Genomic DNA, 87,533 nt, shown 5'->3' with positions numbered 1-87,533 from the left:
CCTCGCACCAGACTCCTCGCTTTGCGCGGGCCCGCTGCCCCCGCGACTCGCATCCGCCCCGGCCTCCGGCCCCGCCGCCCCGCCCCCCCGCGGGGGGGCGAGGACGCGTGACGGCCGTACGCGGTGGGGCGGTTACGCGGTGACGGTCTCCGCGAGGACCGCCTCGGCGTCCAGCGTCGTACCGACCGCCTGGATCACCGCGGCGATCTTGAAGGCTTCCTGGACCGTCTCGCGGTCCATGCCCGCCGAGCGCAGCACCTGCTCGTGCGAGTCGAGGCACTGGCCGCAGCCGTTGATGGCGGAGACGGCGAGCGACCACAGCTCGAAGTCGTCCTTCTCCACGCCCGGCCTGCCGATGACGTTCATCCGCAGTCCGGCGCGGAGCGTCCCGTACTCCGGGTCCGACAGCAGGTGCCGGGTCCGGTAGAAGACGTTGTTCATCGCCATGATCGCGGCGGCCGACTTGGCGGCGGTGTACGCCTCCGCGCTCAGGTTCTCCCTGGCCTCCGGCTCCAGCTCGCGCAGCACGCGCGGGGAGCGCGAGGCGATCGCGCAGGCCAGCACCGTGCCCCAGAGCCGCTGCTGCGACAGCTCGCTGTTGCCGATGACCGAACCGAGGTTCAGCTTCAGGTCCTTGGCGTACTCCGGCAGCGCCGACTTCAGCTCATCGAGTGACATCCGCGCTCACTCGCCCGACAGGAGCTTGACGGGGTCGAGCGTCGTCTCGCCCTTGGTCCAGTTGCACGGGCACAGCTCGTCGGTCTGGAGCGCGTCCAGGACCCGCAGGACCTCCTTGGGGTTACGGCCCACGGAACCGGCGGTCACCATCGTGAACTGGATCTCGTTGTTCGGGTCCACGATGAAGACGGCGCGCTGCGCGAAGCCGTCCTCGCCCTCGATGCCCAGGTCGCGCATCAGCTCGTGCTTGGAGTCCGCGAGCATCGGGAAGGGCAGGTCGGTCAGGTCCGGGTGGTCCTTGCGCCAGGCGTGGTGCACGAACTCCGAGTCGCCGGAGAAGCCGAGGATCTGGGCGTCACGGTCGGCGAACTCGTCGTTCAGCCGGCCGAAGGCCGCGATCTCCGTCGGGCACACGAAGGTGAAGTCCTTGGGCCACGCGAAGACGACGCGCCACTTGCCTTCGTACGTCTTGTTGTCGATCGTCGCGAACTCCTTGCCGCTCTCCAGCGAGACGCAGGCGGTCAGTTCGTACGAGGGGAACTTGTCACCAACAGTGAGCACGTGCTCTCCTTGCAGGGGAGGAAAGTACCTTTTGAGGCTTTCCAGGGGGTTGGGCTTATCACTGATGGTGGCACATTCGGTATTGATCACGGAAATAGCTAGACTCGGTCGCCGTGATCGGAGGTACCTATCAGTGGCCGTCGTACCAACTCCCCAGCGGGGGAAACAGCCCAGCCTGTCCCAGTTGCGCGCCTTCGCGGCCGTCGCGGAGCATCTCCACTTCCGGGACGCCGCGGCCGCCATCGGGATGAGCCAGCCCGCGCTCTCGGGCGCGCTCTCCGCGCTGGAGGAGGTCCTCGGCGTCCAGCTCGTGGAGCGTACGACCCGTAAGGTGCTGCTCTCCCCGGCGGGCGAACGGCTCGCGGAGCGCGCCGCCGCCGTCCTGCGCGAGGTGGGCGCGCTGCTGGACGAGGCCGAGGCGGTACGTGCCCCCTTCACCGGGGTACTGCGGCTCGGGGTCATCCCCACCGTGGCGCCGTACCTGCTGCCGACGGTGCTGCGGCTGGTGCGGGGGAGCTACCCGGACCTGGATCTCCAGGTGCACGAGGAGCAGACCGCGTCCCTGCTCGAAGGGCTGACCACGGGCCGCCTCGACCTGCTGCTGCTCGCCGTACCGCTCGGCCAGCCCACCGTCACCGAACTGCCGCTGTTCGACGAGGACTTCGTTCTGGTGGCCCCGGACGGCCACCCCCTGGCCGGCCGCCACGACCTGCCGCGCCAGGCGCTGCGCGAGCTTCCCCTGCTGCTCCTGGACGAGGGCCACTGCCTGCGCGACCAGGCCCTGGACATCTGCCGCGAGGCGGGCCGCACGGACGGCATCCCCGCGACGACCACCGCGGCGGGCCTCTCCACCCTGGTCCAACTCGTCGCGGGCGGACTGGGCGTGACGCTGCTGCCCCGTACCGCCGTCCAGGTCGAGACCGGCCGCAGCGGGCGGCTGGCCACCGCCTGCTTCGAGGCTCCGGCCCCCTCGCGCCGTATCGCGCTGGCCATGCGCACGGGCGCGGCCCGCGGCGAGGAGTTCGCGACGTTCGCGGAAGCGCTCAGGACCGCGCTGCGGGACCTTCCCGTACGGGTGGCCACGCCCCGGCCCGTACGGGACGACACCCCGCCCGCCGCGCCGCCCCACCCCGTACGGGACGCCCCTCAGGGCCCCGTACCGGGGCAGCGGCGGGCCTCCGGCAGGCTCTGAGCCGCCGGGGCCCCGTCATTCGGCGCGCAGGCCGTCCGGCCGGGTCAGCCGCCACAGCGCGGGCAGCGTGGCCACCGTCACCAGCAGAACGGCCCCCGCGCCCGCGCCGGCCAGCGGCAGACAGGACCACCATCCGGTGTACGGCTTGTCCATCAGGTCCAGCATGACGACCCCGAGGACCAGCCCGCCCGCCATCGCCAGCACCGTGCCGATCACCACCGGGACGGCGGTCTGCCAGAGCACCGACCACGCGAGGGTGGAGCGCCGGGTACCGAAGGCCGCCAGGACCGACAGCAGCCGCGCCCGCTCGCGCAGTTGCTCGATCTGCGCGACCAGCAGGGAGAGCGCGACCACCGCCATCGTCGCCGTACCGGCCGCCAGCAGCGCCGTCCCCGCGGTGTCGAACGCCTTGTCCCGTTCGACCACCTGGGCGCTCGACACCCGCAGGGACAGGTCCACCCGGGCGGCGGCGTCCCGTACCCGCTCCTCGGCGGCGGGGCTCCGGTCGGCCATCCGCACCATCGCGCGGGTCCGCCCGTCGGCCATCAGCCGCGCGTCCACCGCGGAGGGGGTGGCGAGGATGCCCGTCTGAGGGTCGCCGTGCGGGCCCCGCAGCGCCCGCACGGTACGGGCCGACGCGGGCAGGGTCCACAGCTCGGGCCGCGCGCCGCGCATATCGGAACGGGTGTCGAGGTCGACCGGCTCGCCGGGGCGGGCCGTCCGGTCGGCCCAGTCGTTCTGCTCCGCGTTCCCGGGGATGTGCGCGACGAAGGTGTCCCCGTCGCGGCAGGACGGCAGCGCCGCCACTTGGCGCAGGCCCGCGCAGGAGGCGACCGTCAGGCTGCTGATGGGCCGGCTCCCTCCTTCCGGTACGGGTCCCGGCCGCGCCACGTACGTCTCGATGAGGGCGAGGACCGTCCGTACCTCGGGCAGCGCCTCCAGACGGCCGGTCAGCCGGGCGGCCAGCGCCGGATCTCCGTACGGGGCGTCGACGGCGAGGAGCGAGCGGACCGTGTCCTCGTCGGTGGCCCCGCGGAAGCCCTGGTGGACGCCCGCGAACAGCATCTGGAGCGCGACGGCGCCCGCGACCGCCACGGTGATCCCGCTCACCGCGCGCGCCGCCGCACCGCCGCCGAGCTGGAGCCGGCGCACGGCGAGCTGCCAGGACACCGGGCCGCCGCCGCGCAGCCGGGCCACCGACGCGTCGACCAGCCAGGGCAGCAGCGCGGTCAGCCCGATCAGCAGCAGGGCCGCGCCGACCGCGACCGGATACGGGTCGACATACGCGTGGTCGTCCCCCGGGAGGCGCTCGGCGTCCACGGACGTCCGCGTCCGGATCAGCACGGCGAGCCCCACGGCCGGGAAGAGCAGCCGCCACCAGAGCCGCCGACGCCGCTGCCCGGCGCCCCGGACGACGCCCAGGGGTTCGATGGTGACCGCGCGCAGCGCGAGCAGCGTCACGGCGACCGCCAGCGCCGGTACGGCCACCACGATCAGCGCGGCGACGGCGGGGACGGGCACGATGTCGGCGGGGAACGCGCTGAGGTTCCACACCTGGACCCCGCCCGCGAACCGCCGCAGCAGCAGGAAGAGCACGCCGCCGGTCAGCAGCCCGAGGACCGCGCCGAACAGGGCCTCCCCGGCGGCGATGCGCCGGGTCGTCCCGATGTCGGCGCCCACCAGCCGCAGCGCGGCGAGCCTGCGGTCCCTGCGCTCGCCGCCGAACCGGACGGCGGTGGCCATGAAGACGGTCACCGGCACGAGCAGGACGACACAGATCAGGGTGATCAGCGTCATCAGCACGGCGTCCGCTTCCTCCGGGGCGGTGTCGAAGCCGTAACCGGCCGTCCGCTGACCGCCCTTGGCAGGAGTGACGGTGTCGCTGCCCGCGTAGAAGAGGAGTTCGGAGGGGTCGGTCAGACCGCGCTCGCCGATCGTGGCGACGACCCGGTGGCCGAGGCGCTCCGTCAGCCGCGCGCCGTCCGGCGAGGCGAGCAGGTCCCGCAGGGCGGGGGAGACCGCCATGTCGCCGGGGCCCGGCAGTTCGGCGACGCCGGGCGGCACCGGCGGGTGGGCGCCGTCGGGGCGGAGCAGTTGGCCGCGGACGGTGTCGCCGCGGTACTCGTTGGTCACGTCGAGACGGACGAGCGTGGCGTCCGTAGGGGGGACCGGGGAGAGGGACGTGACGTCGGCGGGGGCGCGGGCGTTCTCGCGCTCGGCCCGCGCGCCGATCACCTGCGGTACGGACGCGGCGAAGAGGAGCAGGGCGACCCCGAGGCCGACCCCGAGGGCGGTCAGGGTGGTACGGGTCCACCCCTCGCGCCCGCCGGCCGCGGCGAACCGTACGCCCATCGCCAGATCGCGCGCCCAGCGCACCGGACGACCCGGGGGAGCGGGCGGGGACGCGGGGCGGGGCGGGGACGCGGGAGGGCTCTGGACGGTCATCCCGCGGGGTCCTGGCGGTACGCCGGGGCGGGTTCCGGGGCGTGCGCGGGCGCGTGCACCGGGTCGTGCGCCCTGCCGTCGCGTACGACGACCTCGCGGTCCGAGTACGCGGCCACCCGCGCCTCGTGGGTGACCAGGACGACGGCCGCGCCGGTCGATCGGGCCGCCTCGCTCAGCAGCTCCATCACCCGCTCGCCGTTGAGGGAGTCGAGCGCCCCGGTCGGCTCGTCCGCGAAGATCACGCGCGGTGCGGTGACCAGGGAGCGGGCGACCGCGACGCGCTGGCTCTGGCCGCCGGACACCTCGGCGGGCCGCTTGGCCGCCACGTCGGCGACCTCCAGCCGCTCCAGCCACTCCAGCGCGGCGCGCTGGGCGTCCTTGCGCCGGGCGCCGGCCAGACGCAGCGGAAGCGCCACGTTCTCCGCGCAGGTCAGCTCCGGTACGAGCTGCCCGAACTGGAAGACGAAGCCGAACTCGGTACGGCGCAGGGCGGAGCGCTCGGCGTCGGCCAGGGCGGTCAGGTCGCGGCCCCGGTAGGTGAGGGTGCCCGAGTCGGGGCGGACGATCCCGGCGAGGCAGTGCAGCAGGGTCGACTTGCCGGAGCCCGAGGGGCCCAGGACGGCGACGACCTCGCCGGGGCCGAGCGAGAACGCCGCCCCGTCGAGGGCGGCGGTCGCGCCGTACGTCTTGCGCAGCGCGCGGGCGACGAGCAGGGGGCCCGCGCCGGCGGATGTCATGGCCCGACCTCGGCGGCGAGCCGGTCCAGCCGGGCCGCGACCAGTTCGAGCCAGCGCAGATCGGCTTCGAGGTGGAAGAGCGCGTGGTCGCAGATGAGCTGGTCGGCGAAGTCGCCGTCGCGCTTGCGGGCGGTCAGCTCGCGCATCATCCGCAGATGCTCGGCGCGCTGGGTGTCGAGCAGGCTCTGGGCGCTGCGGCCGGTGAGCAGCGCGATGACGACCTTCGTGTAGAGGGTCGACTGGAGGTACGGCTGCGGGCTCTCCGGCCGGTCGAGCCACTGCTCGACATCGGTGACCCCGGCGTCGGTGATGGCGTACCGCTTGCGCTCGGGGCCGCCGCCGCTCTCGACGCCGTCGACGGCGACGAGCCCGTTCTTCAGCAGCCGGGACATGGTCGAGTAGACCTGTCCGTAGTGGAGGGGGCGGTCCTGGCCGAACTGGTCGTCGAAGGCCCGCTTGAGGTCGTAGCCGTGGCGTGGCCCCGACTCCAGGAGTCCGAGGAGGGTGTGGCCGATTGACATGGACCGCACTCTACAGCGTGTGTATAGCGCGGCCTCTGGGCCGGGAGGCACCCGGTCCCCGGCCCCCGGGGCGGGGTCGCCGGTACGGTGCGGGGCCCGAGGAGCCCCGTACCGCCTACTCGGCCTCCCGGGCCTCCCGGGGATCCCCTGGCTCCTGCCGTGCCTTGGGCGGGCGGCCCCGGCGCGGGATCGGGGCCGCGTTGCCAGGGAGCCGGCCCGCCTCGCCCAGGGCGCGGCGGAGCAGGAACTCGATCTGCGCGTTGGCGCTGCGCAGCTCGTCGGAGGCCCAGCGCGCCAGCGCGTCGTACACCGTCGGGTCCAGGCGCAGCAGCACCTGCTTGCGCTCCGGCCGGCCGCCGGGCGCGCGGCCCCGCGCGGCCGCCGGTTCGGGTCCCTGCTCGCCCCCGGTCACTGGTAGAGCGTGCCCGTGTTCACGACCGGCTGCGCGGCGCGGTCCCCGCACAGGACGACGAGCAGATTGCTCACCATCGCCGCCTTGCGCTCCGAGTCCAGCTCGACGATGTCCTGTTCGGTGAGGCGGGTCAGCGCCGCCTCGACCATGCCGACCGCGCCGTCCACGATCAGCCGGCGGGCCGCGACGACGGCGCCCGCCTGCTGGCGCTGGAGCATCGCCGAGGCGATCTCGGGCGCGTACGCGAGGTGCGTGAAGCGGGACTCGATGATCTGGACCCCGGCCGCCTCCACCCGGGCGTGCAGCTCGACGGCGAGCTTCTCGGTGATCTCCTCGGCGTTGCCGCGCAGCGAGAGCCCGGCCTCCTCGTGGGCGTCGTACGGGTACTCGATGGCGATGTGCCGTACGGCCGCCTCGGTCTGCGTGGAGACGAACTCCAGGAAGTTGTCCACCTCGAACGTGGCCCGCGCGGTGTCCTCGACCTTCCAGACCACGACCGCCGCCAGCTCGATCGGGTTGCCGTAGGCGTCGTTGACCTTGAGGACGGCCGTCTCGTGGTTCCGTACCCGCGTCGAGATCTCGGTGCGGGAGGTCAGCGGGTTGACCCAGCGCAGTCCGTCGGTACGGATCGTGCCGCGGTAGCGCCCGAAGAGCTGGACGACCCGTGCCTCGCCCGGCGCGACCATGTTCAGCCCGCCCATCGCGAAGAGCGCGCCGATCGCGACCAGGACACCGAGGATGATCAATACCGCCTTCGCGCCGCCCGAGCCGGCCGCGGCGCCCGCGACGACCAGGACCACGCCGACGACGACACCGACCAGGCCGAGGAGGAGCGCGAGCCCGCCGCCGATGCTGTGCGCCGGGAATTCCCGCACCTGTGGCTCGGGGATCTCCGGAGCGCCGTCGGGGGTTCCCGCGGTGTCCGGTGCGCCGGGTGTGCCGGTACTCGTGCTGGTGGAGGCCATGTTCGTTCCCCGTTTCCGATCCGTCCCGCCGAGTGGCGGTCGCTATCAATGTGATTACACATTAACCCATCCGGCAACCCTTTGGCGCTCAGAGGAGTCGGTTCCAGTGGGATGGGTGCTGATTGTCACGTCCCAAAAGACCGGATCGGTTGGCCTTTGTCACAGGCACCGGTGTTAGCTTTCTGAGCTGATTCCGGTGGGGGAGCGCCGTGAACGAGTCCGTACGGACGACCCGACAGGTGACCTGACACGAGAGCGGAGCGACACGGCGATGGGCCGAGCGGACGAGAGACTGGCCCGGCAGCGCGACGCGCGCCGGACGGGCCGCAAGGGCGGCATACGCCGCCTCTTCACGCTGCGGAAACTCCTCGGCACCTTCTTCGTCCTCTGCCTGCTCGGCATGGGCGGGCTGTTCGTGCTCTACATGGTCGTCCCGGTGCCCAGCGCCAACGCCCAGGCCGAGATGCAGAGCAACGTCTACAAGTACAGCGACGGCACGATCCTCGCCCGTACCGGACAGGTCAACCGTGAGATCGTCGGCCTGGACCAGATCCCCAAGCAGGTCCAGCGCACCTTCGTCGCCGCCGAGAACAAGTCCTTCTACAAGGACAACGGCATCGACCTGAAGGGCACGGCCCGCGGCGTCTTCAACACCCTGACCGGCAAGGGCAGGCAGGGCGGCTCGACCATCACCCAGCAGTACGTCAAGAACTACTACCTGAACCAGGACCAGACGGTCACCCGCAAGCTCAAGGAGCTGGTGATCTCCCTGAAGGTGGACCGGCAGAAGGAGAAGGACGAGATCCTCGCCGGGTACATCAACACGAGCTACTACGGACGCGGCGCGTACGGGATCCAGGCCGCGGCCCAGGCGTACTACGGCGTCGACGCGCCCAAGCTGAACGTGGCGCAGGGCGCCTACCTCGCCTCGCTGCTCCAGGCGCCCAACCAGTACAACTGGTCCGAGGCCACCGCCCGCGGCAAGCGGCTCGTGACCGAGCGGTGGAACTACGTACTCGACAACATGGTCGGACAGCGCTGGCTGGACGCCTCCGAGCGCTCCGGGCTGAAGTTCCCCGTGCCGAAGGAGCCCAAGGCGGCCCCGGGCATGGAGGGCCAGACCGGCTATCTCGTCGAGGCGGCGCAGGACGAACTGGCACGCCAGGGCGTCGACAAGGAGTCCATCGCCCAGGGCGGCTGGACGATCACCCTCAACATCGACAGGAAGCGGCAGCAGTCCCTGGTCAAGGCGGTCGACCGGGAGCTGGAGTCCAAGATCAACCGCAAGAAGAACGCCACGGACGCGACCGTCCAGGCCGGGGCGACCTCCGTCGACCCGAAGACCGGGCACGTGGTGGCGCTCTACGGCGGCGTGGGCGCGACCCAGCACTGGATATCCAACGCCACCCGCTCCGACTACCAGCCGGCCTCCACGTTCAAGCCCCTCGTGCTCACCTCCGCGCTGGAGAACGGCGCGGAGACCCAGGACGGCCGGAAGATCGACACCGGCACCGTCTACGACGGCACCAGCAAGCGTCCGGTCGAGGGCAGCGACACCCCCTTCGCCCCGGAGAACGAGGACGACCGGGACTACGGCGACGTCACCGTCCAGACCGCCATGAACCAGTCCATCAACTCCGTCTTCGCGCAGATGGTCGTGGACGTCGGGCCCGCCGCCGTCAAGAAGACCGCCCTGGCGATGGGCATGCGGGACAAGGGCTTCCCGGAGCGGCCCGCGATCACCCTCGGCACCATGAACGCCTCCACCTGGGACATGGCCGGGGTGTACGCGACGCTCGACAACCACGGCAAGAAGATCACGCCGTCGATCGTCAAGTCCGCCGACCACAAGGACCGTACGGTCGAACTCGCGGACCCGGTCGGCGACCAGGTCGTCGGCCGCGAGACCGCCGACACCGTCACCCATGTCCTCCAGGGCGTGGTCGACAACGGTTCGGGCCACGAGGCCGACACCACGGACTACGACGCGGCGGGCAAGACCGGCACCTCGGAGAACAACAAGTCCGCGTGGTTCGCCGGCTACACCCCGCGGCTCACCACGGTCGTCGCGCTGTTCGGCGAGTCGCCCAAGGACGGCGGCGGCCAGGTCACGCTGACCGGAACCGCCAACTCCGGCCGGGCCAACGGCGGTGGCTTCCCCGCCAGGATCTGGGCCGACTACACCCGCGGCGCGCTCGACGGCGGCTCCGACACCCCGTTCGACCTGGACGTCACGCAGCCCGTCAAGCCGACCCCGACGGTCGAGCCGTCCACCCCGACCCCGACCCCGACGCCGACCCCGACGCCCTCGAAGTCCGAGACCACCTCCCCGGATCCCGAGCCGTCCGTCACGACGAGCGAGCCCAGCATCCCGGATCCGCCCACCACGTCGCCGGTCTTCCCGACGCCCACCGACGACGTCACCCCCACCGACGGCGGGGAGACCGGCTTCCCCGGCGACGGGCCGACCAACACGGGACGGCCCCCGTGGGGCCAGTAGCGCACACGAGCGCGTAGGAGAGGGGCGGACACCCACCGGGTGCCCGCCCCTCTCCGTCCTCGCGTCTGCCAGGCGTCCTCGCGCGTGCCGGGCGTTCTCGCGCGTGCCGGGCGTCCTCGCGTCTGCCGGGCGCGCTCAGCCGCCGTTGGTCTTCTTGGCGATCCGGTCGCCGATCTCCTTGTCGATGTTCCGCCAGTACTGGAGCGCCCGGTCCACCACCGGACGGGTCACCCCCTGCGCGAGATGGCCGCTGACGTTCCCCACCAGCCGCTCACGCTGCGCGTCGTCGAACACCTGGCGCACCATCGTGCCCGGCTGGCCCCAGTCGTCGTCCTCGGCGTGCAGCTTGTACGCCTCGCGCACCATCTCGCCCGCCGAGGCCCACCCGGCCGGGTCCCCGAACCGCGCCACGTCGGCCGCCGGACCGCCGTACGAGTTCGGCGCGTACGGCATCGCCGCGCTGGACGCCTCGTACCGCATCGGACCGTCCTTGGCGTACGAGTGCACCTCCGAGCGCGCCCGGTTGGGCGGGAGCTGGGTGTAGTTGGGGCCGATCCGGTACCGGTGCGTGTCCGGGTACGAGAAGAGCCGACCGAGCAGCATCTTGTCCGGGGACGGGCCGATGCCGGGCACCAGGTTCGACGGTTCGAACGCGGCCTGTTCGATGTGGACGAAGAAGTTGTCCGGGTTCTGATTCAGGGTCATCCGGCCGACGTCGATCAGCGGGTAGTCGCCGTGCGGCCACACCTTGGTCAGGTCGAACGGGTTGAACCGGTAGGTGGCCGCGTCCTCGAACGGCATGATCTGGACCTTCAGGCTCCAGGTCGGCGCGTTCCCGGACTCGATCGACTCGTACAGATCCCTGCGGTGGTGGTCGCCGTCCGAGCCGGCCATCTCGTCGGCCTCGGCCTGCGGGAGGAAGTCGATGCCCTGGTCGGTCTTGAAGTGGTACTTCACCCAGAACCGCTCGCCCGCGCCGTTCACCCACATATAGGTGTGCGAGCTGTAGCCGTTCATGTGCCGGAACGACTTCGGGATGCCCCGGTCGCCCATCAGCCACGTCACCTGGTGCGCGGACTCGGGCGACAGCGTCCAGAAGTCCCACTGCATGTCGTTGCTGCGCAGACCGGTCGCCGGATGGCGCTTCTGCGAGCGGATGAAGTCCTGGAACTTGATCGGGTCGCGGACGAAGAAGACCGGCGTGTTGTTGCCGACCATGTCGTAATTGCCGTGCTCCGTGTAGAACTTCAGCGCGAAGCCGCGCGGGTCGCGCCAGGTGTCGGGCGACCCCAGCTCCCCCGCGACGGTGGAGAAGCGGGCCAGCATGTCCGTACGCCGGCCGGGCTGGAAGAGGTCGGCCTTGGTGAACTGGCTGACGTCGTTCGTCACTTCGAAGAAGCCGTACGCGCCCGCGCCCTTGGCGTGCACCACACGCTCGGGGACCCGTTCACGGTTGAACTGGGCCATCTTCTCGATGAGGTAGTGATCCTGGAGCAGGATGGGACCGTCGGAGCTGATGGTGAGCGAGTGCTCGTCGCTCTCCACCGGGATACCGACGTTGTTGGTCGTGTACGGCGTCTTGGGGGATGAGGCGGCCACGATATGTCCTCCCGTCGGGGGTCGGGGAGCCGAGGCCCGGAGGTCCGGGGAGGTCCCCGATACGTCCCGGGCCGGGGCAGCGGTCACTACTGGCCGCGTGCCCCAGCTAAACCCGGCGACACCTTGTCGGCAACATATGCGCGGCCGGGCCCCACGGGTCCCGTGCCCGGGCGCCGGCCCGGGCCACGCGGCCCCTCACACCCGGGTCGGGATCTCGAACCAGACCACCTTGCCGGTCGAGAGCCGGGTGGCCCCCCACCGCCGGGCCAGCCGGTTGACCAGGAACAGCCCCCGGCCGCCCTCGTCCGTGTCCCGCGCGCGCCGCTGCCGGGGGAGCTGCGGCGAATCGTCGCCCACCTCGCAGCGCAGTACGTCCGTACGGAGCAGCCGCAGCGTCACCGGACGCTCCGCGTACCGCACCGCGTTCGTCACCACCTCGCTGATCAGCAGCTCGACCGCGTCGCTCAGCTCCTCCAGGTCCCACCGGGCCAGCGCCCGCCGGGCGAGCCGCCTGGCCCGCCCCGGCGCCGCGTCCTCCGGGTCCAGGAACCAGTACGCCACGTCGCTCGGCGCGATCCCGTCGAAGCGGGCGGCGAGCAGCGCGATGTCGTCGTCGCGGTCCCCCGGGCCCAGCACGTCGAGCACGTCGTCGCAGAGCGCCTCCAGCGGCGGCGAGTGATCGGGCCCGGTGAGCTGCGCGGTGGCCGCCAGCCGCTCCCTGAGCTGCTCGATCCCCGTCCACACGTCACGCAGCCGGGACTCGACCAGACCGTCCGTGTAGAGCAGCAGGGTCGCCCCGGCGGGCGCGTCCAGCTCGACGGCCTCGAAGTCCACGCCGCCGACGCCGATCGGCGCCCCTGGGGGCACCCGCAGCACCTCCGCCCGGCCGCCGAGATGCAGCAGTATGGGCGGCGGATGGCCCGCGTTGGCGATGGTGATCCGGTGCGCGACCGGGTCGTACACCGCGTAGAGGCAGGTCGCCATCCGGTCGGTGCCGAGCCGCTGCGCCTGCTCGTCGAGGTGGTGCAGCACCTCCTGCGGCGGCAGGTCGAGACCGGCCAGGGTCTGCGCCGTCGTCCTGAGCTGGCCCATGATCGCGGCGGAGGTCATGGAGTGGCCCATGACATCGCCCACGACCAGCGCGACCCGGCTGCCGGGCAGCGGGATCGCGTCGTACCAGTCGCCGCCGACCCGGGCGGTCTCCGCGGCGGGCAGATACCGGGAGGCGAGCCGTACACCGGTGGGCTGCGGCAGGTTCTCCGGCAGCATCGTGCGTTGCAGCTCGTCCGCGATGTACGCCTCGCGCCCGTACAGCACCGCCTTGTCGATGCCCAGCGCCGTGTGGGTGGCGAGCTGCGCCGCGACCAGCAGATCGTTCGGCTCGAAGGCCGCGCGGTCGGGGCGGCGCAGGAAGACGGCCGCGCCGATGACCCGCCGCCGGCCGCGCAGCGGCGCGAGGATCGCGCGGTGCCCGGTCGGGACGATGCGGTCGGCGCCGAGCAGTTCGGGCAGTGCGGCCCTGGCCGCCGCCGAGTCGCCGAAGACGGGGCGGACCCCGCGCAGCACCTCGGAGAGCGCGCCGCCGGAGAAGACCTCGCAGAGTTCGGCCGCCGGCATCGCGTCGGACTGCGGATCGAGGATCGGCAGCCGCAGGCCCTCGGTGATCTGCGGGGGCAGCGCGCCGCTCGTGGGGTTCTCCGGATCCTCCTCGGTCAGGCGCAGCCGGTCCGTACGCCGCAGCCGCAGCACGAACGGGGACACGGGGCGCTCGTCGCCGACCGGCAGGGGATCACGCAGATAGACGAGTATGGCGTCCGAGAAGGTGGGTACGGTCGCGCGGCACAGGCCCAGCACGATCTCGTCCAGGTCTATGCCGCGGGCGATCCGCCGGGTGGCGGCCCCCACGAAGCGCAGCCGGTCCCCCTCGCGCCGGGCCGTGGCGGCGGGGTCCGGGGCGGGCCCGGCGGGCTGTGGCACGGAGGCGGCGGACTCCTGCCGCGGCCTGGTGCGTTCCTGCTGCCGGGCAACCAGGGGCTGCCGGCCTTCGTGGGAGGGGGGATGCTCCGTCACGCGTGGGATTCCGTCCGTCCGGGCCGGGGGTGCGATGCGCTCTCTTCGACTGGGTGACAGCCCTGGCGCACGGCTCCACTCCCCTCGTAGTGAGTCACTGTCGTTGTGGCGTGCGGTCGTAGCGGTCAACAGTGGTGCGTGTGTCGTGTGGTGACTGGTGGTCAGGCCGGCTGCGGGGTCACCCCGTTGACGGATGCCACGGGGCTGCGACCGGACGCGACCGGACGCGGTGTTCCGGAGGACGATCCTACGTTTGCACCCTGGGGGCACATCAAGGATCTCATGAGGTCGTATGCGCCGGGGCGGTTACCCGGACCCGAATCCGTCCCCCGTGGCAGGCGTGCGGCCCGCCACCAGTCACCTCGTGCGGCACCGCGGCGCACTCAGGGAAATGTTCGAAGGGGGGCCCGGCGCCCCTCGGGACAACGCCCGCGGGGCGGCCGTGCCGGGCCTCAGGTGACCAGCCGGGCCGGGGTGCGGTCCCAGCCGTCCGGGAGGCGGGGCACCGGCCAGTGCGGCTCGGGGCGCCAGTGCTCCCAGCCGTCGCGGAACGGGGTGCCCCACGCGTCGATCAGTTCGATCGCCGCGCGCCCGGCCGCCTCGACCCGCCGCGCCTGGTCCGGGGGCATCAGGCCGTCGCGCTGGGCCTGCGCGAACTCGTCCTCGTCGCGCCACCGCCAGCTCCGGTCCGGATAGACCTCGATGTCGAGGAAGTGGTCCTCGGAGTCGATGCCCCCGGCCCAGCGCGTGCGGGGCTCCTCCAGGTTCACGTACCAGTTCTGGAAGCGCCAGCCGCGCTCCCACCACAGCCAGACCGACCACGGGTCGCCGGGGCGCGCGAGCTTCAGCACGCCCATCCCGTACCACCGGTCGCGCACCACGGTGCGCGGCGCGGTGTAGCGGGTCGCCAGCGGCTCGTGGTGCACCGGGGCGCCGTCCGCGCGGGCCGGCCGGACACACGGGGTGTCCGGGGCCAGCCACACCGCGAGCAGTTCGTCCGTGTCCTGCACGACCGTGACGGGGCGGCAGATGTGCACGCCCTCCCCGGCGTTCTCCCGGTACCGCCACAGGATCTGGGTGCCCGCCGCCCAGTGTTCGTTCGCCGCCGTCTCCTTCATGGAGGGATCTTACGGGGTGTGCGCGGCCGGTGCCGGGCCGTTGCCGGCTCCACCGCACCCGTTCACGGATGTGTCATGCGCAGGACGTCCAGGGCCTCGTCGAGTTGCTCCAGGGTGAGTTCGCCGCGCTCCACGTACCCGAGCGCCAGCACGGTCTCGCGGATCGTGGTGTGGTCCGCCAGCGACTTCTTCGCGACCTTCGCGGCGGCCTCGTACCCGAGGTACTTGTTCAGCGGCGTGACGACGGACGGCGACGACTCCGCGTACGCGCGGGCCCGCTCCACGTCGGCGGTGATCCCGTCGACCGTACGGTCCGCCAGCAGCCGCGAGACGTTGGTCAGCAGCCGTACGGACTCCAGGAGGTTCTTGGCGATCACCGGGAGCATCACGTTCAGCTCGAAGTTCCCGGCGGCGCCGGCCGCGGCGATCGTCGCGTCCGCGCCCGTGACCTGCGCGGCGACCATCAGAACGGCCTCCGGGATCACCGGGTTGACCTTGCCGGGCATGATCGAGGAGCCGGGCTGGAGGTCGGGCAGGGCGATCTCGGCGAGGCCGGTGCGCGGGCCCGACGCCATCCAGCGCAGATCGTTGGAGATCTTCGTGAGCGAGACGGCGAGCGTACGGAGCTGGCCGGACGTCTCCACGAGCCCGTCCCGGGCGCCCTGCGCCTCGAAGTGGTTGCGGGCCTCCGTCAGCGGCAGCCCGGTCGCCCGCGCCACCTCGGCGATCACGGCGGCGGAGAAGCCGGGCGGGGTGTTGATGCCGGTGCCCACCGCCGTACCGCCCAGCGGCAGCTCGGCCAGGCGCGGCAGCGACGCGGTCAGCCGCTCCACCGCGTACCGGATCTGGGCCGCGTAACCGCCGAACTCCTGGCCGAGGGTGACGGGCGTGGCGTCCATGAGGTGCGTACGGCCCGACTTCACGACGTCGGCGAACTCCTCCGCCTTGCGCTCCAGGGAGGCGGCGAGATGCTCCAGCGCCGGGATCAGCGCGCCGGTGACGGCGGCCGTGGCGGCCACATGGATGCTGGACGGGAAGACGTCGTTGGAGCTCTGCGAGGCGTTGACGTGGTCGTTGGGGTGGACGTCCCGGCCCAGCCGCTCGGTGGCGAGCGTGGCGAGCACTTCGTTCGTGTTCATGTTCGAGGAAGTGCCGGAGCCCGTCTGGAAGACGTCCACCGGGAAGTGGTCGTCCCAGCGGCCCTCCGCGACCTCGGCGGCGGCCTCCTGGATGGCGTCCGCGACGTCCTGGTCGATCACCCCGAGCCCGGCGTTGACCTTGGCGGCGGCGGCCTTGATCCGGGCCAGTGCCTCGATGTGCGTACGCTCCAGCCGCTGGCCCGAGATGGGGAAGTTCTCCACCGCGCGCTGCGTCTGCGCGCGCCACTTGGCGTGCGCGGGGACCCGTACCTCGCCCATGGAGTCGTGCTCGGTCCGGTACTGGTTCTCATCGGTCGTCATCGTCGTCGTACCTCCTGTGAGGGGAGCGTCGGGCCGATCCGATGTGTTCCCGGACGGCCCGCTTCCGCACCGGAAGGGGCCGTCCGGGGGCGCGGGGGGCCGCGCGGCCCCCCACGGACGGTCAGCCGAGGCCGGGGCCGCGGACCGGGATGCTGGTGAAGGTGGGCGCCGGGGCGGGCTCCGTGAAGAAGTCGCTGCCCTTGTCGTCCACGACGATGAACGCGGGGAAGTCCTCGACCTCGATCCGCCAGACCGCCTCCATGCCCAGCTCCTCGTACTCGACGACCTCGACCTTCTTGATGCAGTCCTGCGCCAGCCGGGCCGCGGGGCCGCCGATCGAGCCGAGGTAGAAGCCGCCGTGCGCCGCGCAGGCGTCGGTCACCTGTTGCGAGCGGTTGCCCTTGGCGAGCATCACCTTGGAGCCGCCCGCCGCCTGGAACTGCGCGACGTAGCTGTCCATCCGGCCGGCCGTCGTCGGGCCGAAGGAGCCGGAGGCGTACCCCTCGGGGGTCTTCGCCGGGCCCGCGTAGTAGACCGGGTGGTCCTTCAGGTACTGCGGCATCTCCTCGCCGGCGTCCAGCCGCTCCTTGATCTTGGCGTGCGCGATGTCGCGTGCCACCACCAGCGGACCGGTCAGCGAGAGCCGGGTCTTGACGGGGTACTTGGTCAGCTCGGCGAGGATCTCGTCCATCGGACGGCGCAGGTCGATCCGTACGACGTCGCCGCCCGCGTTCTCCCCCTCGCCCTCGCCCAGGTGCTCGTCCGTGGTCTCCGGCAGGAAGCGCGCCGGGTCCTTCTCCAGCTCCTCCAGGAAGACACCCTCGGCGGTGATCTTCGCGACGGCCTGGCGGTCGGCCGAGCAGGAGACGGCGATCGCGACCGGCAGCGAGGCGCCGTGCCGCGGCAGCCGCACCACCCGTACGTCGTGGCAGAAGTACTTGCCGCCGAACTGGGCGCCGATCCCGATCCGCTGCGTCAGCTCGAAGACCTTCTGCTCCAGCTCCTTGTCACGGAATCCGTGACCGGTGGGGGAGCCCTCGGCGGGCAGCTCGTCCAGATAGTGCGCCGAGGCGTACTTCGCGGTCTTGAGCGCGAACTCCGCCGACGTACCGCCGACGACGATCGCGAGATGGTAAGGCGGGCACGCGGCGGTGCCCAGCGAACGGATCTTCTCCTCCAGGAACTTCATCATGGAGGTCTCGTTCAGCACCGCCTTCGTCTCCTGGTACAGGAACGACTTGTTGGCCGAGCCGCCGCCCTTCGCCATGAAAAGGAACTTGTACGCGCCGCCGTCCGTCGCGTACAGCTCGATCTGCGCGGGCAGGTTCGAGCCGGTGTTCTTCTCCTCCCACATGGTGAGCGGGGCCATCTGCGAATAGCGCAGATTCAGCTTCGTGTACGCGTCGAAGATTCCGTGCGAAAGGGCTTCCTCGTCGCCGCCCTCGGTCAGCACCTGCTGGCCGCGCTTGCCCATCACGATCGCCGTACCGGTGTCCTGGCACATGGGGAGAACGCCCGCCGCCGCGATGTTCGCGTTCTTCAGAAGGTCGAGCGCCACGAACTTGTCGTTCGACGACGCCTCGGGGTCGTCCACGATCCGGCGGAGCTGCGCGAGGTGGGCCGGGCGCAGGTAGTGCGAGATGTCGTGCATCGCCTCGGCGGCGAGCGTGCGCAGCGCCTCGGGGGCGACCTTGAGGAACGTACGCCCGTCGGCCTCGAAGGTGGAGACCCCGTCGGCGGTCACCAGGCGGTAGGGCGTGGTGTCCTCCCCCAGCGGAAGCAGATCGGAGTACGCAAATTCCGGCATTACGGCCATTCCTCACTCGACAGACGGCGGCGCGGCCCCCATTGGCTGCGGCACGCTCCAGCCTAGGGCGCGCCACCGACACCGCTCCTGTGAGGTAAGGCTCAGTAAGGCCCGGTAAGGGCGGCGGGCCCCGCCGGAGCCGACCGACACGGTACGGGCCCTAGTCGCGATCTATCGCGTTTCGCTACGCTGTGGACGTGGACCTCGAAAAGCAGCCTCAGCAGCCTCAGAAGCCGGCCGAACGGAAGCCCGTCGCGCCGGCGGAGCCCGGGCCCGCGGGTTTCCGCGCCTCCGACGCCGACCGGGACAGGACCGCTGACATCCTCAGGGAGGCCTTGGCGGAGGGCCGCCTGGACGCCGAGGAGCACGGCGAGCGGATCGACGCCGTCTACCGCGCGAAGACGGTCGGTGAACTGGAGCCGCTGGTACGGGACCTGCCGGCCCCAGGTGCCGACGGCCGCGCCGCGGCACCGGCGCGCGGCACGGGCGGCGGCTACGGCTACGGGCCCGAGGACCCGGCGGCCCCCGCCGAGAACATGATCGCGATTTTCAGCAGTTCGACGCGGAAGGGGCGTTGGCGTATTGGCGCCAAGGTCAACGCGTTCGCGCTCTTCGGCAATGTCGAGATCGACCTGACAGAGGCACTCTTCGGCCAGCGGGTCACCGTGATCAACGCGACGTCCATTTTCGGGAATGTGGAGATCACGGTTCCGGAGAACATCACGCTGCGCGGCAACGGCAACGGGGTCTTCGGCAATTTCGAGGTCCGGACGCTGGAGGCCTCCGACCGGGACGCGCCCACGGTCGTGGTGAACGGCACTTCCGTCTTCGGCAATGTCGAGGCCAAACCGAAGCGCGGCAAGTGGATCGCGAATCTGGTCAACGACGCTCTCCGTAAGCACCTCGGTCACTGACGTCTCCGCGCCCCGGCCGCCGTCACTCCCGTACCGGGGCAGCCGATTTCCGGCCAGAGACGGTCGGTTGGGTCCCGATGTCCGAAATTCCGTACGGCGTTCCGGACACCCGAACTGGGTGCCACTCAGTGCATAGGCGTGCGCACAGCGGGTAGGGAAAGCTGCATCGTCTCTCGCTCGCGAAGCCGTCGTCAGGAGTAGACCGTGCTGCAACTGCCGCATCAGCCCCTCCAGGTGGCCGCCCTTCCCACCCAGCGGAGTCCCGCTCGGGAGGACCAGGCCGGACCCTGGCATTCGGAGGCTGTATGCCGTCGGGACGAAGCCGGATTGTTCTTCGCCCCCTCCAAGGAGCCGACAGCCGCGAGGCTGGCGCGGGAGGAGGCCGCGAAGCGGGTCTGCGCCCGGTGTCCGGTGATGCTCGAATGCCAGGAGCACGCGCTGCTCCAACCCGAGCCCTACGGGGTGTGGGGCGGGCTGACGGCGGCCGAGCGCCGGGTGGTGCTGGCGCGCCGCAGGCGGCGCGAGGTGGAGCTGAGAAAGGCGGCGGCCGGCGACCGTATCGCCGCCGCGGGCTGAGGCTTCCAGCACTTTTCCGCTTTCCCGCTCTCCGGGGGACGCGCACACGAGGACGTGAACGGACGGAAGGGGCGCCCCGCCGCACAGAGGGGCACCCCTTCCGCCGAGTCCGTCGCACGGGACCCGGGTCGGAGACCCGGCACCGAGCCCGGCCGGCGGGTGTTACTTGGCGCGGTCGAAGTCGATCGTGCTGTAGGCGCGCAGCTTCGACAGCCGGTGGGTCGCGTCGATCTGCCGGATCGTGCCCGACTTGGAGCGCATCACCAGGGACTGGGTGGTGGCCGTCTCCGAGCGGTAGCGCACGCCCCGCAGCAGTTCACCGTCGGTGATGCCGGTGGCCACGAAGAACACGTTCTCGCCGCTGACCAGGTCATTGGTGGAGAGCACCCGGTCCAGGTCATGGCCGGCGTCGATCGCGCGCTGCCGCTCCTGGTCGTCCTTGGGCCAGAGCTTGCCCTGGATGACACCGCCGAGGCACTTTATGGCGCACGCGGAGATGATGCCCTCGGGGGTGCCGCCGACGCCCATCAGCAGATCGACACCGGTGCCCTCGCGGGCGGCCATGATCGAACCGGCGACATCGCCGTCGGAGATCAGCTTGATACGGGCACCGGTCTCCCGGATCTCCTTGATGATGCCCTCGTGGCGGGGACGGTCGAGCACGACGACCGTCACGTCCTGGGGCGAGGAGCGCTTCGCCTTCGCGACCCGGCGGATGTTGACCGCGACGGGCGCGTTGATGTCCACGAAGTCGGCGGCCTCGGGGCCGGTGACCAGCTTGTCCATGTAGAACACCGCGGACGGGTCGAACATCGTGCCGCGATCGGCCGCGGCGAGCACGGCGATGGCGTTGGGCATGCCCTTGGCGTTCAGGGTGGTGCCGTCGATCGGGTCCACCGCGATGTCGACCTCGGCGCCGGTGCCGTCCCCGATCTCCTCACCGTTGAACAGCATCGGGGCTTCGTCCTTCTCGCCCTCGCCGATCACGACGACACCGTTCATCGAGACGGTGGAGACGAGGGTGCGCATGGCGTTCACCGCGGCGCCGTCCGCGCCGTTCTTGTCGCCGCGCCCGACCCACCGGCCGGCTGCCATCGCGGCGGCCTCGGTGACCCGCACCAACTCCAGGGCGAGGTTGCGGTCGGGGGCCTCGGGAGACACCTCAAGGGGGGACGGAAGCTGATGTTCGGTCAACGGAGCGCACCTTTCTGTACGGCGACGACCGGAAAAGAGGGTGATACGACTCTATCCGCACATCGACATATTGAGCAGAGGGGCCCACGTATGAGCGCGACCGGGTGATGCGACGATGGGTCCGTGGCAGGTATGCGAGGCAGACAGACAGTGCGGGACATGTTCCTGTCGATGGCGGTCATCGGGGTCGTCGTCGCCGCGATCTACATGTTCATTCCGCACGACGACACACCGGCCCCGGTCAAGGCGGTCGACTACCGGGTCGAGCTGGTGACCGCGCGCCGCGCGGCGCCGTACCCGGTACTGGCCCCGGTGGGGCTGGCGCAGACGTGGAGGCCGACCTCGGTCACGTACGAGCGGCAGAACGCCGACGCGTGGCACCTCGGCTATCTGGACCCGGACGGCGAGTACGTGGCGGTCGAGCAGTCGACGGCGCCCGCGAAGAAGTTCGTGGCGGAGGTCAGCCACCAGGCCGAGAACACCGGCGAGACCCAGCAGGTGGCGGGCGAGACCTGGCAGCGCTGGAAGGGCCCGAAGTACGACGCCCTGGCCCGCACGGAGGGCGACGCCACGACCGTGGTGACCGGCACCGCGTCCTACGGGCGTCTGGCCGAGATGGCCGCAGCCCTGGAAGCCGACAAGGCCACCGACAAGGCCGACAGGACCGCCGGCACGGAACCCGGCACGGGCGCGAGCGCGGAGACGGTCGCGGAGGAGAGCCGGTAGGACGAGCGCGGGGCGGCCCGGCCGAGGGCTCGGGCGCGCGGCCTCGGGCGCGTGGGCCGGGCTCGGGCGCGTGGCCCGGTCGAGGGTGCGGGCCGCGCGGACGGCCCTACGGACCTGATGCCCCTGCGGACCTGATGCCCCTGCTGTCTTGGCTCCCCTACAGTCCTGGCTCTCCTACGGCTCGGCGCGGTCCGCGACGGCCGGCGACGGAGAGCTGAGACGGGGCGGGCCGGGGCTCCGACCCGGATCGGAAGGGGGCCTACGCGTCCCGCGCCGCCTCCGGAGTCTTCTCGGCCAGGGACGCGTCCAGCCGGGCCCGCGCGCCCTCCAGCCAGTGGCGGCACACCTTCGCCAGCTCCTCGCCGCGCTCCCACAGGGCCAGCGAGTCCTCCAGCGACGTACCGCCCGCCTCCAGCCGCCGTACGACCTCGATCAGCTCGTCGCGCGCCTGCTCGTAGCCCGGTGTGTCCGTGGCGGAGGCCGCTTCCGCGGTGTTGTCCGTGCTCGTCATGTCATCCACCCTATGTACGCGCGTGACCGCGCGATCCGACAACGATTCGTCCGCGCCGCGCATCCCGCGGCCGTGCCGCTCACTCCGCGACGACCCGCACCGTGAACTCGCCCTCCGCCACCCTGGCCCGCAGCTCCTCGTCCGCCGTGACGTCGCCCGGCGCCCGCACCACCGCCCCGTCCGGCCGCTGGAGCACCGCGTACCCGCGCTCCAGCGTCGCCGCGGGCGACAGCGCGACCACCCGCGCCCGGGTGTGCGACAGCTCCGAGTCGGCCCGGTCCAGCAGATGGCGCAGCACCCGGCGGCTCCGGTCGGCCAGCGCGGCCACCTCCACCTCGCGCTCCTCCACCATCCGGTGGGGCCGCTCCATCACGGGCCGGGCGAGCGCGTGGGCCAGCCCGCGCTCCTCGCGGTCCAGCAGCCCCCGTACCGTACGCAGCGCCCGGTCGCGCAGGCCCTGGACGCGGTCCAGCTCCTCGCCCACGTCCGGCACCGTCTTCTTCGCCGCGTCGGTCGGCGTCGACGCCCGTACGTCCGCCACCAGGTCCAGCAGCGGCGCGTCCGGCTCGTGCCCGATCGCGGAGACGACCGGCGTACGGCACGCCGCCACCGCCCGGATCAACTGCTCGTCCGAGAACGGCAGCAGGTCCTCCACGCTGCCGCCACCGCGCGCCACGATGATCACGTCCACCTCGGGCAGCCCGTCCAGCTCCTTGACCGCCTGGACGACCTGGGCCACCGCGTTGACCCCCTGCACCGCCGTGTTGCGGACCTCGAAGCGCACCGCGGGCCACCGCCGCCGCGCGTTCTCCAGCACATCGCGCTCCGCCGCCGACGCCCGCCCGCAGACCAGCCCGATGAGCTGCGGCAGGAACGGCAGCGGCCTCTTGCGGTCCGCGGCGAACAGCCCCTCCGCCCCCAGCGAGCGCTTCAACTGCTCCAGCCGCACCAGCAACTCGCCGATCCCCACCGGCCGTATCTCCGTCGCCCGCAGCGAGAGCTGCCCGCGCGGCGCGTACCACTCGGGCTTGGCCTGCACCACGACCCGCGCGCCCTCCGAGACGACGTCCGCGATCGCGTCGAACACCTGCCGGTAGCACGTGACGCTCACCGAGATGTCGTACGAGGGGTCCCGCAGGGTCAGGAAGACGACCCCCGCGCCCGGCCGGCGCGAGAGCTGGGTGATCTGCCCCTCGACCCAGATGGCGCCGAGGCGGTCGATCCAGCCGCCGATGAGCCGCGAGACCTCACCGACGGGCAGCGGAGCGTCCGCGGACGTGTTGAGTGCCATGCCGAGGAGCGTAACGGCCGCCTCTGACAACGCGCCGAATCCCCGCCCCGCCTCTTCCACCCGCCCTGGCCTGTGGCCGCGCCGGGGGGCCGCGCCGCAGGGCCGGGGCTCATCCGCCGGACGTCGTGGCGCCCGTCCGTCCTCCGCGTCCCCGCTGCACCAGCAGCACCACCAGCCCCACGGCCAGCCAGATCGCGCCCACCACCTGCGCCGTGCGCGCCGCCTCCACGATCACCGCGATCAGGATCGCCGCGCCGACCACCGGCAGCACCACATGCGCGAACCAGCGCGGCGGCCCCTCCCGGCGCCGTACCGCGAACCACCCCACCACCGACGCGTGCAGCAGCACGAACGCCGTCAGCGCCCCCACGTCCACCACCGAGACCAGATGGTCCAGACCGTCCGGGCGCCGCGCCGCCCACACGGCGGCCACCAGCGTCACCACCGCCGCCAGCAGCAGCGCCACCCGGGGCACGCCCGCGCTCGTACGGGAGAGCACATGCGGCAGCCGCCGCTCGCGGCCCATCGCGAAGAGCAGCCGGCCGGCCGCCGCCTGCCCCGCCAGTGCCGCGAACGCCGCCCCGATCGCCTTGCTCACCGCCACCAGGTCGTGCAACCAGGTCCCGACCGCCGTGTCCACCGCGTCGTAGAACGCCGAGCCCTGCTTCGCGGGATCGGCCGCCAGCTCCGCCGAGGTCACCGGCTCCAGCAGCGCCACCAGGTACGTCTGCGCGATGAACAGCACGCCCGCCAGCACCAGGCAGAACAGCACGGCCCGCGCCACCTGCCGCGAACCCCCCGTCACCTCCTCGGCGAACGAGGCGATCGCGTCGAACCCGAGGTACGAGAGCACCGCGACCGACACCGCGCCCAGCACCGCCGCCAGGGAGAACCCCGTATCGCTCGTGAACGGCGACCACCAGCCGCGCGTCGCCCCGTCCCGTACCAGCACCACCACGGCGGACACGACGAAGACCAGCAGGACGACCAGCTCCATCGCCAGCACCGCGAAGCCGACGCGGGCCGCGGCCCGTACCCCCCAGAGGTTGAGCAGCGTCGTGACCACCACGGCGATCGCCGTCCACACCCACCGGTCCACCGAGGGGACCAGCGCCTCCATGGCGATGCCCGCGAAGAGGTACGCCACCGCAGGGATCAGCAGATAGTCGAGCATCGCCATCCAGCCGGCGATGAAGCCGGGCCCTTCACCGAGCCCCTTGCGCGCGTACGCGAAGACCGAGCCGGCCTGCGGGGCGACCCGCACCATCTGGGCGTAGCTGAACGCCGTGAACGCCATCGCGACGGTCGCCACCACGTAGACGAGGGCCACGGCGCCGTGCGACCGGGCGTCGAGGGTGCCGAAGACGCCGACGGGGGCCATGGGGGCGATGAAGAGCAGCCCGTAGACGACGAGATCCCGGAAGCCCAGCGAGCGCCTCAGGCCGTCACCGCCCGAGGTGGCGCCCCCGTCCGCGGCTCCGGTGGTCGCCCTGTCCCCGCCGCTGTCACCGGTGCCGCTGCCGGCCATCGGGTCCCTCCCTCGATCGCGTACGCACCAGTGTCGTGCAGAGGGAGGACGTTCCGCCTCTTCTGCACGGCCTTACGATGGGAGGCATGACTGCAACGTCCCGCCCGTCGCCCGCCGCCACCCCCAGTGGAGACGCCGCGCGCCGCGCCGGCAAACGCGTCCTCCTCGCCGCTCCGCGCGGATACTGCGCGGGTGTCGACCGTGCCGTGATCGCCGTGGAGAAGGCCCTGGAGCAGTACGGGTCGCCGATCTACGTCCGGCACGAGATCGTCCACAACAAGTACGTCGTGAAAACCCTGGAGAACAAGGGAGCCATCTTCGTCGACAGGACGGCGGAGGTCCCCGAGGGGTCCATCGTCATGTTCTCCGCGCACGGGGTCGCCCCGGTCGTCCACGAGGAGGCGGCCGAACGCAGGCTCGCCACCATCGACGCCACCTGCCCCCTGGTCACCAAGGTCCACAAGGAAGCCGTGCGCTTCGCCAACGAGGACTACGACATCCTTCTCATCGGCCATGAGGGCCACGAAGAGGTCATCGGCACCTCGGGCGAGGCCCCGGACCACATCACGCTGGTCGACGGCCCCGAGGACGTCGCGAACGTCGAGGTGCGCGACGAGTCGAAGGTCGTCTGGCTCTCGCAGACCACGCTCTCCGTGGACGAGACCATGGAGACGGTCGACGCCCTCAAGGAGAAGTTCCCGCTGATGATCGCGCCCCCGAGCGACGACATCTGCTACGCCACCCAGAACCGTCAGATCGCGGTCAAGCAGATGGGCGCCGACGCCGATCTGGTGATCGTCGTCGGCTCCAAGAACTCCTCCAACTCGGTACGGCTCGTCGAGGTCGCCCTCGGCGCGGGCGCCCGCGCCTCGCACCTGGTGGACGAGGCAGCCGAGATCGACGAGGCATGGCTCGACGGGGTCTCCACGGTCGGGGTCACCTCGGGTGCCTCCGTACCGGAGATCCTGGTCGACGGCGTCCTGGAGTGGCTGTCGCAGCGTGGCTTCGAGGATGTCGAGATCGTCAAGGCGGCCGAGGAGTCGATCACGTTCTCGCTCCCGAAGGAGCTGCGCAGGGACCTGCGGGCCGAGGCGGCGGCGCTCTCCAAGTAGGACAAAGAGCGACGGAGTAAGCCGTTCCGGAGAGCCGGACCAGCCGTTCCGCCGTCCACGCACGTCGCTGTCAGCATCTGCCCGTAACGTTGTGTCCATGAACGTCTTCGGAGTGGACATCGGCGGTTCGGGGATCAAGGGTGCGCCCGTGGACCTCGACCGCGGGGACCTGGTCGAGCCCCGCTACAAAGTACTGACGCCACACCCGGCGACGCCCGAGAGCGTCGCCGACGGTGTGGTGGAGGTCGTCCGGCACTTCGGCTGGTCCGGGCCGGTCGGCATCACCTTCCCCGGGGTGGTGACGGGCTCGGTGATCCGTACGGCCGCCAATGTCGACAAGAAGTGGATCGACGTCGACGCGGGCCAGGTCCTCGGCGACCGGCTGAACCTGCGGACCACCGTCCTGAACGACGCGGACGCGGCGGGCGTGGCGGAGATGGCCTTCGGTGCGGGCCGCGGCCGCAAGGGCACGGTCTTCCTGCTCACCTTCGGTACGGGGATCGGCAGCGCGCTCTTCATCGACGGCCGCCTGGTGCCCAACACGGAGCTGGGCCATCTCGAACTGCACGGCCACGACGCCGAGAAGCGCGCGTCCACGAAGGCCAAGGACGACGAAGAGCTGAGCTGGCACCACTGGGCGCACCGGGTCCAGAAGTATCTGGCCCATGTGGAGATGCTGTTCTCGCCCGAGCTGTTCATCATCGGCGGCGGGGTGAGCCGCAAGGCCGACAAGTTCATCCCGCTGATCGAGGGGATCAGGGCCGAGATCGTCCCGGCGGAGTTGCAGAACAACGCGGGGATCGTCGGCGCGGCGATGACGGCGGCGGGCCGCTGACCCGGCGGGCCTTGGAGCGCCCGGGAGCCCGGCGCGGCTGACGAGCTACCCCCGTGGTCCCTGCCGTACCGCCCGGCTCGCGGTGGCCCCGCTCCGCGGGGCCGGGGTCCGGCCGCTCCCTGGCGCCCGGCCCCGGGGCCCGGCGCCCGCCCGGGTGGCGGCCCGGGTCGCGGCCAGGTCCCGGGCGAGCTGCCGCCGCCCCATCTCGCGCACCTTCCGTACGGTGGCGATGAGCCCGGCGACGAGCGTGCCGCCGTACAGCCAGCCCGCGTGCACGGCCAGCGTCGTGACGAGCCCCATGACCTGCCCGCCGAACCCGCCGCTCCCGCCGGAGATCGGCAGCGCGCCGACGGCGAAGGCGATCGGCACGGTGATCGGCGCGGTGACCAGGTCGGCGGGGCGCACCCACAGCGCGGTCACGGCGCTGACCGGCAGGAACAGCACCCCGTACACCACCGGCTCGGCGTCGAAGAGCAGCGTGTCCAGAAACGCGAAGAAGAGCATCGAGGCCGTGGAGAAGAGCCCGGCACCCAGCCCGGTGAGCCGCGGATTGGGCAGCCTGCGCAGCCGCTGCACGACCGGCGGCACGCGCCGCCGGCGCGCCGCGGGAAGGTGGCGCGGCCGGGGCCGCCGCTGGGGCTGCTGACGTGTCCTCTGCTGCTGCTCCACCGGACCAACGTAGGTGGCCAAGGGGGACGAACCGGGGAACCGGGGTCGGGACACGCCCTCCGGATGACACCGGAGCCGCGTTCGGGCCGTCCCGCCGCACCCGTCGTCGGCCGCCGCACCACGCCCGTAAACTGGGGGATCGGGCCGCGAAGGTCCTCAGCCAGTCCTCGGCCGCCGGCCGGTCCTCACTTCAGGAAGTCGCCAACGTGTCGCTCACGATCGGAATCGTCGGTCTGCCGAATGTCGGCAAGTCGACCCTGTTCAACGCCCTGACCAAGAACGACGTGCTGGCGGCCAACTACCCGTTCGCCACCATCGAGCCCAACGTCGGCGTGGTCGGCGTACCGGACCCCCGCCTGAACAAGCTCGCGGAGATCTTCGGCTCGCAGAAGATCCTCCCGGCCACGGTCGACTTCGTCGACATCGCCGGCATCGTGCGCGGCGCCTCCGAGGGGGAGGGGCTGGGCAACAAGTTCCTGGCGAACATCCGTGAGTCGGACGCGATCTGCCAGGTCATCCGGGCCTTCAAGGACGAGAACGTCGTCCACGTCGACGGCAAGGTCTCGCCCAGGAACGACATCGACACGATCAACACCGAGCTGATCCTCGCGGACCTCCAGACCATCGAGAAGGTCCTCCCGCGCCTCCAGCGCGAGTCGCGCATCAAGAAGGAGGTCCTGGGCCAGGTCAAGGCGATCGAGGAGGCCCAGTCCATCCTGGAGACCGGCGAGACGCTCTTCTCCGCGGGCATCGTCCAGGGCACGGAGAAGGCCGAGCCCCTGCGCGAGCTGCACCTGCTCACGACCAAGCCCTTCCTCTACGTCTTCAACGTGGACGAGGAGGAGCTGACGGACGACACCTTCAAGGACGAACAGCGCGCCCTGGTCGCCCCCGGCGAGGCGATCTTCCTCAACGCCAAGCTGGAGTCCGACCTCGCGGAACTGGACGACGACGAGGCCCTCGAACTCCTCCAGTCGGTAGGCCAGGAAGAACCGGGCCTGGCCACCCTCGCCCACGTCGGCTTCCGCACCCTGGGCCTCCAGACCTACCTGACGGCAGGCCCGAAGGAATCCCGCGCCTGGACGATCAAGCAGAACGCCACGGCCCCGGAGGCGGCCGGCGTGATCCACACCGACTTCCAGAAGGGCTTCATCAAGGCGGAGGTCATCTCCTTCGCCGACCTGGTGGAGACCGGCTCGGTGGCGGACGCACGCGCGGCGGGCAAGGCGCGCATGGAGGGCAAGGAGTACGTGATGCAGGACGGGGACGTGGTGGAGTTCCGCTTCAACGTGTAGCGGCTGGCGTGTCATCACATTGCTGATCTGGTGAACGTACAGGTCAGGAGGGGTCCGGCTCTTCGGGGTCGGGCCCTTGGCCGTTGCCGTGCCGGGTTGTTCGCCTCAGGTGAGGAACCCGGTCGGCGTCCTGGTGAACCAGGCGGCCGTCCTCGGCGACGAAGTGCCCGGTGGGGGTGATGGTTGCCCGTACGGTGTTCTCGCGTGGGTGAGGGGCCATGGCTCGCGCGGTGGCGTCACCGGACTGCGTGGTGCCGAGCCCGGGCGGCGCCGCTCTCGGCGGCGCTCTCTTTCACCAAGCGCCCCGCGTCTGGTCCCGTCCGTGCCGCACGCCCTGGGCCCCTCGCATCCGTATCAAGCGGGGCCGAGCGAGTCACACACCCACGAGGCACGAGGCCGCGCCGGTCAGCTCCCGCAGCTTTTCGCGTGTCTCGGCATCGGTCGAGTACACCACCGTGCCGATCATTCCCCGTGTCAGCAGCACCTTGTACGTGTTGCTGATCAGCCGGGTAACATCCGCGTCCGGTGTCGACTTCTTGAAGACCGGGTCTTTGGACGCCGTACGGTCGGTGACCCAGTGATCGCCACGCCATACCAGGTCAGGGCCGATGATGACGCCACTCCAGTCGTATTCGAAGCCCTGCGCCGTGTACACACAGCCCACCTGTCCGAAACCCGCCGGATCGGTCGCCCACAGAGCGGCCGGAGGGGCTCCCGCGACCGCCCGGTCACCGAAGACGTTCCAGGGCCGTTCCCACTCGCCGACGACGACGTCCGCGGGAAGTGCCTGCCCTGCCGGTACCTTCTTTGTCCACTTCCAGCAGTAGCCCGCGGACATGCGCGCGCTGTACCCCTGGGACCGGCGGTCGTCGAGGAACGCCTCCATCTCCCTCGGACTGTCCGCGACCATGAGCTGCATCTTGCCGTCCGGTTCCCATGTCACAGGACCGCCCGGCTCAAGCCCGAGCAGCCGCACGACCCAGCGCAGATACGCGTCGCTGCCACCGCAACGGAACTGGCTGTCGAGCGAGACCACCTGACAGCGGATTCCCTTCTTCGCCGCGGCCGCCTCGATCTCCGCGACCGTGCCCATCTCGCCGGGCCGGACGACCTGGTGCTCGTCCAGCAGGAATATCGGCACGCGCGCCGCGTCGATGAGTTCCTCGACCTGTGCCTTACCGGTGCGGTTCGATGCCGGTGTGTAGCGGTTGGCCGATGTCTCCCGCATGCGGTGAGCCTCGTCGCAGATCAGAACGTCGAGGCCGTTGCGTTCGGCGGTCATGAAGCTGTTGAAGTACTTGAAGAGTTCCTTCACCTCACGCTTCCGAGCGCCCGCGATCTTTCTCATGGTCGTGGTGAACGAGCTGGAACCCGTCGCGTGCAGCGCGGTGGTGCCCTGCCGGTACAGCTCACCGAGGAGTGACAGAGCGATGACGCTCTTGCCGGTGCCGGGTCCGCCGGTGACGATCACGACCTCTTTGTGATCGGACCGCTTGGCGCGCCGCACGGCATTGAGGACCGTGCGGTACGCGATCTGCTGCTCGTCCAGCAGAACGAACTGCTCGCGCTCGCGCACCTCCTGGGCGGCCACTGCCATGAGCTGCTTCGAGGGGCCGATCTTTCCGTTGACGAGCTCGTCCGCGGCCGAGGCGCCTGACCCGGCCCCCAGCCTCGTCCGCAGGAAGTCGATGAACTCTCCGCGCCGCGCTCCGATGAAAAGCTGACCGTGCTGGTCCTGCTCGGTCTCGAACAGCCCGCTGACGCCGAACTCGGTGGCATTGTGCAGATACGCGGCACCGCTGACACGTTCGGGATGCTCGGCCAGCGCACCGTTGAACGAGATGAGGTATTCGCAGTAGCCACGTACCTGGTCGACGGGGTTCAGCACTGCTCGGGCGTACGCTTCGATGCGGCAGAGCGACGGATCGTCGTCGTCCGGTTCGGCGCTGCTCCACTGTTTCAGCTCCACGACGACGTACGACGGCAGGCCGGTTTCGGGATGTCTCCCGGCCAGCACCGCGTCGGCACGCTTGCTGTTCAGCGGCAGCCCGTACTCCAGGAGCATCTCCACTTGCCCGAGCCCCGCATCGTTGAGCGCGTTCGCGAGCACCGGGATGCTCCGTTCCCACGAACGGACCTCGGACGAACCAGGTTTGTGACCGTGCACGTGCACGAACTGCTCCGTCAAGCGGAAGAACAGGGCACCTGAGTGGCATTCGGCAGCGACCGCTGCGGCAGAGTCGCGGAACAGCAAGACATGCCCCCAGGCAGCACGAAGAATCTCGTGCGGGTGGGGGCATGTCCTTCGTCGCTCCGCCAGGCGGAGGGGAAGCCCGGCGGGCCGCAGCTACGTCGGGATCAAGGTTACCCCTGTCGCCTGCGGTAGGCGGGTGGCAACTGTGATCCTTCGGCGGTGAGCTTCGGACGGCCACCGGCGTACTGCTGCATGCCGATGGCGCCCGCGATGAGCCGTCGTAGTTCGTTGTGTGCCGCCTGATCGAACGCGTAGACCACCGTTCCGACCACGCCGCGGGTAAGAAGCACGTGGTAGGCGTTGAGGACGCACCGGGTGACGACCGCTTCGTCGATCGGCCCCCGGAAGGCGGGGTCGCAGGACGCACTCCGGTCCACCGTGAACTTTCCTTTACGGAATACCAGGTCGGGGCCGATGATGACGCCGTTCCAGTCGTACTCGAAGGTCTGTGCCGTGTAGACGCAGCCGATCTGGTCGACGCCACGGCTATCGGTCGACCACAGGTCCGCCCGTGGTGCGTACGGGACGCTGTGCTCCGGCTTCACGTTCCAAGGGCGGCGCCAGTCCCTGATGTGCACGTCGTCGACAAGCTGGTCTCCGTCCGGGTTGCTCCACGGCCAGCAGAAACCCGCGGTGATGCGGGCTGTGGCCCCTTCCAGATGGCGTTCCCGGATGAACTGCTCCATCTGCTCGGGGGAGTCGGCGACCGTCAGCGTCATCCTCCCGTCCGGTCGCCAGGCGACCGGATCGGAGGCGTCAAGGCCCAGCAGTTGCTGCACCCAGCGCTGATACCGCTTGCTGCCGCCTGCCCGGAACGTGCCCTCCAGATCGGTCACTTCGACATCGCAGCCCATGCCCTCGGCGAGCTCTTTGAGATACGTGGCAGTGCCCACCTCGTCCGGACGGATCGACTGGTGATCGTCGAGCAGGAAGATCGGCACTTTGGCGGCTCTTATCAGCTCGGTCGCCTGCGGCCGGTCGTCGTCCCGCAGAGCCTTCGGCATCCAGCGGTACGTCGAACTGCGTCGCATGCGGTGCGCCTCGTCACAGATGAGGACGTCGACGCTGTCCGGTGGAGTCTCACTGAAGCTGTTGAAGTACCGGTACAACCTGTTGGCCGCGCGGCGCTTGCCCGCTGTCTGCCCTCCACGGGCGGTGCTGAGCATGATCTCCCGCAGAGTCTCCGTGTAAGCGTGTGAGCCGCTCGCGAGCACGGCCTCGCGGCCCTTGAGCCCGAGGGCACGCTGCAACTCCAGGGCCACCGCGCTCTTCCCGCTGCCAGGGCCGCCCCGCAGGATGTAGACACGCTTGACGCCTGGATCGGGAGCCTGGCTGTGGGCGGCTTCGGCGTCGTAGAACAAGCCGACGTCGAAACTGGTGAAGTGAGCGGTTTTCTCCAGATGCCGGGTGATCCGGTCGACCGCGACGTACTGCTCGTCGAGGAGCGTCAGCCCGCCACCGCGGACGGAGCGATCACGGGCCACCTCGGTGACCTTGCGCAACGGGTCCTGGCGGGCCCGCTCCAGCGCGGTTGCCGCACGCTTCCCGGACGCTACGCCGAATCTCGACGTGAGCACTCGTCGGAAGCGGGCCAGATCATCGAGCGTGTAGAGGAAGCCGTGGTCGGTCTCGGGCAGGCCGAACAGCGCCTCCACGTCCGCGTCACGTGCGTTGTGGAGCAGCGCGACCCCCATCAGCGTGTCTTCGTTCTCTCTCAGATGAGGCAGATAGCGGAGCATGTACTCGCAGTAGCGCTGGACCTGCCGGACCGGATGCAGTTTGTTCTTCCCGTCGCCGAACCCGAGATCGACGGCGATGGGGCACAGTGGGTCCACTGTGGCGTGCCGTACCTGCTTCAGCTCGATCGCAAGGTACGAATCCGTCCCCGTACCTGGGTGCCGGCCGCACAGGACCAGGTCGACCGCGCAGTTGGTGTGCGGCAGGTCGACCTCGACCTGCACCTCGACTTCGTCGAGGCCGCAGTCCAGCAGAGCTTGTACCACTACGGGGATGCTGTTGTTCCAGGAAGCGATGTCGCCCTTGCCGGCCGTTCCTCCCCTGAGCCGGGAATGCTCGTGCATCAGTTGCTGGGTGAGTGGAAGGTGCGCCGATTCGGCTCGGGGCACGATGAGTCGGCCGATTTCGGCGGCGGACAGTTGCAGGAGCACGAAGGGTCCCCAGGCACGAGATGACTCGTGCGGGTGGGGGCATGTCCTTCGTGACTTCGCCGAAGCGGAGCGGAAGCCCGTCGGGCCGCAATGACGTTCTGTAGATTACCGGCTACGGAAGAAGAGGGCGGGCCCCTGGGAGCCCGCCCGCCGCCCGGCTCAGCCGAGGCGGTCCACCACGAACTGCGCCAAAGCCCACGCCAGGTTCGAGCCGAGGCTCGCCGTGATGCCAACCAGGACATCACGGATCCAGGTGCGACGCTTGGGCATGTACTCGACAGCAACCACAGGGATGCGTCCCCTTCGGGTCGATCGGTGACGGCGCTGGATAGCTCCCGCCGGGAGCGCACCATGAGGCAGCGTCACCGAACCGAAGGGCATCACGTACTCCCCGGGCCACGTCGCGTACACCCTCCGAGGAGGGCACGCGGTGCACGGCAACGTTAGTCCACTACTGGGCGGTGTGGGGAAGGAGTTAACTCGGACCCCTCCTTCGGGAAGCCCAGGGGAAGGGGACCGGTCCGGAGTCCCCCCCAGTGAGTGCGTGGGGGTGGCCGTTACTTCGAGGCCATTTTGCGGGCTATCTCCTTGATGGCCGCCTGGGGGTCCGTCGGTAGTCCGTCCCAGTCGAGGCCCAGGGCCGTCAGCGTGTTCCGTGCCTCCGTGACCCGTTCCGGGACCGGGGCGTCGGTGGAGAACTCGTACAGGACCCTGGCGTACTCCTCCCGCTGGTTGGGGCCGGTCCGGCGCCAGAACGCCAGGGTTTCGCCCAGGTGTTCCAGGGTGTGGTCGTCATGGCCCTCGGGGTGGTTCTCGGCCGTCTGTTCCCAGCGTTTGGCGAAGTAGTGCCAGGCGTCCTTCGAGGCGAGGCCGAGTCCTGTGGCCGCCGCCGCGCCGGCGAGGGCCCAGCCGACCGGGGTTGCCGCCAGGACTCCGGCGCCGGCGGTGGCGCCTGCTCCTACCGCCGCCGCGGAGACCAGGGTCGCGACCGAGCCCGACGCGCCGGCCGCGCCGGAGACCGCCTGTACGAGCTTGTTCCGGCGGCCCCGCTGGTTCTTGTACAGGGCGTAGAGCTGGATCGTGCGCAACGAGATCGGGCGCCGCTTGTCCCCGAAGGTGACCTGTACCTCTCCCGCCAGTTCGCGGAGGGCGGTCTCCATCGCCTTCTTGTACGCCTCACGGCGTTCCTGGTCCGCCAGCGCACGGGTGAGCCCCTGCTCGGCGCTCGCGATGTGCTCCTTGATCTCCGGCAGTCCGACGATCTCGATGTCGAAGAGCTGCCTGGACAGGAGCTGCCGCTCCGGTGGCAGGTCGGCCGCGTTGCCGGTGCTGCCGTACGACGGATCCTGCTCCAACTGCTCGCGGAGCGCGGCGGCCTGTCTCTTCCAGTCGGCGAGGTCCTCGTGGAGCTTCGCGAGGAGCATCCGCTGGACCACCACCTGCTCCTGGGCGGCGACGAGCGCTTCCAGGGGCTCGATCTCCTCCCGCTTGATCAGTTCCTTCAGCTCGTGGGCCCGTTGGTGCGCGTGCAGCCCCTTGCGCAGGTAGCGGCCCGCCTGGATCGCGCCGGCGGGCAGTGCCGCACCGGCGCCGGGCGCCAGTACGGAGTTGTACAGGGCCACGTTCTGGCCGGCGAGGTTCATGGCGCCGCCCGTCCCGGTGAGCGCCTGCCCGACGAAGTTCGAGGCGTGCTGCGCGGTGTCCGCGGCCGCGCCCCGGTACTCGCTGTTCGCGGCCCGGCGCTCCCCGCTGCCGGACGGCGCCGCCTCCCGTTCCCGGTGGGCCGTGCGCGCGGCGGACGCGCTGCTGACGGCGCCGTACCCGGCGGTCAGGGTGGACGCGAACGGGGCGCCCACGCCGAGGGCGTAGGAGGCGTCCGTGCTGAAGGTGGGGACGTCGTACTGCCCGGCCACGGTGGCTCCGCCCGCCATGCCCGACGAGTTGGCCGTCACGTCCAGGGCGGCGGCCGGTCCGTCGACGGCGCGCCCGCTCGGCTCCGAGGGGCGTTTCCCGTCACTCCCCTCGGCGGGCGTCCGCCCGCCGGCCCGCTGGACGTGGACGCCCGTCGGCGGGGTCCGCCGGTGCCCCTGGCCGGGGCCCTGCTCCTGCTGCTCCCGCGCGACCATGCCGGCCACGGCCGCGTTCCCCGCGGTCCGCTGGAACTGCAGTACGGTGCCGGGCGCCAGCGGGCCGGCCGGCGCGGTCACCGGTGTTCCGGTGCCGGCGGGCCGTACGGGCGCCTGCACCGTGTTCTGTAAGGCCGCCGTCGGATGTACGGCGTGTTCCCTGCCCATGAACCTCTCCTGCCTCCGCGATCAGTCCTGCCAGCCTTGCCCGGCGGGAGCGGAAACGGAAGGGATCAACGGACGAAGTCAGGAGGAGGAAGAGGAGGAGGAGCGTTCCGCGTTCTTCTCCTTGATGCGGGCCGCCTCCTTGCGGACGTCCGCCTGCGTGGCGCGCTCCCGGACCAGCCAGTCGGGGCTTTCCGTCTTCAGCGCCTCGATCTGGTCCGTGGTGAGGGGGTCCGTCATGCCGCCGCGGGCGAGGCCCGCGATGGAGACGCCCAGTTTGGCCGCGACGACCGGGCGGGGGTGGGGGCCGTTGCGGCGGAGGGTTGTCAGCCACTCGGGCGGGTCGGTCTGCAGTGCGTTCAGCTCGTTGCGGGAGACGACGCCCTCCTGGAACTCCGCGGGGGTGGCCTCCAGGTACACGCCCAGCTTCTTCGCCGCGGTCGCGGGCTTCATCGTCTGGACAGTGGTCTTGTGCGATGTCATGAAGTCAAGCGTATCGAGCGTGTGAGCGGCCGCCGACCACGGCCGGTAACCTGGCCGGGTGACAGGCTCGGACACACCTCCCTCATTCAGACTCGCCTACGTACCGGGGGTGACACCCACCAAGTGGGTGCGGATCTGGCACGAGCGGCTGCCCGAGGTGCCCCTGGCCCTCGAAGGGGTGTCCGCCGCCGAGGCGCCCGGGATGCTGCGGGGCCGGGGTGCCGATGCCGGGTTCGTGCGGTTGCCGATGGACCGGACGGGGCTCAGCGCGATCCCCCTCTACACCGAGACGACCGTTGTGGTGGTGCCCAAGGACCATGCCGTGGCCGCCGTCGAGGAGGTCTCCGCCGCCGATCTGGCCGACGAGGTGGTGCTGCACCCCCTCGACGACACCCTGGAGTGGGAGCGCCCGCCGGGGCTGCCCGCGGTCGAGCGGCCCGCGACGACCGTGGACGCCGTCGAGCTGGTGGCGGCGGGTGTGGGGCTGCTCGTGGTGCCGCAGTCGCTGGCCCGGCTCCACCACCGCAAGGACCTCACGTACCGGCCGGTGACGGACGCCCCCGAGTCGCGGGTGGCGCTGTCGTGGCCGGAGGACGAGACCTCCGACCTGGTGGAGCACTTCATCGGGATCGTCCGGGGGCGGACCGTCAACAGCACCCGGGGGCCTGCCGCGCCCGCGCCCGCGCCCGCCTCCGCCGCGAAGGCGAAGCCGAAACCGAAGCCGAAGCCCGCGTCGAAGGCGGCGGCCCCCCGGCGCGCGGGCGGGGCCGGGAAGCCGGCCAAGGGCGGGGCGAAGCGCGGGAAGCCGCGCCGCCGGTCCTGAGCGGCGCTCGCGGGAACCGGAGCCGCTCCGGCGCGCGTCCCCCGCCGTGATGACGTTGCGTGAGAGGTACGGGGAAGAGAAGCCGGTCACCCGGGGGTGGGCCGGTTGTCTGGCCGTGGTGGGCGGGTTCCTGCTGGGGGCCGCCGTGTGGACGGCCGGGGCGGGGCCCGGGGTGCGGGGCGCGCTGGAGGGGGAGCGGGATCTCAGCCTCGTCTACGTCGAACTGCCCCTTCTGCTCTTCGGGATGCCCGCGCTCGCCCTCGCGGTGTGGGCGCTGGTCACCGGCGTCCTACGGGTCAGGGAGGGGACCGCCGCGCTCCTCATGGTGGTGGTGCTCGCCCTCGCCGCGTGGGCCGGTATGGAGTGGCTCGACGTACGGACCGCCCGGTTCACGTCGCAGGAGGGCTGGTGACGCGCTGACCGGGGGCGGCGTCAGCCGCCCGCCCCGTCCGGTCCGCCCGTTCCGTGCCGACGTCGAGTTCGCGGATGCCCGCGCCCGAACCGGCCGCTTTGTGCACCGTGACCTTCAGGTGACGTGCCGGGGCGCCCGGCCGCAGCGGCTGCCAGTGGGCCGCGTCCGTGGACGTCTCGACCGTGAACCCGGAGGGGCGCGTCGGCGTCCACCGAGGGGTGACGGAGAAGACCGGCTCCATGCGGCCCAGATCGACCGTGAGGGCCGCCGTGGTGTCCTCGGGGACCCACGCGGTGGCCACGCTGCCGTCCACCGCCGCCTCCGCGTACAGGCCCGGCTGCTCCGAGGTGGCGCTCGCCGGGCGGCAGCGGGCCGCGTTCCGGGTCGCCGTGAGGTCGGGGCGGCGCGTGGGCAGCGTGAGCGTGGAGTCGAGCAGGCGGTCGCCCGCCGGGGTGTGCACGGTGAACGGGGCGCCGGACGTCAGCCGTACCGTCGTCTCGTGGGCGCCGAGCGCCACGTCGTACGTACGCCCCTGCCAGCGCAGCCCCCGTACCGTCACGCCCCGCGCGAGCTGCGGCGGCAGCATCGGGTCGAGCCGTACGCCGTCCGTACGCGGCCGGAGCCCCGTCAGACCGTGCGTGAAGACCTGGAGGAAGCCGCCCTTGCCGGTCAGGAAGTCCTGCGCGGGCGAGCCGGCGAGGGGATCGTCCGCGCCCGCCTTGTCGCCGCGCGCCTCGGAGAAGAGCGCGAACGGGCCCCGGACGAAGGGGCGGATCGCCCGCTGGAGATACGTGTACGTCGCGCACCCCGGCTCGCCGACGGCCGCCGCGTCGATCGCGTGGACCGAGTCCGTCATGGCGGGCCCGTCCGGATCGGTGCGCTCCGCGTAGTAGTCGAGCGTGGCCGCCGCCGCGCCCGGGGGCATCGGCCACTCCAGGGGGTAGATGAGCAGGACGGTGTCGGCCTGTTTGATGCGTGAGCCGTCGTACCCGGCGTACTGGAGGTAGATCCTGCGCTCGGGGTCGTAGGGGATACGGATCCGGTCCGCGATCCGGGTCCAGACGCCGGGCGGCTCCTCGCCGACGAGCGCGGCGGCCTCGGTGGCGCGGCGCAGCGCGGTGGCGGCGCCCGCGTTGGTGAAGACGCCGTCCGTGACGCCGTTGCTGTACTCGTCGGGGCCCGCCACCTCCTTGACGGAGTAGGTGCCGTCGTCGTCGGCCGTGACGCGGGAGGCCCAGAACTCCGCGATGCCCTTCAGCAGCGGCCAGCCGCGCTCCCGCAGCCAGTCGCGGTCGCCGGTCGCCTCGTAGTACTGCCAGACGGCGAGCGCGATATCGCTCTGGAGATGGTTCTGGGTGACGCAGTGCGGCGGGTTCCAGGACTGGCACTCCGTCCAGAGGTGGCCCGAGCCGCCGCTGGTCCACGGGTAGAAGAGCCCTTTGAAGCCGAGCTTTCCGGCGTTCTCCGCGGCGGCTTCCCGGGTGCGGTAGCGGTACTCGACGACGGAGCGTGCCAGTTCCGGGCGGGTGGCCAGCAGGGCCGGGAACATGAAGATCTCCGCGTCCCAGAAGATCAGGCCCGCGTAGTTGTCGCTGGTCGTACCGGTCGGCGCGATGCTGTCGGACGAGCCCTCGCGGGCGGCGGTCAGCAGCCCGTACCGGGCCGCGCGCAGCCAGGCCCCGAGGTCCGGCTGTCCGGGGACGTCGATGTCGGCGGCCCACAGGGGCGCCCACGCGGCGGCGTTGCGGGCGAACAGCGCGGGCCAGCCGCGGCCGGCCGCCCGCCGTGCGGCGGCGACGGCGGCGGCGCGCGGATCGCGCGCGGTCAGCGCCGTGTTGACGCCGACGTACTTGACGAAGGTGTACGTACGGTCCGCCCGCACACCGACGGGCCCCCGGAGCGCGGGCCGCGCCACCACGGCGACCGCGCCGTCGGTGCCCGTGCCCCTGGCGCGGAAGGTGTCGGCCTCCGCGTCGCCTCCGGTACGGGTCAGCCGCCGCGCCCCGCGCCAGTCGAGCGCGCCGGTGACGGTGGCCTCGCCGGTCCAGCGCGGGGTCAGCCGCAGCCGTACGGCGCCGGTGTGGGCGTCGGAGCGGTCGGTGAGCACCTCGTACGTCAGATCGGTGGCGCGGCCGTCGGCGGTGGTCCAGCGCAGGCTGGTGACGACGACCCCGCAGCGCAGCAGCAGGCGCTGGCGGTAGTGGGAGATCCGGCTCCCGCGGCCGAAGGTCTCGTCGCCCACGCGGACGTCGAGCGCCGTCCAGGTGGGCAGGGCGGCGAGCACCTGGCGGTCGGCGGTGACGTCCGGTTCGTGGGCGTAGAGCCCGGCGGCGAACGCGCCGTCGTAGCGGGGCGTGTACAGCGGCCATCCCGTCGCGCCGCCCGGCTCGTCGTACCCGGAGCCGGTGGGCGGGACGCGGGCGCCCAGATAACCGTTGCCGGTGTACGCGTGGTAGCCGTCGGCGGGGTCGAAGCGGGTGGCGGTGGGGGACCAGCCGGGCCCGGTCTCCTGCCCGCAGGGCGGGTCCGGCGGTGTGGTGCCCGCCCCGGGCCCCGGCCCCGGGACCGCGCGGGGGCCCGGGGCGGGGGTCGCGTACGAAGCCGGCAGGACGGCCAGCAGCAGGGTGGCGGCGACGAGCGGTGCGCTGAGACGGGTGCGGGGGGAGGAGCGGGGGGAGTGACAGGGGGAGGAGATCACGGGTACGACCGTAGGAAGGGCGTGCCCGGTGGCCCGGCACGGCGCGCGCGGCAGGAGGGCGGCGGTGGGGCGGTTCCTCCGGGAAGCCGCAGCGTAAACGCGAATCATCACTTCGAGTGAAACCGTGGCCCACGCTTGCGGTCCACAACCGACGGTTGCCAATCTGTTGCTGTGTGTCAACCTGATGGGAGTGGCCCGTGGCCTTCGGTGAGCAGCCCGCTTATCTGCGCGTGGCGAGTGATCTGCGCGAGAAGATCGTCAATGGCGCGCTGCCCCCGCACACCCGCCTCCCGTCGCAGGCCCGTATCCGCCAGGAGTACGGCGTCTCCGACACGGTCGCGCTGGAGGCGCGGAAGGTGCTGATGGCCGAGGGCCTGGTGGAGGGCCGCTCCGGGTCCGGGACGTACGTACGGGAGCGGCCCGTGCCGCGCCGTATCGCCCGGTCCGGGTACCGGCCGCCGGTGGGGTCCAGCCCGTTCCGCCAGGAGCAGGCGGAGGCGGGCGTACGGGGCACGTGGGAGTCGAGGAGCGAGCAGTGCGAGGCGTCGCAGGAGATCGCCGCCCGGCTCGGCATCGAGCCCGGGGACCGGGTGATGCGCACGCGCTACGTCTTCCGGGAGGCGGGCGATCCGATGATGCTCTCCACCTCCTGGGAGCCCCTGGCGGTGACGGGGCGTACGCCGGTGATGCTGCCCGAGGAGGGGCCGCTCGGCGGCTGCGGCGTGGTGGAGCGGATGGCGGCCATCGACATCGTCGTGGACAACGTCCTGGAGGAGGTCGGCGCGCGCCCGGGGCTGGCGGACGAGCTGATCACGCTCGGCGGAGTGCCCGGCCATGTGGTGATGGTCCTGGAGCGGACGTACTACGCGTCGGGGCGCGCGGTGGAGACGGCGGATGTCGTCGTCCCCGCCGACCGCTACCGGATCGCCTACCACCTTTCGGTCAAATGACCGGAGGGCGGGTGTTCCCGCCCGCACGGTGGTGACGGGGAGCGCGCTCCGGCGGATTCGGCGGCTCGTCCGCCCGCCGCTCCCGCGGCTCCCGGGGCCGGACGCGAGCGGCCTGACCACGGCCGATTCCTGCGGCCGGGGCCGCGTCGGCCGCGCGGCGGAGCGGTCCGCGGGGCGCGCGGACACCGGCGGGGAGTGGGAGACGGGGCCGGTCCTGGCAGGGGGCGCGTTCGGCTGAGTGCGCCCCCTGCCCTCGGTTTCCGGCGGTTTGTTGGCCGGATGCGTGCCTCTTTGTGCAAACCCATATTCGCTCAGTAAAGGTCAGGCGTACGCTCGGGCATATGCGGAATGCGGTTTCCTGGAGAACCTCGGAGAGACGCGGGGCGTCGGTGGAAGGGGCTCGATGAACGACAACGGAGCCCTGCTCCCATGGCTGGTCATACGGCAGGACGACAACGGCAATCGCTACCGCGTCGGCAGGTACGCCACGGAGGACGAGGCCCAGAAGATGGCCGACAACCTCGGGACGCGCGGACACCGGCAGATGTACTGGGTGGAGCGCGTCAGTCAGACCACCCCGTAGCGCGGCCCCTCGGCAGGGCCTCCGGGGCGCACGGCCCCGTCGCGTCGGCGCGTTACGCTCCGGCGCATGAGTGATCGTGTGGTGGTGGCGGGCGCCGTGTACGACCGCGGCAGGCTGCTGGCGGCCCGGCGCAGCGCGCCGCCCGAGCTGGCCGGCCGCTGGGAGCTGCCCGGCGGCAAGGTGGAGCCGGGGGAGCGTCCCGAACAGGCCCTCGTGCGTGAGCTGCGGGAAGAACTGGGCGTGGAGACGCGCCCCGTGGAGCGGGTCCCCGGTGAGTGGCCGCTCAAGCCGGGCTATGTGCTCCAGGTGTGGACGGCCCGGCTGCTCGCCGGGGAGCCCGAACCCCTGCCGCTGGAGGACCACGACGAGCTGCGCTGGCTCGGCCCGGACGAGATCGACACGGTGGACTGGCTCGACCAGGACCGCCCGGCGGTCGCCGAGGCGGCCCGTCGCCTGCCGTGACGCCGGTGCCGGTACTCCGCGCCCCGGGTTCGTCCGCGCTGCTGCCGTCCCCGTCCGTGCGTCCGTTCCCGTCCGTGCGCGCTCCCGTTCCCGTCCGTCCGGGCTCCCGTACGCGCTTCCGCTCCTGTTCCCGTCCGCGCTTCCGTACGCGCTTCCGTTTCCGTCCGGGCTCCCGCGTCCGGCGGCGCTCACGGTCCCGCGAGGGTAGTTGTCCTTAATTCCGGGTATATGTCGAACTGCCCCTCTCGTACGGTGAGGGTCTGCCGTCGGTCCTGGGATGTGGTCGGCTTGATCGACACAGCGGATGGCGCCCGCGCCGAGTGGACCTTCCCTGCCGAACCCGACACCGTACGCACCGCACGTCACGCCGTGCACGACACCCTCCGCTCCTGGGGCGCCCCTCTCGCCCTCCAGGACCTGGCGGTCCTGCTCGTCAGCGAGCTGGTGACCAACTCCCTGCGCTACACCTCCGGCCCGATCGGCGTCCGGCTGGCCGTCCATGTCCTCGCGGCGGAGGGCGTGGATGCCGCCGGGGGAACGGCCGGTGGCGACGCCGTTCTGCTGGTGGAGGTCTCCGACCCGCTGCCCGATCCTCCGACGGAACGTCTCGCAGGTCCGGAGGACGAAGGGGGCCGCGGACTGCGGCTCGTGGCCTGTTCCGCCCGGCGCTGGGGGACCCGGCGCGGGAAGACTGGCAAGACCGTGTGGTTCGAGCTGCCCCTCCCTGGTTAGAAGAGTGAAGGGAGAACGATCACGACGGACTCGGCTCAAAAAGAGCGAGACTGTGCTGTGATCGTGAACGGCGTGCCGGCCGGGGCCGTAGTGCTGAATACTGCGGGCATGGCCGGTCCGGTGCGTGAGCTGGAGGGGACGGTCGCGTGAGCGAGATATCTGGGACGGCGGGTGACGTCGTATGGCAGAGCAATCCACCCGGCTCGATCTATGACTACATCAAGGTGGCTTCCTTCTCGATCGGCCCCGACGGGCTGGTCGACCAGTGGAGCGGGCGCGCCGCGGAGCTGTTCGGCCTCGACGCGCACCAGGTCAGGGGCAGGGACCCGGTCGAGGTGTTCGTACCGGCCGAGCTGCGTCGGCAAGGTCACCGCACGGTCAAGGAGATCCTCGACGGCAAGGAATGGACCGGACTGGTCCCGTTCCGGGCCGGCGAGCGGGGTACGGAGCACGGGCTCGCCGAGATCTATGTCATGCCGAGCGAGACGGAGAACGGCGACAGAGGAGCGCTCTGTCTCGTCGTGGACGTGCGCGCGTTGCAGCGGATCGAAACCGATCTGGCCTCTTCGCAGGCGATTTTCGGCCAATCTCCCTTCGGGTTCCTGCTGTTCGACACCGACCTCAAGGTGCGTCGCGCCAACCAGCGGTTCGCGACGGTCTTCGGCGGCACCGCCGGCGAACACCGGGGCCGTACGGTCCACGACTACCTCTCCCGCCCCGAGGCCGACCGGCTGACCGGGGCCCTCAAGCGGGTGCTGGAGACCGGAGACACCGTCAGCGACCTCCAGATCGTCGGCACCGCGCCCGAGGACCAGGAGCGGCGGCACTGGTCGATCAACCTCTACCGGGTGCACAGCGGTTCGGGGCGGACCATCGGCGTCGCCGGGGTCGGCACGGACGTCACCCGCCGGCACAACGCCGCCAGGGAGGCCGCCAGCGCCCGGCGCGACCTCGCCCTCCTCAACGAGGCCAGCGCCCGCATCGGCAACTCCCTCGACCTGGAGACCACCGCGCGCGAACTGCTCGGCGTCGCCGTCCCCGGCTTCTGCGACCTCGCCGCCGTCGACCTCTACCAGTCCCTGCTCACCGGCGAGGAGGCGCCGCCGGGGCGCTGGGGCTCCTCCGGGGCCGAGTCCGGCGGCGGCAGCGCCACGCTGCGCCGGGTCGCCTTCGCCAGCGCCGTCTCCGACGGGCCGCTGGGCGCGCCGGGCGGCAGCGACGGCTATGTGTCACCGGACGTCGGCGCGGTCCACCGCTTCCCGTTCAGCTCGCTGAGCGCGAGCGCCCTGCGCACCGCCCGGGTGCAGTCCATTCCGGGCCAGTCCGGCAGTCTCGTACGGTCCACGCTGGCCGTTCCGATGGTCGCCCACGACACGGTCATCGGCCTCGCCCAGTTCTCCCGTACGAAGGGCAGCGAACCCTTCGGCGACCAGGACCGGGCGCTCGCCGTCGAACTGGCCGCGCGCGCCGCCGTCTGTATCGACAACGCCCGCCTCTACCGCAGGGAGCACGAGCGCGCGCTGATCCTCCAGCGCAGCCTGCTGCCGCCCGGGGACCCGGAGGCCGCCGGGCTCGACATCGCCTGCCGCTATCTGCCCGGCAACACCGCCACCGAGGTCGGCGGCGACTGGTTCGACGTCATCGAACTCCCGGGCCACCGCACCGCGCTGGTCGTCGGCGACGTCATGGGGCGCGGCCTGCGCGCGGCGGTCGCGATGGGCGAACTCCGTACGGCCGTACGCACCCTGGCCCTGCTCGACCTGGAGCCCGCGGAGGTGCTCTCCGCGCTCGACGAGATCGCGCGCGGTCTCGGCACCCCCAGCGGCGCGCAGCAGGCGTCGCGGGTCGCCCACAAGTCCCGCGACGCGGAGCTGTCCGAGGTGTATCTGGCGACCTGCGTGTACGCCGTCTACGACCCGGTCACCCGGCGGTGCACGTTCGCCAACGCCGGCCATCTGCCGCCCGTCGTCGTCGAACCGGACGAGGCCGCGCTCATGCTCGACGTGCCGCCCGGCATGCCCCTCGGGGTGGGCGGGGAGCCCTTCGAGCAGGTGGAGGTCGACCTGGCCGAGGGGGCGCTGCTCGCCCTCTACACGGACGGCCTCGTCGAGTCGCGGGACCAGCCGCTCGACGAGGGGCTGAGCGCCTTCCGCGCGGCCCTCGGCGACGCGGCCCGCCCGCTGGAGGACGTCTGCGACCACGTCCTCACCACGCTCGACACCCGGCACGGCGAGGACGACATCGCCCTGCTGATGGCGCGGATCCAGGGACTGCCCGCCGAGGCCGTCGGCGACTGGAGCCTGCCGCGCGAACCGCGCTCGGTGGGCCGCGCCCGGGAGCTGGCCCGCGCACAGCTCGTCGCCTGGGACCTCGAACCGCTGGTGGACACGGTCGAACTGCTCGTCAGCGAGCTGGTCACCAACGCCCTGCGGTACGGCGAGGGCGAGATCAGGCTACGGCTGCTGCGCGACCGTACGCTCGTCTGCGAGGTCTGGGACGCGGGCCTCGTCCAGCCGAGGCGGCGACGGGCCCGCGACACCGACGAGGGCGGCCGGGGGCTGCAACTGGTCGGGCTGCTCAGCGCGGCGTGGGGATCGCGCCGTACCCCGCGCGGCAAGACGGTCTGGTTCGAACTCGCCCTGCCGGACGGGGACTCGACGGCGGAGCCGACGGTGGAGCAGCTTCTGAGCATGTTCTGAGCATGTTCCGAGGGGCGCGGGCGTACGCGTGCTGCCGGGGGCCCGAAGGCCCGAAGGCCCGAAGGCGTACGGCGGGCAGGCAGGCGGCCGAGGCTGCGGGCGGGCGGCGAGGCCGCGATGCGGCAGGGCGGCAGGGCCGCGAGGCTGCGGGGACGCGGCGCGCAGGTGCCCGCCGCGCGCCTTCGCGGTGCGTGCCGCCGCGCGCCCCCGCCGCACGCGCCGCCTTGCGTCACGCGGCTTCGCGTCACGCCGCCTTCAGCGCGGCCAGCCGCGCCTCGATCTCCGCGCTGTCGCCCGCGCTGTCCAACTGCTCGAACTGTGCGTCCAGCGACGAGTCGGCCAGCTCCCGCTTGCCCATCGCCCGCGCCTCCTCGCGCCGTACCTTGTCCTCGAACCGGCCCAGCTCGCTCGTCGGGTCGAGGACGTCGATGTTCTTCACCGCGTCCAGCATCCGGTTCTCCACCCGCGCCGACGCGTCCCGCGCCACCAGCTCGTCCCGCTTCGCGCGCAGCTCGGTCAGCTTGCCGCGCATCTTCTCCAGGCCCGCCTTCAGCTTCTCCACGACCTCCGTCTGGGCGGCGATGGTCGGCTCCGCGGTCCGTGCCTCCTTCTCCGACTGGAGCTGGCGGCCCAGCGCCACCCTGGCGAGCCGGTCGAAGGTGTCCGCCTCCGCGCCCCGGCCCGCCGCGCGCAGCTCGTCGGCCTTCCTGCTGGCCGCGAGCGCCTTCCCGCCCCACTCCCGGGCCGCCTCCGTGTCCTCCAGGTGGTCCTGTTCCAGCAGTCGGAGATTGCCGATGGTGCCCGCCACCGCCTCCTCCGCCTCGGCGATGTTGACCGTGTAGTCCCGTACGAGCTGGTCCAGCAGCTTCCGCGGATCCTCCGCCTGGTCCAGCAGGGCGTTGATGTTGGCCTTCGCGAGCTGGGTGACCCGCCCGAGGATGGTCTGCTTCGTCATCGCTCCACTCCTTGTGGCTCCTGGTGGTTCCTGGTGGGGAAGCTTCCTCCGGCGTGCTCAGAACCGGCCGCCGCCGCCCATCCGGCCACGCGTACCGCCGCCGCCGAAGCTGCCGGGTCCGCGCCCGCCGCCGCGATACCCCCCGCCGAACCCGCCCCGGAATCCGCCCCCGCCCGTCCCGCGTCCGCCGCCGAGCAGACCGCCCAGGAGGATGCCGCCGAGCAGGGCGCCGCCGACCCCGCCGCCCGCGCCCCGTACCCCGCCCGCGCCGTAGTGGCTCCCGTACGACAGCACGTCCCGCTCCGCCAGCTCCTGCGCCTGCCGGGCCAGCGCGTCCGCCTGCTGCGCCTCCGCCAGCGCCGGCTGGATCCCGCCCGACGCCGCCTGGGCCCGCGCCCACTCCAGCCGCCGCTGCGCCTCCGCCAGCCGGGTCCGCGCCTGGCTCCCGACCGCCCCGCGGTGCGTGGTGACGTAGTCGGCGGCGGCGCCCACCGCCGAACGCGCCGTCAGCAGCGCCTGGTCGAGGAGCGTGCCCGCCCGCAGGTCGCCCTCCTCCCGCGCCCGCGCGCCGGTCAGCGCCTCGTCCAGCACCGCGTCCGCCTCCTCGACCCGGCGCAGCGCGTCGATCGGGTCGTACGATCCCGCGGCGACCGCGCGCCGCACCTCCGCCGTCACCGCCTCGGCGCGGCCGATCCGGCCCTGGAGGTCGGCGGTCGGCACATCGGCCGGGGTGCCCCTCAGCAGCCCCCGGGCGTCCGCGAGATCCGTCTCCGTCTCCGTGAGTGCGCCGGGCAGCTTCCCGGCCGCCTCCGCCAGCTCCCGCGCCCGCCGCTCGACCGCGTCGACCAGCGTCGCCGCCTGCCCGACGGCGCCCTCGGCGGCCCGTACATGGACGGCGGCCCGCCCGTTCTCCCCCGACTCCACGAAACCGCCCGCCGTGTCCAGGGAGTCGGACGCGAAGACGAGCCGGTCCTCCGCCTGGGCGGGGCAGTCGGCGACCGGCGCGGACGCGGACTCGGCGTACCGCTCGCGCAGCCCCGCGAGGGTGGTGCGCGCCGTGCCCACCCGTTCGCCCAGCTCGCGGAAGGCGGCCCGGACCGCGGCGAGCGCCTGCGGCGCGGTCCGCTCCAGGGACCGCAGCCGGTCGAACGCCGCGGACTCCGCGTCCAGCCTGCGGTCGGCCTCCGCGCAGCGGGCGACGATCTCGTCGAGCATCGAGCGGCGGGCCGTGTCGTCCTCCGGATACGCGTCGTCCAGCTCCTGGCGCAGCCGGAACGCCACGGTCAGCTCCCCCTTCGCGAACGCCACCGCGTCGGTGAAGGGCGCCGCTGCCTCCTCGCCGAACTGTGCCCTGGCGAAGCCGAGTTCCTCCTCGCTGGTGCGCAGGGCGTCATCCGTCTCGACGAGCCGCCGCTTCGCCGCCGCGTCCAGCTCGGGGAGCGGGGGCACCGGCGGGTGCCGCTCCCCGCCGCCCGCCGCCCGGCCGCCGTCGTGGCCGTGACCGGGCGTCGTACGGGTGCCGACCCGCCGCCGGCGCTTGGCGAAGGCGTACGCGGCGACCGCCCCCGCGCCGACCACCACGACGAACGGCAGCACCAGATTGGTCGCGGCGCCCCCGTCCGCGGCGGCGCCGCCCGGATCGGCCTCGCCGGGGGTGACGGCGGGGGTGGGCACGGGCCGGCCCTCCAGCACGGCGCCGTACCCCTCGGCGGCGCCCAGCGCCGCGCCCGCCCAGTCGTTCTGCCGCAGCGCGGGCTCGATCGCGGTCCTGGCGACATCGGAGAGCTGCCCCCCGGTGAGGCCGGAACCGGGGCCGGCGGAGTAGGCGTACTGCCGGTCGTGGGTGGCGACGGCGAGGAGGACGTCGTCCTGGCCGAGGCCGTTGCGGGTGGCCGTGGCATCGGCCCAGCTCTGGGCGGGCCGGCCGGAGAAGTCCCGTACGTACGTCACGAAGAGCTGGACGCGGTGGCGGTCGTAGAGGCGGTCGAGCGCGGCGGCGACCTGTGCGGTGTGGCCGTCGAGCGCGCCCACCCCGTCGGTGATCTGGCCCTGCCGGGAGAGCGGGGCCGGGTCCTCGGCGCGGGCGTCGCCTGCCCCGGGCAGCAGCAGCCAGCACGCCAGGACCAGCAGGGCCAGCAGCGGCCGGCCGGCGGTACGGGGCGGGGGGCGGCTCTCGAAGGGCGTCACATTTCGGAGGTTATGTCCGTGGGGAAAGGCCCGCGACCGGACCGCGGAGGGGTCTGCGGCCGGACCGCGGAGGGGTCCGCGACCGGGGGCGGCCGGGTCTGCGGCCGGACCGCCGGGGGCTCGCGGCCGGGTGGCCGAGGGCCCCCGACGGGGCCGCCGAAGGGGCCCTCGGCCGCCGTACCCGCACGTCCTGCCCGGTGACCGGCCGGTCCGCTAGTGTCGCGATCATGTCCGTGTTCGAGCATGGCTTCCCCTTCGATCCGGCGTACGGCCGGAGTCTCGACCAGCTCCTCGCCCTCCCCGCGCCGCCCGCGCCGCCGGACTTCGACGCCTTTTGGCGGGCGCGGTACGAGACGGCGCGCCGGGTGGCGACGGCGCCCGCCGTCGGCCCGCAGGAGGAGGAGCGCGGGGGGTTCAGGACCTTCGGGGTCTCCTTCACCTCCGTCGGCGGGCTGCGGCTCGGCGGCTGGCTGGTGCTGCCCGCCGAGGGTCCGGCGGAGCACGGCTTCGTCGTCGGGCACGGCTACGGCGGACGCCAGGACACCGGCGACGCCGTACCGCTCCCGCTGCCGCGCTCGGCGGCGCTCCTGCCGTGCGTCCGGGGGCTGGGCGCGCGCAGCCGCCGCCCCGGCATCCCGGGCGAGGCGGACCCGCACGTGCTGCACGGCATCGAGTCCCGCGACACGTATGTCATCGGCGACTGCGTGGCCGACCTGTGGTGCGCGGCGTCGGCGCTGCTGGAGCTGGTGCCGGAGCTGGCGCACGCCGTACCGGGGGAGGACGGGGCGACCGGCGCGCGCCTCGGTTACGTGGGCGAGAGCCTCGGCGGCGGTCTCGGCGCGCTGGCGCTGCCGTGGGACGACCGGTTCGCGTGCGGCCAGCTCACGGTTCCGACCTTCGGTGACCAGCCGCTCCGGCTCACGCTCCCCTCCGTGGGCAGCGGCGAGGCGGTACGGGGCCTCCACCGCGAGCACCCCGAGGTCGCGGAGGTCCTGCCCTACTTCGACGCCGCCACGGCCGCGAGCCGGACCCGGGTGCCGGTGCTGGTGGCACCGGCGCTCTTCGATCCGGCCGTGCCGCCGCCGGGGCAGTTCGCCGTCTACAACGCGCTGGCGGGCCCGCGTGAGCTGCACGTCCTGCCTGCGGGCCACTTCGAGCACGCGGGCGGCGAGCAGGAGGAGAAGGAGCTGGCCGCCGCGCGCCGGCGCTTCTTCGCGGAGCGCCTGAGCGCCTGACCGCCTGACCGCCTGAGTACGTGTGTACGTGAGTACGTGAGCGCGTGAGCGCGTGAGCGGCCGGGGGTCCGGGCGGGAACGAGAGGAAGACAGGCAAGCTTGCAAGGCTGCCTGTCCTTCGCCTACGGTGACCCCATGCCCGAGCCGAGCGGACCGCCCGCGCCGCCCCCGCCGTACGAGAGCGGGGAGCCGAGCCCCGAGCGGATCGCCGCCGAGCTGACCTCCGTCGTCGGCCGGCTGATGCGCCGGCTCCGTACTACCTCGCCCGACGACCACCTCACGCCCTCCCAGCGCTCGGTCATGGCCCGCCTGAGCGGCGAGGGCCCGGCCACCACGGCAGCGCTGGCCCGCGCCGAGTACGTACGGCCGCAGTCCATGCGGCAGACCCTCGCCGCCCTGGAGGAGCAGCACCTGATCGAGCGGACCCCCGACCCCGACGACGGCCGTCAGTCCGTCGTCTCCGTGACGGAGACCGGCCGCAGGACGCTCGCCACGGTGTACGCGGCCAAGCAGGACTGGCTCTCCCGGGCGATCGCCGACGAACTCGATCCCGCCGAGCGCCGGGCGCTGGCCGAGGCCACGGAGCTGATGCGCCGCCTCGGCGGGAGATGAGCCGCGGCGCGTCCTCCTCGCAGTCCCTCGCGCCCCACCCCTCGCGCCCATCCCTCACGCAAGGAGTCACCCGCATGACCGCCACCACCCTGGACCCGAAGACCGCCCTGGTCGTCGTCGACCTCCAGAAGGGCATCGTCGGCCTGCCCACCGTCCACCCGGCCGAGGACGTCGTCGCCCGCTCCGCCGAACTCGCCGCCGCCTTCCGGGCCAAGGGCCTGCCCGTCGTCCTCGTCCGCGCCGTGGCCGCCGCGCCCGGCCGTACGGAGAGGCCGATGCGCGGCGGTGGCCGGCCCGCCGCCGACTGGGCCGACCCGGCGGACGGCCTGGGCGCCGAGGAGAGCGACCTCGTCGTCGTCAAGCGCGTCTGGGGTGCCTTCCACGGCACCGACCTCGACCTGCTCCTGCGCCGCCTGGGCATCACCCAGACCGTGGTGACCGGCATCGCGACCAGCAAGGGCGTCGAGTCCACCGCCCGCGCCGCCCACGAACACGGCTACCACGTCACGGTCGCCACGGACGCGGTCACCGACATGGACGAGGCCACCCACCGCAACTCCGTCGAGCGGATCTTCCCGGCGCTCGGCGAGACCGGCACCACCGAGGAGATCATCGAGCTGCTCGGCTGACCGGGACCGGCGTCGCTACGCTTCCCGGCGCCGGATCTTGTTGCCCAGCCACACCAGCGGGTCGTACTTCCGGTCCGCCACCCGCTCCTTGAGCGGGATCAGCGCGTTGTCCGTGATGCGGATGTTCTCCGGGCACACCTCCGTACAGCACTTGGTGATGTTGCAGTACCCCAGCCCGTGCTCGTCCTGCGCCGTCCTCCCGCGGTCGAGCCCCGACTCCCCGGCGGCGTCCAGCGGATGCATGTCCAGCTCGGCCACGCGCATCAGGAAGCGCGGCCCGGCGAAGGCCGTCTTGTTCTCCTCGTGGTCCCGCACCACATGACAGGTGTCCTGGCACAGGAAGCACTCGATGCACTTGCGGAACTCCTGCGAGCGCTCCACATCGATCTGCTGCATCCGGTAGTCGCCCGCGGCCACCCCCGGCGGCGGTACGAACGCCGGGACCTCCCGCGCCTTCGCGTAGTTGAAGGACACGTCCGTCACCAGGTCGCGGATGACCGGGAAGGCGCGCAGCGGTGTGACCGTGAGGGTCTCCTCGCGCGAGAAGACCGACATCCGGGTCATGCACATCAGCCGGGGCCTGCCGTTGATCTCCGCGCTGCACGAACCGCACTTGCCCGCCTTGCAGTTCCAGCGGACCGCGAGGTCCGGGGCCTGGGTCGCCTGGATCCGGTGGACGATGTCGAGGACGACCTCGCCCTCGTTGACCTCGACCGTGAAGTCCTTCAGCTCCCCGCCGTCCGCGTCGCCGCGCCAGAGCCTGAACCGCGCCTCGTACGAGGAGGAAGCCGCGCCCGCGCCCGTGCCCTCGTCAGGGCCCGTGCCCTCACCCGCGCCCGAGCCCTCACCCGCATCCGTCCCCGTCCCCGCGCCCGTCTCTGTGCTCACTCGTGAAGCTCCTCTTCGGAGAGGTACTTGACCAGCTCTTCCTTGTCGAACAGGGCCAGCAGGTCCGGCCTGATCGGCTCCGTCGTCCGGCGGCCCAGTTCGATACGCCCCTCCGTGAGACGGCAGTACAGATTGATCCGGCGCCAGTCGGCCACCATGCCCGGCCAGTCCTCCCGCGTATGGCCGCCCCGGCTCTCCGTGCGCTCCAGGGCCGCCCGCGCCACGCACTCGCTGACCAGCAGCATGTTCCGCAGGTCGAGGGCGAGGTGCCACCCCGGGTTGAACTGGCGGTGCCCCTCGACCGCGGCGCGTGCGGCCCGTGCGCGCAGCTCGGCCAGTTTCTCCAGGGCCTGCGCCATCTCCGCCCCGCGCCGGATGATGCCGACCAGGTCGTTCATCGTCCGCTGGAGCTCCTGGTGCAGGGTGTACGGGTTCTCGGCCGGGCCGTCGTCCCGGGTGCCCGCCGGCCCCTCCGCGCCGAACGGGCGCAGCGCCTCGGCCGCCGCCGCGTCGATCTGCGCCTCGTCCGGGACCGGGCGCGCGGCGCCGTCGGCCCCGTCGGCGAACCCGGCGGCGTGCTCCGCCGCGTACAGGCCCGCCCGCCGGCCGAAGACCAGCAGGTCGGAGAGGGAGTTCCCGCCGAGCCGGTTGGAGCCGTGCATGCCCCCGGCCACCTCGCCCGCCGCGTACAGCCCCGGCACCCCCGCGGCGGCGGCGGTCTCCGAGTCGACGGCGATCCCGCCCATCACGTAGTGGCAGGTCGGGCCGACCTCCATCGGCTCCGCCGTGATGTCGACGTCCGCCAGCTCCTTGAACTGGTGGTACATCGACGGCAGCCGCCGCCGTACGACCTCGGCGGGCATCCGTGTCGAGACGTCGAGGAAGACCCCGCCGTGCGGCGAGCCGCGGCCCGCCTTCACCTCGGAGTTGATGGCGCGGGCCACCTCGTCGCGGGGGAGCAGTTCGGGCGGGCGCCGGTTGTGGTCCGGGTCCTCGTACCAGCGGTCGCCCTCCTCCTCGGACTCCGCGTACTTCTCCTTGAAGACATCGGGCACGTAGTCGAACATGAACCGTCTGCCCTCGGAGTTGCGCAGCACCCCGCCGTCGCCGCGCACCGACTCCGTGACGAGGATGCCCTTCACGGAGGGCGGCCAGACCATGCCCGTCGGGTGGAACTGCACGAACTCCATGTTCAGCAGGGGCGCGCCCGCGAGCAGCGCCAGCGCGTGGCCGTCGCCCGTGTACTCCCAGGAGTTCGACGTCACCTTGAAGGACTTGCCGATGCCGCCCGTCGCGAGCACGACGGACGGGGCCTCCAGCACGAAGAAGCGTCCGGACTCCCGCGCGTAGCAGAACGTCCCGGCGACCCGCCCGCCGCCGTCCTTCAGGATCCGGGTGACCGTGCACTCCTGGTAGACCTTCAGGCGCGCCTCGTGGTCCCCGTACTCCTGGAAGTCCTCCTGCTGGAGCGAGACGATCTTCTGCTGGAGGGTGCGGATCAGTTCGAGGCCGGTACGGTCGCCGACATGGGCGAGCCGGGGGTACTCGTGGCCGCCGAAGTTGCGCTGGGAGATCCTGCCGTCGGGCGTACGGTCGAACAGCGCGCCCCAGGTCTCCAGCTCCCAGACCCGGTCGGGGGCCTCCTGGGCGTGCAGTTCGGCCATCCGCCACTGGTTGAGGAACTTCCCGCCGCGCAGGGTGTCACGGAAGTGCACCTGCCAGTTGTCGCCCGCGTTGACGTTGCCCATGGAGGCGGCGATCCCGCCCTCGGCCATCACCGTATGGGCCTTGCCGAACAGGGACTTGCAGATGACGGCGGTACGGGCGCCGCGCTCGCGCGCCTCGACGGCGGCGCGCAGCCCCGCCCCTCCCGCGCCCACCACCACGACGTCCCACGGCCGGCGTTCCAGTTGCGTCATATGTGAAGGCTCACCTCGGAGTGCTGTCGGTGTGGCTGGCGGAGGGACCGGCGCCCTAGAAGAGGCGCGGATCGTCGAAGACGCCTGTGGCCAGCAGATAGACGTAGAAATCGCAGAGGGCGACGCTGATCAACGAGGCCCAGGCGAGCCTCATGTGATGCGCGTTCAGCTTTCCCGCCCAGCTCCAGAGCCGGTAGCGCACCGGATGTTTCGAGAAGTGCCGCAGCCGTCCGCCGACGATGTGCCGGCAGGAGTGGCAGGAGAGGGTGTACGCCCAGATCAGCCCGATGTTGACGAGGAAGAGCAGCGTGCCCAGGCCCATATGGCCCCAGGCGTAGTGCTCGTCGCGGAAGGTGAGGGCCGTGTCGTACGAGAGGATCCCGGCGACCGGTACCGCCGCGTAGAAGAAGTAGCGGTGCAGGTTCTGGAGGATCAGCGGGAAACGGGTCTCGCCGGTGTACTTGGTGTGCGGCTCGGCGACGGCGCAGGCGGGCGGCGAGGCCCAGAAGCCCCGGTAGTACGCCTTGCGGTAGTAGTAGCAGGTCAGCCGGAAGCCGAGCGGGAAGATCAGGATCAGCAGCGCGGGGGAGAGCCCCCACCAGCTCCCGAACAGCTCCCAGTTGGGGCCGTGCCGCATCGGGACGCAGCTCTCGGCGAGGCAGGGGGAGTAGAACGGGGAGACGTACGGCGCCGCGTAGTAGTCGCTGCCCGCGAAGGCGCGCCAGGTCGAGTAGACGATGAAGGCGAAGAGCCCGGCGGCGGTCCCGGCGGGCGCGAGCCACCAGCGGTCGGTCCGCAGATGGCGGGGCGCGATGGCGGCGCGCGAGGCGCCGTGCACACCGTGTCCGCCGCGGGGCGCTTCGGTGCCGGGGGCCGGGGGCTGAGTACCGGTGGCCAACGAGCTCTCCTCGCAGTACGGGGGCCGGGAGGGGGACGGGGGCGGGCGCGGGGCCCGCGCCGTGCCGGGGGCGAGGGCGGGGCCGGGGGCGGCGGGGCGGCCGGGCCGCGCGGGGCCTCAGGGGGCGCGCCGGTCGCGTACGCCCAGGCCCTCGTCGTCCGAGTCCGTCCACAGGGCGGTGTCGTACGGGGTGTCGGGGATGGTGACCAGATCGTCGGCCGGCCGGTCGCGCGCGGGCCTCAACTCGTTCTCGCGGGCCTGGGCCAGCAGGCCCTCCAGCCGCTCGACGGTGGACTCCAGGTCCGCGAGGCGGCGCAGGACCGCTGCCATCTCGTCTTGCAGGGACATGAGTTGCCCTCACTTCCACGATCGCCGGTGGCATGCGGGGGTCCGCCGGGTGACCCGTCGGACGCTCTCTGTGTGCGGCTGCGAGTGTCGCGCGTCACACACCCGGTTGTGAAGGCGTCGGCTGGCCTTTTCGGAACGGGGCCGGGCCGGGCCCCGCGGGACGGCCGCCCCGGGTGCGCGCCGGGGCGCGTTGCGCCGTGCGGGTGGCATTCACGGCGCGCGCCGCCGTGTCTGCGCCGTCGCTCCTGTCCTGTCCCCTTCAGTGGGTGGGCAATAGGTGTGATCATCTCTAAATTCCACAAACAGGACGAAGAGGTACAAGCCATGTCCCACGTCGGCGCCCCACGCGGGAGGACATGCTCCCGAACGCTCCGCTCCGTCGCGCTTCTGACCACCGGTGTGCTCGCCCTGCCCACCCTGTCCGCATGCACTTCGGAGACGGACGGGAGCGAGGCCGCGGCCGCCGCCGCCCCGGACATCGCGGCCACCCACCGGGACGGGGTCAAACAGGGCGGCTCCGTACGCTGGGCGATCGACACCATGCCCGCCACCCTCAACGCCTTCCAGGCCGACGCGGACGCCGCCACCGGCCGGATCGCCGACGCCGTACTCCCCTCGCTCTTCCGGATCGACAAGTCCGGCCGGCCGCAGCGCAACCCCGACTATCTGGAATCCGCCAAGATCGTCGAGCGGGAGCCCAAGCAGGTCGTGCTCTACAAGCTCAACCAGCAGGCGGTGTGGAGCGACGGCAGGGAGATCGGGGCACCCGACTTCGTGGCGCAGTGGCACGCCCTGCGCGGCAAGGACTCCGCGTTCTGGACGGCGCGCAACGCGGGGTACGAGCGGATCGAGAAGATCGAGCGCGGGGCGAACGACCTGGAGGTGCGCGTCACCTTCAACAAGCCCTACGCCGACTGGAAGTCCCTGTTCACCCCCCTCTACCCCAAGGAGGTGACAGGGAAGCCCAACGCGTTCAACGACGGCGCCAGGACCGCTCTGAAGAAGACCGCCGGCCCCTTCACCCTCAAGAAGGTGGACCGCAAGAGCAAGCAGGTCACGCTCGTCCGCGACCCGCGCTGGTGGGGACAGCCCGCCAAACTCAGCTCCCTCGTGCTGAGCGCCGTACCGCGCTCCAAGCGGGCCGCCGAACTCGCCGCGGGGAAGCTCGACCTCGCGGAGATCGACAGCGGCGCGGCGAAACGTATCGCCCTGGCGGTCAAGGACAAGGGATCCGGCGGCCAGGCGCTCACCCACGGCCCCGGCTCCGAGACCACCCCGGCCTCCGCCCTCCGCTCCTGGGCGCTGGCCCACGGCTCCGACGAGGAGCAGGCGGAGCTGGCCCAGGAGGCCAGGAAGGCCAACGCCGAGGCCGTCCAGCAGTACGCGACCGAGCAGAGCGGGCTGAGCGGGATCCTCGTCCGCAAGTCGCTGGAGCCCGCCTACACACAGCTCGCCCTGAACGGCGAGTCCGGGCCGCTGGCCGACGAACGGGTACGGCGCGCCGTCGCCCGCGCACTCGACCGCAAGGAGCTGGCCGAGACCGTACTCAAACCGCTCGACCTGCCCGCCAAGCCGCCGGGCAGCCATCTCGCCCTGGCCGGACAGCAGGCGTACGCCGACAGCAGCCGGGCGCTCGGCAAGCAGGACACGCACGAGGCGCTGGCACTGCTGGCCGACGCGGGCTGGACGCCCGGCGGCGCGGTGAAGAAGGACGACGGTACGAAGGCGGGGAGCGCCGGCGAGCGGAAGAAGGCCGCCGGGGAGAACGGCGAGGACGGCGGGACCACCGACGAGTCCGACGAGTCGACGACCGACGAGAAGCGCGCCGAACACGGCCTGCACGGCCAGGAGGCCGACCGGGCCGCGAGCGCGAAGAAGCGGGACGCGGACGCGGCGGACGACGCCGTCTCCGACGAGGGCCTGTACATCGTCGGCGACGACAAGCCGGGCCGCACCGCGCCCCGCTCCGAGTCCGCCGGCCACATCCTCGCCCCCGCGACGGTCGCCGCCCTCCAGACCACCGCGCTGCTGCGCCAGGCCGCCGCGGTCGACGACACCGACACCGCGCGCCAGGCCGTGAAGGCCGCCCAGGACAGCCAGGACCGGCCGGGCGGCATGGCGGGCGCCTACGCCCCGGGCGGTACCGCGGCCCCCGCGCCCTCCGGGGCGAAGGGCTCCGCGTCCGCCTCGCCCGTCCCGGTCGGCGGGCCGCTCGGCAAGGAGGGCAAGCCCCTCACCCTCCGCTTCGTCCTGCCCGCCGGTGAGGGCACCGAGTCGCTGCGCGCCGTCGGCGAGCGGATCTCGCGGATGCTCGACCGCGTCGGGATCAGCACGGAGGTCACCAAGGTCGCCGACGACAGCTACTTCAAGGACCACATCGCCTCCGGCGACTACGACCTGGCGCTCTACTCCTGGCCCGCCAGCCCCTACCCGGCCACCGACGGCCGGCCGATCTACGCCAAGCCCGTCCCCGCCAGCGACGGATCGCTGCTGGTGGAGCAGAACTACACCCGGGTCGGCACCGACCACATCGACCAGCTCTTCCAGCGGGCCGCCGCCGAGCTGGACGAGAAGACCTCCCGCGATCTCGTCCGGCAGGCCGACGCCCGGATCTGGGCCGCCGCCGGATCCATCCCCCTCTACCAGCGCCCCCAGCTCGTGGCGGTCAAGCCGGGCCTCGTGAACGCGGGCGCCTTCGGGTTCGCCGCCCCCCGCTACGAGGACATCGGCTGGGAGAAGCCGGGCGACGCGGGCCCGAACTCCCACAAGAAGAAGTAGCCGACACGAAGAGGCGGCCGGAGGAACGGGAGAAGAAGGGGACGGGGCGGAGAACGGGAAGCGGCGCGTAAACGGCCGAGAAGCGCCAGGTCAGCGCCGCTTCGTAAGCTCAGGAACCCATCAATTCACTTGCCCGCCGGCCACCCCGGCGGGCAAGCTCGTTCCCGTCCCCGACCCGGGCGTCTCCACCCCGCTCCACTCCCCGTTCCTCCCGTTCACACCCCCGCACGAGCAGGCGCCCGCACCCCGCGCCCCTCCCCGCACCACCGTGATCCATCCCTCTCCGATCGGGCCGGGAAGCCCCATGCGCCGTGGCCCCGTACGATGGAAGAGCCGTGGCGTGTCCGCCCGGCGGGCGTACGAGGAAAAAACGCCGCACCCACGATCGAGAGAAGCGCCAGCCAGCATGCCCACGCGCCACGACATCCGTAACGTCGCCATCGTCGCCCACGTCGACCATGGCAAGACCACTCTGGTCGACGCCATGCTGAAGCAGGCCGGCGCCTTCGCCGCGCACGCCGCCGAGCACCTCGACGACCGGATGATGGACTCGAACGACCTGGAGCGTGAGAAGGGCATCACGATCCTCGCCAAGAACACGGCGGTGAAGTACCACCCGAAGTCGGGTGGCGACCCCATCACGATCAACATCATCGACACCCCCGGCCACGCCGACTTCGGCGGCGAGGTCGAGCGCGGTCTGTCGATGGTCGACGCCGTGGTGCTGCTCGTCGACGCGTCGGAAGGCCCTCTTCCGCAGACGCGCTTCGTGCTCCGCAAGGCCCTCCAGGCGAAGATGCCCGTCATCCTCTGCATCAACAAGACGGACCGCCCCGACTCCCGGATCGCCGAGGTCGTCGACGAGACGTACGACCTCTTCCTGGACCTGGACGCGACCGAGGAGCAGATCGAGTTCCCGATCGTCTACGCCTGCGCCCGTGACGGCGTCGCCTCGCTGACCAAGCCCGAGGACGGTACGGTCCCGGCCGACAGCGAGAACCTGGAGCCGTTCTTCTCCACGATCCTGGCCCATGTCCCGGCCCCCGAGTACGACGAGGCCGCGCCGCTCCAGGCCCACGTCACCAACCTGGACGCCGACAACTTCCTCGGCCGTATCGCGCTCTGCCGGGTCGAGCAGGGCGAGCTGAAGAAGGGCCAGACCGTCACGTGGATCAAGCGTGACGGCACGATGTCCAACGTCCGCATCACCGAGCTGATGATGACGGAGGCGCTGACCCGCAAGCCCGCCGAGAAGGCCGGCCCCGGCGACATCTGCGCCATCGCCGGTATCCCGGACATCATGATCGGCGAGACCCTGGCCGACCCCGAGAACCCGATCGCGCTGCCGCTGATCACGGTCGACGAGCCCGCGATCTCCATGACCATCGGCACGAACACCTCGCCGCTGGTCGGCAAGGGCGGCAAGGGCCACAAGGTCACCGCCCGCCAGGTCAAGGACCGTCTCGACCGCGAGCTGATCGGTAACGTCTCGCTGCGCGTCCTGGACACCGAGCGCCCCGACGCCTGGGAGGTGCAGGGCCGCGGTGAGCTGGCGCTGGCCATCCTGGTCGAGCAGATGCGCCGTGAGGGCTTCGAGCTGACCGTCGGCAAGCCGGAGGTCGTCACCAAGCAGGTCGACGGCAAGACGCACGAGCCGATCGAGCGCATGACGATCGACTCCCCGGAGGAGCACCTCGGCGCCATCACGCAGCTCATGGCGACCCGCAAGGGCCGTATGGAGACGATGACGAACCACGGTTCGGGGTGGATCCGCATGGAGTGGATCGTTCCGTCGCGCGGTCTCATCGGCTTCCGTACGGAGTTCCTCACGCAGACCCGCGGCACCGGCATCGCGCACTCCATCTTCGAGGGCCACGAGCCGTGGTTCGGCGAGCTGCGCACCCGCCACAACGGCTCGCTCGTGGCCGACCGCTCGGGCTCGGTGACGCCGTTCGCCATGGTCAACCTCCAGGAGCGCGGTGTCATCTTCACCGAGGCCGGCACCGAGGTGTACGAGGGCATGATCGTCGGCGAGAACTCGCGCGCCGACGACATGGACGTCAACATCACCAAGGAGAAGAAGCTCACCAACATGCGCGCCGCCTCCGCGGACACCACGGAGAACGTGGTCCCGGCGCGGAAGCTGTCGCTGGAGCAGTCCCTGGAGTTCTGCCGCGACGACGAGTGCATCGAGGTGACCCCGGAGACGGTCCGTATCCGCAAGGTCGTTCTGGACCAGAAGCAGCGCGGCCGTACCGCCTCGCGCGCCAAGCACGGCTGACGCCCTCGGGCCGGGCCCGGCGGACCCGTCCACGACGTGGATCCCGCCGGGCCCGGCGGGCGTCCGGGAGGTATCCCGGCGGGCGCTCGGGGCCGGCTCCGGCCGGCCCCCGCCGTACGGTCCTGGGCGGGTACGTCATCAGGACCGGAAGAGGTACGCGGAACGACGGCCCGGACCCTCGCGGAAGCGCGAAGGACCGGGCCGTTCGTCCGTGCGATTCACGTCCCGGAAACACCTCGGGGCTCGACCGGAACGTCCGGATATCGGTGTGCGCTCTCCGGAACATGTGTTAACGGTCCGTTTCGGGCGTGTCTGTCTGTTCTCGTTTGTCCGGATTTCGGGCCAGCACGTCGGGTCGATGTTGTCAAAACGAGACCCTTTAAGTGTGGTTTACAGGTCGGGCGTACTCAATAGTTGGCTCCGTTGAGCTCGGGTCAATGGGTCATGCGCGATGGGGAGCGCCGACTCACGAGCACACTCGGGGTACTGCCGACCAGCCCGCTGTCAGGGGTGTCAGCGCGCGTAGACAGTGCCCTTCTTGTAGTGACTAGTGGACTCATGAGGAGGAACCCATGCGTGGTGCCAAGAGCGCCAAGTGGGTAGTGGGCGCGATTGTCGTGGCCCTTTCGGCGACGGCTTGCGGCGGCGGAAGCGATGACACCAGTGACTCGGCGTCGAAGGAGAAGGGCAAGCCTGCCGGCTACATCTCCATCGACAACGGTGAGCCGCAGAAGCCGCTGATCCCGGCAGACACCAACGAGTCCGTCGGCAGCTACGTCATCCAGTCGGTCTTCACCCAGCTCGTCGACTTCGACTCCAAGGGCGAGATCGTCTACACGAACGCCGAGTCGATCAAGACGACCGACTCGAAGACGTGGACGGTCAAGCTCAAGGACGGCTGGAAGTTCCACGACGGTACCCCGGTCACGGCCGAGTCGTACGTCAAGGCGTGGAACTGGTACGCCAACATCAAGAACAACCAGCAGAACGCCTTCTGGTGGGAGGACGTCGCCGGTTACGCCGACGTCCACCCGGAGAAGGGCGACCCGAAGTCCGACACGATGTCGGGCCTGAAGGTCGTCGACGACACGACCTTCACCATCGAGCTCACGAAGCCGGTCCCGTACTTCGAGTACAAGCTCGGCTACGCGACCTTCGCGCCGCTGCCCGAGGTCTTCTACAAGGACACCAAGGCGTTCGGCCAGGCCCCGGTGGGCAACGGTCCCTACATCTTCGAGAAGTGGGACCACAAGAAGCTCATCCAGGTCAAGGCCAACCCGGACTACAAGGGTCCGAACAAGGCCAAGAACAAGGGCATCCTCTTCAAGAACTACGCGACCGTCGAGGCCGCGTACCAGGACCTGCTCTCCGGCAACCTGGACCTGGTCAAGCAGGTCGGCCCGAAGGACCTGCCGAAGTACAAGCAGGACCTCGGCGACCGCGCGGTCGACCAGCCGTACGCGGCCATCCAGTCCATCGTGCCGGCGTTCTACTCGAAGACCTTCAAGGGCATCGACCCCAAGGTCATCCAGGGTCTGTCGATGGGTATCGACCGCGACACGATCACCAAGACGGTCCTCAACGGCACCCGCAAGCCGGCCACCAGCTTCACCCCGCCGGGTGTCGCCGGTAACCAGGACCTGGGCACCGACGTCTTCAAGTTCAACCCGGCCGAGGCCAAGAAGCTCGTCACCGAGGGTGGCGGCGTCCCCGGCAACAAGATGTGGATCCAGTACAACGCCGACGGTGGCCACAAGGAGTGGGTGACCGCGGTCTGCGAGTCGATCCGTAACTCCACCGGTGTGGACTGCGTCCCGGACGCCAAGCCGGACTTCCAGACCGACCTGGAGGCGCGTGACAACAACCAGGTCAAGTCCGCCTACCGTGGTGGCTGGGTCGCCGACTACCCGCTGAACGTCAACTTCATGCGGGAGCTGTACGGCACCACCGCCGAGGCGAACAACGGCCGGTTCTCCGACAAGGAGGTCGACGCCGCGTTCAAGAAGGGCGACAACGCGAAGACCCTTGAGGAGTCGATCGCTGCCTACCAGGACGCCGAGAAGCTGGTCCTGGAGAAGATGCCCGCGATCCCGCTCTGGGAGTACAAGGCCAACGGCGGCTACTCCAAGTCGGTCGACAACGTGAACGTCGACTTCCACGGCGACTACGAGCTGACCGAGGTCACCGTCAAGTAGCTCGCACCACGGCCCGAGGGCCATCCCCCCCACTCGGCCAGAAACCGCCCCGACGGCGGTGGTCCCGAGGCCGCTCCCCCTCATTTCACGGGGGAGCGGCCTTCGGGGCTGAAGTTATTCATTCGGAGGCACACATGGGGCGTTATGTCGCGCGGCGACTGCTCCAGATGATCCCGGTGTTCATCGGGTCAACCCTGCTGGTCTTCTCCATGATGTTCGCGCTGCCCGGTGACCCGGTGCGCGCGCTCGCCGGTGAGCAGACCGTCGATCCCTCGCAGATCGCTGCGATGAAGAAGGATCTCGGGCTCGATCTGCCGCTCTGGCACCAGTACTGGAACTACCTGACCGGCCTGTTCCAGGGTGATTTCGGAACGCAGATCGCCAGTGGGCGACCTGTCGCCGACATCATCTCCGAGGCGTTCCCGATCACGGTCCGGTTGGCCCTGTTCGCCTTCGCCTTCACCGTGCTCGTCGGTATATCGATGGGGGTCTTCGCCGGTCTGAAGGCCGACACCCTCCGGGACCGCGGGCTGCTCATCATCACCCTGCTGCTGATCTCGGTGCCGTCCTTCGTGCTCGGCTTCCTCGGCCAGTACTTCTTCGCCTTCCAGCTCGGCTGGGTGGACCCCAACGTCAGCGGGGAAGCGAACTGGGACGAGCTGTTCCTGCCGGCCGTGGTGCTCGGCTCCCTCTCCCTCGCGTACGTGGCACGGCTCACCCGTACCTCGATCGCGGAGAACCTCCGCTCCGACTACATGCGCACCGCGGTGGCCAAGGGGCTGCCGCGCCGTCGTATCGTCGGAGTGCACCTGATGCGCAACTCCATGATCCCGGTGGTCACCTTCCTCGGCACCGACCTGGGCGCCCTGCTGGGCGGCGCGGTCGTCACCGAGGGCATCTTCAACGTCAAGGGTGTCGGCTACGCCACCTTCGACGCGCTCAGGCACCGGGAGGGCGCCACGGTCGTGGGCATCGTGACCCTGATCGTGGTCGTGTATCTCGTCGCCAGCCTGCTCGTCGACCTGCTTTACGCGGTCCTGGACCCGAGGATCCGTTATGCCTGAGGCACTCAAGGACACCACCAAGGACACCGGTGGGGTGAAGCCTGCCGAAGCACTGGCGGAGAACCCGGCGCCGCCCGCCGACAGCTCGGTGGGCAAGCCCCGCAGCCTCTGGTCGGACGCCTGGCACGATCTGCGGCGCAACCCGCTCTTCCTCGTCTCGGCCGTGCTGATCGCCGTACTGCTGGTGATGGCGGTCTTCCCGGGGCTGTTCACCGGCGCGGACCCGCGGTACGCGGACCTCGCCCACCACTACCTGCAGAAGCCGAACTGGAGCCACTTCTTCAAGGAGGACTGGTTCGGGTACGACATCCAGGGCCGGTCGATCTACGCGCGCGTGATCTACGGGGCCCGCGCCTCGATCACGGTCGCCCTCGTCGTCACCGCGCTCGTCACCGTGCTCGGTACGGTCGTCGGCATGCTCGCCGGATACTTCGGCGGCTGGATCGACACCCTGCTCTCCCGGATCACCGACATCTTCTTCGGCGTGCCCTTCATCCTCGGCGCGATGGTCGTCCTGACCTCCTTCGAGGAGCGTCACGTGTACGTCGTGATCCTGGCCCTGGCCTTCCTCGGCTGGACCCAGATCGCCCGTGTCGCCCGAGGCTCGGTGCTCACCGTCAAGCAGGCGGACTACGTGATGGCGGCCAAGGCGCTCGGCGCCTCGACCACCCGGATCCTGCTCCGCCACATTCTGCCCAACGCCATCGCACCGGTCATCGTCGTCGCCACCATCGCGCTCGGCGGCTACATCTCCGCCGAGGCCACGCTGTCCTTCCTGGGCATCGGCCTCGCCGAGCCGACCGTCTCGTGGGGCGTCGACATCTCCTCGGGCCAGGAGCAGCTCCGTAACGCCGCGTACGTCCTGATCATCCCGTCCGTCATGGTGTCGATCACCGTTCTGGCGTTCATCATGCTCGGCGATGCGGTACGCAACGCCCTCGACCCCAAGCTGCGCTGAGGGAGGCGTACATGACCATCATCGAGAAAACAGCGGACCGAACCGCTCCGCAGAACGCGGACGGTTCCGGCGACATGCTGCTGGAAGTCCGTGATCTGCACGTGGAGTTCCACACCCGGGACGGTGTGGCCAAGGCGGTCAACGGGGTCAACTACAGCGTCGCCGCCGGGGAGACCCTGGCCGTGCTGGGCGAGTCGGGTTCCGGCAAGTCCGTCACCGCGCAGGCCATCATGGGCATCCTCGACATGCCTCCCGGCCGTATCCCCCAGGGAGAGATCCTCTTCCGGGGCCAGGACATGCTCAAGATGAGCAACGACGAGCGGCGCAAGATCCGCGGCCAGAGGATCGCGATGATCTTCCAGGACGCGCTGTCGTCGCTCAACCCGGTGCTCTCCGTCGGCTACCAGCTCGGCGAGATGTTCCGCGTGCACCAGGGCCTCTCCAAGAAGGAGGCCAAGGCCAAGTCCATCGAGCTGATGGACCGGGTCCGTATCCCGGCGGCCAAGGACCGGGTGAACGACTACCCGCACCAGTTCTCCGGCGGTATGCGCCAGCGCATCATGATCGCCATGGCGCTCGCCCTGGAGCCCGACCTGATCATCGCGGACGAGCCGACGACCGCGCTCGACGTGACCGTGCAGGCCCAGGTGATGGACCTCCTCGCCGAGCTCCAGCGCGAGTTCAACATGGGGCTGATCCTGATCACCCACGACCTCGGCGTCGTGGCCGACGTCGCGGACAAGATCGCGGTGATGTACGCGGGCCGCATCGTGGAGACCGCGCCGGTCCACGAGATCTACAAGCGCCCCGCGCACCCGTACACCCGGGGCCTGCTGGACTCGATCCCGCGCCTGGACCAGAAGGGCCACGAGCTCTACGCGATCAAGGGCCTCCCGCCCAACCTGCTCAAGATCCCGAGCGGTTGCGCCTTCAACCCGCGCTGCCCCTCGGCGCAGGACATCTGCCGTACGGAGGTCCCCGCGCTGGCGCAGGTGACCGAGCGGGACGGCGGCGAGCTGCCCGGACGCGGCAGCGCATGCCACTTCTGGAAGGAGACGATCCATGGCTGAGCCGGCGAAACGTGACGAGGCCATGGACGGCGCGGACGCGGTGGACACCACCCCGAACGTCACCGAGGTCGACGTGGTCGACGCGGGGACCGAGTCGGCCTCCGTCGCCGCGATCGAGGCGCCCGTCGAGCGCGGCGAGCCGATCCTCCAGGTCCGTAACCTCGTCAAGCACTTCCCGCTGACGCAGGGCATCCTCTTCAAGCGGCAGGTCGGCGCGGTCAAGGCCGTGGACGGCATCTCCTTCGACCTGTACCAGGGCGAGACCCTGGGCATCGTCGGCGAGTCCGGCTGCGGCAAGTCCACCGTCGCCAAGCTGCTGATGATGCTGGAGACGGCCACCGCGGGCGAGGTCTTCTTCAAGGGCCAGGACATCACCAAGCTGTCCGGGCGGGCCCTGAAGGCCGTACGGCGCAACATCCAGATGGTGTTCCAGGACCCGTACACCTCGCTGAACCCGCGCATGACGGTCGGCGACATCATCGGGGAGCCGTTCGACATCCACCCCGAGGTGGCGCCGAAGGGCGACCGCCGCCGCAGGGTCCAGGAACTGCTGGACGTGGTGGGTCTCAACCCGGAGTACATCAACCGCTATCCGCACCAGTTCTCCGGCGGTCAGCGCCAGCGCATCGGCATCGCCCGCGGCCTCGCGCTCAACCCCGAGGTCATCATCTGCGACGAGCCGGTCTCGGCGCTGGACGTCTCCGTCCAGGCGCAGGTCATCAACCTGATGGAGAAGCTCCAGGACGAGTTCAACCTCTCCTACATCTTCATCGCGCACGACCTGTCGATCGTCCGGCACATCTCCGACCGCGTGGGCGTCATGTACCTCGGCAAGATGGCCGAGATCGGTACGGACACCCAGATCTACGACCACCCGACGCACCCCTACACCCAGGCGCTGCTGTCGGCGGTCCCGGTCCCCGACCCGGAGGCCCGCGAGGGCCGCGAGCGGATCATCCTCACCGGAGACGTCCCCTCCCCGGCGAACCCCCCGTCCGGCTGCCGCTTCCGCACCCGCTGCTGGAAGGCGGAGGACCGCTGCGCGGAGGAGGTGCCGCTGCTCGCCGTCCCCGAGCGCTTCAAGGACTCGGACAGCGGGAGCGCGCACGAGTCGGCGTGCCACTTCGCGGAGGAGAAGGACGTGGTCCACGCGGCCTGACCGCGCGTCACGCCGCCACCGCCACACCGCAGTACCCCGCACCAGGGCCCGGAACCGTACGCACGGTTCCGGGCCCTGGTCCGTTCGCGGTGCGCTCTTTCCACGTTGCGTTGAGTAATACGATCACGACAGAATCCGGCTCATGACCACGAGCCGGAGCGGACCCCCAGGGCGGGAACGCCCCCTGCGCCTGGCCGATCTGGCCCGCTCGGAGACCGACCGGCGCCCGGCACCGGCCCCCGCGCCGCCCTCCCGGCCCGCGCCGCCCGCCGACGCCGTCGCGGCGGCGAGGACGGAGTTCGCGGCGTTGCTGGGGGAATTCCGGCGTACGGCGGCACTCGTCCCGGACGACGGCCGAGGCGGCCTCTGGACGGCGGAGCAGGGCGGGATCCGGTGGATCTGCGCCTTCTCCGACGAGGCCGCGCTGGCCCGGTTCGCGTTCGCGCGCGGGGAGGCGGCGCGGGAGTGGCCGTACCGTACGGTGCTGGGCGCGCGTCTGCTCGACGTGATGGTGCCGCTGCTGGGCGTGCCCGCCGGGGTGGCCCTGGACGCGGGAAGCCCCGACGGCATGCTCTTCCCGCCGGTGGCCGGGGTGGTGCCGGAGACGGCGGCGGTGGACGCCGCGGTCGCGGCGACGGTGTCCACCGCGGTACGGGCGGGGGGAACGCGATGAGCGGCGACGTACCGGACCTCGATGCCCCGGACGAGGCGCTGGCGCTGATCGCCCAGGGCATCGACAAGGCGCACGGCGAGCTGAAGGACCTCGGTGCGATCGGCCGGGCGACCGCGGGCCGGGGTTTCGCGGAACTCTCCCTGACCGGACTGGAGCTGGGGCACGCGGGGCTGGCCGCGCAGTTCGACACGTTCTGCGAACGCTGGGAGTGGGGCGTACGGGCCCTGATGCAGCGGGGGAACAACTTCGCCCTCGGCGTGGGGCTCTCGGCCGGGGCCTTCCACGAGCAGGAGCAGTACATCAAGGGCACGTTCAAGATCGCCGTGAACTCGGTGAACGGGAACCCGCACCTCGGCGAGGAAGAGATCGAGAGCAAGAGCTGGGACGAGATCCGCTCGCAGTCCACGACGGACGGTGCCGACTACAGCGCCGAGTCCTTCGCCGAGGCGCACGACGACGTGAAGCAGAACTGGGGCGACACGATGTACGTGGCGGAGCGGAAGGCGCTGAAGGACCTCCAGGAGACCGGCATCGTGAGCCCGGAGCTGGGTGAAGCCGGGGAGGAGCGGTTCCGCGAGGTCTTCAGCCCTTCGGAGGGCGCCGTCCAGCAGGCGGATGAGCGGTACGGGCCGGACGACGGGGCGGACGGCCGGTGAGCGACTGGGGGGAGCTGGCCGACAAGGGGCTCGGGAAGCTGGAGGCCGGCTGGGAGGCCGGCAAGCGCAAGGTCGGCGAGGGCGTCGACTGGGCGACGGACAAGGCCGGCGCGGGTCTGGAGTACGCGGGCGCCGACGGCCTCGCCGACAAGGTCGAGGACTGGGGCGACAGCGCCGCGTCCTCGCTGGGCGCGAAGGTGGCGGAGCAGCAGCTCGGCGAGAGCGAGGAGGCCGACGAGCTGGTCCACGGCAAGCCGGCCAGGATCACCGCGAGCGTCAAGAACCTCAGGGACTTCCGCGACGCGTTCGACCTGGTCGGCGGCGGGATGAAGAAGCTGGACCCCAGCCGCTGGAAGGGCGCGGCCGCCGACACCTTCCGGGAGAAGTTCGCTCCGCTCGCCGGGGACTGGTTGCGTGCGGCGGACTCGTTCGGGGACGCGGCGAAGGCGCTGGAGACATACGCGGACACGGTCACCTGGGCGCAGGGCGAGGCCAGGGAGGCGATCGCCCTCCACCGCGCGGGCGAGACGGCCTCGAAGGAGGCGGTGGCCGCGTACAACAAGAAGGCCGACGCCTACAACGCGGCCAGGAACGGCCCCGATCCCCTCCCCGACCCGGGCGAGTTCACCGACCCGGGCGAGGCGCGGCGCGTACGGGCGCGGGAGACCCTGACCGAGGCGCGCCGCCAGCGCGACGAGGCCGCCGAAACGGCGAGGAAGGCGGTCTCGGCCGCGCTGGCCCACGCCCCCGCAATGCCCTCGGCGACGGAGCGGGCGAAGCTCGGCCTGATCGACCACTCCATCAGCGAGGGTACGGAACTGGCCCACTTCGGCGCGGGCGCCGTCAAGGCCACGGCCGGCATCGTCACCTTCGCCCGCTCGGTCAACCCGATGGACGCGTACAACATCACGCACCCGGCCGAGTACTACAAGAGCGTCAACATGACGCTGGCGGGCCTGGTCGCGACGGGCGCGGACCCCGATCAGACGCTCAAGGACGCCTGGACGGCGGCGAAGAAGGACCCGAGCGAGTTCATCGGCCGGATCGTGCCCGAACTGATCGGCACGAAGGGCACGGGGCGCGCCGCCTCGGTGGCACGTGCGGGGATCAAAGACGGCCTCAAGAGTGGTCCGGGAGGAGGTACGGGAAGCCCGTTCGACGGTTTGACGAGCAGAGGGTCTGGAGCGGAGCTTCCAGCATTCGAGGACGTGAAGAGGGCGGTCATGGAGAGTTCTCCGGAGGTGTCGCCCCGAAAATGGTCCGATCAGGACGGGCATTACTACGCGAGTCGAGTTCTCAAAGGCGGGCGACCGGATGGTGAAACCGTACTGGCCGGCCACGGTTACATTGAAGTGGGTGTCGGCGAGGTGACGGTGCCTCCGGGCACAAGCATCTCGTTCTATGTGCCACATGGCGAAAGGATCCCTGGCCTCAACGGCGTTGCTGTGGAGGGAGGATCATACCCTGGGACGGCGCTGGAGAAGTTTGTTTCGGGAGATAGGATACCGAATTACACCCTGGCTCCGCCCGAAGCGAAGGGTGCGGGCGGGTTTACTATTTACGAGAATTCGACGACAGTCCCGCAACGAACGATGCTCGCTGATCTCCTGAAATCTGACATGGGGAATGTTCACTGGGCGGCCTGTCGTGAGTTCAAGCAGTAGTCGTGGTAAGGGAGAGTAAGGTGAATCTTCGATGAGTGGTATTCGGCAGCCGGGAGAGTCATGGACTCTGACGGATGTGACGCTCGTGGTCAAGAAAGATGATCTCGACCCCGATTCGGTCACGGAGCGCCTGGGATTGACTCCCTCAGCCGTGCGACTGCCCGGTGTTGATCGCTGGAACCCCACCGGGGATACCGATGGGCAATGGCGTCTCCAGTGTGACGAGCGTACGACCAGAACCTTTTCGGAGCAGCTCGATATAATCCTTCGTGCCGCCGAGGGGTGCGTCAGGGTTCTGGAAATGCTGAGAGCCGAAGGCTGTGAAACGGCCATCATCATTTCTGGCTTTGCGGGCAACGATTCTCAGATCATCTTCTCCGCGGAAGAAATGGCGAGGATGTCCCGCCTGCAAACTCCGGTGAAGGTTATTCCCAATGTCAATGAGCGGTAGTCGGTCGAGTGAGGGTGTGTCGTGGTTGTGATCGATACTTGGGAATCGGTGAATATCTCACTGGTCGTCATGAAAGAACCTCTCGACGCCCAGATGGTCTGTGGGGTCCTGAGGGTTGATGCCGCATCTCCGGGAGCTGGTGTTTTCATCAATTCGGGATCGAACTGGTGGGCGTACACGTACAGTGAAGAGTTCAGTGATGGCTTGGAATCCAAAGTTGCCGCGTTGGTGGACCAATTCAAGCCTCGCTTGGGTGCATTGGAAAGCCTTCTCGGAACTGGCCACGTGGCTCAGGTGGCCATCGCCGGATCGGTCAGAACGGGATCCCAGCTGCTTCTTTCTCCTGGGGTGACCGGCAGGCTGGCGTCCTTGATGATGCCCGTCTCGGTCACGTCGCTCACGGATGCCCCGGAAGAGGATCCGCTGGGCTGGCTCGACTGCTGAGCTTGGCTAGGGTGAATTCAGGCTGTTGGAATGGTTGGTTGATAGTAAGAATTGGCTTGACGGTTGAGATGTCCTCCGTTGAACTTGGGTGTACGAGGTCGGCGTGCGCGGCTGTCGGTCACCTCGAAGTGGTGCGGGCGGAAAGAAGCGTTGGAATTTTTATGGACAGGGGGACGGTAATGCTGCATGAAATCGAAGACCTCCGGATGGAAGGATCTCGCACTTCTGGGCGTCCGGATTTTTCATCTGCCCCTCCGGTCCTTGCTCACTTCGACCTGACGGTCGAGGCGCCTGCTGATGAGTATTCCTTCCGGCTTCGGTCTGCCCTGAACTCGGTTTTGACACTCGCGATGTCGAAGGAGTTCGAGGATGATGATTTTCCCATCGATACCATACCTGCCTGGTTCAGTGCGGTGTGTCATGAGGGTGATGGTCCCGTTGAGGATTTCGCTCGAATGGGAAGCTTGCGCTACGCCGAGATGACTGGAAGAGGTCCCTGGGCTTTGCGGTCTTGGCTGTACCGATTTGATCCCGAGGTGGAGGTACGGGGGTGGGCATGGTGGGATCTGACGTCCCTGCCGCATGGCGGGCTAAGGCTGTGGGCCGATACCTGGGGTGAGCCGTCCTTTGCTTGGGAGGATTTGCGTTGGCTCCTGTACGCATGCGGTGCGAGTGAGGTCGACGGTCCGATCCTCAGCCGTCCGGAAGTATGGGCGGCAGAGGACTCCGTATGAATGAGAAAGTTCGCGCGGTTTTCACGGACGACACCATCACGGTGTATCAGGCGTATCCGGCAAGGATTGCCGACCCCGCATTGGATGCGGGCACATTTGTGGATCCGTTCAAGCGCACCCGGATGACGTGGATCAAGACTTCGTTCCTCTGGATGATGTATCGCTCGGGCTGGGCCACGAAATCGGATCAGGAGCGGATCCTGTCCATCGAGATCACGCGGGAAGGCTTCGAGTGGGCTCTTTCCCGTGCCTGCCTCAGCCATTTCGACCGGACCCGGTTCGGCACCAAGGCGGAGTGGCGGGCGGAGTTGGAGTCGAGTCCGGTCCGGGTGCAGTGGGATCCGGATCGCGATACCGGGCTGAATCCGCTGTCCCGGCGTGCCGTTCAGGTCGGGCTGTCGGGGGAGGCGGTTGACAGGTATCTCGATGAGTGGATCGTCGGCATGACCGACGTCACGGCAATGGCCGGTGACATCCGTCGGGCGGTTCGCGGTGGGGACGATGAGGAAGTGGCCGCTCTGCTGCCGGTGGAGCGTGAGTATCCGCTTCCGGAGGCCGTGAGGGAACGGATCGTGTCCACGCGGCCGGAGGTGTGATCGGTCGGCTTGAAGGCCCGTACCCGCTGCGCTCGTGCGCGACGAACCGCGCCGGCCCGTGGTCGACTACGGGTTGTCGAAGTCCGGGAGGAGTGGGACGGGGGACCGGATCGAACGCGGCTCCGTTCTCAGGCCGTTTCGTTCAGGTCCCGCGCGTAGTGGTCGATCGCCGGTCCGTACCGCTGTACGTACGGGTCCCGGCTCGTGGTGGTCACCAGGTTCAGCAGGAGCGTCATGGCCTCGTGGTGTTCCTCCGTGTTGAACAGGGCCATGGCCAGGAACGTCCGCAGCGCGCCGTCGTCCGGGAACTCCGCGACGCCGCCGCGCAGGGTCTCCACGGCCCGCGCGTACCGGCCGAGTACGCGGTACGTGGAGCCGAGGCCGAGCAGCGCGCCCCGGCGGTCCGTCTCCGTCAGGCTCGTGGGGTCGCGCAGGGCGCGTTCGTAGAAGGGGGCCGCCTCGGCCTCCAGGCCCAGGACGTCGTGGACCCATGCCGTCTGGTAGGCCACCTCGGCGTCCTCGGGGAACTCCGCTGTCAGGGCCAGGAGTTGTTCCCGGGCCCGGTCGGGGGCGCCCTGTTCGCGCAGTGCGATCGCCGTGGCCAGACGGCCGTCCCGGGTGTGTGCGTTCATGACCGGATCATTTCAGGTCGCGACGGGCAGACGTCCCCGCCCCGGTGCCCGTTCACCGGGCTGATCAGGGATCCATGGGCGCGGGCGCAGCCGCGTGCGGCAACGCCTCCGGATAGTGGCAGGCCGTCAGGTGGCCCTCTCGGCTGCCTTCCGGGCGGGCCAGGGGCGGCGTCGTCGTCGCGCAGTGGTCCGTCGCCTTCCAGCAGCGGGTGCGGAAGCGGCAGCCCGAGGGTGGGTGGAGCGGGGACGGGACGTCGCCGGTCAGGCGGATGCGGGTGCGGGGCGGGGTGGTGTCGTCCGGGAGCGCCGTCTCCGGGACCGCCGAGAGCAGGGCCCGGGTGTACGGGTGGCGCGGGGCGCCGTACAGCTCGTCCCGGTCCGCGATCTCCACGATGCGGCCCAGGTACATCACCGCCACGCGCTGCGAGAAGTGGCGTACGACGGCCAGGTCGTGGGCGATGAAGACGAAGGCGATGCCCAGCTCCCGCTGGAGCTGCTGGAGCAGGTTGACGACCTGCGCCTGGATCGAGACGTCCAGCGCCGAGACCGGCTCGTCGGCCACGATCAGCCTCGGGCGCAGGGCGAGCGCCCTGGCCACCCCGATGCGCTGGCGCTGGCCGCCGGAGAACTCGTGCGGGAAGCGGTTGTAGTGCTCGGGGTTGAGGCCGACGGTGTCGAGGAGTTCGCGTACGCGCCTCTCCCGGCCGCCCGGCGGATCGATGCCGTTGATCTCCATCGGCCCGGCGATGATCCGGCCGACCGTCTGCCGCGGGTTGAGCGAGGCGTACGGGTCCTGGAAGATCATCTGGATCTCGGGGCGCACCGGCGCGAGCCTCTTGCGTGAGGCGTGCGTGATGTCCCGGCCGCGATAGGTGATCCGGCCGCCGGTCGGTTCCAGAAGGCGGGTGACGAGCCGGCCCGTCGTGGACTTGCCGCAGCCGGACTCGCCGACCAGGCCCAGGCTCTCGCCCTCCGCGACCGTGAAGTCGAGGCCGTCCACGGCCTGGACCGCGCCGACCGTGCGCCGGATCGGGAAGCCGCCCCTGACCGGGAAGTGCTTGGTGAGCCCGGAGATCTCCAGGAGGGGGGTGGTGGGGCTCATGGGGTGTGGGGTTCCTTTCGGTGGGGAGTACGGGGGCGGGCCCAGGTCCGCGCGCTCACCCCGGGCCCGCGCCCGCGAAGTCGGCCGAGAACTCGACCCGTTGGGCGGCGTCCAGATGGCAGGCCGCGCCGTGTCCCCTCACCGGTTCCAGCGGTGGCGGCCGGGTCGCGCAGAGCGCGCCGCCCACCTGTTCGGTGAAGGCGCAGCGCGGGTGGAAGCGGCAGCCGCCGGGCGGGTCGAGGAGGCTGGGCGGGGTGCCGGGGATGGGGGCGAGCGGCAGGTCCACCGGGGAGTCGAGGCTCGGCATGGAGCCCAGCAGGCCCCAGGTGTAAGGGTGTTGAGGGGCGCGCAGGACCTCCTTCTTCGTGCCGCGCTCCACGCACCGGCCGCCGTACATCACGAGGACGTCGTCCGCGATGTCGGCGATCACGCCCAGATCGTGGGTGATGAAGATGATCGCGGTGCCGGTCTCCCGCTGGAGGTCCTTCAGCAGATCCATGATCTGGGCCTGCACGGTGACGTCCAGCGCGGTCGTCGGCTCGTCCGCGATCAGCAGTGCGGGATCGCAGACCAGCGCCATCGCGATCATGGCGCGCTGGCGCATCCCGCCGGAGAACTGGTGCGGGTAGTCGTCCGCCCGTACGTCCGGCCGCGGGATCCCGACGCGCCCCAGCATCTCGACGGCCCGCGCGCGGGCGGCCTTCCGGGAGGCGCCGGTGTGCTTGCGGTACGTCTCCGCGATCTGCCGGCCGACCGTGTGGTACGGCGAGAGCGAGGCCAGCGCGTCCTGGAAGATCATGGCCATCGTGTCGCCGCGCAGCCGTTCGAGCCGGCGTTCGCCCGCGGTGAGCAGGTCGCGTCCTTGGAGCAGGATCTCCCCGTCGATCGTCGTACGGTCGCGGTCGCGGTCGTGCAGGCCCAGGACCGCCAGGCCGGTGACGGACTTGCCGGAGCCCGACTCGCCGACGATCCCGAGGGTCCTGCCGCGCGCGACGTCGAAGGAGAGCCCGTCGACGGCGCGTACGGTGCCGTCCTCCGTGGCGAAGTGCACCCGCAGGTCGCGGACGGAGAGGAAGGGGGAGTTCACGGATGGGGCGGTCGGGGGGTGCGTGGTCATGGGGTGAGGTGCCTCCTGGACCCTAGGCGAGCCGTACACGCGGGTCGATGACGGCGTACACGGCGTCGACGACGATGTTGAAGACGACGATCGCTCCGGCCGCGACGAGGACCACCCCGAGCAGCAGCGGCAGGTCGTTGTCGCGCACGGCCTTGACGGAGAGCGCGCCGATGCCGTGCAGGTCGAACGTCTGCTCGGTGATGATGGCGCCGCCCAGCAGCGCGCCGATGTCCAGTCCGAAGATCGTGACGATCGGCCCCATCGCGCCCCGCCAGGCGAAGCGGAAGAAGACCGTGCGGCGCGAGAGGCCCTTGGCGCGTGCCGTCCGTACGTAGTCCTCGCCGAGCGTCTCGACCAACTGGGAGCGGGCCATCCGCGTGTAGTTGGCGGTGAAGATCAGTGCGAGGACGAACCAGGGCAGCAGCAACCCCTGGAACCAGCCCACCGGGTCCTGGGTGATCGGGATGTCCTGGGGGCGGCTCAGGATGTGCCACTGGTCGGTGAGGTAGTACATGGCGACCACCCCGACGATGTAGATCTGGAGCGAGGAGCCGACCAGCGAGGCCGAGGAGGCGATTTTGTCCAGCGCCCTGCCCTGCTTGACCGCCGCGAGCATGCCCGCCCCCACGCCCAGCACCACGAAGACGACGGCGCTGCCGAGGGAGAGCGACAGCGTGGTCGGGAAGCGGTCGAGGATGGTGCCGAGGACGGGCTCGCGGTTGTGGAACGAGTAGCCGAGGCACGGCGCCGGGCAGTGCCCGAACGACGCGTAGTCGCGGCCGGCGAACACCGCCTGGAGCCAGTGCCAGTACTGCACGGGCAGGGGATCGGCGATGCCCAGGTTGCGCCGTACGAGCGCCAGCGTCTCGGGGGTGCAGACCTTGCCGCAGGCGACCCTGGCCGGGTCGCGGGGCGCGACGTAGAAGAGGACGAAGGTGAAGGCGCTGATGATCAGCAGAATCACCGCGGCGCCGAGCGTGCGGCGTACCAGGAAGCGGAACATGGCGTGTTCTCCTCGGGCCTCGGGTCCTCAGCCCTTCGCGTACAGCTTGTAGAGCACGGCCGCCGAGAACAGCGGGTCGAAGAGCGCCCCGCCGACCTTCGAACCGGCCAGGTAGAAGCGGCGCTGGTAGGTCTCCGGGATGATCGGCGCCTCCTCGGTCATGATCCGCCGGTCCAGCGCGGCCCATGCCTTCCCCGCCTGCTTCGGGTCGGCGATCACCACGTCCTTCTCGATCGCCGCGTCCACCCAGCCGACCCTGAGCTGGGAGATGTTGTTGGCGCCGTCGGCGATCGTGCCGCCGTCGAAGAGCGGCTGGATCAGGGTGTAGCCGGTGGGCCAGTCCGGGGCCCAGCCGAACCACATCACGTCGAACCGGTTGTCGATCTGCTGGACCTGGTCGTAGTAACTGGTCGAGTCGAGCGGCTTGATGACGGGGTCGAACCCCGCCTTCCGCAGCGCGTTCTCGATGACGACCTTCGTCTTGTCGTAGTTGTCGCCCTGCGGGAAGGCGTAGACGATCTTCTGGCCGGACTTGCCGGCCTCCTTGAGCAGCCTCTTCGCGGTCGCCGGGTCGCCCTGCGGCTTCTTCAGCTTCCCGTAGACGTCGAACTTCTCGCGCCCGAGGATGTCCGGGCTGAGGATCGTCGTGGCGAGGTCGCCCGCGGACGGGCCGCCGTAGATCTGCCGGATCTGCTCCAGCGGCCAGGCGTGGACGAGGGCCTGGCGCACCTTCAGGTCGGGGACGCGCCGGGTGTTGATGGCGTAGTAGTACAGGCCGGTGAGCAGGCCGTTGATGGTGCGCTTCTTCAGCGCGGGGTCCGTGAGGACGTTCTGGATGCGCTCGGCCGGCACCCCGCTGTACGCCATCACCGCGTACTGGTCGTCGCCCGAGTCGGCGATCAGCCGGTCGGAGGCCGCGAGCGCCTGCGGGCCGAACTCGAAGGCGAAGCTGTCCGGGTAGGCGGTGCGGATCGCGTCCGTCCGTTCGTCCCAGTGCGGATTACGGGTGAGGGTCATCGACTTGTCGACGGCGTGCCGGGCGAGTCGGTACGGTCCGGCCGAGACCGGGTCCTTGTCGTACTTCTCCCTGGTGTCCAGCTTGACCGGTACGGCGCCGTACGAGTGCATCGCCAGCGTGAAGTTGAGGTCGGGCCGGGCCAGCTTCAGATGGAAGGTGATGGTCCTGCGGCGGGCGTCGGTGACGACGGAGTCGAGGTGCTTGCCGCCGTACGGGCCCTTGTACGCGGCCCGGAAGTCGGTGGAGCCGGTCAGCGCGGTCTGGAGGTAGCCGGCGCCCTCGGTGGTGAAGCTCGCGAAGCCCCGCTCGATGCCGTGGCGTACGTCGTCGACGGTCAGTTCACTGCCGTCCTCCCACCTGAGTCCTTCCTTGAGGGTGAACGTCCAGGTCTTCCCGTGGTCGGACAGGGTGCCCGCGTCGGTGGCGAGGTCGCCGACCAGCTTCATGGAGCCGTCCGGCGCGATCTTGTAGCCGGTGAGACAGCGGATGTAGAGGTTGCCGACCGTGGAGTTCCACGAGAAGTAGATGCGCTGCGGGTCGAGATGGGAGAAGTCGTCGGGGCCGATGCCGCGGATCGTGCCGCCCCTGCGCGACCCGGCGACGCCGGGGGCGGGCCCGATGGAGTCCGCGGCGGTGCCGATGGCGACCGTACTGCCGGTGTATGTCGTGGAGCCCGCGCCGCCGCCCCCGCCTCCGGAACCGCTGCCGCTGCTGCACGCGGAGAGGAGTGCGGAGCCCCCGGCGGCGACGGAGGTGGCGATGACGAAGTTTCTGCGGGAGAGGGACATGATGCCTGCCCTGTCGGTGCGTCGGTGGAGCCGAATGGGGTTCTGCCGTGCGGCGGTGCGGACATGACGGCGCACCGAGGTACGGGAGCGGCGGCGTGCGGCGGTACGGGGTGCGCGTGGTGCTGCGGTACGGGGCTCCGGGCCGGTCCCGGGGCGCGAGGGCGTGAGGGCGCGAGGGCGCGCGGGCGTCAGCGGCGCGTCTTCGGGTCCAGCGCGTCGCGTACCGAGTCGCCGAGGAGGTTGAAGGCGATCACGAAGACCACCATCGCGAGCCCGGGGAAGAGCAGGAAGGTGATGTCGTTCCGGTAGACGTTCGAGCCGCGCTGGATCATCACGCCCCAGTCGGGGGTCGGTGAGCTGAGCCCCACGCCGAGGAAGGCGAGCCCCGCCTCGGTGGTGACGAAGAGGGGGAGCGCGAGGGTCGCCTGGATGAGGATCGGCGTCCACAGGTTGGGGAGCAGCTCCTTGAAGACGATCCGCGCCGGGGACGCGCCGGTCACCCTGGCCGCCTCCACGAACTCCCTTTCGCGCAGGGCCAGTACCTCGCCGCGCAGCAGCCGGGCGATGGGGGCCCAGCCGAAGGCGGTCATCACCGAGATCAGCGAGACGACCGTGAGCCAGACCGGGGTGTTCTCCTCGGGCGGGACCAGGATCGAGATCAGCACCGGCCAGAACGCGATGAAGAACAGCGTCGAGGGGAACGCCAGCAGGATGTCGACGACCCGGCCGACGAGGTAGTCGGTCTTCCCGCCGAGGTACCCGGCCGTGACCCCGACGACGACGCCGGCCACCGCCACCAGCAGCGTGGTCACGGTGGCGATCAGCAGCGAGTTGCGGATCCCGTACAGCAGGAAGGTGAAGACGTCCCGGCCGAGCCCGGGTTCGACGCCGAACCAGTACGCGCCGCTGATACCGCCGTTGGGGCGGACCGGGAAGCCGAAGTCGTCGAGGAGACCGGGGTTGTCCTGGCCGTAGGTGTCGTACGGATTCTTCCCGTAGAGCCGGGCGATCAGCGGGGCGCAGACGGCCACCACGAAGAAGAAGGCGACGACACAGGCCGAGACGACGCCCGTACGGTCGCGCCGGAAGCGCCGCAGGGCGAGCTGCCCGGGGGAGCGGCCGGCTCCGCTTCTCGGCGCCGCGGACGCCGGCGGGGGGCCGCCGTTGCCGGGAGGCGTCTCCAGAGGGACGGCGGCCGGAGAGGGTGCGGAGGTCATGATGCTCCTGGCCGGAAGAGATCGAAGACTCCACGGTCAGATCCGCGGATCGAAAGGACTTTTTCAATCGAATACGTGCACGGTCAATGAATTCTGCAGGGCCTTGAATGCCTCTTTTGCGGCTTGGTGTGCGCATGGCCAACCGTTGGTGCGAATGCGCTTCCGTCATGACCCGACCGAAAGGCAACCGCCCCTCCGGCGTGCCCGCGGGTCGCTCACCGGTATGCGTACATCCGGAGGGGGATCCGTCCGTTCAGGTGAGTCGTGTGGGCGTATTGCGCCCTATGGGTGGATATTGTCCCTCATCTGAACCCGACCCTCCGAGGAGGACCCTTCATGCGAGGAGCTACGCCCGCACCTGTCCGGTGGGCCGCCTGCGCGGTGGCCGTCACCCTCGCGGCGACGGCGTGCGGCGGGGGAGGCAGCGCCGCTCGTGGAGGTGCGGACGGTGTGGTGCGCTCCTCCTGGGGGGACCCGCAGAACCCCCTGGAACCCGCGAACACCAACGAGGTCCAGGGCGGCAAGGTCCTCGACATGATCTTCCGCGGACTGAAGCGGTACAACCCGAGGACGGGCAAGGCCGAGGACGAACTGGCCGAGCGGATCGAGACGACGGACTCGACGCACTTCACCGTCACCGTCAAGGACGGCTGGACCTTCAGCAACGGCGAGAAGGTGACCGCCAGATCCTTCGTGGACGCGTGGAACTACGGTGCCCACCTCAAGAACAACCAGAAGAACGCCTACTTCTTCCAGTACATCGACGGCTACGACAAGGTCCACCCGGCCTCCGGCGCGCCCACCGCACCGACCCTCTCCGGCCTGAAGGTCACCGGGCCGCGGACCTTCACCGTCAAGCTGTCGCAGCGCTTCTCCACCTGGCCGGACACCCTCGGATACGCGGCCTTCGCGCCGCTGCCCAGGGCGTTCTACGACCGGCACGCGGCATGGCTCGCCAAGCCGGTCGGCAACGGCCCCTACGAGGTGGAGCGGTACACCAAGGGCTCCCAGATGTCGCTGCGCACCTGGAAGGCGTACCCCGGCGCGGACAAGGCGCGCAACGGCGGTGTGGACCTCGTGGTCTACACCGACAACAACACCGCCTACACCGACCTCGTCGCGGGCAATCTCGACCTGGTCGACGACGTCCCGGCCGCGCAGCTCAAGAACGTGAAGTCCGATCTGGACGGCCGGTACATCAACACCCCCGCCGGCATCATCCAGACCCTCGCCTTCCCGTACTACGACCGGCGCTGGAACACCGCGAACGCCGTCAAGGTCCGCACCGGGCTCTCCCGGGCCATCAACCGCGAGCAGATCACCGAGACCATCTTCCGCAAGACCCGTACCCCCGCCACCGACTGGACCTCACCGGTGCTCGGCGCGGACGGCGGCTACAAGGCGGGGCTCTGCGGGGCGGCGTGCGTGTACGACGCCGCCGCGGCGAAGAAGCTGGTCCGGGAGGGCGGCGGCATCCCCGGCGGCCGGCTGAAGATCACGTACAACGCGGACACCGGCTCCCACAAGGAGTGGGTCGACGCCGTCTGCAACAGCATCAACAACGCGCTGGGCCAGGACAAGGCGTGCGTCGGCAGCCCCGTCGGCACCTTCGCCGACTTCCGCAACCAGATCGGGCGCAAGAAGCTCACCGGGCCCTTCCGCGCGGGCTGGCAGATGGACTACCCGCTGATCCAGAACTTCCTCCAGCCGCTCTACTACACCAACGCCTCGTCCAACGACGGGAAGTGGAGCAACCCACGCTTCGACCGGCTGATCAACGAGGCCAACGCCGAGGTCGACCCGAAGGCGGCGATCGACACGTTCCAGCGGGCCGAAGAGGTCGTACGGGACCAGATGGCGGCCATCCCGCTCTGGTACCAGAACGGCAGCGCGGGCTACTCGGACCGTGTCTCGCACGTGGCGCTCAACCCGTTCAGCGTCCCGGTCTACAACGAGATCACCGTCCGCTGACGCCGGAACGCAGCCCCGCGGCCACCGTTCGCCTCTTCCCCCGGAGCCTTGCATGGGACGTTATGTGATCCGGCGTCTGCTCCAGATGATCCCGGTCTTCATCGGCGCCACACTGCTGATCTTCCTGATGGTCAATGTGATGGGAGACCCCGTCGCGGGCCTCTGCGGCGACCGGCAGTGCGACCCGGCGACCGAGGCGCAGCTCCGCAAGGAGTTCGGCCTCGACCGGCCCGTCTGGCAGCAGTACCTCACCTACATGGGCCATGTCTTCTCGGGAGACTTCGGCACCGCCTTCAACGGGCAGAAGGTCATCGACCTGATGGCCTCCGCCTTCCCGATCACCATCCGGCTGACGCTCGTCGCCATCTTCTTCGAGATCCTCGTCGGGATCGTCTTCGGTGTGATCACCGGACTGCGCCGGGGCCGCCCGGTCGACACCTCCGTCCTGCTGCTGACCCTCGTCGTCATCGCCGTACCGACGTTCGTCACCGGGCTGCTGGCCCAACTCCTCTTCGGGGTGAAGTGGAAGATCATCGAACCCTCGGTCTCCCCGACGGCGCCGCTCGACGAGCTGATCCTGCCGGGGCTGGTGCTCGCCTCCGTCTCCCTCGCGTACGTCACCCGGCTCACCCGGACGTCCATCGCGGAGAACGCCCGTTCCGACTACGTCCGTACGGCCGTCGCCAAGGGGCTGCCCCGGCGGCGGGTGATCGTCAGGCATCTGCTGCGCAATTCACTGATCCCGGTGGTCACCTTCATCGGTACGGACATCGGCGCCCTGATGGGCGGCGCCATCGTCACCGAGCGGATCTTCAACATCCACGGCGTCGGATTCCAGCTCTACCAGGGGATTCTGCGCCAGAACACCCAGACCGTCGTCGGCTTCGTGACCGTGCTCGTCATCGTCTTCCTGGTGGCGAACCTGCTGGTCGACCTGTTGTACGCCGTACTCGACCCGAGGATCCGGTATGCCTGACCCGCAGCGCCCGAACCCCGACGGACCCGACCCCGACGGGCCCACGGCCGACGGGGGCGCCATCGCAGGAACCGGCGCCGGCGGCGCGATGGACCTGGCCACCAGCGAGGGGTTCACCCTGGAGAGGGACGGGGAGCCCGGAACACCCGCGGGCGGGCCTGCGGGCCGGGCGCGCAGTCTGTGGTCCGACGCCTGGCGGGACCTGCGGCGCAACCCGGTCTTCCTCATCTCCGGGCTGGTCATCGTCTTTCTGGTGGTCATCTCGATCTGGCCGTCGCTGATCGCCAGTGGCAACCCGCTCTCCTGCGACCTCGCGTACGCCCAGGACGGCTCCCGGCCCGGCCACCCCTTCGGCTTCAACGGACAGGGCTGCGACGTCTACACCCGTACCGTCTACGGCGCCAGGACCTCCGTCGTCGTCGGTGTCCTCGCCAGTCTCGGGGTCGCCGTCGTCGGCTCGGTCCTCGGCGGGCTCGCCGGGTTCTACGGCGGGTCCTGGGACGCGGTGCTCTCCCGGGTCACCGACATCTTCTTCGGGATCCCCGTCGTCCTCGGCGGTCTGGTGCTGCTCTCCGTGGTGACCAGCGCCACCGTCTGGCCGGTGATCGGCTTCATGGTGCTGCTCGGCTGGCCGCAGATCTCCCGGATCGCCCGGGGCTCCGTCATCACCGTCAAACAGAACGACTACGTGCAGGCGGCGCGGGCGCTCGGTGCCTCCAGCCCGCGGATGATGCTGCGGCACGTGCTGCCCAACGCGGTCGCGCCGGTGATCGTCGTGGCGACCATCGCCCTCGGTACGTTCATCGCGCTGGAGGCGACCCTCTCGTACCTCGGTGTGGGCCTCAAACCACCGACGGTCTCCTGGGGGATCGACATCTCGGACGCCTCCCCGTACATCCGCAACGCCCCGCACATGCTGCTCTGGCCGGCCGGGGCGCTGGCGATCACCGTGCTGGCCTTCATCATGCTGGGCGACGCGGTACGCGACGCCCTCGACCCCAAGCTGCGCTGAGGAGCCCCGCTGCCATGGAGCCGTCCCCCGTCCTGCTCGAAGTGCGCGATCTCCAGGTGGAGTTCCACACCCGCGAAGGGAGCGCCAAGGCCGTCAACGGCGTCAGCTACACGGTGGCGGCCGGTGAGACCCTCGCGGTGCTCGGGGAGTCGGGCTCCGGCAAGTCCGTCACCGCCCAGGCGGTCATGGGGATCCTGGACTCCCCGCCCGGCCGGATCACCGGCGGGGAAGTGCTCTTCCGGGGCCAGGACCTGCTGCGGCTCAAGGAGGAGCAGCGCCGCAGGATCCGCGGCGCCGAGATGGCGATGATCTTCCAGGACGCGCTGTCCTCCCTCAACCCCGTGCTCACGGTGGGGGCCCAACTCGGGGAGATGTTCGAGGTTCACCGGGGAATGGGCCGCAAACAGGCGCGGGCCAAGTCCGTCGAACTGATGGACCGCGTCCGTATCCCGGCCGCCAAGGACCGCGTGAACGACTACCCCCACCAGTTCTCGGGGGGCATGCGCCAACGGATCATGATCGCCATGGCGCTCGCGCTCGAACCCGCGCTGATCATCGCGGACGAGCCGACGACCGCGCTCGACGTGACCGTGCAGGCCCAGGTGATGGACCTCCTCGCCGAGCTCCGGCGCGAGTTCGACATGGGGCTGATCCTGATCACCCACGATCTGGGCGTGGTCGCGGACGTCGCGGACCGGATCGCGGTGATGTACGCGGGTCGCATCGTGGAGACCGCGCCGGTCCACGAGATCTACAAGCGCCCCGCCCATCCGTACACCCGGGGGCTGCTGGACTCGATCCCGCGCCTCGACCAGAAGGGCCACGAGCTGTACGCGATCAAGGGTCTGCCGCCCAGTCTGCTGCACATCCCACCGGGCTGCGCGTTCCACCCGCGCTGCCCCCGGGCCCGGGACGTGTGCCGTGCGGAGGTGCCGCCGCTCCACGCGGTGACGGAGGAGGACGGCAGGGCCTCCGGGGAGCGGCGGAGCGCCTGCTACTTCTGGAAGGAGACGCTCGATGGCTGAACCCCTCCTGGAGGTACGGGACCTGGTCAAGCACTACCCGCTCACCCAGGGCATCCTCGTCCGGCGGCAGATCGGCGCGGTGCGCGCGGTCGACGGTGTCTCCTTCGGCCTGGCGGCCGGCGAGACCCTGGGCATCGTGGGGGAGTCCGGCTGCGGCAAGTCGACCGTGGCGAAGCTGCTGGTCAACCTGGAGCGGCCGACGTCCGGCACGATCCGCTACAAGGGCGAGGACATCACCAGGCTGTCGGGACGCGCGCTGAAGGCGGTACGGCGCAACATCCAGATGGTGTTCCAGGACCCGTACACCTCGCTCAACCCGCGCATGACGGTCGGCGACATCATCGGGGAGCCGTACGAGATCCACCCCGAGGCGGCCCCGAAGGGCGACCGGCGGCGCCGGGTCCAGGAGCTGCTGGAGGTCGTCGGGCTCAATCCGGAGTACGTCAACCGCTATCCGCACCAGTTCTCCGGCGGTCAGCGCCAGCGCATCGGCATCGCCCGCGGGCTCGCGCTCCGGCCGGAGATCATCGTGGCGGACGAGCCGGTCTCGGCGCTCGACGTCTCCGTCCAGGCGCAGGTCATCAATCTGATGGAGCGCCTTCAGCACGAGTTCGACCTGTCGTACCTCTTCATCGCGCACGACCTGTCGATCGTCCGGCACATCTCCGACCGCGTGGGGGTGATGTATCTGGGACGGCTGGCCGAGATCGGCACGGACACGGAGATCTACGCACACCCGACGCATCCGTACACCCAGGCGCTGCTGTCGGCGGTGCCGCTGCCCGACCCCTCCGCGCGTGAGCACCGGGACCGGATCATCCTCGCGGGCGACGTGCCGTCCCCGGCGAACCCCCCGTCCGGCTGCCGTTTCCGCACCCGCTGCTGGAAGGCGCGGGAGCGGTGCGCGGTGGAGGTGCCGGAGCTGGCGGTGCCGGAGGTCTTCCGAGCGGCGGCGGGGCCGGCCGCGCACCCCTCGGCCTGCCATTTCGCGGCGGAACGGAAGATCGTTCCCACCGGGGCGGAGGGGGAGGAAAATCAATAAAACACAACAATTTCGTTAACACGCAGGCAACTTGGCGGACCCGGTACCGATATACGCACCCGCCAAGCTGTAGAGCGTACGGCCGTGCGGGTGCCGTAAACCGGCCGGGACTTCCAGGAGTCCCGGCCGGTTGCCTTTTCCCGCCCTGTGCCGTGGGCCTCTTTCCGGCGTGTCGCGACTCCGGTCCTCAGCGCGGATTCAGCGACCGCTTGAGGAAGTCGACCTGGAGCAGCAGCAGGTTCTCCGCGATCTCCTCCTGCGGGGTCATATGGGTCACACCCGTGAGCGGCAGCACCTCATGGGGCCGCCCGGCCGCCAGAAGCGCGGCGGAGAGCTTGAGCGAGTGGGCGACCACCACATTGTCGTCGGCCAGCCCATGGATGATCATCATGGGCCGCGCGGGCTCCGCCGGGGACGAGAGCCCGTCGTCCGTCACCAGCGAGTTGGCCGCGTACACCTCGGGCGCCTCCTGCGGGGTGCCGAGATAGCGCTCCATGTAGTGCGTGTCGTAGAGGCGCAGATCGGTCACCGGCGCGCCCACCACCGCCGCGTGGAAGACGTCGGGGCGGCGCAGCACCGCGAGCGCGGAGAGGTAGCCGCCGTACGACCAGCCGCGGATCGCGACCCGGCCGAGATCGAACGGGAACCGCCCGGCGAGATCGTGCAGCGCCTCGATCTGGTCGTCCAGGGTGAGCAGCAGATTCCGGTGGACGGACTTCTCCCAGGCGGGGGAGCGGCCCGGGGTGCCGCGTCCGTCGGCGACGAGCACCGCGAACCCCTGGTCGGCGAACCACTGCGAGGTGAGGTACGCGTTCTGGGCGGCGACCACCCGCTGGCCGTGCGGACCGCCGTACGGGTCGAGGAGGACGGGGAGCGGGCCGTCCGACTCCCGGTAGCCCGTGGGGAGCAGGACGGCGCACGGAATACGCCGTGCGCCCCCCTCGGTGAGCCGCGCGTGCGCGGTGAGCACCGGAGCCTGCGCGTACGAGGCGATCGACGCGATCTGCTTGCCGTCCCGGAACACCCCCACGGACGCCCCCGCGCTCTCGGGACGCGCCGACACGAGGACGGTCACCTCTCCCGCGCGGACGGCCGAATGGACCCCGGTGCCCGCCGAGAACCGCTCCGTGCCCAGCTCGCTGACGCGGTACACATGGATCTCGCCGGTCTCCGGAGCGGCGGCCTCCTCCCCGGCCGACGCCGAGACCAGGATGTCGTGCTCGCCGATGTCCAGGACCGCCCTGACATGCAACTGCGGCCCGGTGAGCGGCCGGTCGCCGGCCATCAGGACCCGTGCGCCCCCTTCGTCGGCCAGCCGGACGAGCCGCCCGTCCGGCGCCCAGGCGGGCACGCCGGGGGAGAGTTCGAGCCACGCGGGGTCCTCGTCCCGGTGCACGGTGCGGGTGGCACCGGTCGCGGGGTCCACCGCGAGGTGGATCTGGGCGCGCTGGTCCCGGCTCTGGACGAGCAGCAGCGGGGCGCCTCCCGGGGACCAGTGGACGCGCGCGAGGTACGGATAACGGGCCCGGTCCCAGATCACCTCCGCGGGAGGCGTGCCGGTGCCGTCCGTCCCCGAGCCGTCCGTCAGAGGAACCAGGAAGAGCCGTACGTCGGCGTTGGGCGTACCCGCCGCCGGGTAGGGCACCCGCGACGGCTCGCGGTCCGGGTGGGCCGGGTCGGAGATCCACCAGCGCCGTACGTCCGCGGTGTCCACGCGCGCGACGAGCAGCCGGTCGGAGTCGGGCGACCACCAGCAGCCGCGGGTACGGCTCATCTCCTCGGCGGCGATGAACTCCGCGAGGCCGTAGGTGACGTCCGCGCCCGGCCCCGCCTGCGCCGCGCTCCCGCCCGCCTCCTTCCCCGCGGCCTCCCCCGTCAGGGACTCCTCGGTCCCGGGGCCGGCCAGCTCGCGGTCGCCCTCCCCGTCAGCCCCGATCACCCGCAGGGCCCCACCGGACACATAGGCGATGTGCCGGCCGTCCGGCGCGGGGCGCGGGTCGATCACCGGCCCCGGCGCCGGGAGTTCGCGTGCCGTCCCGGCCCGCAGCTCGGCCGCGTAGAGGCGCCCTGAGAGGGCGAACGCGGCCAGCTCGACCCCGGAGTCCACCGCGTACCCGACGATCCCTCCAGACCCCTCCCGGCTGCGCTCGCGCCGGGCCCGCTCCTCGGCCGAGAGCCGCTCCGAGGCGCCGCCGAGCAGCACGCCGGGGTCGGCGGCGATCCGGGCGCCGTCCTGGCCCGCGGCCGAGCCGTCGAGGTCGAGCACCCAGAGCCGGTTCACGCGGTCCGTCCCCGAGGCGGAGCGCAGGAAGACCACCCGCGCCCCGTCCGGTGAGACCGTGAACGAGCGGGGAGCGCCGAGCGTGAACCGCTGGGTCCTGGCGTGCTGACGCGGGAACGAAGGAGGAGGGTTCAAGGTCATGCGACCGAACCTAACGGCTCGCGACCCCCGCCGAGGAGTTCCGTGCGCCCCCGTGTGCTGCCGTGCACCGATCGATGCGTACGTACGGATAGTTATGATCCCTAGCGATAGCTGGGTATGAATGAGCCGGGCACATGCACGCTGCGTTTTCCCGACTGAATATCTATGGAGGTGAACCGCCGTGGCACTCTCGATTTCGGCGGTGGTGCTGCTGGCGATCATCGTCTTCCTGCTGGTCCGGAAGTCCGGACTGAAGGCAGGACACGCGGTGGTCTGCATGCTGCTCGGGTTCTACATGGCCAGTTCCTCCATCGCTCCCACCATCAGCGAACTGACCACGAACGTGGCCGGGATGATCGGTGGCATCAAGTTCTAGCCACCGGCCGTCGTTATTCGGCCATTCTTTGCTGAGCGCGCCATCGATTCGGTCCCGCCCCTCGGCCCGGGGCCCCCCCCCCCCCCCCCCGGGGGGCCTCCCCGGCTCCCGGTCGGCCCCGCTCGGCGGCGCCCCGCCGCGCCCCCCGGCGCTCGGGGGGCGGGCGG

Annotated in this window: 74 protein-coding genes; 38 read left to right on the top strand and 36 right to left on the bottom strand. The window is 70.8% G+C overall.

Translation table 11 applies throughout. From position 1 onward, the window contains the following. Positions 1–132: 132 nt before the first annotated feature. Together ACFXPK_RS00515 and ACFXPK_RS00510 are read right to left on the bottom strand one after the other, a co-directional pair. Positions 133–678: an alkyl hydroperoxide reductase gene (locus ACFXPK_RS00515; protein WP_385000270.1), complete on the bottom strand. Its 546-nt coding sequence runs from the start codon at positions 676–678 to the stop codon at positions 133–135. Positions 679–684: 6 nt separating this feature from the next. Continuing rightward, positions 685–1,239, bottom strand: coding sequence for a peroxiredoxin (locus ACFXPK_RS00510; protein WP_385000267.1), 555 nt, complete (start codon positions 1,237–1,239; stop codon positions 685–687). Between the two features lie 133 nt (positions 1,240–1,372). Here ACFXPK_RS00510 and ACFXPK_RS00505 point away from each other — a divergent pair, with 133 nt between their 5' ends. Beyond that, positions 1,373–2,431, top strand: coding sequence for a LysR substrate-binding domain-containing protein (locus tag ACFXPK_RS00505; protein ID WP_385069993.1), 1,059 nt, complete (start codon positions 1,373–1,375; stop codon positions 2,429–2,431). 15 nt (positions 2,432–2,446) lie between these two features. Here ACFXPK_RS00505 and ACFXPK_RS00500 read toward each other — a convergent pair whose 3' ends face one another. The 5 genes from ACFXPK_RS00500 to ACFXPK_RS00480 all read right to left on the bottom strand — a co-directional run bounded on the left by ACFXPK_RS00500 (position 2,447) and on the right by ACFXPK_RS00480 (position 7,511). Next, positions 2,447–4,876 carry an FtsX-like permease family protein gene (locus ACFXPK_RS00500; RefSeq protein WP_385069990.1) on the bottom strand — a complete coding sequence of 810 codons (2,430 nt, stop codon included), beginning with the start codon at positions 4,874–4,876 and terminating at the stop codon, positions 2,447–2,449. After that, positions 4,873–5,613 (bottom strand): ABC transporter ATP-binding protein, encoded by a 741-nt coding sequence (locus ACFXPK_RS00495; protein ID WP_385069988.1) that lies wholly within the window; start codon positions 5,611–5,613, stop codon positions 4,873–4,875. The genes ACFXPK_RS00500 and ACFXPK_RS00495 overlap by 4 nt, the downstream gene beginning before the upstream one ends. Next, the gene (locus ACFXPK_RS00490; RefSeq protein WP_385000255.1) at positions 5,610–6,134 is read right to left on the bottom strand and encodes a PadR family transcriptional regulator; all 525 of its coding nucleotides are present in this window, start codon (positions 6,132–6,134) and stop codon (positions 5,610–5,612) included. Before ACFXPK_RS00490 ends, ACFXPK_RS00495 begins: the two co-directional genes overlap by 4 nt. 115 nt (positions 6,135–6,249) lie before the next feature. Next, positions 6,250–6,546, bottom strand: a complete 297-nt coding sequence (locus tag ACFXPK_RS00485; protein WP_385069985.1) for a hypothetical protein — start codon at positions 6,544–6,546, stop codon at positions 6,250–6,252. Further along, positions 6,543–7,511: an SPFH domain-containing protein gene (locus ACFXPK_RS00480; protein WP_385000249.1), complete on the bottom strand. Its 969-nt coding sequence runs from the start codon at positions 7,509–7,511 to the stop codon at positions 6,543–6,545. The genes ACFXPK_RS00485 and ACFXPK_RS00480 overlap by 4 nt, the downstream gene beginning before the upstream one ends. 271 nt (positions 7,512–7,782) lie before the next feature. Here ACFXPK_RS00480 and ACFXPK_RS00475 point away from each other — a divergent pair, with 271 nt between their 5' ends. Beyond that, complete coding sequence (locus tag ACFXPK_RS00475; protein WP_385069982.1) at positions 7,783–10,011, top strand: transglycosylase domain-containing protein; 2,229 nt, start codon at positions 7,783–7,785, stop codon at positions 10,009–10,011. Positions 10,012–10,146: 135 nt separating this feature from the next. On the opposite strand, the gene ACFXPK_RS00470 is transcribed toward ACFXPK_RS00475, so the two are convergent. From ACFXPK_RS00470 to ACFXPK_RS00450, 5 genes are all read right to left on the bottom strand, one after another. Continuing rightward, entirely contained in the window at positions 10,147–11,610 is a 1,464-nt protein-coding gene (locus tag ACFXPK_RS00470; protein ID WP_385069979.1) for a catalase, read from the bottom strand. Positions 11,611–11,805: 195 nt separating this feature from the next. Beyond that, positions 11,806–13,680 (bottom strand): SpoIIE family protein phosphatase, encoded by a 1,875-nt coding sequence (locus ACFXPK_RS00465; protein ID WP_385069977.1) that lies wholly within the window; start codon positions 13,678–13,680, stop codon positions 11,806–11,808. Positions 13,681–14,132: 452 nt separating this feature from the next. After that, positions 14,133–14,798, bottom strand: coding sequence for a DUF402 domain-containing protein (locus ACFXPK_RS00460; protein ID WP_385000237.1), 666 nt, complete (start codon positions 14,796–14,798; stop codon positions 14,133–14,135). A gap of 62 nt (positions 14,799–14,860) precedes the next feature. After that, positions 14,861–16,258: a class II fumarate hydratase gene (locus ACFXPK_RS00455; RefSeq protein ID WP_385000233.1), complete on the bottom strand. Its 1,398-nt coding sequence runs from the start codon at positions 16,256–16,258 to the stop codon at positions 14,861–14,863. Between the two features lie 121 nt (positions 16,259–16,379). Continuing rightward, positions 16,380–18,065 (bottom strand): fumarate hydratase, encoded by a 1,686-nt coding sequence (locus ACFXPK_RS00450; protein ID WP_385000230.1) that lies wholly within the window; start codon positions 18,063–18,065, stop codon positions 16,380–16,382. Positions 18,066–18,262: 197 nt separating this feature from the next. Here ACFXPK_RS00450 and ACFXPK_RS00445 point away from each other — a divergent pair, with 197 nt between their 5' ends. Both ACFXPK_RS00445 and ACFXPK_RS00440 read left to right on the top strand, forming a co-directional pair. Continuing rightward, positions 18,263–18,979, top strand: coding sequence for a DUF1707 domain-containing protein (locus ACFXPK_RS00445; RefSeq protein WP_385069973.1), 717 nt, complete (start codon positions 18,263–18,265; stop codon positions 18,977–18,979). A 204-nt stretch (positions 18,980–19,183) separates the two neighbouring features. Further along, the gene (locus tag ACFXPK_RS00440; protein WP_365808065.1) at positions 19,184–19,555 is read left to right on the top strand and encodes a WhiB family transcriptional regulator; all 372 of its coding nucleotides are present in this window, start codon (positions 19,184–19,186) and stop codon (positions 19,553–19,555) included. 162 nt (positions 19,556–19,717) lie between these two features. Here the strand turns inward: ACFXPK_RS00440 and glpX are convergent, their stop codons facing one another. Continuing rightward, the gene (gene glpX, locus ACFXPK_RS00435) at positions 19,718–20,749 is read right to left on the bottom strand and encodes a class II fructose-bisphosphatase (RefSeq protein WP_384999216.1); all 1,032 of its coding nucleotides are present in this window, start codon (positions 20,747–20,749) and stop codon (positions 19,718–19,720) included. Positions 20,750–20,872: 123 nt separating this feature from the next. Between glpX and ACFXPK_RS00430 the strand changes: the two genes are divergently transcribed. Further along, on the top strand, positions 20,873–21,475 hold the full coding sequence (locus tag ACFXPK_RS00430; protein ID WP_385069969.1) for a DUF4245 domain-containing protein: 603 nt from the start codon (positions 20,873–20,875) through the stop codon (positions 21,473–21,475). 259 nt (positions 21,476–21,734) lie between these two features. On the opposite strand, the gene ACFXPK_RS00425 is transcribed toward ACFXPK_RS00430, so the two are convergent. The 3 genes from ACFXPK_RS00425 to ACFXPK_RS00415 form a co-directional block, all read right to left on the bottom strand. After that, positions 21,735–21,986, bottom strand: a complete 252-nt coding sequence (locus ACFXPK_RS00425; protein ID WP_384999222.1) for an exodeoxyribonuclease VII small subunit — start codon at positions 21,984–21,986, stop codon at positions 21,735–21,737. 79 nt (positions 21,987–22,065) lie between these two features. Next, entirely contained in the window at positions 22,066–23,277 is a 1,212-nt protein-coding gene (xseA, locus tag ACFXPK_RS00420) for an exodeoxyribonuclease VII large subunit (RefSeq protein WP_385069966.1), read from the bottom strand. Positions 23,278–23,386: 109 nt separating this feature from the next. Then, positions 23,387–24,805 (bottom strand): APC family permease, encoded by a 1,419-nt coding sequence (locus tag ACFXPK_RS00415; RefSeq protein WP_385069963.1) that lies wholly within the window; start codon positions 24,803–24,805, stop codon positions 23,387–23,389. 86 nt (positions 24,806–24,891) lie between these two features. On the opposite strand from ACFXPK_RS00415, the gene ACFXPK_RS00410 reads away from it, so the two are divergent. Next, positions 24,892–25,917, top strand: coding sequence for a 4-hydroxy-3-methylbut-2-enyl diphosphate reductase (locus ACFXPK_RS00410; RefSeq protein WP_384999232.1), 1,026 nt, complete (start codon positions 24,892–24,894; stop codon positions 25,915–25,917). Between the two features lie 97 nt (positions 25,918–26,014). Further along, positions 26,015–26,752: a polyphosphate--glucose phosphotransferase gene (ppgK, locus tag ACFXPK_RS00405; protein ID WP_384999235.1), complete on the top strand. Its 738-nt coding sequence runs from the start codon at positions 26,015–26,017 to the stop codon at positions 26,750–26,752. A 45-nt stretch (positions 26,753–26,797) separates the two neighbouring features. Here ppgK and ACFXPK_RS00400 read toward each other — a convergent pair whose 3' ends face one another. Next, positions 26,798–27,421, bottom strand: a complete 624-nt coding sequence (locus ACFXPK_RS00400) for a DUF6542 domain-containing protein (RefSeq protein WP_384999238.1) — start codon at positions 27,419–27,421, stop codon at positions 26,798–26,800. A 206-nt stretch (positions 27,422–27,627) separates the two neighbouring features. Here ACFXPK_RS00400 and ychF point away from each other — a divergent pair, with 206 nt between their 5' ends. Beyond that, positions 27,628–28,716, top strand: a complete 1,089-nt coding sequence (gene ychF / locus ACFXPK_RS00395; protein ID WP_384999241.1) for a redox-regulated ATPase YchF — start codon at positions 27,628–27,630, stop codon at positions 28,714–28,716. 373 nt (positions 28,717–29,089) lie between these two features. Here ychF and ACFXPK_RS00390 read toward each other — a convergent pair whose 3' ends face one another. From ACFXPK_RS00390 to ACFXPK_RS00370, 5 genes are all read right to left on the bottom strand, one after another. Further along, a complete protein-coding gene (locus ACFXPK_RS00390) occupies positions 29,090–30,970 on the bottom strand; it encodes a DNA/RNA helicase domain-containing protein (RefSeq protein ID WP_385069957.1) in 1,881 nt (626 codons plus the stop codon). A 110-nt stretch (positions 30,971–31,080) separates the two neighbouring features. After that, the gene (locus ACFXPK_RS00385; protein WP_385069955.1) at positions 31,081–33,138 is read right to left on the bottom strand and encodes a DUF2075 domain-containing protein; all 2,058 of its coding nucleotides are present in this window, start codon (positions 33,136–33,138) and stop codon (positions 31,081–31,083) included. Positions 33,139–33,297: 159 nt separating this feature from the next. Further along, positions 33,298–33,426 (bottom strand): DUF6408 family protein, encoded by a 129-nt coding sequence (locus tag ACFXPK_RS00380; RefSeq protein WP_385069952.1) that lies wholly within the window; start codon positions 33,424–33,426, stop codon positions 33,298–33,300. Between the two features lie 269 nt (positions 33,427–33,695). Continuing rightward, entirely contained in the window at positions 33,696–35,432 is a 1,737-nt protein-coding gene (locus ACFXPK_RS00375; RefSeq protein WP_385069950.1) for a hypothetical protein, read from the bottom strand. 78 nt (positions 35,433–35,510) lie between these two features. After that, entirely contained in the window at positions 35,511–35,912 is a 402-nt protein-coding gene (locus tag ACFXPK_RS00370) for a DUF5997 family protein (protein ID WP_385069947.1), read from the bottom strand. Positions 35,913–35,970: 58 nt separating this feature from the next. Between ACFXPK_RS00370 and ACFXPK_RS00365 the strand changes: the two genes are divergently transcribed. Continuing rightward, positions 35,971–36,735: a LysR family substrate-binding domain-containing protein gene (locus tag ACFXPK_RS00365; protein ID WP_385069944.1), complete on the top strand. Its 765-nt coding sequence runs from the start codon at positions 35,971–35,973 to the stop codon at positions 36,733–36,735. Positions 36,736–36,784: 49 nt separating this feature from the next. Further along, complete coding sequence (locus ACFXPK_RS00360) at positions 36,785–37,147, top strand: hypothetical protein (RefSeq protein ID WP_385069941.1); 363 nt, start codon at positions 36,785–36,787, stop codon at positions 37,145–37,147. On the opposite strand, the gene ACFXPK_RS00355 is transcribed toward ACFXPK_RS00360, so the two are convergent. Further along, positions 37,125–39,845 carry a glycosyl hydrolase family 65 protein gene (locus ACFXPK_RS00355; protein ID WP_385069938.1) on the bottom strand — a complete coding sequence of 907 codons (2,721 nt, stop codon included), beginning with the start codon at positions 39,843–39,845 and terminating at the stop codon, positions 37,125–37,127. The two genes, ACFXPK_RS00360 and ACFXPK_RS00355, sit on opposite strands and share 23 nt — an antisense overlap. A 197-nt stretch (positions 39,846–40,042) precedes the next feature. On the opposite strand from ACFXPK_RS00355, the gene ACFXPK_RS00350 reads away from it, so the two are divergent. The 5 genes from ACFXPK_RS00350 (at position 40,043) to ACFXPK_RS00330 (ending at position 45,271) form a co-directional block, all read left to right on the top strand. Next, positions 40,043–40,795, top strand: coding sequence for a GntR family transcriptional regulator (locus tag ACFXPK_RS00350; RefSeq protein ID WP_385003718.1), 753 nt, complete (start codon positions 40,043–40,045; stop codon positions 40,793–40,795). Positions 40,796–41,198: 403 nt separating this feature from the next. Further along, positions 41,199–41,378 carry an SPOR domain-containing protein gene (locus ACFXPK_RS00345; protein WP_385069935.1) on the top strand — a complete coding sequence of 60 codons (180 nt, stop codon included), beginning with the start codon at positions 41,199–41,201 and terminating at the stop codon, positions 41,376–41,378. 66 nt (positions 41,379–41,444) lie between these two features. Next, complete coding sequence (locus tag ACFXPK_RS00340) at positions 41,445–41,840, top strand: (deoxy)nucleoside triphosphate pyrophosphohydrolase (RefSeq protein WP_385003722.1); 396 nt, start codon at positions 41,445–41,447, stop codon at positions 41,838–41,840. 279 nt (positions 41,841–42,119) lie between these two features. Next, complete coding sequence (locus tag ACFXPK_RS00335; RefSeq protein ID WP_385069932.1) at positions 42,120–42,572, top strand: ATP-binding protein; 453 nt, start codon at positions 42,120–42,122, stop codon at positions 42,570–42,572. A gap of 146 nt (positions 42,573–42,718) precedes the next feature. Then, positions 42,719–45,271 carry a SpoIIE family protein phosphatase gene (locus ACFXPK_RS00330; protein WP_385069929.1) on the top strand — a complete coding sequence of 851 codons (2,553 nt, stop codon included), beginning with the start codon at positions 42,719–42,721 and terminating at the stop codon, positions 45,269–45,271. Positions 45,272–45,515: 244 nt separating this feature from the next. Here ACFXPK_RS00330 and ACFXPK_RS00325 read toward each other — a convergent pair whose 3' ends face one another. Beyond that, positions 45,516–46,226: a PspA/IM30 family protein gene (locus tag ACFXPK_RS00325; RefSeq protein ID WP_385069927.1), complete on the bottom strand. Its 711-nt coding sequence runs from the start codon at positions 46,224–46,226 to the stop codon at positions 45,516–45,518. A gap of 57 nt (positions 46,227–46,283) precedes the next feature. Further along, positions 46,284–48,413, bottom strand: a complete 2,130-nt coding sequence (locus ACFXPK_RS00320) for a TPM domain-containing protein (RefSeq protein WP_385069924.1) — start codon at positions 48,411–48,413, stop codon at positions 46,284–46,286. Between the two features lie 227 nt (positions 48,414–48,640). Between ACFXPK_RS00320 and ACFXPK_RS00315 the strand changes: the two genes are divergently transcribed. From ACFXPK_RS00315 to ACFXPK_RS00305, 3 genes are all read left to right on the top strand, one after another. Further along, entirely contained in the window at positions 48,641–49,648 is a 1,008-nt protein-coding gene (locus ACFXPK_RS00315; protein WP_385069921.1) for an acetylxylan esterase, read from the top strand. 135 nt (positions 49,649–49,783) lie between these two features. Next, positions 49,784–50,260: a MarR family winged helix-turn-helix transcriptional regulator gene (locus ACFXPK_RS00310; protein ID WP_385069918.1), complete on the top strand. Its 477-nt coding sequence runs from the start codon at positions 49,784–49,786 to the stop codon at positions 50,258–50,260. A gap of 74 nt (positions 50,261–50,334) precedes the next feature. Continuing rightward, positions 50,335–50,889: an isochorismatase family protein gene (locus tag ACFXPK_RS00305; RefSeq protein WP_385069915.1), complete on the top strand. Its 555-nt coding sequence runs from the start codon at positions 50,335–50,337 to the stop codon at positions 50,887–50,889. A 15-nt stretch (positions 50,890–50,904) separates the two neighbouring features. Here the strand turns inward: ACFXPK_RS00305 and ACFXPK_RS00300 are convergent, their stop codons facing one another. From ACFXPK_RS00300 to ACFXPK_RS00285, 4 genes are all read right to left on the bottom strand, one after another. Further along, entirely contained in the window at positions 50,905–51,777 is an 873-nt protein-coding gene (locus ACFXPK_RS00300) for a succinate dehydrogenase/fumarate reductase iron-sulfur subunit (RefSeq protein ID WP_385069913.1), read from the bottom strand. Next, the gene (locus ACFXPK_RS00295) at positions 51,774–53,696 is read right to left on the bottom strand and encodes a fumarate reductase/succinate dehydrogenase flavoprotein subunit (RefSeq protein ID WP_385005465.1); all 1,923 of its coding nucleotides are present in this window, start codon (positions 53,694–53,696) and stop codon (positions 51,774–51,776) included. The genes ACFXPK_RS00300 and ACFXPK_RS00295 overlap by 4 nt, the downstream gene beginning before the upstream one ends. Positions 53,697–53,751: 55 nt before the next feature. Then, complete coding sequence (locus ACFXPK_RS00290) at positions 53,752–54,594, bottom strand: hypothetical protein (protein ID WP_385069910.1); 843 nt, start codon at positions 54,592–54,594, stop codon at positions 53,752–53,754. Positions 54,595–54,711: 117 nt separating this feature from the next. Next, positions 54,712–54,942: a hypothetical protein gene (locus ACFXPK_RS00285; RefSeq protein WP_385005469.1), complete on the bottom strand. Its 231-nt coding sequence runs from the start codon at positions 54,940–54,942 to the stop codon at positions 54,712–54,714. A 324-nt stretch (positions 54,943–55,266) separates the two neighbouring features. Between ACFXPK_RS00285 and ACFXPK_RS00280 the strand changes: the two genes are divergently transcribed. From ACFXPK_RS00280 to ACFXPK_RS00215, 14 genes are all read left to right on the top strand, one after another. Further along, positions 55,267–57,720, top strand: coding sequence for an ABC transporter substrate-binding protein (locus ACFXPK_RS00280; RefSeq protein WP_385005472.1), 2,454 nt, complete (start codon positions 55,267–55,269; stop codon positions 57,718–57,720). Positions 57,721–58,126: 406 nt separating this feature from the next. After that, positions 58,127–60,001 (top strand): translational GTPase TypA, encoded by a 1,875-nt coding sequence (typA, locus tag ACFXPK_RS00275; protein WP_385005474.1) that lies wholly within the window; start codon positions 58,127–58,129, stop codon positions 59,999–60,001. 572 nt (positions 60,002–60,573) lie between these two features. Further along, positions 60,574–62,196 (top strand): ABC transporter substrate-binding protein, encoded by a 1,623-nt coding sequence (locus tag ACFXPK_RS00270; RefSeq protein ID WP_385069905.1) that lies wholly within the window; start codon positions 60,574–60,576, stop codon positions 62,194–62,196. 134 nt (positions 62,197–62,330) lie between these two features. Further along, positions 62,331–63,260 (top strand): ABC transporter permease, encoded by a 930-nt coding sequence (locus ACFXPK_RS00265; protein WP_384997552.1) that lies wholly within the window; start codon positions 62,331–62,333, stop codon positions 63,258–63,260. Continuing rightward, positions 63,253–64,218, top strand: coding sequence for an ABC transporter permease (locus tag ACFXPK_RS00260; RefSeq protein WP_384997550.1), 966 nt, complete (start codon positions 63,253–63,255; stop codon positions 64,216–64,218). Before ACFXPK_RS00265 ends, ACFXPK_RS00260 begins: the two co-directional genes overlap by 8 nt. An 11-nt stretch (positions 64,219–64,229) precedes the next feature. Beyond that, positions 64,230–65,288, top strand: coding sequence for an ABC transporter ATP-binding protein (locus tag ACFXPK_RS00255; RefSeq protein ID WP_384997548.1), 1,059 nt, complete (start codon positions 64,230–64,232; stop codon positions 65,286–65,288). Beyond that, entirely contained in the window at positions 65,281–66,447 is a 1,167-nt protein-coding gene (locus ACFXPK_RS00250; protein WP_384997546.1) for an ABC transporter ATP-binding protein, read from the top strand. Before ACFXPK_RS00255 ends, ACFXPK_RS00250 begins: the two co-directional genes overlap by 8 nt. Before the next feature lie 142 nt (positions 66,448–66,589). Continuing rightward, positions 66,590–67,120 (top strand): SseB family protein, encoded by a 531-nt coding sequence (locus ACFXPK_RS00245; protein ID WP_385069900.1) that lies wholly within the window; start codon positions 66,590–66,592, stop codon positions 67,118–67,120. Beyond that, a complete protein-coding gene (locus ACFXPK_RS00240) occupies positions 67,117–67,776 on the top strand; it encodes a hypothetical protein (protein ID WP_385069897.1) in 660 nt (219 codons plus the stop codon). The genes ACFXPK_RS00245 and ACFXPK_RS00240 overlap by 4 nt, the downstream gene beginning before the upstream one ends. Continuing rightward, the gene (locus ACFXPK_RS00235; protein ID WP_385069894.1) at positions 67,773–69,440 is read left to right on the top strand and encodes a putative T7SS-secreted protein; all 1,668 of its coding nucleotides are present in this window, start codon (positions 67,773–67,775) and stop codon (positions 69,438–69,440) included. The genes ACFXPK_RS00240 and ACFXPK_RS00235 overlap by 4 nt, the downstream gene beginning before the upstream one ends. Positions 69,441–69,516: 76 nt before the next feature. Then, entirely contained in the window at positions 69,517–69,891 is a 375-nt protein-coding gene (locus tag ACFXPK_RS00230; protein WP_385069891.1) for a DUF4279 domain-containing protein, read from the top strand. A 21-nt stretch (positions 69,892–69,912) separates the two neighbouring features. Continuing rightward, on the top strand, positions 69,913–70,335 hold the full coding sequence (locus tag ACFXPK_RS00225) for a hypothetical protein (RefSeq protein WP_385069888.1): 423 nt from the start codon (positions 69,913–69,915) through the stop codon (positions 70,333–70,335). A gap of 179 nt (positions 70,336–70,514) precedes the next feature. After that, positions 70,515–71,069: a hypothetical protein gene (locus ACFXPK_RS00220; protein ID WP_385070254.1), complete on the top strand. Its 555-nt coding sequence runs from the start codon at positions 70,515–70,517 to the stop codon at positions 71,067–71,069. Next, a complete protein-coding gene (locus tag ACFXPK_RS00215) occupies positions 71,066–71,665 on the top strand; it encodes a DUF4291 domain-containing protein (protein ID WP_385069885.1) in 600 nt (199 codons plus the stop codon). Before ACFXPK_RS00220 ends, ACFXPK_RS00215 begins: the two co-directional genes overlap by 4 nt. Positions 71,666–71,793: 128 nt before the next feature. On the opposite strand, the gene ACFXPK_RS00210 is transcribed toward ACFXPK_RS00215, so the two are convergent. The 6 genes from ACFXPK_RS00210 to ACFXPK_RS00185 all read right to left on the bottom strand — a co-directional run bounded on the left by ACFXPK_RS00210 (position 71,794) and on the right by ACFXPK_RS00185 (position 78,542). Further along, a complete protein-coding gene (locus ACFXPK_RS00210) occupies positions 71,794–72,297 on the bottom strand; it encodes a tetratricopeptide repeat protein (RefSeq protein ID WP_384997542.1) in 504 nt (167 codons plus the stop codon). A gap of 64 nt (positions 72,298–72,361) precedes the next feature. Further along, the gene (locus tag ACFXPK_RS00205; protein WP_384997540.1) at positions 72,362–73,399 is read right to left on the bottom strand and encodes an ABC transporter ATP-binding protein; all 1,038 of its coding nucleotides are present in this window, start codon (positions 73,397–73,399) and stop codon (positions 72,362–72,364) included. Between the two features lie 55 nt (positions 73,400–73,454). Beyond that, positions 73,455–74,516 (bottom strand): ABC transporter ATP-binding protein, encoded by a 1,062-nt coding sequence (locus ACFXPK_RS00200; protein WP_385069881.1) that lies wholly within the window; start codon positions 74,514–74,516, stop codon positions 73,455–73,457. 22 nt (positions 74,517–74,538) lie between these two features. Then, the gene (locus ACFXPK_RS00195; protein WP_385069878.1) at positions 74,539–75,519 is read right to left on the bottom strand and encodes an ABC transporter permease; all 981 of its coding nucleotides are present in this window, start codon (positions 75,517–75,519) and stop codon (positions 74,539–74,541) included. Positions 75,520–75,546: 27 nt separating this feature from the next. Further along, positions 75,547–77,325: an ABC transporter substrate-binding protein gene (locus ACFXPK_RS00190; RefSeq protein ID WP_385069875.1), complete on the bottom strand. Its 1,779-nt coding sequence runs from the start codon at positions 77,323–77,325 to the stop codon at positions 75,547–75,549. 188 nt (positions 77,326–77,513) lie between these two features. After that, positions 77,514–78,542 carry an ABC transporter permease gene (locus tag ACFXPK_RS00185; RefSeq protein WP_385069873.1) on the bottom strand — a complete coding sequence of 343 codons (1,029 nt, stop codon included), beginning with the start codon at positions 78,540–78,542 and terminating at the stop codon, positions 77,514–77,516. Between the two features lie 336 nt (positions 78,543–78,878). Here ACFXPK_RS00185 and ACFXPK_RS00180 point away from each other — a divergent pair, with 336 nt between their 5' ends. The 5 genes from ACFXPK_RS00180 to ACFXPK_RS00160 are packed head-to-tail and all read left to right on the top strand — an operon-like array spanning position 78,879 to position 84,568. Then, complete coding sequence (locus ACFXPK_RS00180) at positions 78,879–80,513, top strand: ABC transporter substrate-binding protein (protein ID WP_384997530.1); 1,635 nt, start codon at positions 78,879–78,881, stop codon at positions 80,511–80,513. A gap of 52 nt (positions 80,514–80,565) precedes the next feature. Then, on the top strand, positions 80,566–81,489 hold the full coding sequence (locus ACFXPK_RS00175; protein ID WP_385069870.1) for an ABC transporter permease: 924 nt from the start codon (positions 80,566–80,568) through the stop codon (positions 81,487–81,489). Further along, complete coding sequence (locus tag ACFXPK_RS00170; RefSeq protein ID WP_385069868.1) at positions 81,482–82,501, top strand: ABC transporter permease; 1,020 nt, start codon at positions 81,482–81,484, stop codon at positions 82,499–82,501. Before ACFXPK_RS00175 ends, ACFXPK_RS00170 begins: the two co-directional genes overlap by 8 nt. Before the next feature lie 14 nt (positions 82,502–82,515). Further along, a complete protein-coding gene (locus tag ACFXPK_RS00165) occupies positions 82,516–83,526 on the top strand; it encodes an ABC transporter ATP-binding protein (protein ID WP_385069866.1) in 1,011 nt (336 codons plus the stop codon). Then, positions 83,519–84,568: an ABC transporter ATP-binding protein gene (locus ACFXPK_RS00160; RefSeq protein ID WP_385069863.1), complete on the top strand. Its 1,050-nt coding sequence runs from the start codon at positions 83,519–83,521 to the stop codon at positions 84,566–84,568. The genes ACFXPK_RS00165 and ACFXPK_RS00160 overlap by 8 nt, the downstream gene beginning before the upstream one ends. A gap of 187 nt (positions 84,569–84,755) precedes the next feature. On the opposite strand, the gene ACFXPK_RS00155 is transcribed toward ACFXPK_RS00160, so the two are convergent. Then, entirely contained in the window at positions 84,756–86,990 is a 2,235-nt protein-coding gene (locus ACFXPK_RS00155; RefSeq protein WP_385069860.1) for a prolyl oligopeptidase family serine peptidase, read from the bottom strand. A gap of 181 nt (positions 86,991–87,171) precedes the next feature. Between ACFXPK_RS00155 and ACFXPK_RS00150 the strand changes: the two genes are divergently transcribed. Further along, entirely contained in the window at positions 87,172–87,366 is a 195-nt protein-coding gene (locus tag ACFXPK_RS00150; RefSeq protein ID WP_329829152.1) for a hypothetical protein, read from the top strand. The last annotated feature ends 167 nt before the right edge of the window (positions 87,367–87,533 follow it).

It is taken from the genome of Streptomyces sp. NPDC059142 (assembly GCF_042755665.1).
Classification (GTDB): domain Bacteria; phylum Actinomycetota; class Actinomycetes; order Streptomycetales; family Streptomycetaceae; genus Streptomyces.
This window is presented reverse-complemented; position numbering and strand designations above follow the sequence as displayed.

What these genes read in the sequence shown, in the direction of transcription:
- ACFXPK_RS00450 (WP_385000230.1), bottom strand. Translation starts at nt 18,065, where the DNA reads ATGCCGGAATTTGCGTACTCCGATCTGCTTCCGCTGGGGGAGGACACC.
- ACFXPK_RS00215 (WP_385069885.1), top strand. Translation starts at nt 71,066, where the DNA reads ATGAATGAGAAAGTTCGCGCGGTTTTCACGGACGACACCATCACGGTG.
- ACFXPK_RS00295 (WP_385005465.1), bottom strand. Translation starts at nt 53,696, where the DNA reads ATGACGCAACTGGAACGCCGGCCGTGGGACGTCGTGGTGGTGGGCGCG.
- ACFXPK_RS00210 (WP_384997542.1), bottom strand. Translation starts at nt 72,297, where the DNA reads ATGAACGCACACACCCGGGACGGCCGTCTGGCCACGGCGATCGCACTG.
- ACFXPK_RS00280 (WP_385005472.1), top strand. Translation starts at nt 55,267, where the DNA reads ATGTCCCACGTCGGCGCCCCACGCGGGAGGACATGCTCCCGAACGCTC.
- ACFXPK_RS00455 (WP_385000233.1), bottom strand. Translation starts at nt 16,258, where the DNA reads ATGACGACCGATGAGAACCAGTACCGGACCGAGCACGACTCCATGGGC.
- ACFXPK_RS00200 (WP_385069881.1), bottom strand. Translation starts at nt 74,516, where the DNA reads ATGACCACGCACCCCCCGACCGCCCCATCCGTGAACTCCCCCTTCCTC.
- ACFXPK_RS00180 (WP_384997530.1), top strand. Translation starts at nt 78,879, where the DNA reads ATGCGAGGAGCTACGCCCGCACCTGTCCGGTGGGCCGCCTGCGCGGTG.
- ACFXPK_RS00250 (WP_384997546.1), top strand. Translation starts at nt 65,281, where the DNA reads ATGGCTGAGCCGGCGAAACGTGACGAGGCCATGGACGGCGCGGACGCG.
- ACFXPK_RS00155 (WP_385069860.1), bottom strand. Translation starts at nt 86,990, where the DNA reads ATGACCTTGAACCCTCCTCCTTCGTTCCCGCGTCAGCACGCCAGGACC.
- ACFXPK_RS00310 (WP_385069918.1), top strand. Translation starts at nt 49,784, where the DNA reads ATGCCCGAGCCGAGCGGACCGCCCGCGCCGCCCCCGCCGTACGAGAGC.
- ACFXPK_RS00325 (WP_385069927.1), bottom strand. Translation starts at nt 46,226, where the DNA reads ATGACGAAGCAGACCATCCTCGGGCGGGTCACCCAGCTCGCGAAGGCC.
- ACFXPK_RS00205 (WP_384997540.1), bottom strand. Translation starts at nt 73,399, where the DNA reads ATGAGCCCCACCACCCCCCTCCTGGAGATCTCCGGGCTCACCAAGCAC.
- ACFXPK_RS00270 (WP_385069905.1), top strand. Translation starts at nt 60,574, where the DNA reads ATGCGTGGTGCCAAGAGCGCCAAGTGGGTAGTGGGCGCGATTGTCGTG.
- ACFXPK_RS00245 (WP_385069900.1), top strand. Translation starts at nt 66,590, where the DNA reads ATGACCACGAGCCGGAGCGGACCCCCAGGGCGGGAACGCCCCCTGCGC.
- ACFXPK_RS00500 (WP_385069990.1), bottom strand. Translation starts at nt 4,876, where the DNA reads ATGACCGTCCAGAGCCCTCCCGCGTCCCCGCCCCGCCCCGCGTCCCCG.
- ACFXPK_RS00495 (WP_385069988.1), bottom strand. Translation starts at nt 5,613, where the DNA reads ATGACATCCGCCGGCGCGGGCCCCCTGCTCGTCGCCCGCGCGCTGCGC.
- ACFXPK_RS00240 (WP_385069897.1), top strand. Translation starts at nt 67,117, where the DNA reads ATGAGCGGCGACGTACCGGACCTCGATGCCCCGGACGAGGCGCTGGCG.
- ACFXPK_RS00345 (WP_385069935.1), top strand. Translation starts at nt 41,199, where the DNA reads ATGAACGACAACGGAGCCCTGCTCCCATGGCTGGTCATACGGCAGGAC.
- ACFXPK_RS00515 (WP_385000270.1), bottom strand. Translation starts at nt 678, where the DNA reads ATGTCACTCGATGAGCTGAAGTCGGCGCTGCCGGAGTACGCCAAGGAC.
- ACFXPK_RS00285 (WP_385005469.1), bottom strand. Translation starts at nt 54,942, where the DNA reads ATGTCCCTGCAAGACGAGATGGCAGCGGTCCTGCGCCGCCTCGCGGAC.
- ACFXPK_RS00185 (WP_385069873.1), bottom strand. Translation starts at nt 78,542, where the DNA reads ATGACCTCCGCACCCTCTCCGGCCGCCGTCCCTCTGGAGACGCCTCCC.
- ACFXPK_RS00480 (WP_385000249.1), bottom strand. Translation starts at nt 7,511, where the DNA reads ATGGCCTCCACCAGCACGAGTACCGGCACACCCGGCGCACCGGACACC.
- ACFXPK_RS00375 (WP_385069950.1), bottom strand. Translation starts at nt 35,432, where the DNA reads ATGGGCAGGGAACACGCCGTACATCCGACGGCGGCCTTACAGAACACG.
- ACFXPK_RS00360 (WP_385069941.1), top strand. Translation starts at nt 36,785, where the DNA reads ATGACGTTGCGTGAGAGGTACGGGGAAGAGAAGCCGGTCACCCGGGGG.
- ACFXPK_RS00160 (WP_385069863.1), top strand. Translation starts at nt 83,519, where the DNA reads ATGGCTGAACCCCTCCTGGAGGTACGGGACCTGGTCAAGCACTACCCG.
- typA (WP_385005474.1), top strand. Translation starts at nt 58,127, where the DNA reads ATGCCCACGCGCCACGACATCCGTAACGTCGCCATCGTCGCCCACGTC.
- ACFXPK_RS00475 (WP_385069982.1), top strand. Translation starts at nt 7,783, where the DNA reads ATGGGCCGAGCGGACGAGAGACTGGCCCGGCAGCGCGACGCGCGCCGG.
- ACFXPK_RS00190 (WP_385069875.1), bottom strand. Translation starts at nt 77,325, where the DNA reads ATGTCCCTCTCCCGCAGAAACTTCGTCATCGCCACCTCCGTCGCCGCC.
- ACFXPK_RS00415 (WP_385069963.1), bottom strand. Translation starts at nt 24,805, where the DNA reads ATGGCCGGCAGCGGCACCGGTGACAGCGGCGGGGACAGGGCGACCACC.
- ACFXPK_RS00260 (WP_384997550.1), top strand. Translation starts at nt 63,253, where the DNA reads ATGCCTGAGGCACTCAAGGACACCACCAAGGACACCGGTGGGGTGAAG.
- ACFXPK_RS00170 (WP_385069868.1), top strand. Translation starts at nt 81,482, where the DNA reads ATGCCTGACCCGCAGCGCCCGAACCCCGACGGACCCGACCCCGACGGG.
- ACFXPK_RS00195 (WP_385069878.1), bottom strand. Translation starts at nt 75,519, where the DNA reads ATGTTCCGCTTCCTGGTACGCCGCACGCTCGGCGCCGCGGTGATTCTG.
- xseA (WP_385069966.1), bottom strand. Translation starts at nt 23,277, where the DNA reads ATGGCACTCAACACGTCCGCGGACGCTCCGCTGCCCGTCGGTGAGGTC.
- ACFXPK_RS00425 (WP_384999222.1), bottom strand. Translation starts at nt 21,986, where the DNA reads ATGACGAGCACGGACAACACCGCGGAAGCGGCCTCCGCCACGGACACA.
- ACFXPK_RS00220 (WP_385070254.1), top strand. Translation starts at nt 70,515, where the DNA reads ATGCTGCATGAAATCGAAGACCTCCGGATGGAAGGATCTCGCACTTCT.
- ACFXPK_RS00265 (WP_384997552.1), top strand. Translation starts at nt 62,331, where the DNA reads ATGGGGCGTTATGTCGCGCGGCGACTGCTCCAGATGATCCCGGTGTTC.
- ACFXPK_RS00370 (WP_385069947.1), bottom strand. Translation starts at nt 35,912, where the DNA reads ATGACATCGCACAAGACCACTGTCCAGACGATGAAGCCCGCGACCGCG.
- ACFXPK_RS00305 (WP_385069915.1), top strand. Translation starts at nt 50,335, where the DNA reads ATGACCGCCACCACCCTGGACCCGAAGACCGCCCTGGTCGTCGTCGAC.
- ACFXPK_RS00460 (WP_385000237.1), bottom strand. Translation starts at nt 14,798, where the DNA reads ATGAAGGAGACGGCGGCGAACGAACACTGGGCGGCGGGCACCCAGATC.
- ACFXPK_RS00410 (WP_384999232.1), top strand. Translation starts at nt 24,892, where the DNA reads ATGACTGCAACGTCCCGCCCGTCGCCCGCCGCCACCCCCAGTGGAGAC.
- ACFXPK_RS00490 (WP_385000255.1), bottom strand. Translation starts at nt 6,134, where the DNA reads ATGTCAATCGGCCACACCCTCCTCGGACTCCTGGAGTCGGGGCCACGC.
- ACFXPK_RS00175 (WP_385069870.1), top strand. Translation starts at nt 80,566, where the DNA reads ATGGGACGTTATGTGATCCGGCGTCTGCTCCAGATGATCCCGGTCTTC.
- ACFXPK_RS00255 (WP_384997548.1), top strand. Translation starts at nt 64,230, where the DNA reads ATGACCATCATCGAGAAAACAGCGGACCGAACCGCTCCGCAGAACGCG.
- ACFXPK_RS00340 (WP_385003722.1), top strand. Translation starts at nt 41,445, where the DNA reads ATGAGTGATCGTGTGGTGGTGGCGGGCGCCGTGTACGACCGCGGCAGG.
- ACFXPK_RS00315 (WP_385069921.1), top strand. Translation starts at nt 48,641, where the DNA reads ATGTCCGTGTTCGAGCATGGCTTCCCCTTCGATCCGGCGTACGGCCGG.
- ppgK (WP_384999235.1), top strand. Translation starts at nt 26,015, where the DNA reads ATGAACGTCTTCGGAGTGGACATCGGCGGTTCGGGGATCAAGGGTGCG.
- ACFXPK_RS00165 (WP_385069866.1), top strand. Translation starts at nt 82,516, where the DNA reads ATGGAGCCGTCCCCCGTCCTGCTCGAAGTGCGCGATCTCCAGGTGGAG.